This window comes from Polaribacter sp. 11A2H (assembly GCF_011379025.1).
GTDB lineage: Bacteria > Bacteroidota > Bacteroidia > Flavobacteriales > Flavobacteriaceae > Polaribacter.
In genome coordinates, this window is record NZ_WTLD01000001.1 from 230,687 (window position 1) to 346,029 (window position 115,343).

The following is a 115,343-nucleotide window of genomic DNA, read 5'->3' on the forward strand; positions in this document are numbered from 1 at the left end:
GTTTAGAATCCCTTTTTTGTTCTCTTGCGCATTTAAAGAATAGATGAGTATAAAAAATAAAAAAAATAGATATTGTTTTTTGTCCATCTAATTAGATATTGTTGCTCTTGTGTCTAGAGATTAAGAAAACATTTTAGCTACTTTTTCAGCCTTTCTACTTTCTGAATAATCATAAAAACCTTCACCAGATTTTACACCTAATTTACCTGCCATTACCATGTTTACTAATAACGGGCAAGGAGCGTATTTAGGGCTTTTAAAGCCATCATACAAAACATTCATAATAGACAAACAAACATCTAAACCAATAAAATCTGCCAATTGCAAAGGCCCCATAGGGTGTGCCATTCCAAGTTTCATTACCGTATCAATTTCTTCTACACCAGCAACATTATTGTATAAAGTTTCTATAGATTCGTTAATCATAGGCATTAAAATTCTGTTAGCCACAAAACCAGGATAATCATTTACTTCCACCGGAATTTTACCAACCTTTTTAGAAAGTGCAATAATGGTTTCCATTACCTCATTAGAAGTATTGTAACCTCTAATAATTTCTACCAACTTCATAATTGGCACAGGGTTCATAAAATGCATTCCAATAACCTTATCTGGTCTGTTGGTTGCTGCTGCAATTTGCGTTATAGAAATAGAAGAAGTATTGGTAGCTAAAAGGGTGTTTTCATTACAAACTTCATCTAATTCTTTAAAAATTTTTGCTTTTAAAACAGCATTTTCAGTAGCTGCTTCCACAACTAAGTGAGCGTCTTTAACCCCCTCTTTAATAGAGGTAAAAGTGCTAATGTTTTTTAAAGTCTGAGTTTTATCTGCTTCAGAAATTTTTTCTTTGGCTACCATTCTGTCTAAATTTCTAGTAATGGTGTCCATTCCTTTTTTTAAAGAAACTTCAGAAATGTCTATTAAACTTACTTTATAATTAAACTGTGCAAAGGTGTGAGCAATTCCATTTCCCATGGTTCCGGCTCCAATAATAGCTATGTTTTTCATGTATATTCTATTTATTTGGGCGTTTTAACGGGCTTTCGCTACTCGCTTTTTTCGTACCTCAAAAGAGCTCAAACAAACCGCTCAATCCCTAACGCAATTATTTGTAAACCTTACTATTTATTCAAAAACTATTCGCTTTTTTAAAAGGAAATATCCGTTCTTAGTTATTTTTAAATCAACAACTTAGTCTCAAAAGGAGCGAGGTATATTTCCTGTATAAATATTTTAACTTACACTTTGGTAAAATAAAACACTTGTTTATTACTCTGTTATTAAAAACAATCAATAATCATTTGTGCAACTTTTAATGCTTCTGTTCCTTGTCTTAAACTTACTACAGGAGATGTGTTGCTTTTAATTGAACTAGCAAAAGATTCTAATTCATCTAAAATAGCGTTGTTATTTTCTACTTCAGGGTTTTCAAAATAAATCTGTTTTTTAACACCTTCCGCATTTTGTAAAATCATTGCAAATTCATCTGGGTTTGCAGGCACATCTTTCATTCTAACAACTTCAGATTCTTTACTTAAAAAATTAACAGAAATATAGGCATCCTTTTGAAAAAAGCGAGATTTACGCATGTTTTTCATAGAAATTCTACTTGCAGTTAAATTAGCCACACAACCGTTTTCGAACTCAATTCTTGCGTTTGCAATATCCGGAGTTTCAGAAATAACAGCCACACCACTTGCGTGTACATTTTTAACTTGAGATTTTACAACAGAAAGAATAATATCAATATCATGAATCATTAAATCTAACACTACTGGCACATCTGTACCTCTTGGGTTAAATTCTGCCAAACGATGACATTCAATAAACATAGGGTTTTCAATTTGATCCTTTACAGCTGTAAATGCAGGGTTAAAGCGTTCTACATGACCAACTTGTCCTAGAACATGAAACTGACTTGCCAAAGTTTTTAACGCTTCTGCCTCAACAACAGTTTTAGTAATTGGTTTTTCAATAAATATATGACGTCCTTTTTCAATAGCAGATTTAGCGCAATCAAAATGAGATAAAGTAGGTGTTACAATATCTACAACTTCAACAGCATCTATTAAAGCTTCTACAGAATCAAAAGCGGTATAGCCAAATTCTTCTGCAACATTTTTTGCATTTTCTTTGGAAGGATCGTAAAAACCAACTAAGTTGTATTTGTCTGATTGTTGTAATAATCGTAAATGAATTTTTCCTAAGTGACCAGCACCTAACACTCCTACTTTAAGCATATATAATATTTTTAGTCTCTCAGAACAAAGTAAAAATAACCGTTTTAGTGTAATTGTTATTTTATGACTACTTACTTTGTTGTAAATAGGTTCATTATAAAGACATTAATTTATTTTTTCTGATTTAAAAATCAGCCAAAAACAAAGATACAATTTTATGCTTATGTATATGGATTAATTACTATTTTTAGACTCCAGAAATTTATAAAATTTGAAAGATACTTCTAAACACCAAGGCCTTAGAAACCAACTTGCTAGAGTGCTAAATGCAAAAGGGATTATTGATAAAAATGTATTGAAGGCAGTGCGTAACATTCCTCGTCATCTATTTATTGATAGTAGTTTTGAGTCTCATGCTTATCAAGATAAAGCTTTTCCTATTGCAGCAGAGCAAACTATTTCTATGCCTTACACGGTAGCTTTTCAATCACAAACATTAGAAATAGAGCCTGGTGAAAAAGTATTAGAAATTGGTACTGGTTCTGGGTATCAAACCGCTGTTTTGTTAGAGTTAAAGGCAGAAGTGTACTCTATAGAAAGACAACGAGAGTTGTTTAAGAAAACGTCTCTTTTTTTACCTAAATTGGGGTATAACCCCAAACGATTTATTTTTGGTGATGGATATATAGGTTTAAAAGAAGAAGCACCATTTGATAAAATTATCGTGACTGCTGGTGCTCCTTTTGTTCCTAAACCTTTATTGTCTCAATTAAAAGTAGGAGGTAAGTTATTAATTCCGGTTGGTGACAAAACACAAATAATGACTTTATTTATTAGAAAATCTGCTACAGCGTTTGAAAAACACGAATTAGGAGATTTTGCTTTTGTACCGATGTTGGAAGAAAAGAACTAACTATTTTCTTTAACCTTACCTACAGAGCCATTTATACTCGGAAAAAGCTCATAAATAAAATTAGGTTGTAGGTTTTCTACTTCTCTATGAGAAACAAAAAGTATAGTGGTATCACTTTCTTTTACAATTTTATTAATTAAAGCAACCACAATTGCAGTTCCTTGGTTATCTAGATTTATTAATGGTTCATCTAAAATTAATAATGGTGGATGCTTAATCATAGCTCTAGCTATTAAAACCAATCTTTGAGTAGCTGCTGTTAGGTCTTGAAAAGAGCTATTTCTTTTGCCTTTTAAATTTAACAACTCAAGCCAATCATCTGCTGTTTTAATTTGAAGTGTAGTTGGGGTTTGGTATAGACCAACGCTATCATAAAAACCTGAAAGCACCATTTGCGCAACTGTAATTTTGCGTTTAAATAATTCTAATATAGCAGGGCTAAAATAACCTATTTTCTCTTTAATTTCCCAAACACTTTCTCCAGATCCTTTTTTCTTACCAAACAGATAAACTTCTTGTCTAAAAGCTTTTACATTATTTCCATAAATCATGGATAAAATAGTGGTTTTTCCAGAGCCATTAGGACCTATTAAGTGCCAAAATTCATTTTTATTGATGGTCCAATTAATGTTCTTTAAAATACATCTTTCATCATATTCTACATTTACATTTTGTAAGGATATGAGTTGGTTTGGTATGTTTTTGTAAAATGTAATTGGTTTAGGAACTTCTCCGGTAAAACTAAAGTTAGTTTCTTTAAAAGTGTATTTTTCTATAGGAATATTCTCAATAATCTCATCGTTTTCAATTTCTAAAACATGTGTTATTATTGGTAAAATTTCTTCTTTTCTACTAAAAAGCTGAATTAAAATAATTTCTGAAGATAATGCAATAAGATCTTCTTTCAAATTAGAGACAGAAGCAATGTCTAAACTTTCAAACGGACTGTCTAAAATTAAAAAGTCTGGTTTCTGTTGCAATAAATAGTTTAGTAAAGCCTTTTTTTGCTCTCCACTAGATAAGGTTCTAATGCTTCTCTTTTCTTTACTTGTTAAGGTTTGTTTGCTGTGTTTATCTTCTTCATCTATAAATCTATCTAAAATAGAATTTGAAAATAAAAGCCCTTTTTTGTTTTTTAAATTAGGGAAACTATGTATCCCTTTTAAGATATTTTCTACCAAAGAACTTTTAGCAGAAAGATTTTTGCTTTCAATTGTAAAATGGGTATTATCCATAATGATTTTAATAATTTAAAAAAAAAACTGAATTATATAATTTATAAAGCTCTTTCCCAGTATGTCGTTTTTCCAAATAATGAAAGACCAATATAACCACGGACTTTTAATTTATTTGGTTTTACTAATTCAACATAACTTTTGTAAACCTTACCATTTCTTGGATCTAAGATTGTACCTCCAGACCATTCATCACCATCTTTTTGTAGACCAGATAAAATATTTAAACCTAAAATTGGTTTGTCTTTATTAACTCCTTCACATAAACTACAAACAGCTGTTTTTCTGTCAGGGTTTTTTATGTCTATTATTTTTGCAAAAGCTTTTCCATCTTTTTCATAGATTTCTACAACAGAGTCAACTTTACCTGTTTCATCATTTTTAGAATTCCATTTTCCAAAAATTGTTTGTGAACTCATAGTAAAAGAAGTAATTATAAGTGCGAATGTTAAAAGAGATTTTTTCATGTTTTTTGTTTTATAAAGACCTCGATAAGCGAGGTCTAATTTGTTTAATTGATTTGTAAGTTATCGTTTTAAATTAAACGAATAGATATTTAGTCATATTTTGCACTAAAATTATTTTCCCATTTTCCTTGAACACGTAAAATTTGTTCAATAACGTCTCTCACGCAGCCTTCGCCACCTTTTTTGTAAGAAATATATTTAGAAACTCCTTGTATTTCTGGCGCTGCATCATTTGGGCAACAGGGCATACCTACTAATTTCATAACAGGGTAATCTGGTATGTCATCTCCCATATACAATACATTTTCTGGTTTTAAATTGTATTTTTCTACCAATTCGTTGTATTGCTTAATTTTATTGTGAGCGCCTAAATAAATATCTTTTATACCTAAGTTGGCTAAACGGGTTCTAACACCTTCGTTTTTTCCTCCAGAAATAATACAAACATTTAAGCCTTTATCAACAGCCGTTTTTAAAGCATAACCATCTTTAATATTCATGTGTCTTACTAATTCTCCATCTGGCATAATGGTAACCATTCCGTTGGTGAGTACGCCATCTACATCAAAAATTAAAGTATTTATTTTGGGTAATAATTGTTTGTAACTAATTTCCATATATATGTTTTATAAAACTTCTCAACTGCGTTAGAAGTGACATTATTTGTTTAAAATAAACTTAATCAATTGAACTCTGAATTGATTTTGTTAAAAGTTGATAGATTTCTTGTTGATTTACATCTAACAAATCTAGATGATTTTTTATTGTTTTTTTATCTTTTCTAACTGCAGGTCCTGTTTGTGCTTTTGTTGGAGATAAAGATGCTATTTTAGATGCTGTTTCTTTAATTAAAGGAAGCAGAACCTCAAAAGGTACTTTATGCTCTATACAAATATCATTCCCAATTTTATAAAGGTGGTTGGTAAAGTTATTTACAAATACAGCTGCAACATGCAATGCTTTTCGTTGTTCAGAGTTTATTAGGTAAATTTTTTGTCCTATTGCTTTTGCAACATCGTTAAGTAATTGTTGGTCTTTTTTATTGGTAGCTTCTAAGCAAAAAGGTACGTCATTAAAATGAACATTCTTTCCTTTAGAAAAAGTTTGTAACATGTAAAAAACACCTTTGTTATTTTTGTTTTTTAACTCGCTAATAGCACATCCACCGGAGGTGTGTACTACAAGTTTATTTTTTATTTTAGAAGAAACTTCTGCAATTGCATCATCTGAAACAGCAATAATTGTAAGATCTGCTGCTGGGATATTCTCTAAATTTCTAGAACTAATTTGCGTAATAGCAATAGTATCAGCTTTTAAAAAAGCAGTATGTAAATGTGTAGCTACATTTCCAGTTCCAACAAGTAATACAGATATCATAGAACGAAGATATTGTTTTTTTTAGAGGATTACACAAGTAATTATTAAATTAGCAATCATAAAATAATGATAGAAATGAAAGAATCTAAGAAATTTGGAATTAACACTACATGTGTGCATGTTGGAGAAGTAAAAGACGAACAGTTTAAAGGAGCGGTTTCGCCTATTTATACTGCTACATCTTATGCTTTTGATGGCGTTGATGTAAAACGATATCCACGTTATTTTAATACTCCAAATCAGGAAATGTTGCACAAGAAAATTGCAGCTTTAGAAAAAACGGAAGATGCTTTGATTTTTGGTTCTGGTATGGCGGCAATTTCTGCGGCATTATTTGCTTTTTTACAAAAAGGAGATCATGTGGTTATACAGCAAGTAATTTATGGAGGAACGTATAATTTTATTGTATCAGAATTTGATAAATTCGGAATAGAATATTCGTTTACAGAGTCTGATAAAGTAGCAGATTTTAAACCTTTAATTAAAGATAATACCAAGGTTTTATACATAGAAACACCATCTAACCCGTTATTAGGGATTACTGATATGAAAGCAATTGCAGATTTGGCAAAAGAAAACGGAATTTTAACCATGATAGATAATACGTTTGCATCGCCAATTAATCAGAATCCGATAGATTTTGGAATTGATATTATGTTGCATTCTGCTACTAAATACATGGGAGGGCATTCTGATATTTCTGCGGGAGCAATTGCAGCTTCAAAAGAACACATTGAGAAAATTTGGAAAACAGCCATCAATTTTGGAGGAAATTTAAGTGATCAAACGGTTTGGTTGTTAGAAAGAAGTTTAAAAACATTAAATTTACGTGTAAAAGAACAGACTAAAAATGCGCAGAAAATGGCAGAATTTTTAGAAAGTAATTTAGATATTGATACTGTTTATTACCCAGGATTAAAATGTCATCCGCAGTATGCATTAGCAAAGAAACAAATGAAAGGTTTTGGTGCAATGATGTCTTTTGAATTATCTGAAGGAATTGATGCTATGAAATTTCAGAATCATTTACAGTTAATAAAACCTTCTATGAGTTTAGCGGGGTTAGAAAGTACAACGGTAAGCCCGGTGCAAACAACACACGCTTTATTAAGTGAAGAAGAGCGTTTGGCAAGAGGAATTAAGGACGGTTTAATTCGTTTTTCTGTGGGTATAGAAGAAGTAGAGGATTTAATTGAGGATATTTTACAAGCCATAAAAAAAGCAAAGAGTTAAAAACTCTTTGCTTTTTAAAATGAAAATTTGTTAGAATTTTACATGTGATCTAATTTGTGGTGTTCATCAATTAATGGGCCACCTTCAATGATGTGTTCTGATGCTTCATTTGCAAATTTCTCAAAGTTTAAGTGGAAGAAATGTGCTAAATGAATTGCTTTACTAATGTAAGCACCTTTGTTTATCCAAGTATTCATTGGGTTTAACATTTCGGTAGGAACATTAGGACAGTATTTTGGCATAAATAATCCGAAAATAGGGTGTTGTTCAAATTCGATATTATCTAAACTTCCGTTTAAGATTTCAGTAATCATTGCTCTAGTGTATTTTAATTTAATACGAGAACCAGTTCCGTAAGGACCTCCAGACCAACCTGTGTTAATTAACCAAACATTTACACCTGCTTCTGTCATTTTTTTACTTAACATTTCAGCATATTTTGTTGGGTGTAATGGCATAAAAGGTTCACCAAAACAAGCAGAGAATGATGGTACTGGCTCTGTAATTCCTGCTTCTGTACCTGCAACTTTTGCAGTATAACCAGAGATAAAGTGGTATGCAGCTTGTCCAGGAGTTAATTTAGAAACTGGAGGCAATACACCAAAAGCATCTGCAGTTAAAAAGAAAATATTTTTAGGGTTACCTGCATAAGAAGGTTTTGCAATATTATCTATGTGATAAATTGGGTAACTTACACGAGTGTTTTGTGTAATTGTGCTATCCATATAATCTACATCTCCTTGTTTATCAAATACTACATTTTCTAATAAAGCACCTGGCTTAATCGCTCTAAAAATATCTGGTTCTTTTTCTTCAGATAAATCAATTACTTTAGCATAACAACCACCTTCAAAGTTAAAAATGTTGTTTTCAGCTGTCCAACCATGCTCATCATCACCAATTAATTTTCTGTTAGGATCTGCAGATAAAGTTGTTTTTCCTGTACCAGATAATCCAAAGAAAATTGCAGTATCTCCATCTTCGCCAACGTTTGCAGAACAGTGCATTGGTAATACATTTTTTTCTATTGGTAACACTAAGTTTAAGGCAGAGAAAATACCTTTTTTAATTTCTCCTGTATAAGCAGAACCACCAATTAAAGCAATTTTATCTGTAAAGTTAATGATAGAAAAGTTTCCTTGACGAATTCCGTATGCTTTAGGATCATCACAAACATAACCAGGAGCACATAAAACTAACCACTCTTCACTAAAATTAGCTAATTCTTCTTCAGAAGGTCTTAAGAACATATTAAATACAAATGAACTAGACCAAGGAAATTCTGTTACTGTTCTAATATCTGTTTTATAAGTTGGGTCTGCACAAACAGAACCATCTCTTACGTATAATTCTCTGTTAGATAAGTAATCTACTACGTTTGCTTTTAATTTATCGAAGTTTTCTTGAGAAACTGGTTTGTTGGTTTTTCCCCACCAAACTTTATCTGTTGTATAAGCATCTTTTACAATAAATCTATCTTGAGGAGATCTACCAGTAAATTTACCAGTATTAACAGCTAAAGTTCCATTTTTAGTTTCTTTACCCATTCCTTTTTCAATAGTAATTTTTTGAAGTTCAGCAGGAGATAAGTTCCAATTTACAGTTACGTTCTTCAGACCGTAAGTTTCCATGTTTCTGTTAGTTTCCATAATTTAATTTTATATTTATTAATTAATGTGTATTACAATTGCCAATTTATTGACGTTTATATTATTGTTTTTCTATACTGTAAAATTACTCACATTATAGAGTTTGTTTTATGACATATATCATACCTCTAAGCTGGCGTTAACTTTTATGATAATCCTAACAAAAAGAAGTGAGCTTTATATAAAATTAAATACGAAAACGTAATAGAAATAATTTCTTGTTACGTTTCTTTAAAAATTGATTATTTTTGATGATTCAATTTATTGTTTTGTTATAGAATAATTAATAAAAGGATGAATTTGTTGTCTATTTTTAAGGCAATCGGACAGTTTTTAGAACAAAAACTGATAAAACATTAATTTATTTTAATAAGTACATTATATATGAAATTAGATATTTTGGCTTTTGGAGCCCATCCAGATGATGTGGAATTGGGTTGTGGAGCAACCATAGCAAAAGAAGTTTCCTTAGGGAAAAAGGTAGGAATTGTAGATCTTACAAGAGGTGAATTAGGTACTCGAGGATCTGCAGATTTACGAGATATTGAAGCTGCTAATTCGGCAGATATTTTAGGGGTTTCTGTGCGTGAAAACCTAAGGTTTTCTGATGGTTTTTTTACAAATGATAAAAAGCATCAATTAGCCATTATTAAAATGATACGAAAGTACCAACCAGATATTGTTTTATGTAATGCTATTGATGATCGTCATATAGACCATCCAAAAGGAAGTAATTTAGTTTCTGACGCTTGCTTTTTAAGTGGTTTAGTAAAAATTGAAACAGAAGTAGAAGGAGAGTTGCAAGAAAGATGGAGACCCAAATTAGTGTATCATTATATACAATGGAAAAATGTAACACCAGATTTTGTAATGGACGTTACCGGATTTATGGATCTTAAGAAGAAATCTGTGTTAGCATATACTTCTCAATTCTATGATCCGACAAGTAATGAGCCAGAAACACCAATTACAAGTAAGAATTTTACAGATAGTGTAGATTATAGAGCAAAAGATCTAGGGAGATTGATTGGAGTAGAATCTGCAGAAGGTTATACTACAGAGCGTTATGTGGCTGTTGAAAATTTAAGTAAATTAATTTAATATTTTATTTTGTTGAATTAGAAAAAAGATATATATTTGCAGCCGCAATTATATGGTGGTTGTAGCTCAGTTGGTTAGAGTATCGGTTTGTGGTACCGAGTGTCGCGGGTTCGAGTCCCGTCTTCCACCCAAAAAACAAAGCTTCTTAGAAATAAGAAGCTTTTTTTGTACCTAAAGTTTTTTTAGAAATTAAGTAGGTACGAGAAGTTTATCTTGAGCAGTGACGAAAGGAGTCCCGTCTTCCACCCAAAAACAAAGTTTCTTAGAAATAAGAGTTTTTTTGTGTCCATACTTTTTTATATTAGTTTTTTAAAATTGATAACTAGTTAGTTAACTAAAATTATAAACCAAATTTCAACCCTTTTAGAGAGGCTTTTATAAAGCTTGCTTGTAATATTTTAAAAGTCTTTGCCTATTATCTGTTTTCTCTTCTCTAAAGCAAAATAAAAGTTTATTTTTACGCAAATTTTACAACTCAATACAACACAATTATAATGAAAAAATACACGTACACAGAAAAGAAAGACACTCGTTCAGGTTTTGGAGATGGTTTAACAGAGTTAGGTAGAACAAACCCTAACGTAGTTGCCTTATGTGCAGATTTAATTGGTTCTTTAAAAATGGATCAATTTATTAAAGAAAACCCTGAAAGATTTTTCCAGATTGGTATTGCAGAAGCAAACATGATAAGTATTGCTGCTGGTTTAACAATTGGAGGTAAAATTCCTTTTACGGGTACGTTTGCTAACTTTTCTACTGGTAGAGTGTATGATCAAATTCGTCAATCGATTGCATATTCAGATAAAAATGTAAAAATTTGTGCATCTCATGCAGGTCTAACCTTAGGAGAGGATGGAGCAACACACCAAATATTAGAAGATATTGGTTTAATGAAAATGTTGCCAGGAATGACAGTAATTAACACGTGTGATTATAACCAAACCAAAGCAGCTACAATTGCTATTGCAGAACATGAAGGTCCTGTTTACCTACGTTTTGGTCGCCCAGTTGTGCCTATTTTTATGCCAGATTACAAAGATGAAAAATTTGAAATAGGTAAAGGAATTCAATTAACAGAAGGTACAGATGTTACTATTGTTGCTACCGGTCATTTAGTATGGGAAGCTTTGCAAGCTTCAGAACAATTAGAAGCACAAGGAATATCTGCAGAAGTAATAAACATACATACCATTAAACCTTTAGATGAAGAGATAATTTTAAAATCTGTTGCTAAAACAGGTTGTATTGTAACTGCAGAAGAACATAATATTATTGGCGGTTTAGGAGAAAGTGTTGCTAGAACATTGTCTTTAAACACTCCTACACCACAAGAATTTGTAGGTACAAAAGATACTTTTGGAGAATCTGGTACACCTGCACAATTAATGGAAAAATACGGTTTAAATGCAGTATCTGTTGTGGAAGCTGCTAAAAAAGTAATTTCTAGAAAATAAATACGTTATACTTTAAAGATCTTAAATAGTAACCTAAAATAATAAATGATGAAAAAAGTAATTTTAATTTTTTGTTTGGCTTTTGGATATACTCAAGTATCAAATGCTCAAGTTGATTTTGGTTTAAAAGCAGGTGTAAATTATAATAATGCTGGAGAAGACTCCTTTAAAAACTCTACGGATGATATTGTAGATGGAGCTACTGCTAAAACAGGTTTTCATGCAGGTTTGTGGTTTAGAGGTAATCTTACTGATAATGGTTTATATATAAGACCAGAAATTGTTTATACACAAGTTAAAACAGAATTTGAGCAACAAAGTGGTTCAGATGATTATTCATTTAAAAAACTAGATGTACCTGTTTTATTAGGTCATAAATTCTTAGGGTTTGCAAATGTTTTTATTGGTCCTTCTTTTCAGTATATTTTAGATGATGAAATAACTTATAAAGATTTTACTTCAGATGAACTTGATAAGTTTTCTGTAGGGCTTCAAATGGGAGCAGGAGTAGAGTTTGGTAATATTGGTATAGATGTACGTTGGGAAAGAGGTTTGTCTAACAACGAGGCTAAATTTGCTAATAAGATTTCTAATTTTACGGTAGATAACAGAACAAATCAAATAATATTTGGACTTTCTTTAAAGTTGTAAATAAATACGATATTTAATATTAAAAAGCTCTTGAAATTTTCAAGAGCTTTTTTGTTTTCTGTTGTTTTACAATCTATATGTAATAGAAATGTAAATGGCCATTTTAATATTTATTTGGCATTGTAAGCCTCTTTCTTTTATAATGTATTCTATCTGTAAAAGGATATTAAGTTGCTCGTTGTCTATTTCTATTTTTAGTAAACTTACAAAGGTTATATTATACTATTTTAACCTATATTAACCTAGAACCTCTTTAAATTTAATATAGATGTAAAACGCTACTCATTTAAAATCTTTAGAATAGATCTCGTTTTATCAATAATAAAAGCTTTTAAATACTCTATATTCAATTTATAAAATTAGTTGAAAGAAGTACATCAATCTTTATAACAGAGCTTAATTAGCTTGTTTTCTTACTGATTACATTTTCTAAAGTTTTTTATTCGGTTGTTTTTATAAAAAGGGGGAAAATTGGACAAAAAAAAACTCTTAATTTCTTAAGAGTTTTTTTGTTTTTTTTAATCTTTATTTTATATCCGGATTCAAGTAATCTGGTAAAGTAGTATTGTTTGGATCACTAAAATCATTTGCAGGATTTCCATCGTTATTTGCGTCTTCATTTTTAGTTAAAACGCCATCATTATCGTCATCAGCATCAAAATAATTAGGAACACTATCTAAATCAGTATCGTCATTTCTGGGGTCTCCATTATTGTCAGGATCTTCCATTATAGAAGGTACTCCATCATTGTCATGGTCTGTATCTTTTACAAAATCATATAAATCAATATAAAAGAAAATACATTCATTAGGTAAAATATTACCACTTCCTGCATTTCTGTATGCCAATCCAGAAGGAATAAATAAAATTCCTTTTCCTCCGTTTTCATAGGTAATAGGACCATTATTAGTAATATTGTCTCCTCCTTTAAAATTCTTAAAGCCATAAGCCCAACCTCTAATAACGCTATTAAGTGTAAGCCATAAACCGTCGTTAGCATCAAATACAGTACTAATATTTTCTGTGTTTAAAATTCTTTGTCCAGAATACTTTACAAAAACAGAATCCATAACCGTTGGTTTTCCTTTTTCTATTGTAGGAGTACCTATGTTGTTTACATAATAATATAATGTATAGTCAATATCATTTTCTTTAATACTCATAGATTTAAGGTTTTCCTTATCATCATATAAAGCTGTTTCTCCAGGAATGATTGCTTGTACGGTTTTCAAATCAGTATCAAAATAATGATTTTTTAAAAACTGAACTAAAGTATCATTATCTATTAAAGCTTGTGCTTCATGATTAAAATTTTCTATTGTTATAGAATTTGTGTTACTACAAGAATATAGTACAATTGAAATAATTGCAAAAGCAAAAATATTTTTTATTTTGTTCATTTAATCTTAAAATTAGAGCATGCAATTTACCAATTTTATACCTTTGTAAAAAGACAAACATTGTATTTTAACTATTTTTATGAGAATTGATAAATATTTGTGGTGTATTAGGGTTTTTAAAACAAGGAGTTTAGCCTCTACAGCTTGTAAGAAAGGACAAGTTAAGATAGATAAAAAAAGCTTAAAGCCTTCTAAAGAGGTATTTGGAGATGAATTGATATTCGTGAGAAAAAATCAAATCAATTATCAAATAAAAGTTTTAGATTTACCGGAAAGTAGGGTTGGGGCAAAAATAGTAGATCTTTATAGAAAAGATGTTACGCCTAAAGAGGAGTTTGAGAAAACAGACCTCTTAAAATATGCTAAAGACTACTATAGAAAGAAGGGAGCAGGTAGGCCAACCAAAAAAGACAGAAGAGATATAGACGATTATCAAGACGATACAACAGAAGAGATATGACAACATCAGGTAGCATTATATTAAATCAATTGCAAATTTCTCAAAAAATAAGAAGAATTGCGTATCAGATTTACGAAACTAATAGTTCTGAAAAAGAAGTTGTACTTGCAGGTATTGTAGGTAATGGTTTTATTTTTGCGGAAAAATTAAAGGAAGTTTTACAAGAAATATCACCTTTAGAAGTAACTATCTGTAAGGTTAATATTGATAAAAAAAATCCTTTAAAACCGATTACAACTTCATTAAATACGGAAGATTATAAAAATAAATCTTTAGTTTTAGTTGATGATGTTTTAAGTTCTGGTACTACGCTAATTTACGGAATTAAGCATTTTTTAGACGTGCCTTTAAAAAGGTTTAAAACAGCTGTATTGGTAAATAGAAATCATAAAAAATACCCTGTAAAGGCAGATTTTAAAGGAATTTCTCTATCTACTTCTATTAAAGAACATATACAAGTAGAATTTTCTGCAAAAGAAGCAATTGCTTATTTAGCTTAATAAAATTTCTAATTCTTCTGCAACTTCTTTTTTAGTTTTATCGTCTATTTTTACAATCGTTTTTGCTTGTTCATAATAAGGGCGTCTCTCAAAAAGATGCTTTGCAACAAACTCAGGAATTTGGTCATCGCCTAAAGATGCTATTAATGGTCTTTTAGCTTTTTTTCTTATTAATCGTTCTATCATCGTTGCAGTGCTACCTTGTAAATAGATAGATTTAGCATCAGAATTATTAATTTCTTCCATATTATTTGCATAACAAGGTGTTCCTCCTCCTAAAGCAAGAATATAATTTTCACCTTTATTAAGAATTTCTTTCAAATATTTGCTTTCAATCAACCTAAAATAGATTTCTCCTTTAGTTTTGAATATTTCAGCAATAGACATTTTTTCTTTTTCAATAATATAATCATCTAAGTCTAAGAAATTAATTGACAGTGCTTTAGAAAGTCGTTTACCAATACTAGATTTTCCGGAAGCCATATAACCTAAAAGTACTATTTTCATCTATTTGTGTTTTTATGCAAATATCTATAAAAAAAAATCAATTTAATGCTAATTATTCCAATGTTTGATAGTATATTTGCAACCGGTTTACAAAAAAGACCTGGTAGCTCAGTTGGTAGAGCATCTCCCTTTTAAGGAGAGGGTCCTGGGTTCGAGCCCCAGCCCGGTCACAACAAAAATGTTAAGCAATATGCTTAACATTTTTGCTTTATACAAATGCGCACGTGGCGAAATTGGTAGACGCGCAGCCTTGAGGGGGCTGTGTTCGCAAGAACGTGGAAGTTCGACTCTTCTCGTGCGCACTTAAAGACTTTTTCGATCTTATTAGTTTAATTTCCTTTATTTTCTTAAAACGAACCGGTTTACTTCAATAGTAATAAACGGGTTTTATTATCTTTTTTAGAAAGAATTTAATACTTCTAACACTTCAGTTCGTTTTCTTACAGAAACAGGTATGTTAGATCCCTCTGTAAGCATTAGATAACCACCATCAGATTTAATAAATTCTTTAATAAAGGTAGTATTTACTAAATGACTTTGGTGTACTCGTAGAAAGCCGACTTCCTTTAACATATCTGCATAATATTTTAATGTTTTAGAAACGAGTATTTTTGAGCTGTCTTTAAAATAAAAGGTAGTATAATTATTATCAGACTTACAACGGATTATATCTTCAATATTTACCACAATTATTTTTTCTGAAGTATGTAGAGATATTTTACTGGGCTTATTATTAGGAGCCGTTACTGCTTCTTGCAAAACATGCAGTTGTTCTTTATCTGGCTGAATTTGGCTTTGTGCCTTTTCTATTGAAGTAGCCAAGTCTTCATCTGAATAGGGTTTTAAAATATAATCGATTGCGGCAAACTTAAATGCCTTAATAGCAAAAGCATCACTTGCAGTAACAAAAATAATTTTCGATTTTAAATCAGGAAAAATTTCTAGAATATCAAAACCTGTTCCGTCTCCTAACATAATATCTAAAAATAAAATATCGGGTTGTTGTTTGCGTAACAATTTTGCAGCTTCTACAACCGATTTTGCTTTTCCAATAATTTTAATCTCTGGATGATTGTTAGAAATATCAGTTGCTAACATTTCTAGTGCTACAGGCATATCATCTACTAAAATTGCGGTTAGTTCTTTCATATTATGCTTCTTCTTCTAATTCAAAAATGGTTATTTCTGGTCTTACATTTAATCTTACTTGGTATAAATTTCCGAGTGCTCTATTTATATATAAAGTTCTTCCATCATACAAGTCAAATTGACCAGAGGAGTATCTTTTGTTTTCTACCGGTAGAATAGGTGGGTTTAAAAAAGGAGGTTTTACTTGTCCTCCGTGTGTGTGTCCAGACAAAATCCATCCTTTATAATTATTCCAAACATTTAAGTCGCAAACATCTGGGTTATGGCATAGAACTACATTTGCTTTTTTAGAATCGTACCTATTCATAACATTTACAGGATTAAAATTAGAACCCCAATAATCATCAATACCAAGAAAATTTAAACCATTAAAACTAATTTCATCGTTTCTTAGAATAGTAATGTTTTTTCGATCTAAAATATTAGATATAGTATCTGCAACCTTTGGTTCTAACCAATTAATACCATAGTCATGATTTCCTAAAACCCCTGCAGTTCCTAGTTTTCCGTTTACGGCATATTTAAAAACTTCTTCTAATTGATTAAATTGTTCTGATGTTTCATAAGATACAAAATCGCCCGTATACACTACAAAATCAGGATTGTAAAGACTTGCTTTTTTAAAAGAATCAATAATATATTTACGATCAAATTTATTTCCCACATGAACATCACTAATTTGCATTAATGTTTTTCCTATTAAGTTTTTTGGTAAATTTTTAATGGGCATTTTTACGTGTACAAATTCCAACCAAAAAGGTTCTATTTGCCAAGAATAAAGTCCGCCCACAATACTTGCTCCAATTCCTGTAAGTACAGTGTTTTTTATAAATTTTCTTCTTTCCATTTTTTTAGTAATCTGTTTTTAGTGGAATCTTAAACCCAACTTTTGTTCCTTTTATTTCATTTTGTACTTTTATTTCTTCAATAGAAAATGAGTTATACTTCGATAAATGCTGAATCCGCCCTTTAGTAACTTCTAATGCTACAGATTGATGATTCGATTTCAATTTTTCTTTTTTAGATTGATGAAAACCAATTCCGTTATCTTCTATTGTAAAATGTAAGAATCTATTTCTTACTTCAAAAAGAAGTTTAATTTTTGCATCAGTTTTATTAGGCTGAAAAGCGTGTTTAATACAGTTTTCTACAAAAGGTTGTAATAACATTGGCGGAATTAAAATTTCTTCTGCATCGATATTATTTAAGGAAGTTTCAATGTGATACTCAAAAGATTTTGAATTCATGTTTTGTTCTAAATCTAAATAGTTTTTTAAAGTATCTATTTCATCTTGTAAGCTAATTTCTTCTAAACGAGAGTTGTTTAAAACACTTCTTAAAAGGACTGAAAATTGTGAAATTGTCTTATTTAATTCTTTAGAGTTTCCAGAATTACCAAGCGCTTTTATTCCGTTTAAAACATTAAAAATAAAATGCGGATTCATTTGTAACTGTAAAGCTTTCTGTTCTAAAGTTAGTAAATGATTTTTTACTTTTAAAGTATCCATTTTTTGCTGATTTTTTTTATTCAGCTTTCTTGTATATAGCTCAACAAAAAGCGCTAAAAGCAGACATAAAATGGCTCCACATAATATTATAAACCATGCTTTTTGATAAATAGGTGTTTCAATAAAAAATGAAAAAGTTATTTTTTTACTAAGCAAACTACCTTCTTTAGATTGCACTACAAATTGATAGTTGCCTGCTTTTAAATTTGCAAAATCAACTTTATTTTGAGAACTCCAAGGCGTAAAGTCATTGTTTAATAGGTAACGGTATTCGATGTTTTTTGGGTTCTTTAAATCTATTGTTTTAAAAGAAAATGAAATGTTATTTTCATTTGGTTTTAAGGCTAGCTTTGTTTGGTTTAAAGAATCTATTAATTTATAATTAACAGCAACACTTTCTATAAACACTTTTGGATTAATCGTTGGTATCTCAGTACTATATTTGTACAAACCGTTGTTTATACTTCCTACCCAAATAGACTTTTGCTTGTCTTTAAAAACAGTGTTTACTTGGCTGGAAATAGCTGTGTTGTATTTGTTTATTTTTCTTTTAAAAATGTAGGTGTTGGCTTCTAAAACATCAATGCCATTTTTATTGGAGGTTACCCAAATTTCATCATTTAACTTTCTAATAGATGAAATTTTTTCTAAAGTAGAAATACTTTTAATAATGGTATTCTCATTAAAAATTTTTAATTTATTAGTAGCTGTTGCTGCAATTAAATAATTGTTATTTAATAAAAGAGAAGTGGTATTTTCTTGTATAATTTTATCAGCTTTTAAAGGTTTGTATAACTTGTCTAAACTCCATAAACCTTTTATAGAAGCTATATAAATGGTGTTATTCTTAGAAATAATATCATTAATAATAGAAAAATCTATTTGAGTGTTTATTTCTAAAGGTTGTATGTAATTTTCTTTTAATTCACAAACACCTTGTAAAGTAGCTAAAATAATTTTATTATGAATCGATCTTATTTTTAAGATTTCTTTACACTCAAAAAAGGTAGATGTATTATTTTGAAGGACCAAAAGCCCGTTTTTTAACCCGATATAAATTTTATCTTTTTCAATAAAAATACAACTTACTTTTTCTTGCTTGTAGTTGGTGAAATTTACACCATCAAATTTTGAGTATCCTTTATCGGTTGCAATCCATAAATAGCCTATTTCGTCTTGATTAATATCATTTATAGTGGTTGATGGTAATCCATCTGAAATAGAGAAGTTTTGTAAATTAAGATTTTGAGAATGTGTGGAGTTTATCAGAAAAAAAATAAGAAAAAACATTAAAATTAGCAGGTTTCCACTTATTCTCCTTTCAGAATGACGTTGTGAATATAAAATTGTAAATAATATTTTCATGATTACAAACTTACTAATTTAAACGTCATTACTTTATTTTAAATTTTTTGTAATAACGTTTAATGGTTAAAATATTTTCCTTCATTTTTTAGCTCAAGACCTTTAAAATTGTAATTGCTATGTAATGGAAATCTAAAATACAACGTTTTTTAATTTCTAAAAACGTTGTATTTTACAGTTTCTATTTTAATTTATAGCATACAAACGTTTGTTATTTGTATCTGGTGCTACGTGTTCTAATTCTCCATACGGTTTAATTAAAGGCTTTAAAACCACCAAGCCTGTTGTTCTACCTCTAATAATTAAAGTACTGTTTTTTCTACTCCAGGTCCATCTATATTTATCTAACGGAATGTTATAATTGTTCATTTCTACCATTAATTCATCGTTTTGTTCAATCCAATCCATCACTTCTCTTTCTGAAGTAAATATTGGCATTTCATTGTCTGTGTTGTGGTAACCAAATTCCCATTTAATGGGTATAGCAAACTGTGTTGTATATGCTTCACCAATATATCTTTCTTCTTCATTATTTAAAGCATCATACCAATTAATGTCTTTTATTTCTGGATATTTATTCGCAATTTCTTTAGATAAATCTATTTTTCCTGGAGAATGAGCTGTAGGATAAAACACATAATAAGGTTGTGCTAAATAATAGTTAGAAAATTTACCGCTAAAAATAGTGTAATATGGAGATGCAATTACTTTAGGTAATGTTTGCGCAGATAAAGCATCTTTTAGCGTTTTTAATAGGGCTTTATTTTCGACTAATCCAGAAGCATGAAAAACTATTCTGGTATCATTATTAACTACATTTTTTAGCGTTGGTAATGTACCTTGTTTAATTGTTTTTCTTAAAGTTTCTGCGGTAATTTTATCACCTTTAACAATGGTTTCTAGATTCATACCTTTATAAGGATTGCTTTTATTTACAATATGAACATCACCATAAGGGTTTCCGTTGTCATTTTTATTTAGCCAAACAATTATTTCTTCTAAAGAATACTGGCCGTCTATTATTTTGATGTTTTTTTCTTCAAAATAACTTCTAGCATTTGCATAATAGGTTTCATCACCTACATCAAAACCTGCAATAAAAACAATTGGTGCTCTAGAGGCAACTTTTACGGTAGATTCTTTTGCAATAGGAGTAACGTTGTTTGCTAGAATAACAGCTTTATTTTCTTTTATTATTTTCTTATTATCACAACTGATAAACGGACTGCTCAATAAAATTATACCTGCTGCAAATACTGATTTTTTTAATATAGTTTTCATGATTTCTACGTTTTTAAGTGTTAATACACTGTAAAAGTAGAGGTGAAGTAGAGGTTAATTTTACGGGTTTTAGAATCCGTTGCTTATGAATTAGAATTCGTGTTTTAATTCAAGATTAAACTATAATCAATATCTGTAGTAGTTATCATTTTACTTTTATTGCCGGTGTTAATGCCTAAAAGTATTTTTAATTCTTCAATTTCATAAGAGTCAAAAACCAACACTAAATTCTGATGAAAAGTTGGCACCGGTATTTTTCTTCTTTGTGTTGTGTTTGCACTATAATCAAGCCAATAATTAACATCTATTTCGGCAACATAATCTCTAAACTTATTCAGTTGTTCTTTATCAAACTGAAAAAATATATTATTAAAAATAAGGTTATAATTATTACAATCTTTACAAATTGATATTTCTCCGTTTTTAACGCTGGATATTATTCTAGATTTTTGACACATTTTATTAATTTTTAGTAACAGTCAGTTTTTATTTGATTGTTTTCTTTAAATTTATCTAATGAAGATTGTAAATGTTTTTCAGAAATTTCTTCTAATATTTTAGTAACACCTTTTAACATGGATATAGATCCGCAAATCATAATTAGATTTCCGTTATTTAATGTATTGGCAATTAACGCTCCATGATTTGCTATTAAATCCTGAACATATATTTTCTCTTTTCCCTCTTGAGAATATGTGTCATAAAATGAGTTTAGGTGTTTGTTTTCTAAAGCAGTATGAATATTCTTTTTATAGATTTCAATAGATTCTTTTGTTCTTCCTCCCCAAAATAAATGGACTTTCGTTTTAGATTTATTTTGATGAATCATACCTAAAAAAGGTGCAATTCCGGTTCCATTGGCAATTAAAATAACTTCTTTTGTTTTCTTCGGAAGATGAAAAGCCGCATTCCTTTGAATGTTAGCAACCATTTTATCATCTTTCTGTAAAGAGTTAAAATAGGTAGAACAAAGTCCTAATTCATGTTTTTTAATGCTTAATAGAATGGTATTGTTAATTTTAGCAATTGAATACAAGCGACTTCTTGTTTCGTTTTTAGGAGTAATAGCAAGTAAGTCTCCAGATTCGAATTTTGTTTTTTTAGTCGGTTTTAATTCAATTAAAAAAGTTTGATCAATATTAATGTTCGTTTTACTTATAACTTTAAATTCTTGCTGTTTTTTCTTAGAGTTTAAAAGACTTTCTTGAGTTATGGTAAGTTCCATTTTATAAAAAGAATTCCATGCTTTAACCCATTTGTCAAAATCAGAAAAAGATTGGTTATCTATTTTAGAAAGCGGCAAAACAGGAACAAATTTTTCTTGGACTTGTAAATTAGCATGTACCAAAATAGCATACTTACAATATTGGGTATATTCTTTAGAACCAAAACCAACTACAGAAAAGTTTAAAACATTTTGTGGCTGTATTTTTGTAATTTTTTCAATGAATTTGTTTGCGTTTATAGGTGCTTCTCCTTCACCATAAGTTGCAGCGAATATAATAATGTTGGTTGCTTTTTTATAGGTTGTATATTGGTTTAATTCTGATAAAAAAACTGTTTTACCATTGCTAATTAAAGCATTGTAAAATACAGTTGCAAAATTAAATGTACTTCCTGTTTCCGAACCTACAAGAATAATATATTCGGCTTGGTCTTTGTTAAATTTATTTTTAATTAACGTCGTAGTTTTTTTTCTTTTTAAAGTCATGACAAAACCAGAATAGATAAAAAATAAAATAGCAAAACAAGAAAAAAGTAAAACGATAGACCATATAATAGAACCTTTCCCTGTATGAAGTAATAAGCTGTAATAGGCAGCAAATGCAACTAAAGGCTGTTTTTTTATACTTATAACTTGCCCTGTAATTTGATTTACCGCTACTTCTTTATCATTTAGCTTTACGTAATAATAATCTTCTTCATCTTTAGAAAAAGGGAATTCTATTTTTAGAACTTCATTTAATTTTGTTGCTTTAAAAAACTCAAAAGTAGCATTGTTTACTGTCGTGTTTTTTGAAGTTATTTCTATATGTTTACTGTTATCTTTTGGCAATACAGAAAAACGATCTAGAGATAAATAAACCCCTGTTAGTGTAATTATTATAATAGGTATTAGAGTGTATTTACCAATAATTATATGGTAATATTGATTAAAATTTTCTTGTACAATTTTAGAAAATAATTTAGAAAACCCACCTTGTCTTTTTGCAATTAAAATAACACCTGTTACACTAATTAAAAAAAGCAGAAAAGAAACAAAACCAATAATAAACCTACCTGTCGATTTTAAAAATAAAGAACGATGTAAATTAGTTGCAAATACAAAAATTGGTTTTTTTTCTAAAAGCTCACCAACTTTCTCACCCGTTTTTGGGTTGATATAAAAAGTATCACTTTTGCCATTTTTTAAAACAACATTTGCCGCTACAAAACTATTTTTATCAATTTCTAAAGTAATAACTTCATCATAATTTTTTTGTAAAACAGCCACAGTTTCAGAAATAGAAATAGTATCAATATTTACAACATTATAAGGATTTAGTTTGTCAGAAATTGGTTCAAAAGCTAAAATAATACCAGTTATAGAAGCTAATAGAATAAATAAAGCAGAAGATATAGCCAAGGTTAAATGGCTATATCTCCAAATAGAAATCGTCATATATAATTTTTTATTGTGGCATAATTCTTATATAACGAATAAACCCTTTTCCTTCAATTTTAGATTTAACGTTTTCAGATGTTAATTCAAATTCCACATCATCTTTGTAGTATTCCTGGTTTTCAACAGAAGTTTCAAAACGGATTTTATAACCCGCATTTATTTTACTGTCATCAATTTTTATAACACTTATAGCGCGTTCTCCACCACTAATAGTTGCTCCTGTAACGGCATCTATGTCTGTACGTTTTGTTCCTTGAAACTTCCACCATTCAGTAAGGTTAGAGTACCATTCATCATCGTCTCCTAAAACATTTAGAGTTTCTTCATATTCTCCATCAGAATTTAGTAATGAAATTACAATATAGGCACCTTCACCAGTATAATTTGTTAACTGAATCATACATTTATATGAACTTGTTTCACTACTCTTAAAACTAAATAACACAAATGCAATTGCAATTATTAATGGTGTTATTTTAAATATATTTTTAGTTTTCATTTTTTTATTATTTTAAAAAGTTAATATCCGTTTTTTCTAATAATTCGTTCTCAGAAGCTAAATCGTAAGTAGATTCTTCAAAATCGGTTTGTATATTTTTATCGGCTCCAATACTTAATAAATATTCCATAATTTTAGTATCCTTAGATTTCATAGCAGCTAAATGAAGTACCGTATACCCTTCGGCATTTTTTGTATTTATATCTATACCGTAAGAATTTACTTCTTTTAATAAATTGATATTTTCTTTATCTAATGCAATATGAAATAACGTATTGTTACCACCTTGAAGTTCATTTAATTTTACACCATTTTTAAGAAGTAAGTCCTTTTTTGAATCAAAATCATCATTTCTTTTTTCGTTGAAGCTGTTAATTAAATAATACGCTAAAGTATTTCCGTCTTCATCAGTTACATTTAAGTCAGATTTTTGATTAATTAAATATGCTACAACGTTACTAGAATTATTTTTCACGGCGATTGAAAGTGCAGAATTTCCTTTTTTATTTACATGATTAGGGTATGCTGTTTTTTCTGATAAAAAAGTAACAACTTCTAAAGAATTTCTACTTGCTGCATTTATTAGAGGTGTATTTCCTTGCTTATCAGCAAGATTAACATCTACATTTTTGCTTAAAAAATAATTAAAAGTAGCTAAGTCTTTATTTCCTGAAGCTAAAAAGTGTAGTGCATTCTGTCCTTCCTTATTTACAACATTTGCATCCAGCCCCAGACTGTTTAAATATTTTAAAAAGGCTAAAGAATTGTAACCTCCACGACCACCTTTTGTAGCTAATAAAAGAGCATTTTCACCATTTTTATTTAAGTTTTTATAAGGTAATTCTTTGGCTATTAATAAGGCTAGCAGTTCTTTATTTCCTTTTTTAGCAACATAATTAAAAGCACCGTTTCCATCATTATCAGTGCTGTTTATAGACAATCCTTTTGATGTGAAATAATCTAATAAATCTAAATTTTTTAATGAAGGAAGTAATAAAAGTAAAGCATTTGCTCCGTTTCCGTTGGTATCAGTTGTTATATCTATTCCGTTTTCTATAAATAAATCATAGATTTTAGTATTCGTATTTCCTGCATTTGCAGCATACGTTAATGGAGAAGATTGATGAGAATCTTTAAGGTTTAAATTTGCTCCGTTTTTAATTAAAAAAGCCGTCAGTTCTAAATTATCTACATAAGCAGCCCAAAAAACATACGTTCTCTTATCATGTGTAATTTTATTAACGCCATTTCCTTCTTTAGAAAGTAAATGTTTAATGGTTTCATTTGGCGCTTTTTGCAAAATGGCATAGGTTACACCATCAAAACCGCGATTGTTTATTTCACTTGGGTTGTTCCCTTCTGCTATTTTTTGTTCAATAATTTTTACGCTTGGGTTGGTGCCCCAAAAATCTCTATCTAAAAATATATTTGATTGTTTTTGTTGTGCTACAGATACTGTGCTTATAAATAATATTGCTACGAGTACTACTAGTTTAATTTTTTTCATTTTTTATTTTTTACGAATGATTCTATTATTGTGTTAATTTCTTCTTTTTTTGTTATTTCATCAGAAAATAAATGTTTGTATAATTCTTTAAATTCTACTTTTGTTTCTAATAATAAGTCTGTATTTCTACCATAAACTTCGTTCCATTTGTTTCTAACTAATTGCCATTTGTCGTTTTTAGTTTTCCACCAATCTGCAGACGCTTTACATTTACTATCTGCAACCCTTACATAGGTGTTATATCCTTTTTCTTTAGCTAAAACAACATCTTCTTTTCCTTCTTTTCTAATAATTTTACTGTTGTCTTGATCATGTACCCAACCGTAATTGGTAATTTCATGTCTATTACCTCTTAAAGTAATGTTGTAATCGCTTCTTTTGGTGTATTCTCTTCTTGGTAGAGGTGCTGTAGTTTCGTTTTCCCAATAATTTTTTCCGTCTACATGAACCCAAGTACCAGAACCTTCATAACGCGGACTATCATCTACTTGATACACTTTTTGTGTCCATTGTTTTTTAACTTTTTTTTTGTCTTTCTGTTCAAAAATCCAGTTGTTGTCTCCGTTATACGTATAAAAATATGTGTTTTCAAATAACCAATCTTGTCGCCAATGTTTTATAATCATCGGTTTGTCTGGGTTACCAACTTGTAGTAAATGCTGAATTGATATTTTGTTATTACTATCTTCTATTAAACCTGCCCACTCTAAAGCTTTATCAACTTTATTTTTAGAAGGTTTATAAGTAGAATCGTTACTGTAATTAAAAGTTTCTGCAAAATTGAAGGTAACTTCAAAACATCCACACATTTTTTTTATAGCATTTTGATCTTTTGTTTTTTTGCTTTGTGCATTTATAGAAATGGATACAAAAAGTAGTAACGTACTTAATAATAATTTGGTCATTTTTAAAATTTTGGTTTTAAAGAGTTTTGACAAAAATATGAATTTTATTTAGACTGAATAAGAATAAGATGTGTATTTATTTAAAATTATTAAGAATGTTTCTAAATAATTAAATTGCATTATTATTATTACAGACGTTTTCTTTGACTATTTTTAGTCAAGAGAGAAAAAAAGATTCAACAAAATTATGGTTTTAGATGAGGTTGTGGTTACAAGGTGATACAGTGCGTAATCTGTAAATAAGTCAGTACGCAATGTTACGGTTATCTAAAAAACACAAATAGAGAGTCTGGTAGCAAATAATTTAGACGGTTTATTACTCTTTAATTTAGATTTAACAATTGAATCAAGTTATCAAACCAGAAAATTTACGATTTCTTTCTTCGGATTAGGCGCTCAATATTTTAATATTTTGTTTGATACTATTCCGTTAGTAAGTGATAATGGTTTGGGTAAGATAGATTTAGCACAGATTAATTTAGATGAAAGTTTAAACGGCTTTTTTACTCCTTAATAACTTTGTTGTAATTTACCAATTGGGTTAAACCTTCTTTTTTAGGGTCTTTAGCAAAAGAACATAAATAATGATCTAAATATTCGATGGCTCTGTCTTCTGGATAGAACAAAACCTTATTGTCTTGTTTAGACCATTCTATTACATTTATATAGGTTTTACCTTGGTAAACTCTATAAAAATCTTGAACATTTTCTGGTAATTTTTCCTTTAATTCATCATCTAAATACACAATATAGTATTTTAAATCTGCTGTAAAAAAATGGAATGATAACAAATTATCGTAAAAGCCAGTTAGGTTATTTGCTAATGGTAAAAACATTGTAAAAACCAATACAGCTATTTTTTGTTTGTTGAAAAACTGTAAGAAAAACGCTAATGCATTTGATGTTTTTAAAGTCCAAAAAATGATAAATACACTTAACATGTTCTGAATATTCCAAGGCACAACATTGTAACCATAACCTAAATAGAATAATAGAAACGTAATTGTTCCGTGCATGCATAGAATAAAAACAACTCCGAATTTTCTTGTTTTATTAAAGAGCAATAAAACGCCCATTAAAGCTTCTAGCCAGGGAACTGCATAGGTAAAAGCAACTAAAAACCACTGTGGTAAAAAACTAAAGTGCTTGTTAATAGCGCTTAACCATTGTATGTAAAAAGCTTCATTTAATTTCTGAATTCCGCTCCAAAAATAGGTAGCGAAAAAGATAAGAATGATAGCATATAATATTTTTCTTGGATTTGCTTTTCTGCTGAAAATTTCTATCGCAAAAATGGTTAAGAAACTTTGATAGAAGTAGGGCTGTAGTCTGTTTTGATCTGCGAGTGCTAAAAAGAGATAGAGCGCAAGAACAGTAAAACCTTGCCACCTTTTATTCTGAAAAATGTAGACAACTTGAATTAAGAAAAAGAATCCGGCTAAAATATAATCGAACGGATAAACAAATGTTGGTAGCCAATCGAACAACGGAATTAAAGGAAACACTTTTGTGGTAACCCATAATTTTGGCGCATACACCATCATTATTAAAACCGCAAGTATTGCAAGGATTCTTACCCAATTTATTTTCTGTTTGTCTGTTAGATTTGTAATCATCTTATGCTATTTTTTTTACCAGACCTCACAGGTTTTAAAAACCTGTGAGGTCTTTTAACTATCTATTTTATTTTCTACCACTTGTCATTTCGAAATGAGCTTTTTAGCGATTGAGAAATCTCATCATTATAATGTTTCGAGATTCCTCCTCATCCTTCGCTAAAAATGACAAACATACTTTAACGATATCATTTAGTTGGCAAACAAGTTTAGCCCTGATTGAAACGGCATCCTTTTTATAGCTTTTATAAATAAGCATCTTTCTTCAATTAAGAGATTGCCACAGTTTACAAAAAAGTAAACTTCGCAATGACAGCTATAAAAAGATACAGTGAAAAGCAGGAAATAGCTTCTAATAAATCAACTTTTCCGCCAAATATTTAGCGGTATAAGATTCCTTATTTCTTGCTAAATCTTCTGGAGTTCCCTGAAAAATAAGGTTTCCACCATTTTTACCACCTTCTAAACCTAAATCTATAATATAATCTGCACACTTAATTAACTCAATATTATGTTCTATGACGATAATGGAATGCCCTTTGTCGATTAAAGCATTAAATGACGCCAATAATTTTTTAATATCATGAAAATGTAAGCCTGTTGTAGGTTCATCAAAAATAAACAATGCCTTGTCTTTGGTGTTTCCTTTTACCAAAAACGACGCTAATTTTATACGCTGCGCTTCTCCACCAGAAAGGGTAGAAGAGGACTGACCTAATTTTACATAACCCAAACCAACATCTTGCAAAGGCTTTAATTTACTGGCAATTTTAGGAACTAAATTTTCCGAGAAAAAAGCAACAGCATCATCGATGGTTAAGTTTAAAATATCATCAATAGATTTTCCGTCGAACTTAACTTCTAAAACTTCTTTCTTAAAGCGTTTTCCGTTACAAACATCGCATTCTAAATGCACATCTGCCATAAATTGCATTTCTATAGTAACTTCTCCTTCTCCTTTACAAACTTCGCAACGACCGCCTTCTACGTTAAAAGAAAAGTGTTTTGGTTTGTAGTTTCTGATGCCAGATAATTTCTGATTAGAAAACAGTGCTCTAATATCATCATAAGCCTTAATATAGGTTACGGGATTAGAACGAGAAGAACGCCCAATAGGGTTTTGGTCGATAAACTCGACGTGTTTTAAAGTGTCAAAATCACCAATAACATCTGTATGCTGACCGACTTTCTCTCCGTGACCAATCAGTTTTTTTTGCATTGTTGGGTACAAAATACTTTTAACCAACGTACTTTTTCCGGAACCAGAAACGCCGGTAATTACAGATAAACAATTTAGCGGAAATGTAACATCTACATTTTTTAAATTGTTTTCTCTTGCACCAATAATTTGAATGCTATTTCTAGAAGTTCTACGCTTTGTAGGAACTTCAATTTTTAATTCTTCGTTTAAATATTTTGCCGTTAATGAGTCAGATTTTAAGATATCGTTGAAGTTTCCTTCGGCAACTACGTGGCCTCCAAAAGTTCCGGCTTCCGGACCAATATCTATAATATAATCGGCCTCTCGCATAATATCTTCATCGTGTTCTACCACAACAACCGTGTTTCCTAAATCTCGTAAATCTTTTAAAACACCAATCAATCTTTCGGTATCTTTTGGATGCAAACCAATACTCGGTTCATCTAAAATATACATAGAACCTACTAAAGAACTTCCAAGAGAAGTTGCCAAATTAATACGCTGACTTTCACCTCCAGAAAGTGTGTTAGATGTTCTGTTGATGGTTAAATAAGACAAGCCAACATCGGTTAAAAACAACAAACGATTGTTGATTTCCGTTAACAAACGTTTTCCTATTTTTTCTTCGTATTTATCTAGTTTGATGTTCTTAAAAAACGGAGCCAATTCATCTAACGGAAGCGTTACTAAATCGGATATTGTCTTATCATTTATTTTTACAAAATTAGTTTCGTGTCGCAAACGTTTTCCGTTACAAGACGTACATTTTGTTTTTCCGCGATAGCGAGAAAGCATTACTCTATTCTGAATTTTATAACTTTTTTCTTCCAACACAGTAAAGAAATGATGAATTCCGTTGAATGATTTATTACCATTCCAAACTAATTCTTTTTGTTCTTCTGTAAGCTCGAACCAAGGTTTGTGAATAGGAATGTCAAACTGATACGCAACATCTATTAAGTCTTCTTTATAATGTATGTAAGAAGGTGTTTTAAACGGAAAAATACAATCTTCCATTATTGATAAACCCGTATTTGGTATCACTAAGTCTTCATCAATACCAATGACGTTTCCATATCCTTCACAAGTTGGGCAAGCACCATACGGATTGTTAAAACTGAATAAATGTGTGTTGGGTTCTAAAAAAGACATGCCATCTAAATCGAATTTATTACTAAATTCTGCGACTTTATTATCTGCTAAATTTTCTATAAAACAAATGCCTTTTCCTTCAAAAAAAGCAGTCTGAATGGAATCTGCTAATCGATTGTAAAAATCTTCATTGTCTTTGGTTACAATTCTATCTACTACTAAATATAAAGGTTCATTTTTAAAATCCGCTTGCGGAAAATCTGCAATTCTATAAACAGTATCATTCCATTTTAAACGTGCATATCCTTGTTGTTCTAAAACCTGTAAAACAGTTTTTAGATCGCGGTTTTCATCAATAGAAATAGGTGCTAATAATAACAGTTTTGTTTTCTCATCAAACTCTTTTACAAAATTAACAACATCAGAAACCGTATCTTTTTTAACTTCTTTACCAGAAATAGGCGAGAAGGTTCTACCAATTCTTGCGTATAATAATTTTATATAATCGTAAATTTCTGTTGAGGTACCTACGGTAGAACGTGGGTTTGTAGAATTCACTTTTTGCTCAATAGCAATTGCAGGTGCAATACCTTTAATATAATCTACTTTTGGCTTGTGCAATTTTCCTAAAAACTGACGCGCATACGAACTTAAACTCTCTACATAACGTCTTTGACCCTCTGCATATAGCGTATCAAAAGCTAAAGATGACTTTCCAGAACCAGAAAGACCTGTAATTACCACCAATTTATTTCTCGGTATAACTACATCTATGTTCTTTAGGTTGTGGAGTCTAGCTCCTTTAATTATAATATTTTCTTTCGGGTTTACTTTAGAAATGTCAGTCTTCATTTATGAAAAATATAAGCTATAAAAATACCTTTTTTTTAAACCATTATAAAACAAATGTGAATGAATTTTGCTGAAATATTTGTTGAATTGAAAAATAATAATGATATTTGAATCTCATAAGCATCACTAAATTAGCTGCATATACCTAAAAAACTACTTTTAAATTATTAATTTAATATAAAAAAGAAGAGCAACTTGTTCTTCAAAGGTAGTTATGATGGAAAAAAACTCAATTACAGATAGTCTTTTAGTAACCGATTACATTAAAGGTGATGAAGCTGCTTTAGCGGTTTTAATTAAAAGACATCAACAAAGACTGTTTAGCTTTATTTATAGTAAAGTTAAAGATAGAGATATTACAGAAGACGTTTTTCAAGACACATTTATAAAAGTTATTAGAACTCTAAAAAAAGGAACCTATAATGAGGAAGGTAAATTTTTACCTTGGGTTATGAGAATTGCTCATAATTTGGTGATAGATCATTTTAGAAAAACAAATAGAATGCCTTCTTTTAAAAATACAAATGAATTTGATATTTTTTCTGTGTTAGGAGATGGAAACCTAAATGCTGAAAAACAAATTATAAAAGATCAGATACATACAGATGTTAGAGAGCTTATAAACGAATTACCAGAAGAACAAAAAGAGGTTTTGATAATGCGTATGTATAAAGATATGAGTTTTAAAGAAATTAGCGAAAATACTGGTGTTAGCATTAATACAGCATTGGGTAGAATGCGCTATGCACTTATAAACATGCGCAAGTTAATAGAGAAGCATAAAATTATTTTAGTAGATTAACAATAAAAGAAAAAAGATGTCGTTAGTTGTTTATAACCAATTTATTAAATAAACTATATGATGCAACTTTACTCTAAAAAGCCTTCTAATTTACAGATGCAACCTACACAAGAAACAATTCAACTTTTGATTAATTTTTCCAAATCGCTAACTTTTGTAAAAACCAAATCTAAAGACTTCATTGAATTGAATTTGAATTAAGAGAGGAAAAAGCTTCAACTAACGTTGGAGCTTTTTTTTGTATGCATTCTTTTTTAGACGATATGAGGTAAAATACTTTCTGGTTTTTACGGAACTTGCAGTCATGGAAAATATATTAGTAGCAGGTGCAAATGGTACCACAGGAAAAAAGATAGTAAACTTATTACAAAAATCACAATATTTTAATCCAATTGCTATGGTTCGTAAAGAGAGTCAGAAAAAGCAATTTGAAGATGAAAATGTAACAACTATTTTAGCAGATTTAGAAAAGGACGTTTCATTTACAACAGAAAATATTGATAAAATTATTTTCGCTGCTGGTTCTGGTGGTAAAAAAGTAGTTGCCGTAGATCAAGAAGGCGCCAAGAAGTTAATAGATGCTGGTAAGCGTACAAAAGTTAAAAAGTTTGTAATGTTAAGTTCTATGGGAGCCGATAACCCAGAAAGTTCAGACACGCTTAAAGATTACTTAAAGGCAAAACAAAATGCAGATACTTATTTAAGAGAAAGTAATATGCCTTATTCTATTGTTAGACCAGGAGCCTTAAATAATGAAAAAGGAAAGGGTAAAATAGAATTGAGTAGTAAATTAAATAAATCGGGTGAAATTAGTAGAGATGATGTTGCACAAACTTTGGTGCATGCTTTACATGATACTGCAGCGGTTAATAATACTTTTGAAATAATAGCAGGAGAAATATTAATAGGTGAAGCAATACCTAGTGCATAAACTCCTTTTAGATCTAAATGAGGTTGTCTAAAAGTAATAAATCTTGTCGTTTTGAACTTATTTAAGTATTTTAACTTGCTGAATTACAGTTTTAAAAAGAATCTGAAATAAATTCAGATTGACAAATAATTACTTTTTAGACAACCTAATTTTTTTTATGATATTCGTCTAAAACTGTTTTTCTACCAACAGTACTTGTAATAATATCTTTGTCTAAATCCCAACCACGTGCCGGAGAATATTCACGTCCGTACCAAATAATTTGCAAATGTAAATCGTTCCATAATTCTCTAGGAAATAAACGTTTTGCATCTTTTTCTGTTTGTGCAACACTTTTTCCGTTGCTTAAATTCCAGCGATACATCAACCTTAAAATATGAGTATCTACCGGAAAAGCGGGGACACCAAAAGCCTGACTCATAACTACACTTGCCGTTTTATGCCCCACAGCAGGTAATTCTTCTAGACCTTCAAAACTTTGCGGAACTTCACCATTGTATTTATCAATTAAAATATGAGATAAACCATGTATCCCTTTGCTTTTCATTGGCGATAAACCACAAGGACGAATAATTTCTTTAATTTCTTCTACGGTCATTTTTACCATATCAAAAGGATTATCCGCTTTAGCAAACAATAAAGGCGTAATTTTATTTACTCTTACATCTGTACATTGTGCAGAAAGTAAAACAGCAATTAATAAGGTATACGGGTCTTTATGATCTAAAGGAATAGGTATTTCCGGATATTTTTCTTCAAGTGTATCAATTACAAATTGTACTTTTTCTTGTTTGGTCATTTTTTTGAGTTGCAAAGTTTACAAGTTGCAAATTTACAAAGTTCTAGTTGAAACTTTATTTTTTTTTATGAATTAACTTTTAGATTGAAAAACACTTCGACAAGCTCAGTGTGACGTTAGAGATTTTTATTGTGTTTGGTGCTAGTTTGATCATATTTTAGATTTAAACTCACTTTTTTTATTAATGATACTAAAGAACAATGTATCTATAATATGTCAGTCTGAGCTTGTCGATGACTGTTTTGAATGCACTTCGACAAGCTCAGTGTGACATTTAGAGTTTTAATTGGGACCATTCTTAACTTGATACTGTTTTAGTTTTTAATTCAATTTTTTGTTAATCTTTCGCAAGAACAATGTATCTATAATATGTCAGTCTGAGCTTGTCGAAGACTGTTTTGGATGCACCTCGACAAGTTCATTGTGACATTTAGAGTTTTAATTGGGAGCAGTGCCAATTTGATCATATTTTAGATTTAAACTCACTTTTTTTATTAATGATACTAAAGAATAATTTATCTATTATATTTCAGTCGGAGCTTGTCGAAGACTATTTTGGGTGCACTTCGACAAGCTCAGTGTGACATTTGGAGTTTTAATTGTGTTTGGTGCTAATTTGATCATATTTTAGATTTAAACTCACTTTTTTGTTAATTATACTAAATAAACATTTATCTATTATATATCAGTTTGAGCTTGTCGAAGACTATTTTAAAAGCACTTCTTCAATCTCAGTGTGACATTAGAAATTTTTATTGATTTATAGTTGATTAGAATGAAAGCATAAATACAGATTTACTTTTTATTAAGCTATCGACTTTAAACTTGAAGAAAACTTTGTTACTTTGTATCTTTGTAATAAAAATAATTAAAATGACATCACTAAAAATAGGAGATAATGCTCCACAGTTTGAAGCAAAAGACAATGCTGGAAATACCATTAAGCTTTCTGATTATGCAGGTAAAAAGTTAGTGTTATTCTTTTATCCAAAAGCAAGTACACCAGGTTGTACTAATGAGGCGTGTGATTTACGCGACAACTATCAATCTTTTTTAGCAAAAGGATATGATGTTTTAGGCGTAAGTGCAGATTCAGAAAAAAGACAGCAAAATTTTATCAATAAAAACGAATTGCCTTTTCCGCTTTTAGCGGATGAAGATAAAGCTGTAATTGAAGCTTTTAATGTTTGGGGGCCAAAGAAGTTTATGGGGAAAGAATATGATGGAATTCACAGAACAACTTTTGTAATAGATGAAAAAGGAGTAATTGAAGATATTATATTAAAAGTGAAAACAAAAGCACACGCTGCTCAGATTTTAGATTAAAAAAAATGTTATTACTAGTAACGAAGCTATCTGCATAGAAAAAGATTGCTTCGTTACTTGTAAAGATATAAAATTTTTGATTTAAAATTTCATGCCAACCTTAAAGTTTAAAACTCTAGCAGTCATGTAATTTGGTATGCCGAATTGTGTTTTAGAGTATACATCTCTTACCCAAGTGTTGGTAATTGAGTTTTGAATATCAAACATATTAAAAAGCTCTAAACCTGCGGATAATTCTTTAAATTTAGACAACCAACCCGTTTCATATTGTTTATTCGCATCTACAAAAATATAAGAAACTCCTAAATCTGCACGTTTATAATCTCTTAAACGACTTTGATATTGGTATACATCTGCATAAGAAGGAGAACCTCCAGGAACACCTGTATTGTACACCAAGTTTAAGTATGCTTTTAGGTTTGGTAAATTAGGAACATAATCTTGAAAAAGAATTCCGAATTTGATACGTTGGTCAGAAGGTCTTGCAATATAACCTCGGTTATCAATATTTTCTTCGGTTTTTAAATATCCTAAGCTTACCCAACTTTCACTACCCGGAACAAACTCGCCATTTAAGCGAACATCCAATCCGGTTGCATACGCTTTTGTAACATTGTCTGCTCTATAACGAATTCTAACATTGTCAATAGAGTAAGCGTTTACATCAGATAAATCTTTGTAATACAATTCTGTGGTTAGTTTAAATGGTCTGTCCCACATATCAAAACTATAATCCATTCCTGTAACTAAGTGAATCGATTTTTGCGCTTTTACATCTACATTAATATCACCATTAAAATCTCTTAACTCTCTGTAAGAAGGTGGTTGAGAATACCATCCGCCAGAAATTCGAAACAGCATATCCTTATCCCAGTTTGGTTTGATCGCAAATTGACCTCTAGGACTAATAATGGTCTGGTTTTTAGATTCGATACCGTTTCCTGTAACAGACCAACCTTGAGCTCTAAGCCCTAAGTTGTAAAAAACTTCATGCTCGTTCCAAAAAGAACGTTGGTTAAATTGTACAAAGGCAGAGAGTCTATTAATGGCAACGTTATTATCTTTTCTGATGTTTTGATATGGCGTTATTTCACCTTCAAAAGGTTCGTACGGTTGATTGTTAGAAGTATGATACGGAGGTCTTATGGAAAAACCTAAAGAATCGATCATTTCCCATTCTCTAATACGATCTCTAATGTCTTCTTTTTGATATTTTGCTCCAAAATTCCATTGTATATCATCTTTCTTGATCGTTCCTTTTATTTGAATATTGGTAATTACGGCATCTAAATCGTTACGAGCATGGTTTAATTGTGAGCCAATTCCTTGAGAGAAATCTACTTCACCAAAATTTTCTGATCCAATATTGGCATCAACTTCACCTAAATTATATGCTGCAGCAATATCAAAATGTTCTTCTTCTTGTGTGTTGTATCTAGATGCGGTTGCTGTTAATGTAAAATCTTCATTCACCTTATAATCCGCAGAAAATGCACCAAACATCGTTAAATATTTATCTTGCTCTTGCCCTGAATAAAAAACGATTAATTCTAACGGATCTGCAACCGTACCAAAACGTGTTCTTCTAGATATCGGTTGATAATTATAATCGTTTAAAGAAAAATTCCCTAGAAAGTTTAATGTAAATTTTTCTGAAAATTCATAAGATAAATAGGTTTGTACGTCTGTAAATTGTGGTCTAAAATTAGTTTCAATTTGTTTACTATTTACAAATAAGCTATTGTCTCTATATCTAACACCTGTAATGGTGCTTAGTTTTTTATTTAGAAAATTTCCCTCAAAAGTAACGCTTGCACCTAGCAGACTTGCATCTATTGTAGTAGCCGTTTCTGTAGGTTTTTTGTAGGTAATATCTAAAACAGATGATAATTTATCTCCGTATTTTGCTTGAAATCCACCAGCAGAAAAATTAATATTCTGCACCATATTCGAGTTGATAAAACTTAAGCCTTCTTGCTGACCAGATCTAATTAAAAAAGGTCTGTAGATTTCAATTCCGTTTACATAGACCAAGTTTTCATCAAAATTACCACCTCTAACATTGTATTGCGTACTTAATTCGTTGTTATTACTAACACCAGGTAAAGTCATTAATACGTTTTCTACACCCGCATTAGGTCCAATTACATTTTTAACAACAGCAACATCAATCTTCTGTATACCTTGGGCATTTCTTACGTTGTCTTTAATTACAATTTCTTTTAACTCTTCTGTTTTTGAAGAAAGAATAACGGAGTAACGGACACCATTTCTACTGTTTCCAATATAATTTTTAGTAAAAGTTCTATAAGCTAAATGGCTAAAAACTAATGTAATTTCTTCTTTATATGGAATTCTCATCGAGTAGTTTCCATTTTTATCTGTGGTGGTACCAACGTTGTTGTACTTTATGGAAACTTTTTCTATAGGTTGTTTGTCCTTATCATTAACAGTTCCTTTAAGAATTGTCATTTTTTGAGCAAAAGTACAGAAAGGTAGAAAGCATAAAAAGAGTAATATTTTTTTCACGTAGTTTTTAGTTTACTTGTTTTTTAAAGAACGTTGTAGAAAAGGTATTGGTATTTCCAACATTGTCTGAGACTACAATTTTAAAGATATGTTTGCTACCAACCAATTTTTTATCACTAAAGTTATAGGTTAATATTCTTTTTTTATGATTGTATTCCATTAAAATCCATTCATCATTAAGCGTTGCTCTGTAATTTTTAATTCCAGAACCGATATCAGAAATTTTAACTTTTATGGTTTTTCTTTTAGAAATCCATTGGTTGTCTTTAAAGTATAATACGTTTACTTTTGGTTTATGAGTATCAGACATTAAAGCATAATTGCCCAAAGTTTTTGTTGTGGTATAAAATGTACTGTCTTTTTTTCTGGTATATTGAAACCTTGGGTATTTAGCGTTTTTTACATTTGCTATATAAAGTTGTTTTTTTTCTGCTTCAGAATATTTAGAAACATTAAAAGTTAACGTAAAATTTTTAGCTAAAGGAATGGTAGGTGTATGAATTTTAGCAACGCCTTTATCAACTTTAAAATCTAAATATAGGTCTTCGTAAAATGTGTTCTTAGGAAAAGCAACAGTTACATTATCTTCTGTAAATTTATAAAAGTTTTTAGCAACTATTTTATAGGCAGTAGTATCTGCTGGTTGCATAAAGATTGTATTATTTTCTGTACCGGCAATTGGTATTTTTAAATAGCTTGCATTGCCTTTATAGTCTTTTGCAATAATTTCTATGTTGTAATTTAGTCCGTTTAAAATATCTAACTTACCGTTATTAACTAAGTCTTTATAAATAGAAAGTTTATTTACATCATCCTTATAGGTTTTTTGATACTTCTTTTTATATTTTATATAATGCGGATAATCTATAAGTAGATTGATGAATTTACTTTCTGGAAAAGAAAATGTTTCTACATCATGATAATAAAAACGTTTTCCGTTTACAAGCATTTCTAAACTGAATATTCCATTTTTATTGGTTGCTTTGTCCAGTCTATCAAACACATTTACACCAAAACCAATGGCGCCAGAAGCAGTGATTTTACCGACTTTATATTGTCCTTTTTCTATACTATTTAAAGAAATAACAGTGCTTTTATTTTTATTATTAATTCTAGCATTGCTGTTTAATGGATAAATTTTTAAATCCTGAAAAAGAGGTGGGTTTGTATCAATAGGATTCAACCCAAAAAACAACGGATTGATGATGTGTTCTGTGGCAGTATCTCTTATTTCGTAGTGTAGATGAGGTCCACCAGAACTACCTGTATCGCCAGAAAAAGCAATAACTTCTCCTTTTTTTATAGGAAATTGATTGGGTTTAAAAAACAAGTTTCCAGTTTCATAATTTTCTTTTTTGTATTGTATTGCTTTTACATACTCTTGTATTTTATCAGCATATTTACTTATGTGTGCATATACTGTTGTAAACCCGTTTGGGTGGGTAATATAAATAGCTTTACCAAAACCAAATTGAGCAACTTTTATTCTAGAAATATAACCATCTGCTGCTGCATATATTTTTAGTCCTTCTCTTCCTTGGGTTTTTATATCTACTCCAGAATGAAAGTGATTGCTTCTTAATTCACCAAAAGTACCTGCTAAAATAGTAGGGATACCTAAAGGGTTTCTAAAATAGTCTTTTGGGTACTTTTCTTGTGAATGACCAAAAAAAGCAGCTAATAAGGTGAATAAGAATAGGGTTTGTCTCAAAATGAAAATATTTTCTACAAAAATAGTGAAAATCATTTTTGGGTTAAAGAATTCATCTTTAGTTTTTTAATAAAATAAGTTATTGAAGTTAACTTAATGATTAATACCGCTGTACTAAAAGGCTTAAGAAATAAGACGCTCTTAATTAAAGGTTTTAGCAGTTTTTGTATTTAAAAAAAATGTTTAATTAAAAATATTTCTTTTGACAATCCCTTTATTAATAATAGGTTTTACGTAATTTTTAAATGATGCTCTTGCTTTTTTGAAATAGTTTAACAGAGATAAAGTAGACTAATTTTTATTTTAAGTTGTAGCTGTTTGTTAGGTAGTTAAAGTGAATACTTGGTTATTGGATGTAAAAGAGAAGTGGTTATAAAGTATTATATCAGACAATAATGATTTTTAGTAAGAATATCATTTTATAAATTGAACTTACACAGAATATTTTAGGTCTAAACAAATTGAATTCCATAATGTTAACTGGAGTATTTTATGAATTTAATAGTTGCTATAGAAAATAAGTGACAAAATGTTGTAAAGTTTAAAACAGAATGTTAACTTTGTAGTTATAGTTTTATTCTTAAAATATAGATGGGTAATACAATTGAAGCAATTCATTTACTGGAAGATAAGTTAGAAAGCTTATTATCAAATTATGAATTTTTGAAGAATGAAAATGAGATTTTGCTTCAGAATACAAGTAAATTACAACATCAATTAAAAGAAAGAGAGCAATTATTAGCAGTTCAGAAAAAAGAGTATGATTTACTTAAGATTGCAAAAACTATAGACGGCAGTAGTACAAATACAAGAGATACAAAACTCAAAATAAATACTTTAATTCGAGAAATCGATAAGTGTATCATACAGTTACATAAATAAAGTTCATTAAATTGTGGGAAAACTTAAAATTAATATTGTTATAGCAGGTAGAACTTACCCTTTAAGTGTAAATAACACTAAAGAAGAAGAAGGCATGAGAAAAGCCGCAACTGCTATTAATAAATTAATTTCTATGTATGAAGAAAATTATGCAGTAAGCGATAAACAAGATGTTTTAGCTATGTGTGCGTTACAATTTGCTTCAAAAGCAGAAATAGCTTCATTAGAAAAGGATTCTACAGATAGAGAAGTAGTAGATAAAATAAAAGCGTTGACTAATTTAGTTGATGCTCATTTAAAATAAGTTCTTTAAAATATACATTAACAACACACTGCCTACGTTAGTACATTGTTTATTAAACTCAACACGATTCAATTATGAAGGATGAGTCTTAACTACTAAAGCAAGCCATCTAGAATGGATCCTTGAACAGTTAGTTAGTCCTATAAGTAACCATATTTGGAGTTTAAAAAACCTCACTAATGTAGGCTTTTTTTATATATTAAATTTAAATTATGGAGGAAATGATACTTCCCATTATTGTGGGAGTTTTGATAGGAATTGCAGGTGGTTTTTTGATCGCTAAAGCGATGGAAAAAGCAAAAGGAAAAAAAATACTTAGTGGCACTCGAAAAGAGGCCGCAACAATCTTAAAAGAAGCTAAGATAGATGCCGATTCTGTAAAAAAAGAAAAGATTTTACAAGCAAAAGAAAAGTTTATTGAATTAAAGGCTGAGCATGAAAAAGTAATTCTTACTAGAGAAAAAAAGATTTCTGATGTAGAGAAACGTATTAGAGATAGAGAATCTCAAGTTGCCTCTGAAGTAGATAAAAATAAAAGATTAAATAAATCTTTAGAACACAAAGAAGGTGAGTTTAATAAAAAGTTAGACTTTTTAGAAAATAAAGAGTCTGAATTAGAAAAAATGCACAAGCGTCATGTAGATATGCTAGAGCAAATTTCTGGTTTATCGGCAGAAGATGCCAAAAAAGAATTGATTACCTCTTTAAAAGATGAAGCAAAAACAGAGGCAATGGCTTTTGTACAAACTTCTATTGAAGAAGCGAAATTAACAGCAGAACAAGAAGCTAGAAAAGTAGTTTTAGGTACTATACAAAGAGTAGGTGTAGAACAAGCAGTAGAAAACTGTGTATCTGTATTTAACTTAGAGTCAGACGATGTTAAAGGTAGAATTATTGGTAGAGAAGGGCGTAATATTAGAGCTTTAGAAGCTGCAACAGGTGTAGAAATTATTGTAGATGATACTCCGGAAGCAATTATTCTTTCTTGTTTTGATCCTGTGCGTAGAGAGATTGCTAGATTGGCAATGCATAAGTTAGTAACCGATGGTAGAATTCACCCAGCAAGAATAGAAGAGGTTGTTAAAAAGACAGAAAACCAAATTACCCAAGAAATTATTGAGGTAGGTAAAAGAACCGTAATAGAATTAGGTATTCATGGTTTACATCCAGAATTGATAAAAACGGTGGGTAGAATGAAATATCGTTCTTCTTACGGACAAAATTTACTACAACACTCGCGTGAAGTAGCAAATCTTTGTGGAATTATGGCTGCAGAAATGGGTTTAAATGCAAAGGTTGCAAAACGTGCTGGTTTATTACATGATATTGGTAAAGTGCCAGATACGGAAAGCGAACTTCCACACGCATTGTTAGGTATGGAATGGGCTGAAAAGTATGGTGAAAAACCAGATGTTTGTAATGCAATTGGTGCTCACCACGATGAAATTGAAATGAAAACCTTAATAGCGCCAATCGTACAAGTTTGTGATGCTATTTCAGGAGCAAGACCAGGAGCAAGACGTCAGGTTTTAGATTCTTACATTCAGCGTTTAAAAGATTTAGAAAATATTGCATTTGGTTTTCCAGGTGTTCAAAAAGCGTATGCTATACAAGCAGGACGTGAATTACGTGTAATGGTAGAAAGTGGTAAGGTAAATGACACCAAAGCTGCTGAATTATCTTTTAGTATTTCTCAGAAAATACAAAATGATATGACATATCCAGGTCAGGTAAAAGTAACGGTTATTAGAGAAACAAGAGCGGTGAATGTGGCTAAGTAAAAGAAGCCCATTTTATCCTTCCTTAAAGGAAGGGCACTGTTGTGTTATTTAGATATTTTTAAAAATTCCTATCATGTTTATGGTAGGAATTTTTGGTTTTATGTATTTCTTAGTATTAATCGTTTTCCTTTTTGTTTGAGTGTCTACGAATCAACGAAGAAAGAAGCGGTTTGTATGTAAATGCTGGTTTCAGAAATGCAAAAGGAGCTAATTTGTCAGATAAAGAAGTTTTCTTAAATGAATTACAAACAGAAACTCCGAGTCCTTGAGGAAGCGTTCGTTTAGATGTTTTTACACATCATTATGCATTAGAAAACATTAAAAAGAAACATTCAAAATTGGTGTTTGTTTCTTATGGAGAAACCGATGATTTTGCACATGATGGCGAATACGATGCGTATTTAAAATCGGCACAAAGAACTGATACATTTATTAAAAAAAACTATGGGACTTTACGCAACAAAACTCTTTTTACAAAGGTAAAACCACTTTTATAATTACTACAGATCATGTTAGAGGTACAGCGCCTTTAGAAACCTGGAAGCATCACGGAAACACTATAAAAGATATAGACAAAGTTCGGCATGACAAGGTTTAAACTTTTTAGACAGCTTCTTTTTTTTGTCAACCTGAATTTATTTCAGGTTCTTTTGGTGTTTGGATTTCTGTGCGCAAAGATGCTGAAACAAGTTCAGCAAGACAAAGTTTAAACCTTTTTAGACAACTTCTTTTTTTTTGTCAACCTGAATTTATTTCAGGTTCTTTTGGTGTTTGAATTTCAGTACGTTGAGATGCTGAAACAAGTTCAGCATGACAAGTTTTAAGCTTTTTAGACAGCTTCTTTTTTGTCAACCTGAATTTATTTTAGGTTCTTTTGGTGTTTGGATTTCTGTGCGTAAAGATGCTGAAACAAGTTCAGCATGACAAGGTTTAAATCTTTTTAGGTAGTCTCTTTTTTTTGTCAACCTGAATTTATTTTAGGCTCTTTTGGTGTTTGAATTTGAGTATGTTGAGATGCTGAAACAAGTTCAGCATGACAGGATTTTATTTTTTTAGGTAGTCTCTTTTTTATTTTCTAGGATGATAGGTTTCTACCACTTCCTTTAAATAACTTTTATCTAAATGCACATATACTTCTGTAGTTGTAATACTTTCATGACCTAGCATTTGTTGAATCGCTCTTAAATCTGCTCCATTTTTTAATAAATGTGTCGCAAAAGAATGTCGCAATGTATGCGGACTAATTTTCTTCTTTAAATCTATTTCTAGAGCGAGGTTTTTAAGAATGATAAAAATCATCTGTCTAGTTAATCCTTTGCCACGTCTGTTTAAGAAAACAGTATCTTCAAAACCTTTTTGTGGCTGTATATGTGCTCTAATATCTTTTATATAACTCGAAATATATTTTTGAGCAGCATAATGAATCGGTACAAAACGCTGTTTATTTCCTTTTCCGATTACTCTTACAAAGCCTTCTTCAAAAAATAAATCAGAAATTTGTAGGGTAATGAGTTCACTTACACGCAAACCGCAACTGTACAAGGTTTCTAAAATAGTTCTATTTCTTTCGCCTTGCGGATGGCTTAAATCGATCGCAGAAATAAGACTGTTAATTTCATCTTCGGACAAGGTGTCTGGTAGTTTTCTTCCAATTTTTGGAGCTTCAATTAAATCCGTAGGATTGGTCTCTCTATAATCTTCAAAAATTAAATAATCGAAAAAACTACGCAAACCAGAAATAATACGTGCTTGACTTCTAGGATTTACACTTTTAGCAATTTCATAAATAAATTGCTGAATGGACTCTTCATCAATAGTAATAGGAGTGTGGTTGATTTCATTTTCTTCTAAAAACAACATCAGTTTTTCTAAATCTCTCGTATAACTATCAATTGTGTTTTTAGAAAGCCCTCTTTCTATCTTTAAAAAGAGTTGAAAATCTCTAATTGCGTTTTGCCATTTCATGGGATAAAGATATTGAATCTATAGAATTCAATTGATAAATACCTGTTTTTATTTATCTAAACTAGTTGAAAAAGATATTATTATTAGTTAAGGCACAGTGGAAGACTAATTATTTCATAATAAAGATTTCTACTGTGCTCAACCAGACATATTACGTATTTATAAACGATAGAACTAATTACTGCTCTCTACAACTATCTTATTTGAGTCAATTTTTAAAGCAATAACGTTCATGTAAAAACCAGTACTCATTTACTTTTGTAGGGAATTTAAAAATTAAATATTATGAAAAAAGTATTGTTAGTTGCTTTTGTAGCAATCATGGGTGTAAGTACTATAAATGCACAAGAAGGTGTTTTAAATGGTGGCGTAAATGTAGGTATTCCTACAGGAGATGCCAATGATTTCTATGGGGTAGCATTAGGAGCAGAATTAAATTATATGTTTCCTGTAGCTGATGGTTTTACCTTAGGTCCATCTGTTCAGTATTCTCATTTTTTTGGAAAAGATCAAGATTTTGGTGGTGTAACTTTTGAGACTTCAGACGCTTCTTATTTGCCAATATCAGGTGCGGCAAGATTTAATGTTTCAGAAAAATTTGTAGTTGGAGCAAACCTTGGTTATGCAGTAGGTTTGAGTGAAGATTTAGATGGTGGTTTTTATTATAGACCAGTAGTTGGCTATAAAATTGGTGATACTACACAGCTAAATATCTCGTATTCTGGAATTTCAAATGATGTTTTAGATATGAACAATGTTAGTTTGGGCGTAATGTTCGGACTATAAAATATAGATATTGTTTAAATAATTCGTTATAATTTATGAATTAAAAATGGTTTCACCAATGTTAGTTCGAGTTATTTTGGATGAAAAATTATATCGAGAACTAGTTCCATTCTAAAATGGTATTATAATATAGGTTTACAGATTTCAATCTTAAACTTCACAGAAATTGATGTAATTTTATTAAAAGACACGATTGATCTTATTATATATGAACGGAAGCTGAAAAGCTTCCGTTTTTTTATGTAAAAAAATGTATTTTTGTTTTATGAAATTACTGATACTAAACGGTCCCAATTTAAATTTATTAGGAAAAAGAGAACCAGAAATTTATGGTTCAGAAACTTTTGAGCAATATTTTGAAACGCTACAAAAAAAATATTCAACGATTACTATAGAATATTTTCAATCTAATAGTGAAGGTGCAATTATAGATAAGCTACACGAAGTTGGTTTTAGTTATGATGGCGTAGTTTTAAATGCCGGTGCTTACACGCATACTTCTGTGGCTATTGCAGATGCTATTAGTGGTATTACTACTCCGGTTGTTGAGGTACATATTTCTAATGTTCATCAAAGAGAAACTTTTAGACATCATTCTTTTTTATCGCCAGTTTGTAAAGGGGTTATTTTAGGTTTTGGGTTAAAGAGTTATGAGTTGGGAGTTGAGAGTTTAATAAAGGATTAAGATGATTGAATTTTCAGTAGTTGTTCCTTTGTACAAATGTTCCGAAACTTTAAAAGAGCTTTGTGCTAGGTTACAAACCGTTTTCAATAAGTTAGAAAAAACGTATGAAATTATTTTAGTCAATGATGGTAGTCCTGGTAATGATTGGGAAGTAGCTTGTAGTTTATCAAAAGAAAATAAAAACATAAAATCGATTAATTTAAGTCGTAATTTTGGACAGCATCCAGCTATTTTTTGTGGTTTAGAAAACGCAAAAGGAGAATGGATTGTTGTAATGGATGGAGACTTACAAGATGTGCCAGAAGAAATTGAAAAGTTGTATGACAAAGCTTTAGATGGGTTTGATATTGTTTTTGCTCAAAGAATGTTTAGAAGTGATAATTTTTTTAAAAAAATATCATCATTGTTTTTTTATAAATTTTTAACTTTTTTTACTGATCAAAAGCACGATCATAGAATTGCTAATTTCGGTATTTATAAAAGAAATTCAATTTTAGCAGTTTTAAAAATTAAAGATTATATCAGGTTTTTTCCAACAATGATCCAATGGGTTGGTTTTAAAAAGATTTCTATACCTGTTAATCATTCATCAAGACAAGAAGGGAAGAGTTCCTATACTATATTTACTTTACTTAATTTAGCTTTTAATAATATTATTACATTTTCAAATAAGCCGTTAAGAATGATGGTTAAATTTGGTTTTATTACAGTATTTATATCTTTTATTATGGCGCTATTCTTTATATATAAGTATTTTATAGGTGAAATAATTGTTGTAGGATATGCTAGTTTAATCGTTTCCATTTGGTTTTTGGGAGGAATCGTGATATCTATGTTAGGTATAGTTGGTATTTATGTTGGTAATGTATTTGAAAAAGTAAAAAATAGACCTATCTTCTTGATAGAGGAATCAATTAACTTATAAAAAAGTCTCTCGTGGTTACATTATATTTAATGACAAAAAAAGGTTTTGATACACTTAACTATCTTATTGCTTCTAATTTAGATAAATATATTGCTGAAGTAGTTGTTGGAGAAGACTTGGATGTACTAAATGATTATTCTAAAGATATAAAATTATTATGTAAAAATCATAAAATATCTTTTAAAAAAAGAACAGATTTTTTTGAAAGTGAAGCTAAATACGCAATAGCAATATCTTGGAAATGGTTGATAAATAATATTGATCAAAAGTTAATAGTTTTACACGACTCTTTATTACCCAAATATAGAGGCTTTGCTCCATTAGTAAATGCACTGATAAATAATGAAAATAAAGTAGGTGTTACGGCTTTGTGGGCTACTCAAGACTATGACAAAGGAGCGGTAATATTACAGAGGTCGCTAAATGTAAATTATCCTAAAAAGATAGAAAATTTAATTAATGAGGTGTCTTCCTTATATAAAGAAATTGTTGCAGAGATTATATGTAAATTAGTGAATTCTGAAAAGTTATCGGGAAAAAAACAAGAGGAAGATTTATCAACCTATAGTCTATGGAGAGATGAAGAAGATTATTTAATTGATTGGACTTTAGATGCTGATGTTATTTTGAGGTTTGTAAATGCTGTTTCGTATCCTTATAAAGGAGCTTCCACTTTTATAAATAATAATAAATATAGAATTACAAAAGTAGATTTAATAGAAGATGTTGAAATTGAAAATAGAGCACCTGGTAAAGTGATTTTTATAAAAGAAGAAAAACCAGTTGTAGTTTGTGGTAAAGGTTTGTTGAAAATTAATAACCTCTTAGATGTTAATGACAATAACATTTTGCCTCTTAAAAGTTTTAGAGTAAGATTTAAAGGAGTTAAGTAAATGAAAAAAAATATACCATTTAACAAGCCTTACCTAACAGGTAATGAAACAAAATATATAGAGCAAGCAGTTGCCTCTGGTAAAATTTCAGGAAATGGGGTTTTTACGCAAAAGTGTCAGCAATTTTTTGAGGAACGTTATGGAATCACAAAAACATTATTGACTACATCTTGCACAGATGCCCTAGAAATGTGTGCTATTTTATTGAATATTAAAGAGGGAGATGAAGTGATTATGCCTTCTTACACGTTTGTTTCTACAGCAAATGCTTTTGTATTAAGAGGTGCAAAAATTGTGTTTGCAGACTCAAGAGCAGATCAACCTAATATAGATGAAAATAGTTTAGAAGCATTAATTACACCAAAAACCAAAGCAATTGTTGTGGTTCATTATGCAGGTGTTGCTTGTGAGATGGATACCATTATGGCATTAGCTAAAAAACATGGTATATATGTTGTTGAAGATGCAGCTCAAGCAATTGATTCTTTTTATAAAAGAAAAGCATTAGGAAGTATTGGTCATTTGTCTGCATTTTCTTTTCACGAAACAAAAAATGTAATCAGTGGAGAAGGAGGTTTATTGGGTATTAATGATACACAATTTATAGAAAGAGCAGAAATTATCTGGGAAAAAGGAACCAATCGATCTGCTTTTTTTAGAGGAGAAATAGATAAATATGGTTGGGTGGATGTAGGGTCTTCTTTTTTACCTTCAGAAATTATTGCTGCTTTTTTATGGGCGCAATTAGAAAATTTAGAAGATATTCAAAATAGAAGAAAAGAAATTTGGAATGGTTATTTTACGTTTTTTAAAGAGAGTAGTGAAATTTCATTGCCTTTAGTACCTAAATACGCAACTAATAATGCACACATGTTTTATGTGCTTTTAGAGTCGTTAAAGAAAAGAAATGAGTTTATTGCTAGTTATAAAAAAAGGGGGATTAACCCTGTTTTTCATTATGTAAGCTTGCATTCTAGTCCTTATTTTAAAGATAAGCATGATGGTAGAGTATTACAGAACTGTGATAGATATGCAGATACGTTGGTAAGAATGCCTTTGTATTATGAGTTGGATCAAGAAGTTGTTTTTAACTAATATATAAAAGACAAACAAAGTATGGGTAAAAATAACAAGTTTATTTTAAATTCTGTTCTGAGTTTAGCATTATTAACCTCAATTTTTTATGCTTGTATTAGATTATTTACAATTTTTATAAGTCTAGATACAACAGGAGATGAAGGAGGGTTTCTATATGTTTTTAATATTTTTATTGAATCTGGTTTTTATGAAGCCAATATGTATGGAAATTCTACCATTTTTAACAGTATTTCTTACTTATTTTATTTAATAGGGTTAGATCCTTTAATGTCTTTAAGAGTAACAAGTTTACTTTTTGCTATATTTAGTATATATTTACTTTGGGTTTTAATAAGAAAAAACTTTAATCATTTACCTAAATTGTATAAGAATGCAATTATGCTTACTTCTGTAAATGCTATGATTGTTATGTCGTTTATTTTTTCGGGAATTAATGATGTTTTTATGACCTTTTTTACACTACTATTTTTTATAATATTCTTTAAAATTAAACAAGATAAAGAAAATAAGAATATTATACTTTACATTTTATTAGGAGGAATTTTTGCATTAATACTCTCAACACGAAAAATGGGGATTTTATTATTTCCAACATTTATTATTGTTTTGACCCTATATTTTTATAATAAAAAATTTAATTATAAAATTTTTGCAAGTCGAGTTTCTATAATAACTTTAAGTTTTTTGTTGGGTTTAATATTACTCAATTACCCATCGTTAAAAGAAAACGGAAAATTATCTTTTCACGAAAAAAAAATAGAAACAGAAGGAGTCTCTTGGCCTCAATTACAGTATCTAACTGCAATTTGGTTGGAAGAAGGTAAAGTTGAGTATGGAAAACATTGTAAACCAGAAGATGTGTTGGCTTATATTTCAGATAATGGAATTAATTCATTGCCTAATTCTATTTTAGAAACAATGATTTTTAATATTCCTAGGAGTATTAAAACAGCAATAAGAGAAGGTACTTATTTGATAAAACCATATACTCGGTTACTCGGGTTAGTTTTTCTTTTAGGAGTGTTATTGTTTTTTAAAGGAATTTTTACGAAAGAAATAAATATTAAGAAAATTATTAATAATGAAATAGTTGTCTTTTTTATAAATTATACGTTAATATTTGTTTTAATTATTTGTAGCTATATAGAATTTAGGTGGTTTATGCCATTAGTAATATTATTACCAATTTTGTTTTTTTCTTATTTTGATAAGTATATAAAAAGTAAGTGTAACAATAATCTTGAATTTTTATTTTTTGTAGGGCATTTTTTGTTATTAGCTTTAATGAATGTGAAGTTTATCGTTAGTAATTATCATACCTTAATATAAGTTTTAATACTTATTTATACCAATTCTTTTTATAACCAGTTTGTAAAGATGTTATTTTAGGTTTTGGTTAAAATTTATGAGTTGGATGTAGAGCATTTTTCATAAATTTTAATCGTCAATTATAAAAATAAATCAATAATAATTAAAGCTAATTTTTAGTGTTAAAAAATATATAATAAATTATATTTGTTCTCTAAGAAAAATTAATAAATGGAGAAAGAAAAGTGGTTGTTAGAAATAACGCCAAAAAATAATTTATTTGATTTAAATTTAAAAGAAGTTTGGGAGTATAAAGATTTATTATTTCTTTTTGTAAAAAGAGATGTTATAACACTTTATAAGCAAACCATACTTGGGCCTCTATGGTATTTAATTCAACCATTATTTACCTCAATTATATTTACTTTAGTTTTTAATAATGTTGCAGGAATTCAAACAGGAGGTATTCCTCCATTTTTATTCAATTTAGCAGGGATAACTACTTGGAATTATTTTAAAGATTGCTTAACCCAAACCGCAGATACTTTTAAGAAAAATGAACAAATTTTTGGTAAAGTATATTTTCCAAGAATTATTATGCCAATGTCTGTAGTTGTTTCAAATTTATTAAAATTTGGGATACAAATATTTATTTTTATAATATTCTATTTTTACTTCTTATTTGCAGGTTATGATGTGGCCCCAAGTAAATATGTTTTCTTATTTCCTGTATTAGTCTTATTTATGGGGATGTTAGGATTAGGATTAGGTATGATTATTTCATCTATGGTTACAAAATACCGTGATTTAACTTTTCTAGTAACTTTTGGTATTCAGTTATTAATGTATATTTCTCTTGTTGTTTTACCTCTGTCACTTTTTCAAGAAAAAGGATTTGAATGGGCAGTAAGATATAATCCAATGGCATATATTATTGAAACAGGTAGATTTATGTTATTAAATGAAGGAAGTGTTTCTTTATTTGGTATTGTTTATACAGTGATAATAACTCTTGTTACCTTAATAGTAGGTGTTTTAATTTTTAACAAAACTGAAAAAAGTTTTATCGATACTATTTAATCATGAAATCTAACGAAGTAATTTTAAAAGTAGAAAACCTAAGCAAACAATATCGATTAGGAACCGTTGGCACGGGGACAATTAGTCATGATTTAAACCGATGGTGGCATAAAGTAAGAGGGAAAGAAGATCCGTTTTTAAAAGTTGGAGAATCTAATAATAGAGCTATAAAAGGAGAATCGGAATATGTTTGGGCTTTAAAGGATATTAATTTTGAAGTTAAAAGAGGAGAGGTTTTAGGAATTATTGGTAAAAACGGAGCAGGAAAATCTACGTTGCTTAAAATTCTTTCTAAAGTAACAGGGCCTAGTACTGGTAGTATAAAAGCAAATGGAAGAATAGCTTCATTGTTAGAAGTGGGTACTGGTTTTCATCCTGAAATGACAGGGAAAGAAAATGTTTTTTTAAATGGAGCAATTCTTGGAATGACTAAGAAAGAAATTGCTGATAAATTAGATGAAATTATTCAGTTTTCTGGTTGTGAGCGCTATATTGATACTCCCGTAAAAAGGTATTCTAGTGGAATGAAAGTGAGACTAGCTTTTGCAGTAGCAGCTTTTTTAGAACCAGATATATTAGTTGTTGATGAGGTTTTAGCTGTTGGAGATGCAGAGTTTCAAAAGAAAGCAATTGGTAAAATGCAAGATATTTCTAGCCAAGGAGGTAGAACAGTATTGTTTGTAAGTCATAATATGAATTCAGTTGCAAAACTTTGTACTAGTACTATTCTTTTAGAAAATGGAGAAATTGTATTTACGGGGGAAGTAGAAGAGGGTATTAAAAGATATGAATTTGGTAATTTAAAAGATACAAATAACTCTAAAGATATTAAAACAAGAGGATTAAAAGTTTTTTCAGATATTTTATCAGTAAAAATTTTAAAAACAAATGATTTAATTTATATGGGAGATGATTTATCATTTTCCATAAAATTAAAAATCAAAAACTCAACTAAAAATGTTGAATTAGGATATCGGTTATATCATAAAAACACTCCAACAATGACAAATATAACTAATTGGGATATTGGAGCTTTAGATTTAGATAAAGGGAATTATAATTTCAATGCAGCTATTCCTAAAAACACGTTATTTCCTGGTATTTATACCTTGGAAGTTTTTGTAAGGCAAATTAATAATCCGGTAGACGTTATTGCAGATAATGCAAAAAGTTTTAAAGTTGAGTGGAAAGATATTACTGGACACGAACCTAATTTTGATACTATAAGTGTAAAAGGGATGTACACTAAAACAGAATGGAATATAGAGAAAGATAATGGGTAACGAATCTTCACAATTAAGAAAACATTTAAAATATTCTCTTTATAACAAACTTCGTTCATGGTATCAAGGATTTAGGATAGGTAAATTAGGTAAAAATGTTTGGCTTGATAAAAATGTTTCACTCATGCGTTTTCCTAAAAATATAAAAATAGCAGATGATGTTATTATAAAGGAGGGTGTAAAAATTTGCCCATGTAATATGGATGCAAATGTTATTATTGGAGAAAGAACGACAATTGGTTATCACACTTTTATATTTGCTTCTTCAAATATAAAAATAGGTAGTGATTGTTTAATTGCTCCATTTGTATATATCGTTGATAGTAATCATAGTATTTTAAAAGAAAAAAATATAAATCAACAACCAAACCAATCTAAAGAAATTGTTATAGGAGATGATGTTTGGATTGCAAGTAATGTTACCATTTTAAAAGGAGTTACTATTGGTAATGGGGCTGTTTTAGCTGCTGGTACAGTTGTTAATAAAGATATTGAAGCATTTAGTATTAATGCAGGAAGTCCTTCTAAAATAATTGGCTATAGAAAATGAGAATAGGAATTGTAGTTTTATGTAGGTATTCTTCGTCTCGTCTTTACGGTAAGATTTTAAAAGAAATTAAAGGAAAAAAAGTCTTAGAATATATTTGCGATAAAGTAAGTCGTGTAAAAGGAATTGATGGTTTCTGTATTGCTACGTCTGTAGAAAAAGATGATGATGCCATAGAACGTTTTTGTAAAAAAAATAATGTAAATATTTTTAGGGGAGATTTAAATAATGTTTCTAAACGTTTTTATGAGTGTGCAGAAGCAAATAACTACGATGTAATAGTTAGAATTAACGGTGACAATATTTTTTTAGATAAAGATTTAATTTCTGACGCTATTCTTAAATTTAAAGAAAATAACTTAGATTTTCTTTCTAATGTAAAAGAAAGAACTTACCCTAAAGGAATGAGTATTGAAATTGTTAGAAAAGATGTATATGAAGCTCATCTAAAAAATATGACTTCCGATTATTATAGAGAGCATGTAATGCCGTATTTTTATGATAATGAAAAGTTATTTAAAACGATGTATTTGTATAATGAAGATGATAGTTGTAAAGGAATAGATTTGGCATTAGATACTCAAGAAGATTTTAATACTGTTACTAAAATATTATCTTTAACTACTAAGTTACATTACAAATACAATTACAAAGAAATAGTAAGTTTATACAAAAAAATAAATGATAAACAAATTTAAAGGAAAACACGGTCCCTTACTTATTGCCGAAATAGGAGGAAATCATGAAGGTAATTTTGAATACGCATTAGAGTTAACAAAATTAGCTATTGATGCAGATGTAGATTATATAAAATATCAGATGTATTCTGGAGACACTCTTGTTTCTCAACAAGAAAGCCCTGTTAGAAATAAACATTTTAAAAAGTTTGAGTTATCAAAAGAACAATATATTCAATTAGCCGAACTTTGTGAAGCTAACAATGTAGGTTTTATGGCTTCTGTTTGGGATTTAGATTATATTTCTTGGATAGATAAATACATGCCAATTTATAAAATTGGTTCTGGAGATTTTACCGCTTATCCTATATTAGAAGGCATTGTAAAGCTTAAAAAACCAATTATTTTATCAACAGGACTTAGTACTCAGCAAGAAGTTTTAGATACAGTTAAATTTATTCAAAATTTAGACTCATTGTATTTAGATAAACAATATTTATCAGTATTACAATGTACTTCTATGTATCCAATACCATACTCTAGTGCTAATTTATCAGTTATGGATACTTATAAAAAAGAAACAGATTTAACTATTGGTTATTCAGACCATACAGAAGGTAGTTATGCTTTAGAGATAGCTGTAGCAATGGGAGCAGAGATTTTAGAATTTCACTTTACAGATAGTAGAGAAAATAAAGAATTTAGGGATCATAAAGTTTCATTAACAAAAAACGAAGTTTTAGATTTAATCTCTAAAATAAAAAAAATTAACGATTTAAAAGGAAACCCAATAAAAACTCCAACAGAAATTGAAATAGAAACAGGCCATTGTACAAGTTTTAGAAGAGCTGTATACCCAATTAGAAATTTAAAAGCAGGAACTATTATCACTAAAGATGATTTGGCTTATTTAAGACCTAATCATGGAATTGATGCTCGTGACTATAAAGAAGTAATTGGAAAAACTTTAAAGGAAGATGTTATTAAACATCAAAAAATTACATTTGAAATTTTAAAATAAGAAATGTTTTATCCTCTACTAAAATTATTTTATGATAAAAAACCTATTATTTTAGGTTGGATTTATAAAGTATTATTTTCTAATAAAAATCTTAAAATTGGTAAAAACTTTAAGTGTGATTCTTTCCCTATAATAACTTTAGATAAAAATGCTAAAATTCACTTAGGAGATAATCTGATTTTTAGAAGGAATGTTGAAATTAGAACGCATCAAAACTCTAGGTTAACTATTGGTGATAATTGTAGAGTAGATAGAGGAGTAAGAATATTGTCTACTAATAAATCTCATATAGACATAAGTTCTGGTGTTCGAATTGGTCTGTATAGTGTTTTTAACGGTGGAGACTCTATTTTTATAGGTAAAGATACTTTAATCTCTGGTTTTGTGTATTTACAAACAAGTATGCACAACTATTTTGAGGAAGGAAAAAATATACAAGAACAAGGTTATACACACAAGAGAATAATTTTAGGAGAAGATTGTTGGCTTGGGACACATGCAGTAATATTTCCAGGAGTTAATCTTAAAAATAAAGTTATTGTAGGTAGTAGTTCTGTTGTAAATAAATCTTTTGAAGAAAGTGCTATTATTGCTGGTTCCCCCGCAAAAATTATTAAAAAAAGAAAAATTAATGAAATATAATTCATCTCTAGTAACAGTTTATATAACAAATTATAATTATCAAGATTATTTAGAAGAAGCTTTTACTAGTTTAGTAAATCAAACGTATAATTCTATCGAAATAATAATTATTGATGATGGCTCTACAGATAATTCTATAAATATTATTAAAAGGTTATCTAAAAAGCATGAAAATATTCAAACTATTTTTCAAAAAAATAAAGGATTAAATAAGACTAATAACGTTGCTATTAAAAAAGCTAGAGGTAAATATATTATGCGATTAGATGCGGATGATATATTAGAACCAAAAGCTATTGAAAAAATGGTAAAGGTGTTGGATGAAAATGATAATATTGGATTGGTTTTTCCTGACTATTATTTAATGGATGAAAATGGCTTTAAATTTTCAGCTCACAAAAGGTATAATTTTGATACTGACGTTTTATTATTTGATAGACCTGCTCATGGTGCTTGTACAATGATTAGAATATCCTTTTTAAAGGCTGTAAATGGATATGATGAAGATTTTACATGTCAAGATGGTTATGAGATTTGGTTAAAATTTATTACACACTATCAAGTGAAAAATATAAATGAACCTTTATTTTACTACAGACAACATTCATCTAATTTAACAAAAAACGAAACTAAAATATTATCTACCCGAGCTGCCATTAATAAAAAGAGTGTTCAAACTAAAAATATTAATATTGAATCAATATTAATACTACCTATTAGAAATGATAAAAAATATTTAAAGGTAATTGCTGGTGAGTCTATTCTTGAAAAGAAAATTAATGTTGTTCTTTTAGCGGAAATACCTAAAAAAATTATTATTACTAGTAGTTCTAAGGATATTAAAGAGTTTGTTCAAAAACGATATAAAGATGAGTCTAAAATAATTTTTATAGAAAGAAGTGAGGTTTTAGAGCGCAAAACAACACCATTATCTGAAACTATTAATTTTATACAAAAACAAATTGATGTAAATTATAATGCAATTCAAATTATTTCTCCAGATTTTCCATTTATAGAAAGCTATAGTATAGATGATGCGCTAAATACTATGTTTTTATTTGGGTCAGATTCAATAATAAGTGTTAGAGAAGATAACCATATGTTTTTTCAACATCATGGTAAAGGAATGGAACCTATTTTAAATCAAAATAAATTCACAAAATTAGAAAGAGACACTTTGTTTAAAAGTGTAGGTGGTATTTCTGCTGTTAAAAAAGAAGCTTTTGATTTAAGTAATGAAATTATTACAGGTAGAGTAGGTCATTTGATGGTGGAAGAAAAAGCAAGTATTGAATTAAATAATCAATATGGACTTGATTTAGCTACAAATATTTTTACAAATGAACAATAAACAATTAATTGAGGTATGTAAACCCTATGAAATAAAGGAACGAGTTGTTTTTCCTTCTAACATACAATATGGTTTTAGTAAAATTATTAGGAAAAGAGTTTTTTACCCTTCATTTTTACCTATTTGTGCTCATTTTGAACATTCTAGTCCTCCCTTTTATGATGAAATATGGGATATGGAAAAAAAATTTTTAACAAACCTTTTTTTTCATAGGGAAGACTATGTTACTCAATGGAATAATAAATTTAAAGGTAAGGCAAGAACTTTTATGTCTCCATTTGTTTGGTACAAAGAAAATAAAAGTATAATTATTTCTAAGAAAGCTAAAGGAAGTCTTTTTTTTATTCATCACTCAAGAAAAGGAGTAGATAGAGAGCATAATCAAGAAAAAATTATTGATATTATTGAAAATTTAGATGAGGTTCAAAAACCTGTTACTTTTTGTTTTTATTATTTAGATATACAAAAGGGATTACATCTACCTTTCCAGGAAAAAGGGTATAATGTAGTTTCAGCTGGGCATCTTGATAACCCTAATTTTATAAAAGGTTTTTACGATTTAATCTCAAATTATAAATTTGCTTTAACCAATTCTATAGGAGGGCACTTATTATTTGCGACAAATTTAGGTCTGCCTGTTTCTTATTTTGAAGAATTAGAACCAGTTCATACATCTAACTTGATAGGTTTTGAGGATTCTAGAAAGCGGTTACTTAAAAGTAAAACGTATAATCATGCTAAGAATTTATTTAGAGGTATACACCAAAATGTTAGTATAGAACAAGAAGAGTTTGCTAATAAAATGTTAGGGGTCCACTCAAAATCAAACAATATTACTTTATTTATAATTTTATATAAGTCTTTATTCCAATATATTTTTTATAAAATTGTAAAAAAAATAAAAAACAGAAATTAGTTGGTTTAATTTATTATTTAATACGTGATTAAAAATAATAAAAAAGCTTCATATATAAAAATAATAATTATAAAAATTATTGACTATAGTTGGGTTTGAATTAATAATAAATCATTTTATAAAAGTTAATATTAAACCTTTCAACGGATTTTAGTCCCTGTTATTATTATAATCTTTAATTGCTAAATATAAAGAGGAAAGAGTTTATTTATAATTTTTAAAAAATAATTTTAATTATTTAATTAAATGAAAAATTTAGTTTCGATTATAATACCAATGTATAATTCTAGTGAGTTTTTAAAAGAAACTTTAAATTCCATTATTAATCAGGTATTTCTAAATTGGGAATGTATAATTATAGATGATGGATCTACAGATAATTCTGTTAAAATAGTAGAAGAATACATTCTTTTAGATAGTAGGTTTCAATTATATAAAAGACCGGATGAATTTAGTAAAGGAGCAAATAGTTGTAGGAACTTTGGCTTAGGAAAAGTAAAAGGATCTTATATTCAGTTTTTTGATTCAGATGATTTAATGTTAAAAAATCACTTAGAAGATAAACTTAATATATTTTTTAAAGAATCGAAATTAGATGTTATAATTAATAGGTTATCATTTTATGAAAATGGTATAATTACACATATGTCAAATATTGAATCTAATAGTATTTTTGTAGATTCATGTTTAGATAAAATAGATTTTTATGTTTCTGGACCTTTATGGAAATTAGATTTTTTATTGAAAAATAAAATTATGTTTGATGACCAAATATCCAACTTAGATGATTGGGATTTTAATTTAAGAGCACTTTTATGTGATTCTAATTTTAAATTATTAAATACATCAACAATTTTGTATAGACAATGGCCTAATAGTCTATCTAAACAAATATCTTTATGCAATCCAAAAGAAATTAAATCAGAAATTTATGCAAGATTTAAAGTATTAAACCTTTATGAAAAAAACAAAATCGAAACTAAAGAAATAAAAATTTTTATACAAAAAAGAATCATTAATCTTTATCTTATTTGTTTAACAAATAGAAACTTTAATCTTGCTCTATTTTGTTTAAAATCATTAAAAGATTTCAAACTAAATTTATTTGTTAAGAGTAAATTAGTATTAGCTTTTTTATCGTTTAAATTTTTTAATAAAGGCTATCAGTTATTGAAATAGTAAATGAACAAATTAATAATTACTTTATTTTTTGAATATTAGATAAAGTTTATTTTAACATAAAAAAATATTTTAAATCTACCAATGATTGAAGAGCAAGCTCAAAATTTCTTTACTGCATTTATAAATGTTATTTTATTAGACGTTCGTAAATTAGTATATAATAGTTGTGCTAATGGTGATTATTTTAGAATATATTTTACAGAAGATGGTTTTAATCAGACAGATTGGGAGCGTTGGTATACTCCTATTCTAAATAATTTCACCTTTAAGAGTAATTTTTTTGCATTTAGATATTTTTACTATTCCTTTAAATAGCATGATATAAACTTAATCATTTATAATGAATTTAATTATTTTAGTGTTTTCATTGTTTCTTATAATACTACTTATGTATTTAGTTTTTAACTTTTTTCTTAAAGTTAGATCTAAAAACCATAGTAATAAACTTTTCGAAAAACTTGTAAGAAATACTGTTTTATCAAAAATATTTAAACCGGTTAAAAGAGGATGGCATATTCATACATTTAGAGAAGATAAAAATGTTGCTGATTTAAAAATAAATAATTTACTTAAGGTAAAATGGTTTGATTTAGATTTTAAAGACTGTAGTGGTATTGCAGATCCCTTTTTATTTAAGAGAGGTAAAGAATATTTTTTATTTTTTGAATATGAATATTATAAAAGCTTAAAAAAAGGAGCAGATATAGCTTATGCTAAAAGTACAGATGGTTTAAATTGGAAGTATCAAAAAAAAATAATTACCGAAGCTTTCCATCAATCATTTCCTTTAATTTTCGAAAAGGAAAATGAAGTTTATATATTACCTGAATCTAATGAATCTAATAAAATACTTCTATATGTAGCAAAAGAATTTCCTTGTAAGTGGGAATTAGATACAGTATTATTTTCGGGTAAAAGATTAGTTGATACTATTTTTTTAGAGAAGGATTCAATTTACTATTGGTTTACAACAGATTTAGATACTAAAGAATTATTGCTTTATTATTCAGCAGGCTTAAAAAATGAATGGATAGAACACCCATGTTCTCCAATATCTAACGATAGAAAGAAAATTAGAAATGCAGGAGCAATCTATAAGGAAAATGGTAAAACGTATCGTTTTTCTCAAGATAGTAACGGAGGTTATGGGGCTGCAATTAATATGTATGAAATAGAGAACATAGATACTTTAACTTATAAAGAAGTAGTTGTTAAGGAACCTTTATTATTTAAAAGTAGTGATGGTATTAAAGATGCTATTCATCATTTATCAATTTTAAATGAAGAAGAAAGAAAGCTAGTAGCTATAGATGGTGCTAATTTTTCTCTGAAAGGTGTAAAATTAAATTGGTAATTATTTAAAGAATTAATTTTATGAAAATACTCTTTGTATGCCTTCAATACATCCATTCAGCAAGGTGGATCAATCAATTAAAAGATACGGAACATGAAATTTATGTGTTCGATTGTTTAGATAGACCTATTCATAAAGACTTATTGTGGACAAATTATACCACAAATTGGAGTAAAAGAAAAGTACCTTATTTAAAAGGAGAGTTTTTTCTTGAAAAAAAAATGCCAAGTATTTTTAATAAAATAGAGCGCTATTTAAAGGTAACTTCTTCAGAAAAACTAGAAGAGTTGATTAAAGAACTTAAACCAGATTTGGTACATTCTTTAGAAATGCAATCGCAAACATATCCTCTATTAAAAGTTCGAAAAAAAAATGATTTTAAATGGGCGTATTTTTCTTGGGGAAGTGATCTGTATTTATATCAAAATGAGAAAAAACATCAGCAAAAAATAAAACAAGTCCTTTTTAATTTGAATTATTTATTTGTGGATAATCAAAGAGATATTAATATTGCAAAAGATTTAGGCTTTAAAAATGAAGTTTCAGGTATTTTTCCTGGAGGTGGCGGTTATCAATTAGAAAAAATAAAAGAAACTGTTGCAGAAACTCCAAAAGAAAATTTAATTATTATTAAGGGATATCATCATTGGGCAGGTAGAGCTTTAGTGGTTTTAAATGCTTTAGAGTTGATAAAGAGTGATTTAATTGATTATAAAGTTTTGGTTTATTCTGCGCATGATAACGTTATTGATAAAATTGCAGAAATGAATGGCAATGGATGGAATATAGAATTTATCAGTAGAAAAAAAGAAGTAAGTCAGAATGAATTATTAAAGTTATTTGCGAAAGCAAAAATAGCAATTGGTAATAATATTTCAGATGGTATACCAAACACACTTTTAGAGTCTATTATTTTAGGGGCTTTTCCAATTCAATCCAATCCTGGTGGTGCAAGTGAAGATTATATTTCTGATGGTAAAAATGGATTTTTAATTCAGAACCCAGAAGATGCTGTCGCAATTTCTAAATTGATAACAAAAGCTTTAAAAAGTGATGAGCTATTAGAAAAAGCTTTTTTAATGAATCAAGAAATTGCAAAGAAATTAGCATACAAAGAAATTCGAAACCGTGTTTTAGACGCTTATGCTACCATAGAAAATAATATTTAAGATTATAAAATGAGTTCAAAAACAGTATTATTTATTGTAAACAATAGTAAAATAGACTTAAACTCTAGCGGAGGTGCATCGGTATATTTTAGTCATGTAGACTTGTTGCATGCTTTGGGGTATAAAATCATTTTATTAGCTACACAATGGAATGATGTAAGTGTTTTTAATAACGATGATTATAATGACGTTAGAGAAAAGTTAGACACTATTATATCTTATTCCGTTGTTAAAAAAAAACCAAATAAAGGCATAAAGCGTTTAAATGATGCTATTTTTAATCCGACAAAGTTTGAATATTATTTCATCAATAAAGAAAATAAAAACTTTATCGAAAAAACTATTTTAGATTATAAAATCGATTTTATTTGGGCAGAATGGAGATGGAACGCAATAATGGTTGCTGCATTTAATCTAAAAACACCAAGTATTTATAGTCACCATGATTGGGAATATAAGTTGGCGAAGTTAAGAACTCCGAATCAGAATTTAAACAAACGCTTCCACACTTATCAAAAAAAGCGAGTAGAAATAAATCTAATTAAAAATGTAGCTGGTGTAGTTTCTGGTTCTTATACAGAAACAAATGAGGTTTTAGAACATCAAAAAAAGGCGCTTTATCTACCAACTACTTATATCAATATAGAATCGGAATTAAAGCCCAATAAACCTCCAAGAATTGTACATCTTGGCGGAATGGGAACAACAGCAAACAGAATTGGTTTAGAAAGATTTTTGACTGTATGTTGGGATACAATTAAAACAGCAATACCAACTATAGAATTAGTTATTATAGGGAAGTTAAAAGGAGCATCAGAAAAACTATTGAGTTTAATAAATTCTGATAAAAATATTGTTTCCTTAGGGTTTGTTAAAGAACTAGACAATGTTCTTTTACCAGGAGACTTTCATATTATTCCTTGGGAATTTAATACAGGAACAAGAACAAGAGTCCCTGTCGTTTTTAATCATAAGCAAGTTTTAGTTTCCACAAAAGCAGCGGTAGAATGTTATCCGGAGGTAACCAATAAAAATGCTGTTTTATGTGACAATTTAACAGATATGGGTCATAAAATTATAGACTTATATAAAGCAAATGATAAAGGGATGAAAATAGCATTGGAAGGAAAACAACTATTTAAAAATCATTTTACAACTGCTTCACAAAAAGAAAATTTAAGCACATTTTTACAAAAAATCAAATGAAAGAAACATTTATAATTGCAGAAATTGCACAGGCACATGATGGTAGTTTAGGTTTGGCACATTCTTATATAGACGCCGTAGCTAAAACAGGTTGTAATGCAATTAAATTTCAAACACATATTGCCGCTGCAGAAAGTAGCAGTGAAGAACCTTTTCGTGTAAATTTTTCTTATGAGGATAAAACTCGTTTCGATTATTGGAAAAGAATGGAGTTTACTTTAAAGCAATGGAAAGAAATTAAAGCACATTGTACTGAAGTTGGTTTAGAGTTTATAAGTTCTCCGTTTAGCAATACAGCGGTAGATTTGTTAGAGGAAGTTGGGGTAGAGCGTTATAAAGTAGGTTCTGGAGAGGTAAATAATTTTGTTTTATTAGAAAAGATTATTCAGACAGGGAAGCCTATCATTATTTCTTCGGGAATGAGTTCTTATGAAGAATTAGATAAAACAGTGGCATTTTTAAAAAATAGAAATGCTAAGTATTCTATTTTACAATGTACAACCGCATATCCAACAGCTCCAAAACAGTTTGGTTTTAATGTACTTAAAGAATTAAAAGATAGGTATAATGTTTCTGTTGGTTTTTCAGACCATTCGTCATCTATAGAAGCAAGTATTGCAGCAGTAGCTTTGGGGGCTGATGTTTTAGAGTTTCACGTTGTTTTTAATAAAGAAATGTTTGGGCCAGACGCTAAAGCTTCTTTAAACTTTATGGAAACAGAACAATTAGTTAAAGCGGTTAGAAATATAAAAGAAGCTTTAAATAGCCCAATAGATAAAAACGAAAATTCAAATTTTAATGAGCTAAAACAAATTTTCGAAAAATCTTTAGCTGTTAATAAGCATTTGCCAAAAGGACATTTAATAACTTTTTCTGACCTTGAAACCAAAAAACCAAAGGGATTTGGTATTTTAGCGAGTGATTATAAAGATGTAATTGGAAAAGAGTTAAATAAAGATCTTAATCAATGGGATTTTTTAAATTTTGGCGATTTAAAAGAATAATATGTTAAAAAGAAAAATTTGTGTTGTGGTTACTGCAAGACCTTCTTACAGTAGAATTAAAACAGCACTTACAGCTATAAAAAACCATCCTAAATTAGAGTTACAATTAGTTATTGCAGGTTCTGCCTTATTAGGTAGATATGGCAATGCTGTAGATGTGATAGAAAAAGATGGTTTTAAAATTAATGAAAAAGTGTTTATGGTTTTAGAGGGAGAAAACCCAACAGCTATGGCCAAAACTACTGGTTTAGGAGTTATGGAATTAGCCAATGTTTTCTATAATTTAAAACCAGATGCCGTTATTACTATTGCAGATCGGTTTGAAACTATTGCAACTTCTATTGCAGCTGCTTATCAAAATATACCTCTTATACATATACAGGGTGGAGAGGTAACTGGTAATATTGATGAAAAAGTGAGACATGCAAATACAAAGTTAGCAGATATTCATTTGGTAGCTTCAGAAGATGCAAAAAAGAGAGTAATAAAGTTAGGCGAGAATCCAGGTTACGTAATAAACACAGGTTGTCCATCTATAGATTTAGCAAAAGAAATTAAAGAAAAGCCTTTGTTAGATTTTAATCCTGTAGAAAAATACGGAGGAGTAGGCACTTCTTTAGAATGGAAAAAAGAAGGATATATTGTTGTAATGCAACATCCTGTAACGACAGAGTATAAAGCAGCTAAAGAAGATGTTTTAAAAACTTTACATGCGGTTGCTGAATTAGGAATTCCGACGTTTTGGTTTTGGCCAAATGTAGATGCAGGATCAGACGGAACATCAAGCGGAATTAGACAATTTAGAGAAATAAATAAACCACAGAATATTCATTTCTTTAAAAACATGGAGCCTCATGATTTTTTAACTTTATTAGTGAATTCTAAATGTTTAATAGGGAATTCTAGTGTAGGTATTAGAGAATGTTCTTATTTAGGTGTACCTGTTGTTAATCTTGGTAGTCGTCAGAATAGAAGAGAAAGAGGAGATAATGTATTAGATGTAGATTATGACAAAGAGATTATAAAAGAAGCAATATTAACTCAAATTAATAATAAAAATATTTCTTCTTCAACTATTTATGGTGATGGAAATTCAGGAGAAAAAATAGCTGATGTTTTAGCTGAAATCCCTTTATTATTTCATAAAACAATTACCTATTAATGAAAATACTTGGACTAATACCGGCAAGAGGAGGATCTAAAGGAGTACCTGGTAAAAATATAAAACTATTAGGAGGCAAACCATTATTAGAGTATACGTCGGAAATTGCTTTGGCTTCTAAGTATTTATCTAAAGTTGTTTTAAGTTCTGATGATGATGATATTATTGATATCGCCAAAGGTTTAGGAATAGAAGTTCCTTTTAAAAGACCTTCTAACTTAGCAGAAGATGCATCGCCAACTTTACCTGTTATAAAGCATGTATTGCAGTTTTATAAAGATAAAGGAGAGCATTTTGATGCGGTTTGTTTATTACAAGTTACAAGTCCTTTTAGAACTCTAGGTTTTTTAGATGAAGCCATAGAAAAATTTATAGCTAAAGGTACAGATTCTTTAGTTTCGGTACAAGAAGTTCCGCATGAATACAATCCGCATTGGACCTTTAAAACGAATGAAGAAGGGAATTTGAAAATAGCTACCGGAGAAGAAAAAATTATTCCAAGAAGACAAGAACTTCCATTGGCATATCATAGAGATGGAAGTGTATATATAACAAAAACCAATGTTATCGAAGAACAAAACTCTTTATTTGGAGATAGTATTGCCTTTTTAGTTACGCCTAAAGAAAACTATGTAAATATAGATACTTTAAAAGATTGGAAGAAGGCAGAAAATATGGTAAAGAATAAGTCGCTTTAAAATGAAAATAGTAGTAAAGAAAGCAATTAACACGCATGTAACCGTTTCTAATAAAAAGTTTAAATACACTTTCTTTAAACCTGAAAAAGAGTTAAAAGGGAGTAGACATTTAAGCTGTAAAACAGATCGTTTTATTTTTTTATTAATTTCTTCGGATAATAAAAAAAAGCAATTTAAGAAGTTTATTTCTAATGTTATTTTAGGAAAAGGACAGGTTTTAAAATCGAATTTATCCAATTTAGACGGGATTTTTCAGGTTTTTGTGCATGATAAAAAGGAAAACAAAACACACGTATTTTCTGATGCTTTAGGTATTGGTTCTTTTTATTATTTAAAAAAGGATCATTCTTTTATCTTTTTCGAAAACTTTAATAACGTAGAAAAGCTAAATACAACGCTTACAATATCCACTTTAGGTTTGTTTTCTCAACTTACTTTTGGGTATCGAGTAGATCCATACCCAGAATTATATAAAGAAGTAAAAAAAGTTAAAGGAGCTATAAAATATACTATTGATAAAAATGAAATAATAGAAAATAAGTTTCCTTTTTTAGAAAGTAAACCAAACTTAAAAAAAGCAATCAAAGCTTTTACAAAAGAGTCAAATAAATTTAAAAATGTTACAGTTGGTATTACTGCTGGTAGAGATTGTTTAACGATTTTGAGTACTTTAAGTGATAAAAAAAATATTGAGCTTTGTAACTTCGGACATGAAAATTCTGCAGACGTTAAACAAGGTAAAATAATAAGTGAAGAGTTAGGGATTCCGTTTAAAAATTTTGAGAATGTGGATAATTATAATTTCTTAAAATTAGCTCATAATATTTCTAATGTTTCTGGAGGTTTGTGTACTTTATCTTACGTAGATATGGCCAGTTTTGCATCTAAAATAGCAAGTGAAAGTAATTATTTAATGGGAGAAGCAGGAGCTTGTGTCCGTCTATTATTAGATCATAAACTGTCTGATAAAGAGCAGTTTGATGAATATTTAACTCCGGCTATTTTTGTAAATAAGATCATAAATGCAAAGCATAAAGAATTATTTTTATCAGAAAGAAACGAACTTTTAGACTTGTTAGAAACTACCTATTATTCAGATAAGAGCAATCCTATTTCTATAAGTTTTTATAGAAATGCAAGAATGCCAGGTAATTTTGGAAATAGACATAAAGTACTTACTGCATTTTCTGATAAAACATCGCCATTTTTAGCGTACGATTTTATGAAACATAGTTATGGTTTAGAAAAAAGTAATTTTTCTGATGATAATCTGCACCTTCAAATTATTTTGAATTCAAATAGAGAATTAGAAAAATATTTTAAAGATCCGTTGAAAAAAACTTCCAATTCGGTACAAGAATGGAATTTAAGGTTTAACGAATATATTGGTGCTATTTATATTGAAATTATTGAAGAAAACTTTAACTACTTAAAAGAATTTTTGGATAAGGAACAATTAATAGATTTATGTAAAGAGCAAATAGAAAAACCAGGAAGAGGAATTTATTTTTTACATAGAGTGATATCGTTATTATTATTTTTAAGAAACTTTAATGATAAAACTGCCGATGTCAATTAGAAAAAAGAAATTATTAATTGTTTTTGTCAATAAGTCGAATTATGATAACTACGAAAATTCTGGCACTTTAAAATTATTAGACGAGAAATACGATCTAAAAATTTGGTATGATGGAGAAACCAATTACGCATCAATTCAATTACCCTATTTAGATTTTAATGGAAAAATAGAATATTTAAAATATTTAAGAGAAAAGGCGAGTTTAAAGTATTTTGATAGTATTAAGAAACAAAATACACATACTTTTTATAGAAGATTTAAACGAGTAAAAGGGTTTAAAAATATTTTAAAATTTAAAAGTATTATTTTCTTTTCAAATTTTTTTAAGTCACAAAAAGGGATTTTGTTATTAGAAAAAAACTTGAATAATTTTGTAGAAAAAACAAACTTTTTTAAAAAATCTACGGATGTATTAAAAGAAGAAAATCCCGATTTATTATTAATTACGCATCAATCTACTAGTATAACATTAGGTGTTTCTTTAGCAGCAAAAAAGACTAATTTACCTGTTTTAACATCTATTCATTCTTGGGATAACATTGTAAAAGGAAATAAATTAGTAGATGCAGATTATTATGTTGTTTGGAGTGATTATATGAAAAATGAATTGGTAGACTATTATCCAATTGTAAAAAAAGAGACTGTTTTTACAACGGGGACTCCTCAATTTCATGATTATAATTCGAATCAAAAATTAATAAATAGAGAAGGCTTTTTTAAAGAATTTAAAATTCCTGAAGCAAAATTTTATATTTGTTTTTCAGCAAATTTTAAAGCGATTGGTCAAGATGAACCTCAATATTTAGAAGATTTAATTTTAGAAGTACAGAAACACAATACTTCAAGTAAGGAAAATATTCATATTATTTTTAGACCACACCCAACGGAAAAATCTAAAAGGTTTGATAAGGTATTAGCCGAAAATAAGAATGATATAACGAAAGTAATACATCATAAGAACAATCAATTTAGTGCTTCTCAAGTATTATTTTCTACCATTTATTATACAAATGCTATGATAAATGTTGGTTCTACGATGGGCTTAGATGCAACATTATTAAATAAACCCGCTTTTTATTTAGATTATACAGTTAAAAATAGTTCACCATTATTTTCTATTGAAGAAATTTACAAACTAGTACATTTTAAAAGTTTAAAAGAATGTAATAATGCTATTTATCACATTAAAAGTAAAAGTGAATTTACAGGGGTTTTTAAAATGCTGGTTGAAGGAAATAATGCAGCAATTATAAAACAAAAAATATGGGCAGAAGCAATAGTTAAACATCCTGTAGAGGGCTTTGCAGAGAATTATATGAACGTATTAAATAAAGTAATTTAAATATGCATATAGGTTTTTTACTTCCAGAATATCCGCACAAAAAAATCACAACTGCTTGTGCAGGAATTGGTACGTCTTCGCAAAATATTGTTTTGGGACTTTTAAAAGATGGGCATCAAGTTTCTGTGTTTATTTACGGTCAGGGTTGTAATGAAGTTATAGAAGAAGGATCATTAACGATTCATAAAATCAAAAGAAATCAATTTAAATATTTCGGGTTTTATTTATACAGAAAACAACTGAATGCATACATCAATAAAATTATATCAGAAGATAAAATAGATCTATTAGAAGCAGTAGATTGGACCGGTATTACGGCTTTTATGAAGTTTAAAATACCACATGTTTTAAGATTGCACGGTACAGATGCTTTTTTCTGTAATTTGGATAAAAGACCACAAAGTAAAAAAAATTATTTTTTTGAAAAAGTAGCTTATAAAAATGCTACAGCTGTAATTGGCGTTTCTAATTTTGTTTTAGAACTTTCTAATGAAATATTTAAAGTTGAAAAAATTGGGACTGTTATTCCTAATGGATTATTTTTTGAAACGATACCAACTTATAATGATGTTATTGTAGAAGATGATACTATTTTGTATTTTGGTTCTATTATACGTAAAAAAGGGATTTTAGAATTAGCAGCTATTTTTAATAAAGTAGTAGAAGAAAAATCAACAGCAAAACTATCTTTTTTAGGAATTGATGTACCAGATGTACAAACAAAAACTTCTACATTAGGTTTATTTAAAGATTTATTATCAGTAGAAGCTTTAACAAATTTTGAGTATTTAGGAGTGGTACCTTACAGTGAATTAACCAAGATAATAGCTAAAACTCAAATTTGTGTTTTTCCGTCTTTGGCAGAGTCCTTTGGTATGGTTACTATTGAAGCCATGTATTTAAAAAAGGCAATTGTAAATACAAATTATCCTTGGGCGAAAGAAATTATTAAAAATGAAGAAATGGGACTTTTAGAAGACCCTAAGAATCATGAAGGTTTTGCTAGAAAAATAATGAAACTTTTAGATGATAAAAATTTGTGTAAAAAGATAGGCGAAAAAGCAAATAAAGAAGTTGTCGATAATTTCTCAATAAAAGGAATTACAGAAAAAAATATGGCTTTTTATAAAAAATTGATAGCGGATGAAGTTTAGTTTAATTATTTGCACATACATGCGTCCAGTAGCAATTTTAAAGTTGCTAAAATCAGTAGAGGAACAAGAATTATATCCAGATGAAATTTTAATTATTGATGGTTCTACAGATGACAAAACAACGCTTGTTTTAGAGCAAAATACCTTTAAAAATCTTCGTTATTTTAAAGTTGATAAAGTAAATAGAGGTTTAACAAAACAACGTAACTTTGGTATTGATAAAGTGTCTGAAGCTATGGATGTAGTTTGTTTTTTAGACGATGATATTATTTTAGAAAAGCCCTATTTTAAGAATTTAATAAATACATATAAAGAGTATCCAGACGCTGGTGGAGTTGGTGGTTATATTTTAAATGAAGTAAACTGGAGAGTTTTAAATAAGGATGAAAAATCGAATTTTGATGAATTTGAAATTGATGGTTATGTTAGGAGTTTAGGAAGTAGGAATGTTTTACGTAAGCGATTAGGCTTATTGTCTGACCAACCACCTTGCATAATGCCAGAATTTTCAAACGGATTTTCAGTTGGGAGTTTACCTCCCAATAACAAAATCTATAAAGCAGAATATTTTATGGGGGGAGTTTCTTCCTTTAAAAAAGAAGTAGTAGACTCCATTAAATTCTCAGAATATTTTGAAGGCTATGGTTTGTATGAAGATTTAGAATATTGTTTACGAGTTTCCAAAGTTTATAATTTATATGTAAATACTTCAGCTACCTTATATCATTATCATGAAGAAGGAGGAAGGCCTAATAAGTTTGCTTACGGAAAAATGGTAGTTAGAAATGGTTGGTATGTTTGGCGCACAAAATTTCCGAAGCCATCTTTTGAAGCAAGAGTAAAATGGAATGCTACCGTTTTGTTATTAATGACAATACGTTTTTCTAATTGTTTAAAAGGAAATAAGAAAAAGGAAGCTTTTACGGAAGCTTTGGGCAGAAAAATAGGTTGGATTAGTTTACTCTTTAATAAACCATTAAAAGTATGAGGTTTGCAATAATAACACATGCTTTACATAAGCATAAAAATCAAAGTTTTTATGCTTATGAACCCTATGTTCGTGAAATGAATCTTTGGTTAGAAAATGTTTCTGAAACAAGAATTGTTGCTCCAATTTCTAAAGAAAAAATTTCGGAAATAGAAGTAGCCTATAATACCAATGCTATTACTGTAGAAATTATACCTGCTTTTAATGTATTGTCGTTAAAAACTAAAATTATTTCAATATTTAAAATTCCATTTATTTTATTTCAAATAATAAAAACATGCTTTTGGGCAGATCATATACATTTAAGATGCCCCGGTAATGTTGGTTTATTAGGGTGTTTTGTTCAAATTTTATTTCCTTCTAAACCTAAAACGGTAAAATATGCTGGTAATTGGGATCCTAAGAGCAAACAACCTTTTAGCTATAGAATGCAAAAGTGGATAGTTTCTAATACTTTTTTAACTAAAAATTGTAAAGTTTTGGTCTATGGAGAGTGGGAGAATCAATCAAAAAATATTATTCCTTTTTTTACAGCATCTTATGTAAGTAATGAAATCATAGACCTTTCTGAAAAAGATTTTTCTTCTAAAATTAATTTTATATTTGTCGGAGCATTTACAAAAAGTAAACAACCGTTATTAAGCGTTAAAGTTATAGAAAAACTTTTAACAAAAAATATAGCAGCAAAGTTAGATATGTATGGTAATGGTTTAGAGTTTCTAAATGTTAAGGGGTATGTTGAACAAAATAATCTTAGCGAAAACGTTGTTTTACATGGTAATAAATCTAAGGAAGTTGTGAAAAAAGCATTTCAAAAAGCACATTTTTTAATTTTTATATCAAAATCTGAAGGTTGGCCAAAAGTTGTTGCAGAAGCAATGTTTTGGAGATGTTTACCAATTTCATCTAAGGTTTCTTGTGTAGAAAATATGTTAGGAAATGGAAATAGAGGAACTATTGTAGAAAGTAATGTAAAAGAAAATGAAATTGTTACAATTATTGAAAATTATATCAAAAATAAGAACTTGTATAAAAAACAAGTTTTAGATGCTAAAAATTGGGCTCAACAATATACTTTAGAAAAGTTTTCATTAGAAATTAAAAAATTACTTTTGAATGAATAAATTAGGGGTTATACAAGTCATAGATTCTTTAGATGCAGGTGGTGCAGAGGTACTTGCTATTAATATAGCAAATGCTCTAGGAAATGAAGGGGTTAATTCACATTTATGCACAACAAGAAAAGAAGGGGTTTTAAAAAGTAATTTAAATAAAAATATCGACTTTTTATTTTTGGGAAGAAAAAAAAGTATCGATTTTTTAGCTATTTTCAGATTTAAGAAATATTTAAAGAAGAATAATATAGGTATTATTCATGCGCATACTACATCTTATTTTTTTGCCTTTTGTATTAAGTTAATTTATCCTAAAGTAAAAATTATTTGGCATAATCATACTGGTAATTATGTTAATTTAAAAGGATTTAAGTTTTTTGTAATAAAATTTATTAGCACTTTTTTTGATGGAATTATTAATGTGAATGAAGAGCTGAATACTTGGTCAATTAAAAAATTAAAACATAAGAATTCGATAAAATTAGACAATTTTCCTCAATTTATAAATAAAAGTAAAACAACAAAATTAAATGGAAAAGATAATAAAAGAATTGTAATTTTAGCCTCTTTAAGAAAGGTGAAAAATCATTTAAACCTTTTAGAAGCATTTAATAGCATACATATTAAGTATCCAGATTGGACCTTGCATTTTATTGGTAAAGACTTTAATGATAGTTATTCTAAAAAAATAAAACAATTTATTTTACAAAATGGTTTAGAGAAATCCGTTTTTTTATATGGTTTGTGTTTAGATATAGAATACATACTTAAACAGACTACAATAGGTGTTTTATCATCTAACTCAGAAGGTTTGCCTGTTTCTTTATTAGAATATGGTTTGGCAAAACTACCTGTGGTTGTTACTAATGTTGGTGAATGTAGTAAGGTAATAGAAAACGGTAAATCTGGACTTATTGTAGAAAAAGAAAATAGTAATGTATTTGCAAAAGCGCTAGAAGAGTATATTCTTTCAGTAGATAAAAGATGTTCTTTAGGAAATATGCACTTTAAAAATGTAGAAAAAAAATACTCACAAGAGCGTTTTATAATTCAATTAAAAAATATATACACCTTATAATTTGATTCAATATATATTAAATAATAAACTTAAACTTATAATTATCCATATTGTTATTGGGTATTTAGGCACCCTTCCTTTATTTCCGAAATTTTATGGATTAATATGTCTTATTATACCTTTAATAGTCATCGTTAGCTCTAATAATAGAAATGAAGAAGCTTTTTTATTTGCCTCTTATTTGGCAGGAGGAGAAATATTCTTACGGATGATTCAAGGGACTCTTCTATATGAAATTGGAAAATATGGTGTAATGCTATTTTTAGTCTTAGGTATCATTTTTGGACCTTTTAAACAGCGATTTTCTGTGCATTATCTTTTTTATATATTATTATTATTATTAGGTATTGTCTTTACTCAAGTACCAGAAGGAGAGTCTTTACGTACAAATATTGTGTTTAATTTAAGTGGTCCGATTGTATTAGGTGTCTGTGCTTTATATTTTTATTATAGGCCCATAAGTAAACAAGACTTAATGGATGCATTATTTTTTATGTTGTTGCCCTTATTCTCTATGATTACGTATATGTATTTTAGGACACCAGATTTAAAAGAAATTCTTTTTGGAGGTGCTGCAATGTCAGAAACATCAGGTGGGTTTGGACCTAACCAAGTGGCTACAGCAGTTGGTCTAGGGATACTTATTATAGCTGTTTTTTTACTATTGAAAGAAAAATTAACTGGCTTTATTTATTTAGATGCTTTTTTTTTAATCTACTTTATATATAGAGGTTTGTTAACTTTTTCTAGAGGAGGAATTTTTACTGCTGCAATTGCATTAATTTTATTTTCCTTTTTTTTTATTTTATATAAAAAAATGAGTTTTCAAGTTATTTTTAAATATATCTTAATTGTTGCTTTTTTTCTAGTTGCTATCTGGGTTTACACTTCAAATATAACAGGCGGAATGCTAGATAACAGATATACTGGTAAAAATGCGGCAGGAATACAAAAGAAAGATATTTCTACAGGTAGGGGAGATTTAATAGCATTTCAATTTAATAATTTCTTTGAAAACCCATTAGGTATTGGAGTAGGAAATGGTAAATATGAAAGAATGAAATCTAATGAGAGAATTACAGCTGCTTCACATAATGAAGTGGGTAGATTAGTAGAAGAACATGGCATAATTGGTTTTGTTTTATTACTATTATTGTTAATTGTACCACTCATTAACTTTTTTAAAGCCAATAATTTTCAAAAAGGATTTATAATTGCATTTTATGTGATGTGGTTTTTAACAATTAACCATTCAGCAATGAGAGTTGCTTTACCTGGTTTTATTTATGCTTTAAGTTTGATAAGAATTACGGATATAGAAAATGATTTGATAGATGAATAATAATAGAATTCTCTATATAGGAAATAATTTATCAAAAAAAACAAAGTATCAGACAACAATGACTTTGCTTTCTTTCTTATTAGAATCTGAAGGGTATGCTATTGTAAAATCTTCTTCTAAAACCAATAAACTTATTCGATTAATAGATATGTGTTTTGCTGTCTTTAAAAATAGAAATAAAGTGGCCTATATTCTTATAGATACGTATAGTACAACAAATTTCTATTTTGCTTTAGTTACTTCACAATTGGCACGAATTTTTAATGTTAAATATATTCCAATCTTGCATGGCGGAAATTTACCTAAAAGATTAAGTTCAAGTCCTAAATTGGCCAAAACAATATTTAAAAATTCATATAAAAACGTAGCACCTTCAAATTATTTAAAATTAGCATTCGAAAATAAGAATTTTAAAACGGAGTTTATTCCTAATATAATTTCTTTAAAAGATTATAAATACATAAATAGAACTACTATTCAACCTAAATTGTTATGGGTAAGATCATTTAAAAACCTTTATAACCCTACGTTAGCTATTGAAGTTCTGTTAGAGTTAAAGAAAGAATACCCAAATGCTGTTTTATGCATGATTGGACCTTTTTTAGATGAGTCCCATCAGAATACATTAGAATTAATAAAAGAATATAATCTAGAAAGCTCTGTAGAACTTACAGGAGTTTTAACAAAAGAAGATTGGCATAAGAAATCAAAAGAGTATGACATATTTATAAATACTACTAACTTTGATAATACACCAATTAGTGTAATTGAAGCAATGGCATTAGGTTTAACTATTGTAAGTACTAATGTAGGTGGAATGCCTCATTTGATAGATGATAAAGTGGATGGTCTGTTAGTTGAAAAAGAAAATGTATCTGCCATGACTAATGCTATTATAGATGTAGTTAAAGGTAAATACCCAACACTGTCTAAAAAAGCACGTGAAAAGGCAGAAACTTTTGATTGGGAAGTTATAAAATATAAATGGTTTAAAATTTTAAAATGATTTATAATAAATTAATTGAAAATATTTTTTTACCGATCGGAGATTTCATAAATAAATCATCTTATGTAAAACAATTAAAGTATTGGAGGAAACTAGATACTTTATCGGAGCGTGAATTAGAAGACCTTCAACAAAAGAATTTAAAAAATATTTTAGAACACACAGTAAATAATGTTTCTAAATATAAGTCAATTCAGTTGCACGGAAATGATCCTTTTAAATGGTTAGAGAGTTTTCCTGTTTTAACTAAAGAAGATATAAGAACTAACGCGGATAATTTGCTTTCTAAAAAAGTAAAAAAAATAGATTTAATAGCCTATTCAAGCAGTGGTTCTTCTGGTATACAAAGTACTGTTTTTATGAATAAGGAAGAACAGTCTAATATTAGAGCAATTTTATCTCATTGGTGGGAGTGGAGCGGTTATAAATTAGGAAATACTGTTGTACAAACAGGAATGTCGCCTAATAGAGGTTTTTTAAAAACGATTAAAGACGGATTGTTTAAAACAAAATATATAACGGCTTTTTCTTTAACAGAAGAACAATTGGCATCCCTATTTAAAGACATAAATAATACACAAAATTACTATTTAGCAGGTTATGCATCTTCTTTAAATATTATCGCAGAATATGCTTTAGAGCATAATTATAAGGTGCATTTTAAAAGTGCCATAAGTTTTGGAGATAAAATGTTTAGTCATTATAAAAAAAATATAGAAAAAGCTTTTACAACAAAGGTTTATGACACTTATGGTTGTAATGAAGGTTTTTTAATTGCCAGTGAAAAAGATTTAGAATATAAGTATATCATGTCTCCACATGTGCATTTAGAAATTTTAGATGATAATAATTTACCTTTACCAGACGGAGAATTAGGTCATGTAGTAGTAACACGTTTAGACGGTTATTCAATGCCCCTAATCCGTTATAAAATAGGTGATTTAGCTATTAAATTACCAAAAGAAAAATATCCAAAGAATAGGGAGTTTAAATATCCTTTATTAGAAAAAATTATTGGTAGAGATACAGATGTTGTCCTTTTATCTGATAATAAAAAACTAACGGTACATTCTTTTACTGGTATTTTTGAGTATGTTCCGGAGATTAAACAATTCAAAGTTATTCAAGAGAAAAAAAGAGAAATAATTATTGAATATATTAAAGACACTGGATTTAATAAAGGTGTTTTAGAAAATGTAACAAATGAGTTGCAAAAGTATATTTTAGACGATGATTTTAAAATCCATTATAGAGAAGTACTATTTATAGCTGCATCAAAATCTGGCAAACCACAAATTGTCGAGTCTAGGCTTTTAAAATAAAACTAATTTCAAATAATTAAGCTATAAACGTGAGTAAAAATATTGTAATTATTTCTAATTATTACCCTCCAGAAATGGGAGCAGCTGCTAATAGAATTAAAAATCTAGCTGAAGGCTTAAAAGATAAAGGAAATAAAGTAACGGTTATATGTCCGTTACCAAATTATCCAAAAGGTAAAATTTTTGAAAAGTATAAAAATAAATTTTCGGTAAATGAATCTATCGATGGAATAAAAATAAAAAGGTTTTGGATATTTCCATCTAAATCAGAAAAAGCAATTGTTAGATTGTTTAGTATGTTGTCTTTTGCATGGTCTTTTTGGTTTTCTATTTTTAGCTTTATTAGAAAAAAACCAGATTTATTTATCATTCAATCACCGCCTTTATTAGTGGCACTTTCTGGTTTACTTTTAACGAAGGTTTTAAGATGTAAAAACATTTTAAATGTTTCAGATATTTGGCCATTATCTGCATTAGAATTAGAAGTTATTAAAAAAGGTTTTTTCTATAGTTTCTTAGAAAAAATAGAAAAAGTAAATTATAAATTAGCAGATACCATTATAGGGCAATCTGAAGAAATAATAGCACATATAAAAGGAGTTGTCGATAAAGAATTTTTAATTTATAGAAATGTACCAAACTATAGAGAGTACCCAGCTAAGGAAAAAAGTAGCGGGAACTTGAAAATTGTCTATGCGGGTTTATTGGGCTACGCACAAGGTATTTTAAATATTTGTAATCAAATTAATTTTAAAGAAATTGGTGTAGAATTACATATTTATGGTGCAGGAATGGAAGAAGATGAAGTTATAGAATTATCTAAAAATCCAGAGAATAATATTTTTTTTCATGGAATAAAAACTGCGGAAGAAATTAAAGAAGAAATAAGAAAATACGATATTGGTTTTGTTCCTTTAAAAAATAAAATTTACGGAGCAGTACCTTCTAAAATATTTGAATTAATGCAGTTAGGAGTTCCTATTTTATATGTTGGTTCTGGTGAAGCAGAAGAAATTATAAAAACACAAAAGGTTGGGTTCTTTTCTGAACCAAATAATTTTACTGCTTTAAGTAAAAATATTTCTAGGCTAAATAATATGGATAATACTACTTATTCAGACTATTCTAAGAATTCGATTAATGCTCATATAAAAGAGTTTAATTTAGAAAAACAAATGGACAAACTTCAAAATTTTATAAATTTAAATTAAAAGATGCTTTTTAACTCAGTCGATTTTGCGGTCTTTCTACCCATAGTTTTTATTTTATATTGGTTTGTTTTTTCAAAGAAAACAACACAACAAAATGCAGTTATTTTAATAGCAAGTTATGTTTTTTATGGATTTTGGGACTGGCGTTTTCTTATTTTAATTTTTTTTAGTTCCATCATCGATTTTTTTATTGGTAAAAAATTAGGAGAGGTAAAGGTTGCTTCTAAACGTAAATTATTTTTAACGATTAGTATTATTGTTAATCTAGGCTTACTTGGTTTTTTTAAATATTATAATTTCTTTTTAGATAGTTTTACAACTGCTTTTACTTTTTTTGGAAGTTCTATTTCAGCTGATAGACTAAATATTATTTTACCTGTCGGTATTAGTTTTTATACATTTCAAACCTTAAGTTATTCTATAGATATTTATCGAAAAAAATTAGAGCCTACACATAATTTTTTAGCTTTTTTATCATTTGTTAGTTTTTTTCCGCAATTAGTTGCGGGGCCAATAGAAAGAGCTACTAATTTATTACCTCAATTTTATAAGAAAAGAATATTTTCATATGAAAAAGCAGTTTCTGGTGTACAGTTAATTGTTTGGGGATTTTTTAAAAAAATAGTAATTGCAGACAATGCTTCAATTATTGTTAATGGTATTTTTAATAATTATGAAAATCAATCTTTTGAATCGCTTTTAATAGGAGCATTTCTTTTCTCTTTTCAAATTTATGGAGATTTTTCTGGGTATTCAGACATTGCAATTGGTACAGCCCGACTTTTTAATATCGATTTAATGACCAATTTTAAGTTTCCTTATTTATCAAAAAATATTGGTGAATTTTGGAAACGTTGGCACATTTCTCTTTCTACTTGGTTTAGAGATTATGTTTATATTCCGCTAGGCGGAAGCAAGGGGACGTTGCTTAAATCTATAAGAAATGTAGGTATTGTTTTTATAGTTAGTGGGTTTTGGCATGGTGCAAATTGGACTTTTATTTTTTGGGGATTTATACATGCTATTTTATATATTCCACTTTTTATTGCATTAAAAAAGAAAAAAACAGAGGTTAAGAACTCTAATTTTATTGTAAATGGTTTAAAAATTGTTGTTACCTTTATTTTAGTAATGTTTTCTTGGATTGTATTTAGATCTCTTACTATAACTGATGCTCTTAATTATATTACAAGAATTCTTAGTTTATCTAATGGAGGCAATTTTTATACATCTACAAGTAAGTATTTAATTATTACAGGTATTACATTTTTTAGTATCTTTTTTTTAATTGCTATTGAATATTATAATGATAAAAAAGGAAGAATTGAAACCTATTTTAATTCTTATTTTTTAATTTTTTTATGTTTATTAACGGCTTTTCTGGGTGCAATAAAAAATCATGCAGATTTTATTTATTTTCAATTTTAAAGGATGAAAAAATTTATAAAAAAAATAATTTACTTTTCGTTTTTGATTTTATTTTTAGGAAATATAATTGCTTTTAGTGCAAGTTATTTTCTAAGAAAATCTAGTTTTTATAAAAGTGCTTTTTTAGTAAACGGATTTAATCCAGATAAAAAAATAGATTATTTTGTAGTAGGTTCAAGTAGAGGTTTAACGACTCTTAATACAAATTTAATTGATGAAAAATTAAAAACAAACGGTGTTAATTTATCTATGGATGATACCGATTTAAAAACTCAGTTTTTAATGATTCAACATTTTTTCGAATCTAATTTTAAAGCTAAGTATTTGGTATTGGTTTTAGATGCTAATCATTTTTTAAATACACCATTAAAATTAGGTAGTAATGATTATCGATTTGCACCTTTTGTAAGTAGAAGTTATGTGAAAAGCCATTTTAAAAAATATGAATCTACTTCTTTAAATATATTAGCTAATTCTAATTACAATCCATTTTTTGCATATTCTTACTATAATTTAGAGTTGCTGCTTCCTGCTGCATTAAGTGCTATTAAACCTCAATTTAGAAATAAATTTGATGCCTTTGGTAACTATTCTTATCCATCTTCTGGTCATGAAAAAGGTAGCACTACTTTTAATATTAAAAAAACAAAAACAGAAATTACAAATCCAATAATTAAAGAGATTAAAAATTATCTAAATGAAAATAATTGCGAATTAATAATTTATATAGCCCCTTATCAGTTAGAAAAGTTTACTTTTAATAATACTTTAGATTATGTTATTATAAATGATTCTTCAGTTTTAGAAAATAAAAATGAATTATTTTATGACAAAATTCATGTAAATAGCAAAGGAAGAGAACAGAGTACATTATTTTTTATAAATAACTTTAAAGCACTTATAAATTAGTATTCTTTTTATAAATTTGTCATTATCTCCCACAAATTATTTTAATATTTTTTTTCAATTATAAGTACCTAATTGAATTAATTTAAATGAGTTAAACAAAACAGCATCATTTGACAACAAAAATATCATACTTTAATGTATCGGAAAGAAAACTTTTTTTAGGAATAATAGACGTTATTATTCTTATTTCTAGTCTTTATTTAGCTTCATTATTTATCAATTTTACCTATATTAAATTTACAAGTAGCGCCCTTCTAAATTGGTTGTTATTATTGGGTTTTTATTTTTTAATTTTTGGTCAAATTTTTCAACTCTACAGCTTAAATGTTGCTAATAATAGGTACTTAACTGTTAGAGCAACTGTTCTTACAGTATTTACAACAACTATTTTTTATATTTTTACGCCTTATTTTTCACCAGAACTACCACCTAATAGATTACAAATAGTCTATTTTTTCTTACTTTCTTTTATTCCACTTTTACTTTGGAGGTTTGTATATATATCTTTAATATTTTCGCCAAAGCATTTTAAATCTATTGTTTTTATTGGTAATTCAGAAAGAATTAAAAAATTACTGATTCAAGTAAATAAAGATTCTTTTCATCATGTTCAAGCTTATTTGTCAGATAAAAAGGTGGAAGGGGTAGAGGGTTATATAGATGTTTCTAAAGCAACAATATCTTCAATTTTGGCAGACAATGCTATTACAGAAGTTATTGTATCTAAAAGAGATCTATCTGAAGAAGTAGTGAATCGTCTAAATAAAGAACTTATTTTGTTGTTTGAGAAAGGCGTAAATATTGTGAGCTATGAAACTTTTTACGAAAACGTAAATGTTAGAATTCCTAAAGAATATTTAGATCATAATTTTTATAGACACATTAATTTTAGTAAGAATAATTCTAATAATTTCTATCTATTTGGGTTAAGACTTATAGATATATTCTTTTCTGTAATAGGAGCTATCGGTTTTTTATGTGTTATTCCATTAATTTTTATTGGTAATATTATAGCTAACAGAGGTCCTTTATTTTACACACAAATAAGAGTAGGGGAAAACGGTAAAACTTTTAAAATTTTTAAGTTAAGGTCTATGGTAAAAGATGCCGAAAAAGGAGGCGCTGTTTGGGCTAAAAAAAATGATGTTAGAATTACTGGCTTTGGAAAGTTTTTAAGACGTACTAGATTAGATGAAATGCCTCAGTTTTTTAATATATTAAAAGGAGATATGAGTTTAATTGGTCCTAGACCAGAAAGACCAGAGTTTGTAAAAGATTTAGAAGCTCAGATTCCTTTTTATACTATAAGGCACGTTATAAGACCTGGTTTAACAGGTTGGGCTCAAGTAAACTATCCGTATGCAAATACCATAGAAGAACAAGAAACCAAATTGCGTTACGATTTATATTATATTAAAGAGCGTAGTACTTTCTTAGATTTTAAAATTTTTATTAAGACGTTTACTACTGTTTTATATTTTAAAGGTCAATAGTTTTTTTGATAAATAGTAATACCTTACAGCAAGTAATACTAATAAGGGGATTATAACTACAGGGAAGACTTGAATTTCCACAATCCATAGAATAGGAATTATTACTAGTAATATTAATAATAACTGCATATATTTTTTCAACCATTTTGGTTGATGTGTTTTCAATAAAAGAAAAGCAACAATTACATTAGGCGCAAAAGTAAACAATAAATTAAAGTTATTTGGTGCTGTAGAATGTGTTGAGAAAAACCATAGAAAAACTAATACAGTACCTATAAGGCCTGTTGTAAATAATATAATAAAATCTAATGATTTGGTTCTTTTATTATTTTTAAGATCTTTATAAGTAATATAAATACCTAAAAAAGCAAAGATACTAAATATTAGAAAAGGATTAAAAATAGAGCTTTTAGCTTCTTTTTCTTTAAAATTTAGAAGTACTACTTCTTTTTTTACAAGTTTTTCTGGTTGATTTCTAATAAAAACGGTTGCATTTTTAAAAGAGCTATATATATAATCTGGTAAAAACATATATTCATTAAAAGTAGCCTTTTCATCTAATTTTGTACCTGCAATTAAATTTAAACCAAAAGTTCCCCAAGAATTCCAAGCAATTTCATGATTTGTTAATTGTCTAAATGTTAATCCATTTTCTATATTATTATCATTAAAAGCAAGTTTATCACCTAAAACTAACCTTGTTATATCCCTTAACTTTGTAGCGCAATTATTAAAATAAGGATCATAAAGGTAGTTTCTGTTTTCTGGCGATGCATTATTTTCTAGGAATTTAAAATAAGATTGTTTTTCTAATAGATCTAAATTTAAAACTTGTTCTTTTAACCAACGTTTCTCTCTTTTATAACTAGTTAAAAAATATTTAAAATCATAGCGAGCCAAACTATAAATCATATTTCCTTTTGCAGAATTCAATAAAAAGTTAGGAGCATTAAAATCAAACACTCCATAATTATATATTAAATCTAAATTTAAAACAGGATCTTTAACTCTTATAGCAGAATGTCCAAAAGCAAGAAAGAATTCTTCTCCTGGGCCAACAGTAATAATACTTACTTCTGCATATTCAGAAAGTTGAAGTTGTGCTTTTAAGGGGGAATAAATGGAAAGTAAAAATAGTAAAAGAAAGTATTTTTTGTTCATAAAAACTAAGGTCTAAAAAAACTATAATCTATTGTAATTGAAAAAATATTTGAATACAAAGCGTTACCAACACTACCAATGTTAGTTAAAGCATAATCTATTTTTATGCCATTGTATTTAAAACCAACACCAAAATTGGGTTGCATAGAAAGTGATTTTGAGTTATCGAATTCTGTCATGTATTGAAAATTACCAACGCCGGCTCTTAAATAAACCAATTCGTCATAATCTACTTGAAACCCCATTGCAGGGTCTATACTTAAAACATCCGAAGAAAAAATATCGTTTGTTTTGGTAAAACGCATATTTGCATTTATTTCTGAAAGTAAATGAAACATACGGCCTATTCTCCAGTTTTTAGCAACTCCTAATTGTAGTTTAGGTTTGGTTATTTCTGTTGTTTCTGGTAAATCTTGATTTTGTCCTGGAATAGCCTTCTTAATTTTATTAAACTCATCTTCATTAATTGCCCAACTATTAAAAGTGGTGGTAATGTCTCTAGCCATTACTCCAAATTTCCAAGAATTACGTTCAAACTGAATTCCGGCATCAAAACCAAAACCATAAGAAGAAGCAAAATCACCTATAATTCTTCTGACTATTTTTGCATTTACACCAAATTTAACATCCTTAAAAATTAAATTACGAGCATACGCAAAGTTAAAAGCATAATCTACTGATGAAAAAAGGCTAATATTATTATAATCAATGTTTCCATCACTGTCAATTAATTCTGTAGTATTTAAAATATCATCTACACCAAAACGAATTATAGAAACTCCAACCGCACTTTCTTTGTCTATTGGCATAGCAAAACTTGCATGATTGTAATTGGCTATTCCGGCAAAATAAGAGGCGTGCATTAGGGAACCTTGGTAGTCTTCTATACCTACTAATCCTGCAGGATTCCAGTAAATAGAATTGACATCATTTGTTGTGGCAACAACACTTTTACTCATCCCTAACCCTGCAGCGTCTACCCCAATAGTTAAAAATTCATTGGAATAACTTCTAAATGCCTGTGCAGATAAAAGGAATGGAGCAAGTAGTATAAAAAATAATATTTTGTGTTTCAAAGGATGTAAATTATCAGTAACAAATATCTAAAAACCTACTAAAATAACAGTAGTTTTTTAAAGATATTGTTTACAATAGATGAATCTGAATATTTTGTCTGATAAATCTTTCAATTCTAAGCTCTAACCAGTTGTTTTTAGCACTGTAAAAAGAAGATATAAAGCCACAATGGCCGCCATAATTGGTCGTTTCAAAAAAGAAATTTTTAGAATTATTTGCTTCATCAAAAGGAAAGCACTGATTAGATAAAAAAGTATCGTCTTTAGAATTGATAAGTAAAGTTGGTATTTTTATTTTTGATAAATATGGTTTTGCACTCGCTTTTTCCCAATAATCTTCTGGACTCTCAAACCCAAATACAGGAACTGTGTATAAACTTTCTAAATGTTTAAATCGGGTAGCTTTAGCTAACAAGTCTTTATCTAACTGAAATTCAGGAAACTTTGCAGCCTTATCTAAAATTTTAGTCTTCATGGTTTTTAAAAACCGCTCTAAATACAATTTGTTCTTTAATTTTTCTAGCTCAAATTCTCCTGAAGCAATATCAATAGGAACAGATATTGCTATTCCTCCTTTTACTTTAGTTGCACTATTTTCTGATTGTTCACCAATATATTTTAAGGTTAAATTTCCGCCTAAACTAAAACCAATTAGTATGATATTTTCATACTCGTAATTTCTTGAAAGATGTTTTACTATAAAATCTACATCTTCTGTTTTACCACTGTGGTACGTACCTAAAAGTAAATTATCATCTCCAGAACAACCTCTTAAATTAAAACAAACGGTATCTAATCCCTTTTGGTTTAAATATTTTGTAGTAGATACGATGTATTTAGATTGAGAACTTCCTTCTAAACCATGAATTAATAAAACTAAGGTTTTAGAGCCTACTAAAGAAAAGTCTAAATCAATAAAATCATTGTCCCAAGTAGAAACTCTTTTTCTTTTATAATTACAAGATTCTTTTGAAAAAACAGATCTATAAATAGTATTAAAATGACCATTTTTAAAAAGAAAGGTAGGAGTAAAGTTAGAGGTTAATACAGGCATCTTTTGGTTTGTAAAGTTTAAAATCTAAAATAAAATGAGATTTTAGTAGTGTTCATTTTAATTTTATTGGTGAATTCGTGGCAAGTTCTTAAATATTGGTACAAATATTATAAAATTTTAAGGATAATGAAAACCAATAAAATCGATTTTCTTATTTTAGCCTTTAAATCAAACTATAAAAATGAATTTTAAAAAACACATTCCTAATTTAATAACGCTTGGTAATCTTTTTTGTGGAACAGTTGCAACAATTTTTGCTGTTGAAGGAGATTTTGTTTACGCTGGATTATTTGTTGTTCTAGGAATTTTATTTGATTTTTTTGATGGCTTTGCGGCTCGATTACTAAATGTATCTGGTGAGTTAGGTAAACAATTAGATTCTTTAGCAGATATGGTTACAAGTGGTGTGGTACCCGGAATTATTGTTTACAAATTATTGATAGAAAATGCATCGGGCTTAAATGATTTTAATGAACAAAATTACTTACCTTATTTGGGTTTACTATTAACTTTAGGAGCTTGTTATAGGTTAGCAAAATTTAATATTGATACCAGACAATCAGATTCTTTTATAGGTTTACCAACACCTGCAATGAGTTTGTTTATTATTTCTTTACCTTTAATTCAAGAATATTCTACAATAGAATTTGCACAAAATTTAATAGGAAATAATTATTTTTTAATAGCAATTACTTTATTACTAACCTATTTAATGAATGCAGAATTACCGCTGTTTTCATTGAAGTTTAAAGATTACGCTATTAAAAAAAATATTGTTGTTTATTCTTTCCTTTTAGCTTCTTTACTTTTAATTTTTACTTTTAATTTCCTTTCTATTCCAATTATTATTATATTGTACATTATAATATCACTTTTTAAAAAATAATTATTTTTTATATCTAGATTTTTAATGGAAGTAGCCAGAATCCCCCAAAATGAAAAACAAAGGTTAGACGTTTTAAAAAACTATAATATTTTAGACTCTTTACCAGAAGAAGAATACGATGCCATTACAAAAATAGCTTCTAGTATTTGCAATACTACTATAGCACTTGTTTCTATAGTTGATGAAGATAGGCAGTGGTTTAAATCTACATATGGTATAGAAGCAACAGAAACGCCCAGAGAACTCTCTTTTTGCGCGCATAGTATTTTAAAACCTAATGAATTATTTGTAATTAATGATGCGACTAAAGATCATCGTTTTTTTGACAATCCTTTAACTGTAAATGCCCCAAATGTAATCTTTTATGCAGGTGCTCCTTTAAATAGTTCAGAAGGATTTCCGTTAGGTACTTTATGTGTTATTGATAACAAGCCAAACGAATTAAATGACAGCCAGAGAGAGTCTCTTCTATTATTATCAAAACAAGTAGTTGTACTTTTAGAACTTAGAAAGAAAAATGAAGAATTGGCACTGTCTAATGATAAGATAGCCAAATTAAATGAACAGTTAAATAATTTTGCAAATAGACTAACTCATGATTTAAAATCGCCTATAAATGGAATAAGTTTTTTGTTAGATGTTTTAAAACAAGATTATATATCAATTTTTGAAAACACAGAAGCAGAGGAATACATTTCTTTAATAGCAGATAGAATTGTATATGTGGATAGTTTAATAAATGAGATTTTAAACTATTCTAAAGTTACCAGTGAAAATATTGTTTTTAAGAACTTTAATTTAAAAGAGCTATTAGATAAAATTGTAGTTAATATCGATTTTGAAAACAAAATTATTTTAGACGCTAATAACTTAAATTTAGATATTTTTAGTTCTCAAATAGGATTAGTTCAAATATTTCAGAACTTAATTTCTAATTCTAGAAAGTTTTATGATGAAGATAAATCAGAAATTAAGGTAAGTTTTAAAGAAGATATAGAAAATTATTATTTTATCTATGAAGACAATGGCCCTGGTATTGAAGAGAAGTATTGGGGTAAAGTATTTGAAATGTTTGAAACATTAGGAAATAATGATCCTAACAATAATAATACAGGAATAGGTTTAGCAACTGTAAAGTCTATAGTAAAAAGACTTGGGGGTAAAATAGAATTAAAGAAAAGAGATGAAGATAAGAAAGGTGTATGTTTCTATTTTTATATATCTAAAAAAAAGGTGATTTTTTAATTATTAATAATTAAAAAATCTTCCTCTTTTTCAATTCAAAATCTTTACCTAAATATACTTTTCTAACCATTTCATCTGCTGCCAATTCTTCTGGTGTTCCGCTTTTTAGAATACTACCTTGGTACATTAAATAGGTTTTATCTGTAATCGCTAAAGTAGCTTGTACATCATGATCTGTAATTAAGATACCGATGTTTCTGTCTTTTAAATGAGCAACAATACTTTGTATGTCTTCTACAGCAATAGGATCTACCCCCGCAAAAGGTTCATCTAATAAAATAAAATTTGGGTCAGAGGCTAAGCAACGTGCAATTTCTGTTCTACGTCTTTCTCCTCCGGATAATAAATCTCCTCTATTTTTACGAACATGACCAATATTAAACTCTTCAATTAAAGACTCTAACTTTTCTTTTTGTGCTTTTTTTGATAAATCTGTAAATTGTAAAACTGACATAATGTTTTCTTCAACAGACAATTTTCTAAAAATAGAAGCTTCTTGTGCTAGATAACCAATCCCTTTTTGGGCACGTTTGTACATGGCGTCTTGAGAAATTTCTTCATCATTTAAGAAAATTTTACCCGAATTTGGTTTTATCATCCCAACAATCATATAAAAAGAAGTTGTTTTTCCAGCTCCATTAGGACCTAAAAGTCCAATAATTTCACCTTGTTTTACCTCTAATGAAATTCCGGTAACAACTTTTCTACTTCCGTAGATTTTCTCTATGTTTTCTGCTCTTAAAATCATATTTTATAAATATGTGTAATTGTTTAATTGTTGAAACGTGTAATGTTAGTTTGTGTAAAAGTAATAAATTATGTTTTTTAAAATCTTAATAGATTCATAACATTCATTTTTATACTGATTACTGCAAATTAAACTGCTTACTTATTTTCTAGCATTTCCCAATACTCAACAGCTCTTCTTAAATGCGGAATTACAATTGTACCACCAACTAAGGTAGCAATAGACATCGTTTCCATCATTTCTTCTTTAGTAACTCCGTTTTTCATAGCAGCTTCTAAATGATATTGTACACAATCATCACAACGTAAAACTGCAGAAGCTACTAAGCCTAAAAGTTCTTTTGTTTTAACTGGTAAGTGCCCTTCTTTAAAGGTATTTGTGTCTAAATTAAATATTCTTTTGATTACTTTATTATCAGAATCTAAAATTTTATCATTCATTTTCTGACGATAGTCATTAAACTCTTGTACTTTTTCGTGCATTTTTTTCTTGTTTTTTAATTACTACTTTTGAAACTCTAATACTTATTTCATACAAAATAAGAATAGGAATTGCCACAATTACCTGACTCGCAACGTCTGGAGGTGTAATAATAGCTGCTAAAATTAATACAACTACTAGTGCGTGTTTTCTATATTTTTTTAAGAACTCTGGTGTTACTAAACCAATTTTAGTTAAAAAGTAAACCAAAACCGGTAATTCAAATAATATTGAAACTCCTAATAACATATTGGTAACTAGCCCTATATGAGAGTCTAAAGTAAAGCTATTCTGAATTAGATCTGTAATTTGATAATTATACAAAAAGTGTATAGAAATAGGTGCAATTACATAAAAGCTAAAAGCGATACCACAGAAAAACAGAAAAGAGGCTATAAAAATAAATCCTCTAGATTTATTTACTTCTTTTTTAGTCAATCCAGGAGCAACAAAACGCCATATTTCCCATAAAAGATAAGGGAAAGCTAGAATAATACCCAATATAAATGAAGACCAAATAGAATTCATTAATTGTTGGGTGGGTTTTAAACTTATTAAATTGTCTTTAAATACAACATTGCAAAAACCACTATCTAATCCAAAATAAGTGAAAAAATCACAAAATAATTGATAAGTTATAAAATCGGATTTTCTGTGTGCCAATAAAAAGTTTTCGTATACTTCTTTTTGAAACACAAATAATACAATTGCTATAATAAATATTGCTGCTGCACTTCTTACTAAGTGCCATCTTAATTCTTCTAAATGTCCTAAAAAGGACATTTCTTTCTGTTGTTCTGCCATTAGAAAATTCCTTCTTTAATTAAATCATGTAAATGTACAACACCTACATATTTGTTTTTATGGTCTACAACCAACATTTGTGTAATGCTATTTTTTTCCATAATAGTTAATGCATCTACTGCCATTGCATCCTCTAATATAGTTTTTGGGTTTTTACCCATTATGTCTTTTGCTGTAATTTGAGAAATCTGTGTAGATTTAGTAAGCATTCTTCTAATATCTCCATCGGTAATAATACCTGTTAATTTCTCTTTATTTAAAACAGCCGTAGCGCCTAATCTTTTTTCAGAAATTTCTACAATAACTTTTGCAATACTATCTGTTTCGTTAACAGCAGGAACCTGGTTTTTTTCTACCAAATCAGATACTCTTAGGTATAAACGCTTACCTAAAGCGCCTCCTGGGTGGTATTTTGCAAAATCTTTACTAGTAAAACCTCGTAAGTTTAGTAAACAAACAGCCAATGCATCTCCCAAAACTAATTGGGCAGTTGTACTTGTTGTTGGTGCTAAATTATTTGGGCATGCTTCTTTTTCTACATAAGCATTTAATGTAAAATCTGCGTGCTCACCTAAATAAGAGTCAATGTTTCCTGTAATTGCCACTATTTTATTTCCATAATTTTTTATTAACGGAACTAAAACCTTTATTTCTGGAGTATTACCGCTTTTAGAGAGGCAAATAACAACATCGTCTTGTTGTACGTTTCCTAAATCTCCATGAATAGCATCTGCGGCATGCATAAAAATAGCAGGGGTTCCGGTAGAATTAAAAGTAGCAACTATTTTAGATGCAATGTTTGCACTTTTACCAATTCCGGTTACAATTACCCTTCCATTTGAATTTAAAATAAATTTAACGGCCTCTTCAAAGTCCGCATCAATTAATTTTGCTAAATTAGCAATAGCATTACTCTCTGTTAAAATAGTTTCTCTAGCAGTATTTATAATTGTGTTTGTTTTTTTCAAATGTTTGGTATTTTATCAGAATAAAAAAAAGTTATATCTTTAAATTAAGTAACAAGCAAATTTACTATAAATAATAATTAGAGCAAATATAATAGTATGTTTGTGAATTGTTTTTAACGTTAAACGAATATTTAATAAAATGGATTTATATACCCCTCTAAAAAAGTTCTTTGGATTTAATAAATTTAAAGGTTTACAAGAGCAAGTAATTAAAAGTATTGTAGAGAATAACAATACTTTTGTAATAATGCCAACAGGTGGAGGTAAATCACTTTGTTATCAATTACCCGCTTTAATGTCTGAAGGAACGGCTATTGTAGTTTCTCCATTAATTGCTTTAATGAAAAATCAAGTAGATGCAATTAGAGGTATTTCTGAGCATAATGGTGTAGCACATGTTTTAAATTCATCTTTAAATAAAACAGATGTAGCCCAAGTTAAAGAAGATATTGCTAACGGAATTACAAAACTTTTGTATGTAGCACCAGAATCTTTAATAAAAGAAGAATATGTTACTTTTTTAAGAACTCAAAAAATTTCTTTTGTTGCTATTGATGAAGCGCATTGTATTTCTGAATGGGGCCACGATTTTAGGCCTGAATACCGAAACCTAAAGCATATTATTAAGGCAATAGATAATGTACCTGTTATTTGCTTAACGGCAACTGCAACAGAAAAAGTACAAGAAGATATTTTAAAAACATTAGGAATTCCGGAAGCAAATAGATTTAAAGCGTCATTTAATAGACCTAATTTATTTTATGAGGTAAGACCAAAAACAAAGGAAGTAGAAAAAGATATTATTCGCTTTGTAAAACAAAGAATGGGTAAATCTGGAATTATCTACTGCTTAAGCAGGAAAAAAGTTGAAGAAGTTGCTCAGGTTTTACAAGTAAACGGAATTAAAGCTGTTCCATATCATGCTGGTTTAGATGCTAAAACTAGAGTAAAGCATCAAGACATGTTTTTAATGGAAGATTGTGATGTTGTAGTAGCTACAATTGCATTTGGTATGGGAATTGACAAGCCAGATGTTCGTTTTGTAATTCACCACGACATTCCAAAAAGTTTAGAAAGTTATTATCAAGAAACCGGACGAGCAGGTCGTGATGATGGCGAAGGATATTGTTTAGCGTTCTATGCTTATAAAGATATAGAAAAGTTAGAAAAATTTATGGCCAGCAAGCCTGTTGCAGAACAAGAAATTGGGCATGCATTATTGCAAGAAGTAGTTGGTTATGCAGAAACGTCTATGAACAGGCGTAAATATTTGTTACATTATTTTGGCGAAGAATTTGATGCTGAAAACGGCGATGGAGCAGATATGGATGACAACTCTAGAAACCCTAAGAAAAAACACGAAGCTAAAGATGATGTACAGCTTTTATTAAAGGTTGTAAAAAAGACCTTACAAAAGTATAAGTCTAAAGAGATTGTAAATACAATTGTAGGAAAAGAAAACGCATTATTAACTTCTCATAAAACACATTTACAGTCCTTTTTTGGAAGTGGTAAAGATAAATCTGCACTTTATTGGATGGCCTTAATCAGACAGATTTTGGTAATTAATTTAATAAAGAAAGAAATAGAACAATATGGAGTTGTTAAATTAACTGAAAAAGGAGATGCTTATATAAAAAATCCTACTTCATTTATGATGACAGAAGACCATTCTTATAGTGAAGAGGATGATAATTCTATTATTACAAATGCTAAATCTTCTGGAGGCGTTGCCGATGATAAATTAGTGAAACTATTAAAAGATTTACGTAAAAGTGTAGCAACAAAACAAGGTGTACCTCCTTTTGCTGTTTTTCAAGATCCATCGTTAGATGATATGGCTTTAAAATACCCAATAACTTTAGCAGAATTATCTACTGTACATGGAGTAGGAGAAGGTAAAGCTAGAAAATTTGGTAAAGATTTTATTAAATTAATAGCTAGTTATGTTGATGAGAATGATATTTTAAGACCAGATGATTTAATTGTAAAAAGTACTGGTACAAACTCTGGATTAAAACTTTTTATTATTCAGAATACAGATAAAAAATTACCATTAGAAGATATTGCGAAGTCTAAGGGACTTAAAATGGATGAACTAATTAAAGAAATGGAAATGATTATTTTTTCTGGAACCAAGTTAAATATCGATTATTCTTTAGATGATTTGTTAGATGAAGATCAGCAAGAAGAAATACATGATTACTTTATGGAAGCAGATACAGATAAGATTCAAGATGCTTTAGATGAGTTTGATGGAGATTATGATGAAGATGAACTACGTTTAATGCGAATTAAATTTATAAATGAGGTAGCTAATTAACAACATTATTAAACGATTATAATTAAAAGAGGTTGTCTAAAAAGTGAATTTTTGTCATTCTGAATTTATTTCAGATTCTTTTGAAGTTTGATCTTCAGTAAGTTAAGATACTGAGTCAATTTCAACATGACAATGTTTATAGCTTTTTAGACAGCCTTTTTTTTTGTAGTTAATTTAAGTATAAATTAACTGCACTAATTTAATATATAGACTAACGAAAATATTGAAATAAAGATCCACAGTGTAAGTGCCAATATTATAGGTTTTATTCCTGTAGATTTTAAGTCTTTTATAGAAATACTAGCGCCTACTAGAAATAAAGTTAGTAATAACAATCGTTTTGATATTAAAACAATAAAATTAGTAGTTGGTTCAGGTAAAAGGTGGTAACTATTTATCATAATAGCTACAATAAATAGAAGAATAAAATAGGGTATTTTAATTTTTTCTCCTTTTGTTTTAAAAAGAAACATTGAAAAAATTGATAAAGGAATAATCCACAGTGTTCTAGAGAGTTTTACGGTAGTCGCTATTCGCAAAGCTTCTTCTCCGTACTCTAAAGCAGCTCCAACAACAGAACTTGTATCGTGTATTGCAATTGCACACCACAAACCAAATTGCTCTTGTGTTAAGTTTAGAAAATGCCCAACTGCAGGAAATACAAACAATGCAATAGAGTTTAATAAAAATACAATTCCTAAAGCAATACTTATATTTTTACTTTTTGCTTTAATAACAGATGAAATAGCAGCAATTGCACTCCCACCACAAATTGCAGTTCCAGAGGTAATAAGATGTCCTAACTTTAAATCTATTTTTAAAAGCCTTGTTAACAATAAACCTATTGTTACCGTTAATAGAATAGAATAAATAGTTAGCCCAAACCCTGCTTTACTTGTAGCTAAAGTTTCTTTTATAAACATTCCGAAGCCCAATCCCACAACAGAAATTTTTAGTAAATAATGAATAGCTTTGTGGCTATATGTCTGGAATGGATTTTTGAAGATAATGGTATATACAAAACCGATGATTAAGGCTGTTGGGCTGTTTACAAAACCTAAAAGAGTAATTAGAACTAGAAGAAAATAAATAGTTTTTGAGGTAAAATCTTTCATATCATTGTGTATTATTTGATACAAAAGTAGCAAGTATTAATTACTTTAAAGCAAATTAATTAGCTATGTGAGATAACTAAAAGTTATAGTTATTTCGAGTAAATTTTTTAAAATAATCAAAAGTATTAGAAAGATATCCCGTTCTATTTACAAAATAGAACCACCTTTCAATACTTAAATCTTTAATGTCTATTATTTTGAGTTTATTACTCATCAAATCGTCAGAAATAGAATGGATAGAGAGTAGGGCGTAATGGTCTGAATTGTATAAATAATTTTTAATGGCTTCCGTACTATTAAAAGATACAACAGAATTAAGTTTCTTAATTTTATGATTTAAAAGGTAACTATCTATAATTACTTTTGTTCCAGAACCCTTTTCACGTTCAATCATGGGAATTTTTTGCAGCGTTTCTATATCAATACTCCTTTTTTGAAAGGTATTATTATTTACATTTGTTACAAGTACAATTTCGTCTTTAATAAATTTCTCAAAATGTAATTTAGGGTTTGATATACTTCCTTCTGTAATTCCAAAATCTATTTCTTCGTTTAAAATTAGGGCTTCAATATTTTCAGAATTATTACTTATGATATTAAATTTTGTTTGAGGAAATTGCATTCTAAATTTTGCAATTACTTTAGGAATAATGTAGTTAGATAAGGTGGTACTTACACCAAAGTTGATGAAATTTGATAAATCATCTTTTTTATGAAGAAATTTTTCATCCATTTCTGCATAAATAGCCAAAATTTTATTCGTATAAATAAGAAAAGACTTTCCTTCAGTTGTCAATTCAATTGAGTTCCTTTTTCTTATAAATAAGGTGGTTTTAAACTCTTGCTCTAAATTTTTAATAGACTTAGATATGGCAGGCTGAGAAAGATATAATTGCTCAGCAGCTTTTGTAAAGCTTAAATGTTTAGCAACAACTTTAAATATATGTAATTTGGTTTTCATTAGTTTGTGTACAATACCTTACTTTTAAATGTACAATAATTTCTACAGTTTTAATCAATATCATTACAACGTAAAAACGGTAAATAAAACACCTAAAATGATAGCGATAAATTTCTGTAAGTTAAATTTGTGATTTTCAGAGCCTTCAAAAAGAATAATGGTAGAAATATGAAGAAATACCCCAATAATTAATGCAGTAATTTCTTTAGCATAGGTTGTAAAAAAAGTAATTTTATCACCTAATAATAACCCTAAAGGACTCATAAAAGCAAAAACTATCAAGAAAATAAACGTTATTTTTTTAGAATATTTAGTCTGAATTAAAAAGGTAGTTAAAACAAATGCAATAGGTATTTTATGCACTACAATGGCCCATAGTAAATTATCACCTGCATGATGAATAGGTAAACCTTCAGAAAATGCGTGTAATGATAAACTTATAAATAACAGGGTTGGAAACTCCTTACCATCAGAATGAATATGTATATGTCCGTGTTCTGCTCCTTTAGAAAAAGACTCTAATACAGACTGAATAATAATTCCGATTAATATAAAAATTCCTATTTTTTTATATTCTGTAGTTTCAGCATATACTTCTGGCAGTAAATGTAGAATAGTAACAGATAACAAATAGGCACCACTAAAAGCTAATAATAGACGAACAGCTTTTTTACTTGGTTTTATTATAAAAACAAAAATAGAACCAATAAAAACGGCTATTAATAGTAGAATATAACTCATTTTGCAATAATAATTAATCTATCAGAAGTTTTTGCTTCAAAGGTATCTAAGTTGTAATTTCCAAAAACAGTAGTAATCGTAAACCCCACTTTTTCTAAAAAAGTAGTCATTTTAGTAAGGTCTAGGTATTTTACTTGTTCTGTATATGTATGGTTTTCTCCATCAGCAAAAAAAGAAATATGCTTTAAGATAAAACCATCTTTAATTTCTCTTTCAATATTAAAAGTAATATGATCTACCGTTTTAGTTTCTTTTTTTACTAAATTAAGTTTTACTTTTTCGGCATTTAAAAAGTCAAAAACAAAAAAGCCGTCTTTATTCAATCCGTTTTTAATGTTTTCTAGAATTAAAATATCCTCTTTATCATCTTTAAAATAGCCAAAACTTGTAAATAAATTAAAAATAGCATCATACGTATGATGAAAATGCTTGCGCATGTCATGCACATTAAATTTTAACGTATCATTTTCAAATTCTTTTGCAGCATTAATACTGTTTTCTGCCAAATCACCACCAGTAACAGTGTAGCCTAAAGAGTTTAAAAATACAGAATGACGTCCTTTACCACATGGTAAATCTAAAATATGCGTTGTTTTTGGCAAGTTTAAAAAAGAAGTAATATTCTTCATAAACAATTGCGCTTCATCGTCATTTCGTTCCTTATAAAGTGTGTGATAGTAAGAGGTGTTAAACCAATCTGTAAACCAATCTTTTGTTTCCATTTTTATAAAATTTGCAATAACCAGTTAATTACTTTTATTGCTATTGGCTTTCCTTAGCCTTTTGCCATTATAGGCATTTCAGTCTGTAAAAGTAACCAAATCTTACGTTCTGTAAAATGAATTTCTTAATTAGTATAAAAGCTATTTATAAATAGTATTTTTGCAGTCAATTTTATGAGCATGAACAAAGATTTTAAAATGACAGCAACAACACTTTTCGGTTTAGAAGGTGTTTTGGCAAAAGAATTAAGAGACCTAGGAGCACAAGATGTTAATGAGGGAGTTAGAATGGTTTCTTTTAGAGGAGATAGCGGTTTTATGTACAAAGCAAATATTGCTTTAAGAACAGCTGTAAGAATTTTAAAACCGATTAAAGTTTGTAAAATCTACGATGAAGAAGATTTGTATGAAGCAATTCAGAAAATTAAATGGGAAAACTATTTAGATACCGAAGGTACTTTTGCAATTGGAGCCGTAGTAAACTCTAAGAATTTTACCTCTAACTCGCATTATATTTCTTTAAAATCTAAAGATGCTATTGCAGATTATTTTAGACATAAATATAGTAAAAGACCAAATGTAGATTTAGATTATCCAGATTTAAAAATACACATTCACATTCAAAAAGACTGGTTAACTGTTTCTTTAGATTCATCTGGAGATTCTTTGCATAAAAGAGGGTATAGAACTGCAACTAATATTGCGCCAATAAACGAAGTTTTGGCTGCAGGTATGGTTTTATTGTCTGGTTATACGGGTGAGGAAAACTTTATAGACCCAATGTGTGGTTCTGGTACTATTTTAATTGAGGCTGCTATGATTGCCTGTAATATTCCGGCAAACATCAATAGAAAACTATTTGCTTTTGAGAATTGGAAAGATTATGATGAAGACTTGTATTTTACCATTCAAGAATCGTTATTAAATAAAATCCGTTCTTCTCATTTTAAAATAATGGGCTTCGATAAAGCACCTTCTGCCGTTCAAAAAGCACAAGACAATGTAGTAAATGCCAATTTAGATGAGTTTATTGGTGTACACCACGTTAACTTTTTTAACTCAACAAAAGAGGTTTTTGGTAAGACTACTATTTTGTTTAATCCACCTTATGGTGAACGTTTAAATATTGATACTGAAGAATTTTATAAAAAAATAGGAGATACTCTTAAAAACAATTACCCAGGTTCTACAGCTTGGTTAATTACTTCAGATACAGATGCTTTAAAGTGTGTTGGTTTAAGAACCTCTAAAAGAATTGCGCTTAAAAACGGAGATTTAAACTGTAAGTTTGTAAAGTACGATTTGTATGAAGGAACTCGTAAATTTAAAGAACATAAAGAAGATACGGATACAGAAGTAGAAACGGAAGATTAGATTCTTTTTTGTCTTTGTCAATTTACGAAGCAGTCTATAATAAAATAGTAAAGAGGTTATCTAAAAAAGGTTAAATCTTGTCATACTGAACATGTTTCAGTATCTCAACTTATTGAAGTTCAATCTTCATAAGAATCTGAAATAAATTCAGATTGACAAAAAATCTTTTTTTAGATAACTTTTTTTTTGAAGCTATTTCCTGCTTTCCGTTATATCTTTTTGTGAAAAACAAAAAGGATGTCACTTCAATCAGGGCTAGACTTGTTGGTAAGTTTTAGTAATCATTAATAGACTATTTAAATATAAAAAACGTCTTATAAAGTTGAATAAAATCAGTTTTATAAGACGTTTTTCTAGTTTTAGTTAATGTTGTTGTGTATGGTTTGTTGCGTGTTCAAACAACTAATTTAGTAAATAAATCACAGATAGAGTATTCCGCAGGAATGTTCGTAAGTTGGCAGTGACCAAGCAATTAATTATACAAGTTATTGCCAGTAGTTTTTATCTTCTTTGCACAGTCAGATGCAATTATTAATCCAGCTGCCATCATAATAATGTCTTTTAAAACCAATCTTCCAGCTCCAGATAGAAAAGGAAATCCAAATTGAGGTGTTTGCATATCGCCTCCTAAATTTGGAACATATACTTCTGGAGTGCTTATGAGGAAAGTTAAAGTAACAATGGACATTCCAAATGTAAACAATCCACCCCAAAGACCGATTTTTGGAAACCAAATTCCCAAAAGTGTCAGAAGTCCTATAATAACAATTACGCTTCCTAACCCATAAGAGAAGGCATATGTATTATTGGATTTATGCCATTCTATATTTTTCTCTACCATTTTACCTTCTGGGTTTTTGTGTAACATGTATTCTTTAACAGTTTTTCCTTCTTCATTGATGACTGTTTTGTTTGTGTTTTCATAAAAGAAGCTCATTAAGGGACTATTTGTTACAAAAGGAACTATTCCATCTGCTTCGTATTGATAAGCTTTTAGACCACCAATCCAAACCATTACTATAAAAATGGCAAAACGAATAAAATTGATAAAATTAGTTTGACTGTTTATTAGTAAATTAAGTAAGTTATTCATAATTATATTTATTTGAGAGCAAAACTATATATTAAGAATAAGCTAAAGAATGGATTAAAGCGGATGAACAATGGATTATTTTGCCACTATAGAAATCCCTACTTTCTCACGAAAATGTGTGGGAGATAATCCAACTTCTTTTTTAAAATATCTACTAAAATAAAATTCGTCATCAAAATTTAGCTCAATGGAAACTTCTTTTACAGTTTTAAAAGTGAGGTGCAATAATTTCTTAGCTTCTAAAATAACACGCTCTTGGATGAGTTGCGTTGGTGTTTTTCCAACTTGAGATTTTATTTTTTTACTAAATGAAGAAAGAGATATGTTTAACTTATTGGCATAGAATGAAGAATTACGTTCTTTATGAAAATGCAATTCTAATAAACCTTGAAATGTTAGTAGCTCATTTTTATTAGTTTTTTGTGTGAGTTTGTTTCCTAGTTGTTCATCTTTTTCACTACTACAAATAGCAAATATGAGCTGTAGGTAAGATTTTATAACAGATTCTGAAAATCTTTTATTGACTCCAACTTCTTTTTCCATTTTATCGACTAGTTGGGATATTTCTTGAAATTTAATTTTATTGAGTGAAACGTATGGTTGTAAATAGATATTATTAAATAACAATCCATTACAAGCAACTTCTTTTTTATGATACTCAATACAATAAAAATCTCCGTGAAATTGTAGTAATTTAACTTTTGAAGAAGTAGAACCGAACCATTTTAAATTTTGATAAGGAGAAAGGAATAAAATAGATTTTCGTTTTGTTTTATATTTTACAAAATTTACAGAAAAATCCGATTCATCATCCAATAAAATAATGGAATACAAGGGAACATTATAATTTTTAATAAAATATTTTGCTTCTATAGATTGAATTGAAAACAAATTTTGATTTTTTTATTATTGGTAACGTTAATATGAATATGTTACGTTTTATATTCATGGTTAGCTAAGTTAGTTTTTTTGAGTTAAAAAGTCAATAGTATAAACACTTGTTTTACCTTAAAAAATATAAGATTTTACAATTATTTTAACCAAAAAAAATCCAAAACAATTAAGTTTTGGATTTTTTATTATGTTGAACAGCTAAAAAAATTATTTTTTCTTCTTCTGTTGTGCTTGTTGCTCTTGTGCTTGCTTCATAGCATCATCTATTTTTTGACGGAATTTACTTTTCTTCTTTTCCGGTTTCTTTTTGTTTTCTTCTATTTGAGCATGAATTTTATCTTCATCAATTACATAGTTCTTAATAACCAACATAATTGCAATGGTTAACAAGTTAGATACAAAGTAGTACAAACTTAATGAACTAGCATAGTTGTTAAAGAAAAACAACATCATAATAGGAGAGAAGTAAATCATATACTTCATCATTTTTCCCATATCTGGCATACCTTCTTGCGTAGGAGGTTGCATATTTGCTTGCTGACTTTGGTTCATTTTCATGTAAAAGAAAATGGCAATAGAAGCTAATATTGGAAATAAACTTACGTGATCTCCATAAAAAGGTATTTTAATTGGCAATTGATAAACCATATCATAAGAAGATAAATCATTTGCCCATAAAAAGTTTTCTTGTCTTAAAGCTAAGTTTGTAGGAAAAAACTTAAAAAGTGCAAAGAAAACTGGCATTTGTAATATGGCAGGTATACAACCAGACATCATGCTAACTCCTGCTTTACGCTGAATAGCCATGGTCTCTTGCTGACGTTTCATAGCATTTTCTTTCCCTGGATATTTATCATTTAAAGCCGTTAACTCAGGTCTAATCACCTTCATTTTAGCACTTGATAGATAAGATTTATATACTAATGGAGACATAATAATTCTAACAACAATTGTCATTAAAATAATAATCAAACCGTAGTTAGATAAAAATCCTTTTAAGAAGTTAAATACCGGGTAAAATACAGTTCTGTTTAAGAAACCAAAAATTCCCCAACCTAAATCTGCTGTATGGTCTAAATCTGTACCTTCAAAAGTCTTTAATAAGTTATAATCACTTGGTCCGTAGAACCATTTCATGTTATAATTTAATTCTCCGCTTGCTAATTCTAACGGAGTTTTTAATTCATATCGTTTTGTAAAAACCGTATCTAATTCTTCATTTTTAATAAGATCTGTAGAAGTTACAGTACTATTATTAAAAGGAGTATCAGTTAATAAGATAGATGTAAAGAAGTGTTGTTTATAAGAAATCCAATCTACATCATTTAAAATTTCTGTATTACCAGCATTTAAATGATCTACGTCATCTTCTGTTTTGTAATAAAGATGAGAATACATCGTATTTTCTGTCTTTACACTCTTTTCATGTGCATAACCATCTAAAGACCAATCTAAATTAATTGGCGAAGAAGAGTTAATTACAGAACTTAAACCTTGAGAACGAACTGCAAAATTAACCATGTAATTTTTAGGCTTCATCTCATATCTATATTCTAGAAATTGAGTGTCTGAAACTTTTAATTTCATAGAAAGAACAGTGGTTTCTCCATTTTTAGAAACTGTAGGTTCAAAGAATAAATCTTTTGTATTTAAAATTCTATTATCTGTAGTACCAAAATTAATGTTAAAAGAAGCATTTTTGTCTTTTATCATATATAAAGGTAAAGAATCATGTGTCTTGTAATTCTTAATTTCTGCCTCTATAATTTGTCCACCTTTATTACTAACAGTTAATTTAACCAAGTTGTTTTCTAAAACAGAAGTACCGTTAGAACCATTAATAGCACTTTGTGCAAAAGCACCAAGTTTAGTTGTGTAAGCAATTTGTTTTAAAGAATCGTTTTCAAAAACGGGAGTGTTTTCTGTAAAAGTATTTGAAGTATTGTTTGTAGAGTCTACAATTTGTTCTGTATTCGTAGAAGTATCAGTAGTTTCATCTGGTTTATTAGAGTTAATCCAGTATAATAAAATACCTCCTAATAATAACATTCCTATAAAAGAATTGATATCGAATTTTTTTTGTTCCATGTGTTATTTTAAAATGTCAATTTGTCATTAAACCAAAAGTTTCTTTTGATAAAAACGCGACAAATGTAGTTAAAAAGCAGCTTTATATTATTTTTGCTCCTTTATATTTGATACTAGGTATGTAGTTCAAATAGTATTCCTAATTTTATAATGTCATTTTAAGCGCAGTCGAGATATTTTAGATTTCGACTGCGTTTAACTAAATACTTTTTTATTTCTGAGACTGTTTTAAGGCAGCTTTAATAAAATCTACAAATAAAGGATGTGGTTTTAAAACGGTACTCTTATATTCTGGATGGTATTGCACACCAACAAACCAAGGGTGAGTAGGTACTTCTACAACTTCTACCAATCCTGTTTTTGGGTTGAATCCGGTTGCTTTCATTCCCGCAGCTTCAATTTGTTCTAAATAAGCGTTGTTAAATTCAAAACGATGTCTATGGCGTTCACTAATCAATTCCGATTTATAGGCTTTATATATTTTAGAATCTCTTTTCAACTCACAATCCCAAGCACCTAAGCGCATGGTTCCACCTTTTTCGGTAACATCTTTCTGACTTTCCATTAAATTAATAACAGGGTCTTTAGTGCTTTTGTTCATTTCTGTAGAACTTGCATTCTCTAAACCTAAAACGTTTCTTGCAAATTCAATAACCGCCATTTGCATTCCTAAACAAATTCCGAAGAAAGGAATATTATTTTCTCTTGCATACCTTACGGCTCTAATTTTACCTTCAATACCTCTATCACCAAAACCAGGAGCTACTAAAATACCATTAACACCTTCTAATTTCTTTTCGGCATTTTTAGGTGTTAAACTTTCAGAATGTACCCAACGTACTTTTACTTTAGTTTCATGCGTAGAACCTGCGTGAATAAACGCTTCTGTAATAGATTTATAAGAATCTTGCAACTCTATATATTTACCAATTAAGGCAATTTCTACTTCGTGTTTAGGGTTTTTATGTTTGGTTAAAAATTCGTTCCAAACTTTTAATTCTGGTTCTCCTTTAGAAGAAAGTTTTAATTTATTTAAAACAACAGTATCTAAACCTTGAGCTAACATTAAATTTGGCACATCATATATAGTCTCAGCATCTATAGACTGTATAACGTCTTCTTGCTTCACATTACAAAATAATGCTAGTTTGCGTTTAATGTCGTCAGAAATTTCATGTTCTGTTCTACATACTAAGATATCTGGACTTACACCACTTTGCATTAACATTTTTACAGAGTGTTGTGTAGGCTTCGTTTTTAATTCACCTGCAGCAGCTAAAAATGGAATCAATGTTAAATGGATAACAATAGCATTATCTTCTCCTTTTTCCCAAAGCATTTGTCTTACAGACTCTACATAAGGTAAAGATTCAATATCACCAACAGTTCCACCAATTTCTGTAATTACAATATCATAATCACCAGTTTCTCCTAAAATTTGGATTCTACGTTTAATTTCATCGGTAATATGCGGAATAACCTGAACCGTTTTTCCTAGAAATTCTCCTTTACGCTCTTTATTAATTACAGATTGATAAATTTTACCTGTAGTTACGTTATTAGATTGACTTGTAGGAATGTTTAAAAAACGCTCATAATGACCTAGATCTAAATCAGTTTCTGCTCCATCATCTGTAACATAACATTCTCCATGCTCGTACGGATTTAAAGTTCCTGGGTCTATATTAATATAAGGGTCTAGTTTTTGGATAGTTACAGAAAATCCTCTTTGCTGTAATAATTTTGCTAATGATGCTGCAATAATTCCTTTTCCAAGTGATGATGTTACGCCTCCTGTTACAAAAACATATTTAGTATTACTCATGGTATTCTTAGGTTTGCGCAAAAGTACTAACTCTAAAAATTCTGTCAAATAAAAAAGGTGAAAAGATTTCTAAAACTTGTACTTTTGTATCGTTCAAAAATATTTCATTTTTTTTTTAAATAGTGTTTGTCATAAATAAAAACAGTTGTATATTTGCGCACGCTTTTAACGATGTGATTTCGTTAAGAAAACTAATAATAACAGAGATATTTAAAAATACAGATAATGCCAAAAAGAACTTACCAACCGTCAAAGAGAAAGAGAAGAAATAAACATGGTTTCATGGAAAGAATGGCTTCTGCTAATGGTAGAAAGGTTTTAGCTCGTAGAAGAGCTAAAGGAAGAAAGAAAATTTCTGTTTCTACTGAAACTAGACATAAAAAATAAATGATTAACTTTTGTTAATATATTAGGTGTTACTTTTTTTAAGTAACACCTTTTTTTATACCCAAGCACTAACTATTTTTGTAAAACAACATAACACAACAACTTACAATGCCAAAAAGAAAAGACCTCAAATCAGTTTTAATTATTGGATCTGGACCAATTGTTATTGGACAAGCTTGTGAATTTGATTATTCTGGTTCACAATCTTTACGTTCTTTAAGGGAAGATGGAATAGAAACTGTTCTAATCAACTCAAATCCAGCAACAATTATGACAGACCCATCTATGGCTGATCATATTTACTTGTTGCCACTAACAACTAAATCTATCATTCAAATCTTAAAAGAGCATCCACAAATTGATGCTGTTTTACCAACAATGGGTGGGCAAACGGCTTTAAACCTTTGTATTGAAGCAGATGATAAAGGAATTTGGAAAGATTTTGATGTAAAATTAATTGGTGTAGATATAGACGCTATTAATGTTACAGAAGATAGAGAACAATTTAGAGAATTAATGATTAAAATTGGTGTGCCAATGGCACCCCAAGCTACGGCAACTTCTTTCTTAAAAGGAAAAGAAATTGCACAAGAATTTGGTTTTCCATTAGTAATTCGTTCTTCTTATACTTTAGGTGGAGCAGGAGCTTCTATTGTTTACAAAGCAGAAGATTTTGATCATCTTTTAAGTTTCGGTTTAGAAGCATCACCAATACATGAGGTGATGATTGACAAAGCGATGATGGGATGGAAAGAATATGAGCTAGAATTATTACGTGATAAAAACGATAATGTTGTCATTATATGTTCTATCGAAAATATGGATCCTATGGGAATTCATACTGGAGATTCTATTACGGTTGCCCCAGCAATGACACTTTCAGATAGAACTTATCAGAAAATGCGTGACATGGCAATTCACATGATGCGTTCTATTGGAGATTTTGAAGGTGGATGTAACGTGCAATTTGCCGTTTCACCAGACGAAAAAGAAGATATTATTGCTATCGAAATTAACCCACGTGTATCTCGTTCATCCGCTTTAGCGTCTAAAGCAACAGGATATCCTATTGCAAAAGTAGCTACAAAATTAGCAATTGGTTATACATTAGATGAATTAGAAAACGGAATTACAAAATCTACATCTGCTTTATTTGAGCCTACTTTAGATTATGTAATTGTAAAAATACCTCGTTGGAATTTTGATAAATTCGAAGGTTCAGACAGAACTTTAGGTTTACAAATGAAATCTGTTGGAGAGGTAATGGGAATTGGACGTTCGTTTCAAGAAGCATTGCACAAAGCAACACAGTCTTTAGAGATTAAAAGAAACGGTTTAGGTGCAGACGGAAAAGGCTACACAGACTACAACCAAATTATAGAAAAATTAACCAATGCAAGTTGGGACCGTGTTTTTGCAATTTATGATGCAATTGCAATGGGAATTCCTTTAACTCAGATTCATGATATCACAAAAATTGACATGTGGTATTTAAAACAATATGAAGAGTTATTTCAACTTCAAAAAGAAATTTCTACATACACAATAGATACTCTTAGCAGAGATTTATTACTAGAAGCAAAACAAAAAGGGTATGGAGACAGACAAATAGCTCACATGTTGGGTTGTTTAGAAAGCGAAGTATATACTAAAAGAGAAGAATTAAAAGTACAACGTGTTTTTAAATTAGTAGATACTTGTGCTGCAGAATTTAAAGCAAAGACTCCTTATTATTATTCTACGTTTGAAAACGAGATTGAAACTGCAGACGGACAAATAACAATTGCAAACGAAAGTATTGTAACTGATAAAAAGAAAATTATTGTTTTAGGTTCTGGACCAAATAGAATTGGACAAGGAATTGAGTTCGATTACTGTTGTGTACATGGTGTTTTAGCAGCTGCAGAATGTGGTTACGAAACGATTATGATAAACTGTAATCCAGAAACGGTTTCTACAGATTTTGATACTGCTGATAAATTATATTTCGAACCTGTTTTTTGGGAACATATATATGACATCATCCGTCATGAAAAACCAGAAGGGGTTATTGTACAATTAGGAGGACAAACGGCTTTAAAATTAGCTGAAAAGTTAACGAAATACGGAATTAAAATTATTGGTACTTCTTTTGAAGCTTTAGATTTAGCGGAAGATAGAGGGCTTTTCTCTGAATTATTAAAAAGTAACAATATTCCTTATCCAGAATTTGGTATCGCAGAAACTGCAGATGAAGCATTGGCTTTAGCAGATGAATTAGATTTCCCAATTTTAGTAAGACCTTCTTATGTATTAGGAGGACAAGGAATGAAAATTGTAATCAACAAAGAAGAGCTTGTAAAGCATGTTGTTGATTTATTAGGAAGAATGCCTGGTAATAAATTACTGTTAGATCATTATTTAGATGGAGCGATAGAGGCGGAAGCAGATGCAATTTGTGATGCTGATGGTAATGTGTACATTATTGGAATAATGGAACATATAGAACCTTGTGGAATTCATTCTGGAGATTCGAATGCTACGTTACCTGTGTTTAATTTAGGCGATTTAGTTTTACAACAAATTAAAGACCATACGCGTACTATTGCAACTGAATTAAAAACGGTAGGGCTAATAAATGTTCAGTTTGCAGTTAAAAATGATATTGTTTACATTATTGAAGCAAACCCAAGAGCCTCTAGAACAGTACCTTTTATAGCAAAAGCATACAAAGAACCGTATGTAAATTATGCAACAAAAGTAATGTTAGGTCATAATAAAGTAACAGATTTTAATTTTAATCCTCAATTAGAAGGATATGCAATTAAACAACCTGTATTTTCTTTTAACAAGTTTCCTAATGTGGATAAGAAACTAGGACCAGAGATGAAATCTACTGGTGAAAGTATTTTATTTATAGATAGTTTAAGAGACGATCAGTTTTATGATTTATACGCAAGACGTAAAATGTATTTGAATAAGTAATTTTCAAGTAAAACTTTATATTAAGCATCCAAAAATATTGATTTTCAGTATTTTTGGATGCTTTTTTTATGCTTATACTTTAAGGTTTTAGATGTTATTAATGAAAAAAAAAGGTTTATATATTAAATGAATGAACATTTATTCATAAATTTGTAGACTCAAATAGTAGATAGTATGGCGCGTAAAATAGACGAAGATAAAATAGCTAGAATTAAAGATGCTATTATGCATACCATTGTAGAACATGGTATTGAAGCGACTACTATTGCAATGATTGCTAAAAAAGCAAACGTAAGTGGAGGTTATTTATATAGAACTTATAGCGGAAAACAAGATTTAATAAATGAACTATATCATGATAAGGTAAACTCCTTGTATAAAGAATTAGAATTTTTATTAACCTTATACCCAAATAGCATTAAACCGTTAATAGAAGAATTTATAAGAAATAGGGTTACTTACTTTTTAAATGAGCCAAACGCGTCTAAGTTCTTTTATCAATTATTACATAATGAAAACTTTTTTGCATCAGAAATCATTAAAGAGAAAAGTGCGGAATTGATGAAAAGCATCAAGAAAATTGGAGTGAAATCTGGAGAGATATCAAAAGATACAACGGTGTATCAATTGCATTATCACATTTTGGTGTATGCTGTGGATTATATCAATTTTACAAGAAAAAATATTTTTGGAGAACAAGAAGTTACTATAGATGATGTAGATAAACTAACTGACAATATTTTAAATATTTTAAAATAAGTGAATATCAATTTAAAAAATAAATCAATGAAATTGAATAGGATAGGAGTATTTTTCTCTGTTGTATTAGGTTTTATAACAACATTTACAAACGCCCAAGATATTACCTTAAGGCAAGCGTATGACTTAATGTTGTCTAAAAACGGAGATGCAAAAGCCTCTAGCTTTGAAGTAAAAGCGATGGAAGAAGAGCACAAAGCTACAAAAGGATTGCGTTTACCAACGATAGGTGTTTCTGGTACTTATATGCATTTAGATAAAGATATTTCGGCTGATTTAAATGAGCAAAGAAATATGGTAGGTGGTTTGTTAGGAATTACAGATCCTGCATCTGTTTTAGGAAGTTGGGATTTTACGCTGCAAGAAAAAAATATGGGTTTTGCAACTGCAGATATTTCGATGCCAATTTATGCTGGTGGAAAAATTAATGCAGCCAATAAAGCTTCAGAAATAAAATTAGCATTGTCCGAAACCAAGCATAAAATAAAAGAAGATGCATTGACGATTCAGTTAATCAATTACTTTTTTAAGTTAAAATTAGCGCAAGAAGCAATGCAATTAAGACAAGAAGTATATGAAGTTATTTTGTTACATAACAACCAAGCAACTAAGTTTTTCGAGAACGGTATTATTCCAGAAGTAGAAACTTTAAATGCTAAAGTAGCCTTGTCTAATGCAAATAGAGAATTATTAGGTGCTAAAAAAGATGTGGATTTAGCTACTACGGCTGTTCAGAACTTAATAGGAGTAAATTCAATTTCTGGTTTCAGCAGTGAATTTAAGGAACCAACCATTGTAAAACCTTTGCAAGAGTTTACCACTGATATGTTGACTGACAATGAACAGTTAAAAATTATAGAAAAAAATCATGAGTTAGCAAAAGTAGGTGTACAAGTAGAACGGAGCGATTATTTTCCGAAAGTAGGAGTTTCTGGAAAATACATTCTATGGAAAGATAATTTACCATTGGTAGATACAAAATGGTTTGTTGGTGTAGGCGTAGAGTGGGAATTGTTTAATGGTTTTCAAAGAGAACATAAAATAAAAGCATCTAAATACAAAATTTCTCAAGTAGAAGAAATTGATAGACAAGCGCGACTAAATTTAACGACGTATACAGAAAAACTGTACAATACCATGCAAAAGGAACTGGAGCAATACGAAAGTTTACATACAGATGAAGCATTGGCAAATAGGTTAAAGTTTATGAGAACACGTGCCTTTGAAGAAGGAACAGGAACTTCCCTAGAAGTGATGGATGCAACTCTAAAGTTATCAGAAATTAAATTACACAAAATAAAAGCCTTATACGAGTACAATGTAGCTTACGGAGAGTTAATGGTACTTACAGGAAAAACAGCCTCTTTCTTAAATCAAAATTAATACTAAAATTAAAATGAGAAATTCAAAATTTATAAAATCATTAATAGGTGTTGTAATTATTTCAATTATCGTACTTACAGGTGTGTGGTTTTTAACGAAACCCAAATCGGTTGTTTTACAAGGTAGAATTGAAGCAAAAGAAATTTATTTGTCTTCTAAAATACCTACACGTATCAATTCTTTTGAAGTAAAAGAAGGAGCAAGTGTAAAAAAAGGACAATTGATAGCAACGCTTTTAAGTCCAGAAATTATGGCAAAAGAGCAACAAGCCTTAGCTTTAAGAGATGCCGCAAATGCTCAAAAAAATAAAGCACAAAATGGAGCAAGATCAGAAGAAATTAGAGCCGCTAAAAGTGTTTATGAAAAAGCTACAGCAGCTGCCAATGTAATGAGTAAAACGTACACTCGTATGACAAACTTATTTAAAGACGGTGTAATATCGGAACAACAACGAGATGAAATATTTGCAAAAAAAGAAGTTGCCTTAAAAGACCAAGAAGCTGCATTAAGCATGTATCAAATGGCAAAGAAAGGTGCTAGAAATGAAGATATAGAAGCAGCCTCTGCAATGGTGAAACAAGCCGATGGCGCTTTAATAGAGTTAGAAGGTTATAAAAATGAGCGTAATATTATTGCACCTATAGATGCAGAAGTTCTTGATTTTTTACCAGAAGAAGGAGAATTAATAGGAGCAGGTTATCCAGTAGTTCATTTAGTAGATTTAACAAATAGTTACGCCATTTTAAACATCAAAGAAACGAGCCTTTTCAACTTTAAAAAAGAAGGAGTTTTTGAAGCAACGATTCCTGCTTTGAATAATAAAAAAGTACAATTCAAAATTTATTATGTGGCTCCATTAGGAGATTATGCTACTTGGAGTGCAACAAAAGCTACTGGAGATTTTGATATTAGAACTTTTGAAATTAAAGCAATTCCTGTTACAACAGAAGAAGATCTAAGACCTGGAATGAGTATTTTAATTGATTATTCTCAATTTAATGAGTAAAATGAAACCCTCTTTACGGATTGCAAAAAGAGAAATCGCACTGTTATTTAACAGTAAGTCGACTTTTGTTCTTGCAGTAATATTGCCTTTTGTGTCCATTTTGTTTTTCAATACGCTTTTAAGTGAAGGTGTTGCTAGAGATTTACCTGTTGCTGTGGTAGATTTAGATCATACGGCAACTTCTAGAAATGTAATTGCTCAGTTAGATGCTGTGCCGGATATTAAAATTGGTTTTTTTCCTATAAATCAGCAAAAAGGAGAAGAATTAATTAGCTTGGGAAAAGCGTATGGTGTCGTTACAATTCCTCAAAATTTTGAAGCCGATTTAAAAAGCGGAAAACAAGTAAATATCATCAATCAATACAATAGTAATTTGTTATTGGCGGGTGGCTTAGAGTACAAAGCATTTCGGAAGGTAATTGGTACAATTTCTGCAGGTATAAACATAGAAAAGCAACGTAAAAAAGGAGTTTCAATGCAACAAGCATTGGTAAATTATCAACCTATTTTGGCAAATAATCACGTATTGTCAAATCCGTATACAAATTACTCGTATTATTTGAATACGGGATTTTTAACGATGTTTTTTCAATTATTTGTATTGCTAACTACTATTTATTGTTTTGGAGCAGATTTAAAATATAGTAAAGGAAATAAGTTATTGAGTATTACAAACGGAAGTTTATCTGCTATTATTTTAGGAAAAGTTTTACCATATACGGTGTGGTTTTTATTTGTAGGTATTGTTACATTATTAAGTATGTACGTTTGGCAAGATTTTCCTTTTTTTGGAAGTAAAATAACCGTTTTAGCAGGTTTGCTTTTATTGATTTTAGCAAATCAATCATTTGCATTATTCTTTATTGCTATTAGTGGTAGTTTTAGAGAAGCTTTAACAATTGGTTCCGGTTTTGGTGCTGTAAGTCTTTCTTTTTCTGGAATTACATTTCCTATTTTTGGAATGCCAGAAATATTGCAATGGTTGAGTCAGGTTTTTCCGTTTACCCATTTCTTTGAATTATTATTAGACCAATCGCAACGAGGATTTCCTGCATTTTACTCTTTAAAGGCAATCATTATTTTAGTTGTGCTGTGTATTGTGCCAATTTCACTAGGTTGGTTTAAATTAAAAAGATTGTTTTTAAAAGGTAGCTTTAATCACAGTATTTAAAATGAAGAATTTATATAAATTATTTTACAAAGGCATCATCTCGTTTAAGAATACGTTTCGTACGGAATGGAATTCAATTAAATCGGACAAGGCAGTGGTAAGTACTTTTTTATCTGTAACACTTATTATTTTGGTGGTGTATACCTATATATATTCAAATCAAGTAATTAAAGAAGTTCCGGTAGCTATTGTAAACCAAGATGGTACCAGAATGAGTCGAGATTATATTGCTATGTTAGCGGCTACAGAAGGTACAAAAACAATAACATCATTTGCAGATTTAGAAGCAGCAAAAGTTGCCTATTATTCCAGAGAAGTGCAAGGAATTGTTATGATTCCAAAGAATTTTGAAAAGAATATTAGAAGTGGTAGACAAACTACCATTACTACTTTTTCTGATGCCGCAAATATGTTATTTTACAAACGTGTTTTAGGAGATGTTACTACAGTTAACGGATATTTTAGTGCAGGAATTACAATAAAAAAAGAAATGGCAAAAGGTGTTTCTTTTGATAAAGCTCAGCAAAATTATACACCTATAAAAGCAATATCTACTAGTTTATTTAATACAAATTCTGGGTATGCGACTTATTTAATACCAATGTTAACAGCTTTAATTATTCAATTGGTTTTATTGATGGGAATTGGTCTTTTAAGTGGATCTCGACGAGAAACAATATCTACACATACCAAATTTCCAAGAATACTGCATAAAGGAGGCGTAATCTCTGTTTTATTAGCAAAAGCCTGTTTGTATACTTTAATTTATATCGTTATTATTCCTGTTCAAGTTGGCGTTGTTTACACCCTATTTGGAATTCCGGTGCGTTCCTCATTATTATCAATTTACGTATTTATAATTCCGTATATATTTTCTGTGGTATTTTTAGGAATAGCTATCAGTTCCTTTTTTAAAAGAAGGGAAGATTCTATAGTATTTTTAGTATTGCTTTCTATTCCGTCTTTAATGTTAAGCGGCTTGTCTTTTCCTGTTGAAGGGTTTTCTAAGTTTTATAAATTTATTTCATACATAATTCCATCAACACCTGGTATGAATGGTTTTGTTAAATTGACTCAAATGGAAGCTTCATTTTTAGATGTGTTAAAAGAATGGAATCACTTATGGTTATTAACGATCGTTTATTTTGTGATTGCTGCTATTTCTTTAAAATTAAGAGCGAAAAAGGAAGTGAAATTAAAAAAGGAATTATAAAACCTGTACATCTCTTTTTTTTGATTAGAAATACCTTGAAAATCCTAAGCTTTTCTTAATCTTTCTCAAATTTCTATTATCTTCGTTTTTCTAAAAAAGAGACAGAAAATGAGTAGAAATATAAAGGATTATTTAATTATTGGGTTAAAAGGAATGGGAATGGGTGCAGCAGATGTAGTGCCTGGAGTTTCTGGTGGTACAATTGCATTTATTTCTGGTATTTACGAAGAGTTATTAGGTTCTATTAGCAATGTAAACCTTGGGCTATTTAAGACGTTAAAAAAAGATGGATTTAAAGCAGCCTGGACACAATTAAACGGTAATTTTTTAGCATCTTTATTTATAGGGATTTTTATAAGTATCATTTCATTAGCAAAAGTTATTAAATATTTATTAGAAAATGAGCCTATTTTATTATGGTCGTTCTTTTTTGGTTTGGTCTTGGCTAGTATCATTTACATTGCTAAGCAAATTACAAAATGGAATGCTATTTCTGTAATAGTCTTAGTTTTAGGTGCCTTTTTAGCATATTATATTACTACTTTAAATCCTTTAGTTTCAGAAAATTCATCTCCCTTATTTATATTTCTTGCAGGAGCAATTGCTATTTGTGCAATGATTTTACCCGGAATTTCTGGTTCTTTTATTTTAGTTTTGTTGGGCGCATATAAACCTGTGTTAGATGCTTTAAATAATAGAGATTTTAAAACGATTCTAGTTTTTATGGCAGGTGCAATTGTTGGTTTACTAACATTTTCTCATGTATTAAAATGGTTGTTTAAACATTATAAAAACATAACATTAGCAGCTTTAACTGGTTTTATAATTGGGTCTTTAAATAAAATTTGGCCTTGGAAAGAAACCTTAACATGGAGAACCAATTCTCATGGAGTAAAAGTGGCATTTAACGAACAAAGTATAAGTCCTTTTTCTTATAATGGAGATGCAGAGTTAACCATGGCTATTGTATTGGCGGTTGTTGGTTTTGTACTTATTCTAGGTATGGAAAAATTAGCCGTAAAGAAAAAATAAATGTTAGTAGAAAGAACTTTTTTACAGAAATTAATCCTTTTCTTAAAAGGGTTGGCAATGGGAGCTGCAAATAAAGTTCCTGGTGTTTCTGGCGGAACAGTTTCTTTCGTTTTTGGCTTTTATGAAGAATTAATTTACTCTTTTAGAAAGGTGAATTTAAAAGCATTTAAGTTGCTTTTAAATGGTCGATTCAAAAGTTTTTATAGCTACATAAATGGCTCGTTTCTGCTTTTAGTGATGGGCGGAAGTATTTTTAGTTATTTCAGCATTTCTTTAGTGCTAGATTATTTTTTAGAGAACTTTGAATTGTATGTTTGGAGTTGGTTTTTTGGGATGATCATTGGCTCTATTTATTATATTGGTAAAGATTTTGGAGAATGGAGTTTTAAAAACATACTGTCTTTAATTATTGGTGCTTCTATAGGAATTGGAATTAGTTTTTTAACACCAGCTACAGAAAACGACAATCTTTGGTTTGTTTTTGTATGCGGAATTATTGGTGTTTCGGGGATGACGCTTCCAGGGCTTTCGGGGTCTTTTATCTTAATTCTTTTAGGAAATTATGTGTTACTATTGGTAGATTCTGTAAATGTATTATTCAATGTAATTACAAGTCTTTTATCGGGAGATTTTAAAGTTTTATCAGATCCCATAAAAGTACGTTATTTAAAAATAATCAGTGTTTTTACGGCTGGTTCTACTTTTGGATTGGTTTCTATTAGTCATATTTTAGGCTATGTTTTAAAACGTTGGAATCAAATTGTAAATGCAGTTATTATTGGTTTTATTACGGGATCTTTAGGGATTGTTTGGCCTTGGAAAAAAGCAGTGTATTTACAAGAACAAGGGAGTTTTTTAATTGATCAAAAAGGAAATAAGATTGTTGAAAATTATGAACGTTTTGTCCCTGATTTTTCGAATTTAGAAACTTGGACCGCTGTATTTTATATTGTGTTAGGTATTTTGTTAATTTTAGTAATAGATTTTTATGGGAGAAATAAAAAATAAAGTTTTTGGATTATTAGGAAAAGATATTGAGTACTCTTTTTCACGTGGGTATTTTACAGAAAAATTTGAAAAACTAGATTTACAAAAATATAAGTACGTGAATTTTGATATTCAAAAAATAGAAGATTTTACTGCTGTAATAAAAGAAGGAGGAGATAGTTTAGGCGGAATAAATGTTACCATTCCTTATAAGGAAGAAGTAATGAAATACTTAGATAAATTAGATGAAACAGCAAAAGCTATTGGTGCTGTAAATACTATTAAATTTACCAAAAGAGGAAATTTAAAAGGGTATAATTCTGATGTTGTTGGTTTTGAGAAATCAATATTTCCATTGATAAAAAAACATCATAAAAGAGCTTTAATTTTAGGGACAGGTGGTGCTTCTAAAGCAATTGCCTATGCCTTAAAAAAGAATGACATTAAGTTTAAATTTGTTTCTAGAAAACCAGAAGGTAAAAAAGAAATTTCTTATCAAGATTTAACGGAAGAAATGATGGAGAAATATCAAATTATTATCAATTCTTCTCCAGTTGGTACATCTCCAAATACAGATAGATGTCCGGATATTCCGTATAAGTTTATTACAGAAAATCATTTATTGTACGATTTAATTTACAACCCAGAAGTCACTACTTTTTTAGCCAAAGGCAAAGCACAAGGAGCAACAATTAAAAACGGATATGAAATGTTGCAACTACAAGCAGAAGAATCTTGGAGAATTTGGAATAAAGCATAATTAGAAGGCTATTATTTATTTAATATTAAAAAATAGTTGGCAATTAGCGCAGCGCGTTAGGGATTATATTGGAAATCCTTTTTATGAAGAATGAATAAAAAGATTGTAAAGGAAAGCCCGACCTGCAAGGGAACGCCCAAAAGTTAATTATCTATATTATTTTATAGTTAGATAGTTTGTAGATTTAGTAAGTTGTCAGTATCTTTATAAGATATAATAGTAGTATTATAGTAAGACCTTAAACATTGTAGATATGTTAGAAAAAAATGAAGTAAACGTTGATAAGACGGAAAAGAAAGTAGAAGAAGTTTTAAATGAAACTAAAAAAGTTGAAGTTGTAGAAAATCTTGAAAAAACAGATGATACAGTTAATGCTGTTGATGAAATAGAGAAATCTATTGCTGTAGATGCTGAAAAAGATAGTGATAAAGAAGAGGAATCTGATGTTGTAGATTACTCTAAGTTATCTTTAGAAGATTTAGTTTTAGAACTTAAAAAAACACTTTCTGAGAATCCTGTTCAAAAAATTAAAAATCAAGTTGAAGGTATTAAAAGTGCTTTTAATCAACAATTTGGAGCTCTTTTGGCAGAAAAGAAAGCAGCTTTTTTAGAAGAAGGAGGTAATTCTATCGATTTTCAATTTTCTAGCCCTATAAAAACGGATTATAATACGCTGTTATCTGATTATAAAAAACAACGTGATGCACATTATAATGATTTAGATAAGCAGCTTTCTTCTAATTTAGAAAAAAGGCTTTCTGTTATTGAGCAATTAAAAGATTTAATTGAAAATGCAGATACTGCTACGATGTATAAAAGTTTTAGAGAATTGCAAGATTCTTGGAAAACTATTGGACCTGTTTCTAAGAACCATTATAATGATACGTGGAAAACCTATCATCATCATGTAGAGCGTTTTTATGATTTATTACATTTAAGCAATGATTTTAGAGATTTAGATTTTAAACATAATTTAGAAGAAAAATTAAAAATTATAGAAAAAGCAAATGCATTGGCAGAAGTAGCTGATATAAATATTGCTTTTAAAGAGTTGCAAGATTTACATAAAATCTGGAAAGAAGATATTGGACCGGTTTCTCAGGAGATGAGAGAAGATGTTTGGGGTAAATTTAGTGAAGCCACTAAAAAAATTCATGATAGAAGACATGATCACTTTAAAGAAATGCGTTCTAAGCATCAAGAAATTGTAGAAAAGAAATTATTGGTGGTAGAAAAGTTAAATGCTTTTGAGACTTCTAATAATAAAACGCATAATGATTGGCAAAAAAGTATTAAAGATATAGAAGAATTAAGACAAGAATATTTTAATGCAGGGAAACTTCCGTATTCTAAAAGTGAAGAAGTTTGGCA

Annotated in this window: 104 protein-coding genes, 3 tRNA genes and 1 other RNA gene (2 of these 108 running past the window's edge); 68 read left to right on the forward strand and 40 right to left on the reverse strand. The window is 29.0% G+C overall.

The features are described from left to right. The 3 genes from GQS58_RS17100 to GQS58_RS01045 form a co-directional block, all read right to left on the reverse strand. On the reverse strand, positions 1-87 hold the beginning of the coding sequence (locus GQS58_RS17100; RefSeq protein ID WP_240914541.1) for an acyloxyacyl hydrolase. It extends 558 nt beyond the left edge of the window; the window shows 87 of its 645 coding nt (coding positions 1-87); its start codon is at positions 85-87; its stop codon lies beyond the left edge, outside the window. 33 nt (positions 88-120) lie between these two features. Beyond that, on the reverse strand, positions 121-1,008 hold the full coding sequence (locus GQS58_RS01040) for a 3-hydroxybutyryl-CoA dehydrogenase (RefSeq protein WP_166381990.1): 888 nt from the start codon (positions 1,006-1,008) through the stop codon (positions 121-123). A 272-nt stretch (positions 1,009-1,280) separates the two neighbouring features. Continuing rightward, the gene (locus GQS58_RS01045; protein WP_166381992.1) at positions 1,281-2,240 is read right to left on the reverse strand and encodes a Gfo/Idh/MocA family oxidoreductase; all 960 of its coding nucleotides are present in this window, start codon (positions 2,238-2,240) and stop codon (positions 1,281-1,283) included. Positions 2,241-2,451: 211 nt separating this feature from the next. Between GQS58_RS01045 and GQS58_RS01050 the strand changes: the two genes are divergently transcribed. Continuing rightward, positions 2,452-3,093 (forward strand): protein-L-isoaspartate(D-aspartate) O-methyltransferase, encoded by a 642-nt coding sequence (locus GQS58_RS01050; protein ID WP_166381994.1) that lies wholly within the window; start codon positions 2,452-2,454, stop codon positions 3,091-3,093. On the opposite strand, the gene GQS58_RS01055 is transcribed toward GQS58_RS01050, so the two are convergent. From GQS58_RS01055 to GQS58_RS01070, 4 genes are all read right to left on the reverse strand, one after another. Then, positions 3,090-4,328, reverse strand: coding sequence for an ATP-binding cassette domain-containing protein (locus tag GQS58_RS01055; RefSeq protein ID WP_166381996.1), 1,239 nt, complete (start codon positions 4,326-4,328; stop codon positions 3,090-3,092). The genes GQS58_RS01050 and GQS58_RS01055 overlap by 4 nt on opposite strands. A gap of 41 nt (positions 4,329-4,369) precedes the next feature. Further along, on the reverse strand, positions 4,370-4,795 hold the full coding sequence (locus tag GQS58_RS01060; protein WP_166381999.1) for a DUF2147 domain-containing protein: 426 nt from the start codon (positions 4,793-4,795) through the stop codon (positions 4,370-4,372). An 89-nt stretch (positions 4,796-4,884) separates the two neighbouring features. After that, on the reverse strand, positions 4,885-5,412 hold the full coding sequence (locus tag GQS58_RS01065) for a KdsC family phosphatase (protein WP_166382001.1): 528 nt from the start codon (positions 5,410-5,412) through the stop codon (positions 4,885-4,887). Between the two features lie 61 nt (positions 5,413-5,473). Beyond that, positions 5,474-6,172 (reverse strand): Rossmann-like and DUF2520 domain-containing protein, encoded by a 699-nt coding sequence (locus tag GQS58_RS01070; RefSeq protein WP_166382003.1) that lies wholly within the window; start codon positions 6,170-6,172, stop codon positions 5,474-5,476. 75 nt (positions 6,173-6,247) lie between these two features. Between GQS58_RS01070 and GQS58_RS01075 the strand changes: the two genes are divergently transcribed. Continuing rightward, positions 6,248-7,405 (forward strand): trans-sulfuration enzyme family protein, encoded by a 1,158-nt coding sequence (locus GQS58_RS01075; protein ID WP_205860362.1) that lies wholly within the window; start codon positions 6,248-6,250, stop codon positions 7,403-7,405. A gap of 38 nt (positions 7,406-7,443) precedes the next feature. Here GQS58_RS01075 and pckA read toward each other — a convergent pair whose 3' ends face one another. Then, positions 7,444-9,054, reverse strand: a complete 1,611-nt coding sequence (pckA, locus tag GQS58_RS01080; RefSeq protein WP_166382007.1) for a phosphoenolpyruvate carboxykinase (ATP) — start codon at positions 9,052-9,054, stop codon at positions 7,444-7,446. 384 nt (positions 9,055-9,438) lie between these two features. Here pckA and bshB1 point away from each other — a divergent pair, with 384 nt between their 5' ends. From bshB1 to GQS58_RS01100, 4 genes are all read left to right on the forward strand, one after another. Then, positions 9,439-10,155 carry a bacillithiol biosynthesis deacetylase BshB1 gene (gene bshB1, locus GQS58_RS01085; protein ID WP_166382009.1) on the forward strand — a complete coding sequence of 239 codons (717 nt, stop codon included), beginning with the start codon at positions 9,439-9,441 and terminating at the stop codon, positions 10,153-10,155. Between the two features lie 54 nt (positions 10,156-10,209). After that, positions 10,210-10,285, forward strand: a tRNA-His gene (locus GQS58_RS01090). Positions 10,286-10,649: 364 nt separating this feature from the next. Then, entirely contained in the window at positions 10,650-11,609 is a 960-nt protein-coding gene (locus GQS58_RS01095; protein WP_166382011.1) for a transketolase family protein, read from the forward strand. A gap of 48 nt (positions 11,610-11,657) precedes the next feature. Then, complete coding sequence (locus tag GQS58_RS01100) at positions 11,658-12,260, forward strand: porin family protein (protein WP_166382013.1); 603 nt, start codon at positions 11,658-11,660, stop codon at positions 12,258-12,260. A 525-nt stretch (positions 12,261-12,785) separates the two neighbouring features. On the opposite strand, the gene GQS58_RS01105 is transcribed toward GQS58_RS01100, so the two are convergent. Further along, positions 12,786-13,661 (reverse strand): FKBP-type peptidyl-prolyl cis-trans isomerase, encoded by an 876-nt coding sequence (locus GQS58_RS01105; RefSeq protein ID WP_166382015.1) that lies wholly within the window; start codon positions 13,659-13,661, stop codon positions 12,786-12,788. A 79-nt stretch (positions 13,662-13,740) separates the two neighbouring features. Here GQS58_RS01105 and GQS58_RS01110 point away from each other — a divergent pair, with 79 nt between their 5' ends. Both GQS58_RS01110 and GQS58_RS01115 read left to right on the forward strand, forming a co-directional pair. Next, on the forward strand, positions 13,741-14,121 hold the full coding sequence (locus GQS58_RS01110; RefSeq protein WP_166382017.1) for an RNA-binding S4 domain-containing protein: 381 nt from the start codon (positions 13,741-13,743) through the stop codon (positions 14,119-14,121). Next, positions 14,118-14,621 carry a phosphoribosyltransferase domain-containing protein gene (locus GQS58_RS01115; RefSeq protein WP_166382019.1) on the forward strand — a complete coding sequence of 168 codons (504 nt, stop codon included), beginning with the start codon at positions 14,118-14,120 and terminating at the stop codon, positions 14,619-14,621. Before GQS58_RS01110 ends, GQS58_RS01115 begins: the two co-directional genes overlap by 4 nt. On the opposite strand, the gene GQS58_RS01120 is transcribed toward GQS58_RS01115, so the two are convergent. Then, on the reverse strand, positions 14,613-15,128 hold the full coding sequence (locus tag GQS58_RS01120) for a shikimate kinase (RefSeq protein ID WP_166382021.1): 516 nt from the start codon (positions 15,126-15,128) through the stop codon (positions 14,613-14,615). The genes GQS58_RS01115 and GQS58_RS01120 overlap by 9 nt on opposite strands. A 97-nt stretch (positions 15,129-15,225) precedes the next feature. On the opposite strand from GQS58_RS01120, the gene GQS58_RS01125 reads away from it, so the two are divergent. Both GQS58_RS01125 and GQS58_RS01130 read left to right on the forward strand, forming a co-directional pair. Next, positions 15,226-15,298 (forward strand) — tRNA-Lys (locus tag GQS58_RS01125). A gap of 48 nt (positions 15,299-15,346) precedes the next feature. Next, a tRNA-Leu gene (locus GQS58_RS01130) sits at positions 15,347-15,430 on the forward strand. A gap of 97 nt (positions 15,431-15,527) precedes the next feature. Here the strand turns inward: GQS58_RS01130 and GQS58_RS01135 are convergent. The 11 genes from GQS58_RS01135 to uvrA form a co-directional block, all read right to left on the reverse strand. Next, positions 15,528-16,277 carry a LytR/AlgR family response regulator transcription factor gene (locus tag GQS58_RS01135; protein ID WP_166382023.1) on the reverse strand — a complete coding sequence of 250 codons (750 nt, stop codon included), beginning with the start codon at positions 16,275-16,277 and terminating at the stop codon, positions 15,528-15,530. Between the two features lies 1 nt (position 16,278). Beyond that, a complete protein-coding gene (locus GQS58_RS01140; RefSeq protein WP_166382025.1) occupies positions 16,279-17,124 on the reverse strand; it encodes a metallophosphoesterase in 846 nt (281 codons plus the stop codon). Positions 17,125-17,128: 4 nt separating this feature from the next. Then, positions 17,129-19,150, reverse strand: a complete 2,022-nt coding sequence (locus tag GQS58_RS01145) for a histidine kinase (RefSeq protein WP_166382027.1) — start codon at positions 19,148-19,150, stop codon at positions 17,129-17,131. A 186-nt stretch (positions 19,151-19,336) separates the two neighbouring features. Continuing rightward, the gene (locus GQS58_RS01150; protein WP_166382029.1) at positions 19,337-20,431 is read right to left on the reverse strand and encodes a hypothetical protein; all 1,095 of its coding nucleotides are present in this window, start codon (positions 20,429-20,431) and stop codon (positions 19,337-19,339) included. A 104-nt stretch (positions 20,432-20,535) separates the two neighbouring features. After that, positions 20,536-20,889, reverse strand: coding sequence for a DUF6686 family protein (locus GQS58_RS01155; protein WP_205860350.1), 354 nt, complete (start codon positions 20,887-20,889; stop codon positions 20,536-20,538). Between the two features lie 11 nt (positions 20,890-20,900). Continuing rightward, positions 20,901-23,093 (reverse strand): PepSY domain-containing protein, encoded by a 2,193-nt coding sequence (locus tag GQS58_RS01160; protein WP_205860351.1) that lies wholly within the window; start codon positions 23,091-23,093, stop codon positions 20,901-20,903. A 10-nt stretch (positions 23,094-23,103) separates the two neighbouring features. Next, positions 23,104-23,595, reverse strand: a complete 492-nt coding sequence (locus tag GQS58_RS01165) for a DUF2271 domain-containing protein (protein ID WP_166382031.1) — start codon at positions 23,593-23,595, stop codon at positions 23,104-23,106. A gap of 7 nt (positions 23,596-23,602) precedes the next feature. Next, positions 23,603-25,102, reverse strand: coding sequence for an ankyrin repeat domain-containing protein (locus tag GQS58_RS01170; protein WP_166382033.1), 1,500 nt, complete (start codon positions 25,100-25,102; stop codon positions 23,603-23,605). Then, complete coding sequence (locus tag GQS58_RS01175) at positions 25,099-26,007, reverse strand: DUF6607 family protein (RefSeq protein WP_166382035.1); 909 nt, start codon at positions 26,005-26,007, stop codon at positions 25,099-25,101. The genes GQS58_RS01170 and GQS58_RS01175 overlap by 4 nt, the downstream gene beginning before the upstream one ends. Positions 26,008-26,510: 503 nt before the next feature. Next, entirely contained in the window at positions 26,511-27,623 is a 1,113-nt protein-coding gene (locus GQS58_RS01180; protein WP_166382037.1) for a MauE/DoxX family redox-associated membrane protein, read from the reverse strand. Positions 27,624-27,975: 352 nt separating this feature from the next. Further along, on the reverse strand, positions 27,976-30,768 hold the full coding sequence (uvrA, locus tag GQS58_RS01185) for an excinuclease ABC subunit UvrA (RefSeq protein WP_166382039.1): 2,793 nt from the start codon (positions 30,766-30,768) through the stop codon (positions 27,976-27,978). A gap of 217 nt (positions 30,769-30,985) precedes the next feature. On the opposite strand from uvrA, the gene GQS58_RS01190 reads away from it, so the two are divergent. Both GQS58_RS01190 and GQS58_RS01195 read left to right on the forward strand, forming a co-directional pair. Beyond that, complete coding sequence (locus GQS58_RS01190) at positions 30,986-31,570, forward strand: RNA polymerase sigma factor (RefSeq protein ID WP_205860352.1); 585 nt, start codon at positions 30,986-30,988, stop codon at positions 31,568-31,570. 304 nt (positions 31,571-31,874) lie between these two features. Further along, the gene (locus tag GQS58_RS01195) at positions 31,875-32,501 is read left to right on the forward strand and encodes an SDR family oxidoreductase (RefSeq protein ID WP_166382043.1); all 627 of its coding nucleotides are present in this window, start codon (positions 31,875-31,877) and stop codon (positions 32,499-32,501) included. Between the two features lie 145 nt (positions 32,502-32,646). On the opposite strand, the gene GQS58_RS01200 is transcribed toward GQS58_RS01195, so the two are convergent. Further along, positions 32,647-33,300: an endonuclease III domain-containing protein gene (locus tag GQS58_RS01200; RefSeq protein WP_166382045.1), complete on the reverse strand. Its 654-nt coding sequence runs from the start codon at positions 33,298-33,300 to the stop codon at positions 32,647-32,649. 873 nt (positions 33,301-34,173) lie between these two features. Here GQS58_RS01200 and bcp point away from each other — a divergent pair. Next, positions 34,174-34,626: a thioredoxin-dependent thiol peroxidase gene (bcp, locus tag GQS58_RS01205; RefSeq protein ID WP_165730456.1), complete on the forward strand. Its 453-nt coding sequence runs from the start codon at positions 34,174-34,176 to the stop codon at positions 34,624-34,626. Between the two features lie 81 nt (positions 34,627-34,707). On the opposite strand, the gene GQS58_RS01210 is transcribed toward bcp, so the two are convergent. After that, on the reverse strand, positions 34,708-37,098 hold the full coding sequence (locus GQS58_RS01210; RefSeq protein WP_205860353.1) for a carboxypeptidase-like regulatory domain-containing protein: 2,391 nt from the start codon (positions 37,096-37,098) through the stop codon (positions 34,708-34,710). A gap of 64 nt (positions 37,099-37,162) precedes the next feature. Next, positions 37,163-38,866 (reverse strand): M23 family metallopeptidase, encoded by a 1,704-nt coding sequence (locus GQS58_RS01215; protein WP_166382049.1) that lies wholly within the window; start codon positions 38,864-38,866, stop codon positions 37,163-37,165. A 591-nt stretch (positions 38,867-39,457) separates the two neighbouring features. On the opposite strand from GQS58_RS01215, the gene GQS58_RS01220 reads away from it, so the two are divergent. The 5 genes from GQS58_RS01220 to GQS58_RS01245 all read left to right on the forward strand — a co-directional run bounded on the left by GQS58_RS01220 (position 39,458) and on the right by GQS58_RS01245 (position 42,330). Then, positions 39,458-39,748, forward strand: coding sequence for a hypothetical protein (locus GQS58_RS01220; RefSeq protein ID WP_166382051.1), 291 nt, complete (start codon positions 39,458-39,460; stop codon positions 39,746-39,748). A gap of 13 nt (positions 39,749-39,761) precedes the next feature. Further along, positions 39,762-40,052, forward strand: a complete 291-nt coding sequence (locus tag GQS58_RS01225; RefSeq protein WP_166382053.1) for a cell division protein ZapA — start codon at positions 39,762-39,764, stop codon at positions 40,050-40,052. A 56-nt stretch (positions 40,053-40,108) separates the two neighbouring features. After that, a non-coding RNA gene (ssrS, locus tag GQS58_RS01230) (6S RNA) lies at positions 40,109-40,217 on the forward strand. Between the two features lie 47 nt (positions 40,218-40,264). Then, positions 40,265-41,833, forward strand: a complete 1,569-nt coding sequence (gene rny / locus GQS58_RS01235; protein ID WP_166382055.1) for a ribonuclease Y — start codon at positions 40,265-40,267, stop codon at positions 41,831-41,833. A 338-nt stretch (positions 41,834-42,171) separates the two neighbouring features. Beyond that, positions 42,172-42,330 (forward strand): hypothetical protein, encoded by a 159-nt coding sequence (locus GQS58_RS01245; RefSeq protein ID WP_166382057.1) that lies wholly within the window; start codon positions 42,172-42,174, stop codon positions 42,328-42,330. A 571-nt stretch (positions 42,331-42,901) separates the two neighbouring features. Here GQS58_RS01245 and xerD read toward each other — a convergent pair. Continuing rightward, positions 42,902-43,798, reverse strand: coding sequence for a site-specific tyrosine recombinase XerD (gene xerD / locus GQS58_RS01250; RefSeq protein ID WP_166382059.1), 897 nt, complete (start codon positions 43,796-43,798; stop codon positions 42,902-42,904). Between the two features lie 285 nt (positions 43,799-44,083). On the opposite strand from xerD, the gene GQS58_RS01255 reads away from it, so the two are divergent. From GQS58_RS01255 to GQS58_RS01425, 35 genes are all read left to right on the forward strand, one after another. Next, positions 44,084-44,584 (forward strand): transporter, encoded by a 501-nt coding sequence (locus GQS58_RS01255; RefSeq protein ID WP_166382061.1) that lies wholly within the window; start codon positions 44,084-44,086, stop codon positions 44,582-44,584. 265 nt (positions 44,585-44,849) lie between these two features. After that, positions 44,850-45,269 (forward strand): type II 3-dehydroquinate dehydratase, encoded by a 420-nt coding sequence (gene aroQ, locus GQS58_RS01260; protein WP_166382063.1) that lies wholly within the window; start codon positions 44,850-44,852, stop codon positions 45,267-45,269. Position 45,270: 1 nt separating this feature from the next. After that, positions 45,271-46,194, forward strand: a complete 924-nt coding sequence (locus tag GQS58_RS01265) for a glycosyltransferase family 2 protein (protein WP_166382065.1) — start codon at positions 45,271-45,273, stop codon at positions 46,192-46,194. A gap of 11 nt (positions 46,195-46,205) precedes the next feature. Beyond that, on the forward strand, positions 46,206-47,087 hold the full coding sequence (locus GQS58_RS01270) for a formyltransferase family protein (protein ID WP_166382067.1): 882 nt from the start codon (positions 46,206-46,208) through the stop codon (positions 47,085-47,087). Then, positions 47,088-48,182 carry a dTDP-4-amino-4,6-dideoxygalactose transaminase gene (gene rffA, locus GQS58_RS01275; protein ID WP_166382069.1) on the forward strand — a complete coding sequence of 365 codons (1,095 nt, stop codon included), beginning with the start codon at positions 47,088-47,090 and terminating at the stop codon, positions 48,180-48,182. A gap of 21 nt (positions 48,183-48,203) precedes the next feature. Then, positions 48,204-49,514, forward strand: coding sequence for a glycosyltransferase family 39 protein (locus tag GQS58_RS01280; RefSeq protein ID WP_166382071.1), 1,311 nt, complete (start codon positions 48,204-48,206; stop codon positions 49,512-49,514). 210 nt (positions 49,515-49,724) lie between these two features. After that, a complete protein-coding gene (locus tag GQS58_RS01285) occupies positions 49,725-50,573 on the forward strand; it encodes an ABC transporter permease (protein ID WP_166382073.1) in 849 nt (282 codons plus the stop codon). A gap of 2 nt (positions 50,574-50,575) precedes the next feature. After that, positions 50,576-51,856 carry a polysaccharide ABC transporter ATP-binding protein gene (locus tag GQS58_RS01290; RefSeq protein ID WP_166382075.1) on the forward strand — a complete coding sequence of 427 codons (1,281 nt, stop codon included), beginning with the start codon at positions 50,576-50,578 and terminating at the stop codon, positions 51,854-51,856. Positions 51,857-51,980: 124 nt separating this feature from the next. Next, positions 51,981-52,406 (forward strand): acyltransferase, encoded by a 426-nt coding sequence (locus GQS58_RS01295; RefSeq protein WP_166382077.1) that lies wholly within the window; start codon positions 51,981-51,983, stop codon positions 52,404-52,406. Next, the gene (locus tag GQS58_RS01300) at positions 52,403-53,101 is read left to right on the forward strand and encodes a cytidylyltransferase domain-containing protein (protein WP_166382079.1); all 699 of its coding nucleotides are present in this window, start codon (positions 52,403-52,405) and stop codon (positions 53,099-53,101) included. The genes GQS58_RS01295 and GQS58_RS01300 overlap by 4 nt, the downstream gene beginning before the upstream one ends. Beyond that, on the forward strand, positions 53,085-54,101 hold the full coding sequence (locus GQS58_RS01305; RefSeq protein ID WP_166382081.1) for an N-acetylneuraminate synthase family protein: 1,017 nt from the start codon (positions 53,085-53,087) through the stop codon (positions 54,099-54,101). The genes GQS58_RS01300 and GQS58_RS01305 overlap by 17 nt, the downstream gene beginning before the upstream one ends. 3 nt (positions 54,102-54,104) lie before the next feature. Beyond that, the gene (locus tag GQS58_RS01310; protein WP_166382083.1) at positions 54,105-54,743 is read left to right on the forward strand and encodes an acyltransferase; all 639 of its coding nucleotides are present in this window, start codon (positions 54,105-54,107) and stop codon (positions 54,741-54,743) included. Further along, positions 54,733-56,094, forward strand: a complete 1,362-nt coding sequence (locus GQS58_RS01315; RefSeq protein WP_166382085.1) for a glycosyltransferase family 2 protein — start codon at positions 54,733-54,735, stop codon at positions 56,092-56,094. Before GQS58_RS01310 ends, GQS58_RS01315 begins: the two co-directional genes overlap by 11 nt. Beyond that, entirely contained in the window at positions 56,084-57,010 is a 927-nt protein-coding gene (locus GQS58_RS01320; RefSeq protein WP_166382087.1) for a hypothetical protein, read from the forward strand. The genes GQS58_RS01315 and GQS58_RS01320 overlap by 11 nt, the downstream gene beginning before the upstream one ends. A 246-nt stretch (positions 57,011-57,256) precedes the next feature. Further along, positions 57,257-58,189: a glycosyltransferase family 2 protein gene (locus GQS58_RS01325; protein ID WP_166382089.1), complete on the forward strand. Its 933-nt coding sequence runs from the start codon at positions 57,257-57,259 to the stop codon at positions 58,187-58,189. Positions 58,190-58,273: 84 nt separating this feature from the next. Next, a complete protein-coding gene (locus GQS58_RS01330; RefSeq protein ID WP_166382091.1) occupies positions 58,274-58,507 on the forward strand; it encodes a hypothetical protein in 234 nt (77 codons plus the stop codon). Positions 58,508-58,580: 73 nt separating this feature from the next. Next, a complete protein-coding gene (locus tag GQS58_RS01335; protein WP_166382093.1) occupies positions 58,581-59,546 on the forward strand; it encodes a hypothetical protein in 966 nt (321 codons plus the stop codon). Between the two features lie 20 nt (positions 59,547-59,566). Next, positions 59,567-60,715, forward strand: a complete 1,149-nt coding sequence (locus GQS58_RS01340) for a glycosyltransferase (RefSeq protein WP_166382095.1) — start codon at positions 59,567-59,569, stop codon at positions 60,713-60,715. A 9-nt stretch (positions 60,716-60,724) separates the two neighbouring features. Further along, on the forward strand, positions 60,725-61,921 hold the full coding sequence (locus GQS58_RS01345) for a glycosyltransferase (RefSeq protein ID WP_166382097.1): 1,197 nt from the start codon (positions 60,725-60,727) through the stop codon (positions 61,919-61,921). Further along, entirely contained in the window at positions 61,918-62,925 is a 1,008-nt protein-coding gene (locus GQS58_RS01350; RefSeq protein ID WP_166382099.1) for an N-acetylneuraminate synthase family protein, read from the forward strand. Before GQS58_RS01345 ends, GQS58_RS01350 begins: the two co-directional genes overlap by 4 nt. 1 nt (position 62,926) lies before the next feature. Beyond that, positions 62,927-64,087, forward strand: coding sequence for a UDP-N-acetylglucosamine 2-epimerase (neuC, locus tag GQS58_RS01355; RefSeq protein ID WP_166382101.1), 1,161 nt, complete (start codon positions 62,927-62,929; stop codon positions 64,085-64,087). Continuing rightward, on the forward strand, positions 64,087-64,785 hold the full coding sequence (locus GQS58_RS01360; RefSeq protein ID WP_166382103.1) for a cytidylyltransferase domain-containing protein: 699 nt from the start codon (positions 64,087-64,089) through the stop codon (positions 64,783-64,785). Before neuC ends, GQS58_RS01360 begins: the two co-directional genes overlap by 1 nt. Before the next feature lies 1 nt (position 64,786). Next, a complete protein-coding gene (locus GQS58_RS01365; protein ID WP_166382105.1) occupies positions 64,787-66,364 on the forward strand; it encodes a hypothetical protein in 1,578 nt (525 codons plus the stop codon). Then, positions 66,354-67,706, forward strand: a complete 1,353-nt coding sequence (locus GQS58_RS01370; RefSeq protein WP_166382107.1) for a hypothetical protein — start codon at positions 66,354-66,356, stop codon at positions 67,704-67,706. The genes GQS58_RS01365 and GQS58_RS01370 overlap by 11 nt, the downstream gene beginning before the upstream one ends. Before the next feature lie 2 nt (positions 67,707-67,708). Beyond that, positions 67,709-68,860, forward strand: coding sequence for a glycosyltransferase family 4 protein (locus tag GQS58_RS01375; RefSeq protein ID WP_166382109.1), 1,152 nt, complete (start codon positions 67,709-67,711; stop codon positions 68,858-68,860). Further along, positions 68,850-69,848 (forward strand): glycosyltransferase family 2 protein, encoded by a 999-nt coding sequence (locus GQS58_RS01380; protein WP_166382111.1) that lies wholly within the window; start codon positions 68,850-68,852, stop codon positions 69,846-69,848. The genes GQS58_RS01375 and GQS58_RS01380 overlap by 11 nt, the downstream gene beginning before the upstream one ends. Continuing rightward, the gene (locus GQS58_RS01385; RefSeq protein WP_166382113.1) at positions 69,845-70,972 is read left to right on the forward strand and encodes a glycosyltransferase; all 1,128 of its coding nucleotides are present in this window, start codon (positions 69,845-69,847) and stop codon (positions 70,970-70,972) included. Before GQS58_RS01380 ends, GQS58_RS01385 begins: the two co-directional genes overlap by 4 nt. Further along, positions 70,965-72,041, forward strand: coding sequence for a glycosyltransferase (locus GQS58_RS01390; protein WP_166382115.1), 1,077 nt, complete (start codon positions 70,965-70,967; stop codon positions 72,039-72,041). Before GQS58_RS01385 ends, GQS58_RS01390 begins: the two co-directional genes overlap by 8 nt. A gap of 1 nt (position 72,042) precedes the next feature. Beyond that, on the forward strand, positions 72,043-73,383 hold the full coding sequence (locus GQS58_RS01395) for an O-antigen ligase family protein (RefSeq protein WP_166382117.1): 1,341 nt from the start codon (positions 72,043-72,045) through the stop codon (positions 73,381-73,383). Continuing rightward, positions 73,376-74,389 carry a glycosyltransferase family 4 protein gene (locus GQS58_RS01400; protein ID WP_166382119.1) on the forward strand — a complete coding sequence of 338 codons (1,014 nt, stop codon included), beginning with the start codon at positions 73,376-73,378 and terminating at the stop codon, positions 74,387-74,389. Before GQS58_RS01395 ends, GQS58_RS01400 begins: the two co-directional genes overlap by 8 nt. Further along, positions 74,386-75,711, forward strand: a complete 1,326-nt coding sequence (locus tag GQS58_RS01405; RefSeq protein WP_166382121.1) for a phenylacetate--CoA ligase family protein — start codon at positions 74,386-74,388, stop codon at positions 75,709-75,711. The genes GQS58_RS01400 and GQS58_RS01405 overlap by 4 nt, the downstream gene beginning before the upstream one ends. A 29-nt stretch (positions 75,712-75,740) precedes the next feature. Then, positions 75,741-76,922, forward strand: a complete 1,182-nt coding sequence (locus GQS58_RS01410; protein ID WP_166382123.1) for a glycosyltransferase family 4 protein — start codon at positions 75,741-75,743, stop codon at positions 76,920-76,922. A 3-nt stretch (positions 76,923-76,925) separates the two neighbouring features. Next, positions 76,926-78,350, forward strand: coding sequence for an MBOAT family O-acyltransferase (locus GQS58_RS01415; protein ID WP_166382125.1), 1,425 nt, complete (start codon positions 76,926-76,928; stop codon positions 78,348-78,350). A gap of 3 nt (positions 78,351-78,353) precedes the next feature. Beyond that, positions 78,354-79,259, forward strand: a complete 906-nt coding sequence (locus GQS58_RS01420) for a hypothetical protein (protein ID WP_166382127.1) — start codon at positions 78,354-78,356, stop codon at positions 79,257-79,259. Positions 79,260-79,369: 110 nt separating this feature from the next. Beyond that, a complete protein-coding gene (locus tag GQS58_RS01425; protein WP_166382129.1) occupies positions 79,370-80,752 on the forward strand; it encodes an exopolysaccharide biosynthesis polyprenyl glycosylphosphotransferase in 1,383 nt (460 codons plus the stop codon). On the opposite strand, the gene GQS58_RS01430 is transcribed toward GQS58_RS01425, so the two are convergent. The 3 genes from GQS58_RS01430 to GQS58_RS01440 all read right to left on the reverse strand — a co-directional run bounded on the left by GQS58_RS01430 (position 80,732) and on the right by GQS58_RS01440 (position 84,043). Then, a complete protein-coding gene (locus GQS58_RS01430; RefSeq protein ID WP_166382131.1) occupies positions 80,732-81,913 on the reverse strand; it encodes a DUF4105 domain-containing protein in 1,182 nt (393 codons plus the stop codon). The genes GQS58_RS01425 and GQS58_RS01430 overlap by 21 nt on opposite strands. A gap of 5 nt (positions 81,914-81,918) precedes the next feature. Continuing rightward, on the reverse strand, positions 81,919-82,989 hold the full coding sequence (locus GQS58_RS01435) for a PorV/PorQ family protein (RefSeq protein ID WP_205860355.1): 1,071 nt from the start codon (positions 82,987-82,989) through the stop codon (positions 81,919-81,921). A gap of 70 nt (positions 82,990-83,059) precedes the next feature. Beyond that, a complete protein-coding gene (locus GQS58_RS01440) occupies positions 83,060-84,043 on the reverse strand; it encodes a YheT family hydrolase (protein ID WP_166382133.1) in 984 nt (327 codons plus the stop codon). 181 nt (positions 84,044-84,224) lie between these two features. Here GQS58_RS01440 and GQS58_RS01445 point away from each other — a divergent pair, with 181 nt between their 5' ends. Further along, entirely contained in the window at positions 84,225-84,929 is a 705-nt protein-coding gene (locus GQS58_RS01445) for a CDP-alcohol phosphatidyltransferase family protein (protein WP_166382135.1), read from the forward strand. Positions 84,930-84,953: 24 nt separating this feature from the next. Continuing rightward, the gene (locus tag GQS58_RS01450) at positions 84,954-86,174 is read left to right on the forward strand and encodes a GAF domain-containing sensor histidine kinase (protein WP_166382137.1); all 1,221 of its coding nucleotides are present in this window, start codon (positions 84,954-84,956) and stop codon (positions 86,172-86,174) included. A gap of 10 nt (positions 86,175-86,184) precedes the next feature. Here GQS58_RS01450 and lptB read toward each other — a convergent pair whose 3' ends face one another. From lptB to GQS58_RS01470, 4 genes are all read right to left on the reverse strand, one after another. Beyond that, a complete protein-coding gene (lptB, locus tag GQS58_RS01455) occupies positions 86,185-86,922 on the reverse strand; it encodes an LPS export ABC transporter ATP-binding protein (RefSeq protein WP_166382139.1) in 738 nt (245 codons plus the stop codon). A 137-nt stretch (positions 86,923-87,059) separates the two neighbouring features. Beyond that, on the reverse strand, positions 87,060-87,404 hold the full coding sequence (locus GQS58_RS01460) for a carboxymuconolactone decarboxylase family protein (RefSeq protein WP_068448397.1): 345 nt from the start codon (positions 87,402-87,404) through the stop codon (positions 87,060-87,062). Further along, positions 87,379-88,206, reverse strand: a complete 828-nt coding sequence (gene tatC, locus GQS58_RS01465; RefSeq protein ID WP_166382141.1) for a twin-arginine translocase subunit TatC — start codon at positions 88,204-88,206, stop codon at positions 87,379-87,381. Before tatC ends, GQS58_RS01460 begins: the two co-directional genes overlap by 26 nt. Then, a complete protein-coding gene (locus GQS58_RS01470; protein WP_166382143.1) occupies positions 88,206-89,174 on the reverse strand; it encodes an SIS domain-containing protein in 969 nt (322 codons plus the stop codon). The genes tatC and GQS58_RS01470 overlap by 1 nt, the downstream gene beginning before the upstream one ends. 139 nt (positions 89,175-89,313) lie before the next feature. On the opposite strand from GQS58_RS01470, the gene GQS58_RS01475 reads away from it, so the two are divergent. Then, positions 89,314-91,497, forward strand: coding sequence for an ATP-dependent DNA helicase RecQ (locus tag GQS58_RS01475; RefSeq protein ID WP_166382145.1), 2,184 nt, complete (start codon positions 89,314-89,316; stop codon positions 91,495-91,497). Positions 91,498-91,691: 194 nt separating this feature from the next. Here the strand turns inward: GQS58_RS01475 and GQS58_RS01480 are convergent, their stop codons facing one another. The 4 genes from GQS58_RS01480 to GQS58_RS01495 form a co-directional block, all read right to left on the reverse strand. Next, positions 91,692-92,612 (reverse strand): YeiH family protein, encoded by a 921-nt coding sequence (locus GQS58_RS01480; RefSeq protein WP_166382147.1) that lies wholly within the window; start codon positions 92,610-92,612, stop codon positions 91,692-91,694. 76 nt (positions 92,613-92,688) lie between these two features. Continuing rightward, the gene (locus tag GQS58_RS01485; protein WP_166382149.1) at positions 92,689-93,573 is read right to left on the reverse strand and encodes a LysR family transcriptional regulator; all 885 of its coding nucleotides are present in this window, start codon (positions 93,571-93,573) and stop codon (positions 92,689-92,691) included. Positions 93,574-93,636: 63 nt separating this feature from the next. Continuing rightward, the gene (locus GQS58_RS01490) at positions 93,637-94,314 is read right to left on the reverse strand and encodes a ZIP family metal transporter (RefSeq protein ID WP_166382151.1); all 678 of its coding nucleotides are present in this window, start codon (positions 94,312-94,314) and stop codon (positions 93,637-93,639) included. Further along, positions 94,311-95,036 carry a class I SAM-dependent DNA methyltransferase gene (locus GQS58_RS01495; RefSeq protein ID WP_166382153.1) on the reverse strand — a complete coding sequence of 242 codons (726 nt, stop codon included), beginning with the start codon at positions 95,034-95,036 and terminating at the stop codon, positions 94,311-94,313. Before GQS58_RS01495 ends, GQS58_RS01490 begins: the two co-directional genes overlap by 4 nt. 180 nt (positions 95,037-95,216) lie before the next feature. Between GQS58_RS01495 and GQS58_RS01500 the strand changes: the two genes are divergently transcribed. Then, the gene (locus tag GQS58_RS01500; protein WP_166382155.1) at positions 95,217-96,410 is read left to right on the forward strand and encodes a class I SAM-dependent RNA methyltransferase; all 1,194 of its coding nucleotides are present in this window, start codon (positions 95,217-95,219) and stop codon (positions 96,408-96,410) included. Positions 96,411-96,882: 472 nt separating this feature from the next. Here GQS58_RS01500 and GQS58_RS01505 read toward each other — a convergent pair whose 3' ends face one another. The 4 genes from GQS58_RS01505 to GQS58_RS01520 all read right to left on the reverse strand — a co-directional run bounded on the left by GQS58_RS01505 (position 96,883) and on the right by GQS58_RS01520 (position 102,310). After that, positions 96,883-97,503: a DUF417 family protein gene (locus GQS58_RS01505; RefSeq protein WP_166382157.1), complete on the reverse strand. Its 621-nt coding sequence runs from the start codon at positions 97,501-97,503 to the stop codon at positions 96,883-96,885. Between the two features lie 75 nt (positions 97,504-97,578). Further along, complete coding sequence (locus tag GQS58_RS01510; RefSeq protein ID WP_240914542.1) at positions 97,579-98,394, reverse strand: helix-turn-helix domain-containing protein; 816 nt, start codon at positions 98,392-98,394, stop codon at positions 97,579-97,581. Between the two features lie 210 nt (positions 98,395-98,604). Then, positions 98,605-100,485: a membrane protein insertase YidC gene (yidC, locus tag GQS58_RS01515; RefSeq protein ID WP_166382159.1), complete on the reverse strand. Its 1,881-nt coding sequence runs from the start codon at positions 100,483-100,485 to the stop codon at positions 98,605-98,607. 211 nt (positions 100,486-100,696) lie between these two features. Next, complete coding sequence (locus GQS58_RS01520) at positions 100,697-102,310, reverse strand: CTP synthase (RefSeq protein ID WP_166382161.1); 1,614 nt, start codon at positions 102,308-102,310, stop codon at positions 100,697-100,699. A 225-nt stretch (positions 102,311-102,535) separates the two neighbouring features. Between GQS58_RS01520 and rpmH the strand changes: the two genes are divergently transcribed. From rpmH to GQS58_RS01575, 11 genes are all read left to right on the forward strand, one after another. Continuing rightward, complete coding sequence (rpmH, locus tag GQS58_RS01525; protein WP_036820926.1) at positions 102,536-102,697, forward strand: 50S ribosomal protein L34; 162 nt, start codon at positions 102,536-102,538, stop codon at positions 102,695-102,697. Positions 102,698-102,805: 108 nt separating this feature from the next. Then, positions 102,806-105,661 carry a carbamoyl-phosphate synthase large subunit gene (gene carB, locus GQS58_RS01530; RefSeq protein ID WP_166382163.1) on the forward strand — a complete coding sequence of 952 codons (2,856 nt, stop codon included), beginning with the start codon at positions 102,806-102,808 and terminating at the stop codon, positions 105,659-105,661. A gap of 174 nt (positions 105,662-105,835) precedes the next feature. Further along, complete coding sequence (locus tag GQS58_RS01535; protein ID WP_166382165.1) at positions 105,836-106,420, forward strand: TetR/AcrR family transcriptional regulator; 585 nt, start codon at positions 105,836-105,838, stop codon at positions 106,418-106,420. A gap of 27 nt (positions 106,421-106,447) precedes the next feature. Further along, positions 106,448-107,803: a TolC family protein gene (locus GQS58_RS01540; protein ID WP_166382167.1), complete on the forward strand. Its 1,356-nt coding sequence runs from the start codon at positions 106,448-106,450 to the stop codon at positions 107,801-107,803. 13 nt (positions 107,804-107,816) lie between these two features. Then, positions 107,817-108,809, forward strand: a complete 993-nt coding sequence (locus GQS58_RS01545) for an HlyD family secretion protein (RefSeq protein ID WP_166382169.1) — start codon at positions 107,817-107,819, stop codon at positions 108,807-108,809. After that, positions 108,802-109,980 (forward strand): ABC transporter permease, encoded by a 1,179-nt coding sequence (locus GQS58_RS01550; protein ID WP_166382171.1) that lies wholly within the window; start codon positions 108,802-108,804, stop codon positions 109,978-109,980. The genes GQS58_RS01545 and GQS58_RS01550 overlap by 8 nt, the downstream gene beginning before the upstream one ends. A gap of 1 nt (position 109,981) precedes the next feature. Further along, positions 109,982-111,193 carry an ABC transporter permease gene (locus tag GQS58_RS01555; protein WP_166382173.1) on the forward strand — a complete coding sequence of 404 codons (1,212 nt, stop codon included), beginning with the start codon at positions 109,982-109,984 and terminating at the stop codon, positions 111,191-111,193. A gap of 108 nt (positions 111,194-111,301) precedes the next feature. After that, positions 111,302-112,225, forward strand: coding sequence for a DUF368 domain-containing protein (locus GQS58_RS01560; protein ID WP_166382175.1), 924 nt, complete (start codon positions 111,302-111,304; stop codon positions 112,223-112,225). Then, entirely contained in the window at positions 112,226-113,233 is a 1,008-nt protein-coding gene (locus tag GQS58_RS01565; RefSeq protein WP_166382177.1) for a DUF368 domain-containing protein, read from the forward strand. After that, positions 113,214-113,972 carry a shikimate dehydrogenase family protein gene (locus tag GQS58_RS01570; RefSeq protein WP_166382179.1) on the forward strand — a complete coding sequence of 253 codons (759 nt, stop codon included), beginning with the start codon at positions 113,214-113,216 and terminating at the stop codon, positions 113,970-113,972. Before GQS58_RS01565 ends, GQS58_RS01570 begins: the two co-directional genes overlap by 20 nt. 253 nt (positions 113,973-114,225) lie before the next feature. After that, positions 114,226-115,343: the 5' portion of a DUF349 domain-containing protein gene (locus GQS58_RS01575; RefSeq protein WP_166382181.1), read on the forward strand. Its footprint extends 772 nt past the window's final position; only the first 1,118 of its 1,890 coding nucleotides appear in the window; its start codon is at positions 114,226-114,228; the stop codon falls past the right edge of the window.

Excerpts from the sequence above, each read along its gene's own strand:
- GQS58_RS01040 (WP_166381990.1), bottom strand. The coding sequence starts at position 1,008 with ATGAAAAACATAGCTATTATTGGAGCCGGAACCATGGGAAATGGAATT.
- GQS58_RS01045 (WP_166381992.1), bottom strand. The coding sequence starts at position 2,240 with ATGCTTAAAGTAGGAGTGTTAGGTGCTGGTCACTTAGGAAAAATTCAT.
- GQS58_RS01055 (WP_166381996.1), bottom strand. The coding sequence starts at position 4,328 with ATGGATAATACCCATTTTACAATTGAAAGCAAAAATCTTTCTGCTAAA.
- GQS58_RS01060 (WP_166381999.1), bottom strand. The coding sequence starts at position 4,795 with ATGAAAAAATCTCTTTTAACATTCGCACTTATAATTACTTCTTTTACT.
- GQS58_RS01065 (WP_166382001.1), bottom strand. The coding sequence starts at position 5,412 with ATGGAAATTAGTTACAAACAATTATTACCCAAAATAAATACTTTAATT.
- GQS58_RS01070 (WP_166382003.1), bottom strand. The coding sequence starts at position 6,172 with ATGATATCTGTATTACTTGTTGGAACTGGAAATGTAGCTACACATTTA.
- GQS58_RS01075 (WP_205860362.1), top strand. The coding sequence starts at position 6,248 with ATGAAAGAATCTAAGAAATTTGGAATTAACACTACATGTGTGCATGTT.
- pckA (WP_166382007.1), bottom strand. The coding sequence starts at position 9,054 with ATGGAAACTAACAGAAACATGGAAACTTACGGTCTGAAGAACGTAACT.
- bshB1 (WP_166382009.1), top strand. The coding sequence starts at position 9,439 with ATGAAATTAGATATTTTGGCTTTTGGAGCCCATCCAGATGATGTGGAA.
- GQS58_RS01095 (WP_166382011.1), top strand. The coding sequence starts at position 10,650 with ATGAAAAAATACACGTACACAGAAAAGAAAGACACTCGTTCAGGTTTT.
- GQS58_RS01100 (WP_166382013.1), top strand. The coding sequence starts at position 11,658 with ATGAAAAAAGTAATTTTAATTTTTTGTTTGGCTTTTGGATATACTCAA.
- GQS58_RS01105 (WP_166382015.1), bottom strand. The coding sequence starts at position 13,661 with ATGAACAAAATAAAAAATATTTTTGCTTTTGCAATTATTTCAATTGTA.
- GQS58_RS01110 (WP_166382017.1), top strand. The coding sequence starts at position 13,741 with ATGAGAATTGATAAATATTTGTGGTGTATTAGGGTTTTTAAAACAAGG.
- GQS58_RS01115 (WP_166382019.1), top strand. The coding sequence starts at position 14,118 with ATGACAACATCAGGTAGCATTATATTAAATCAATTGCAAATTTCTCAA.
- GQS58_RS01120 (WP_166382021.1), bottom strand. The coding sequence starts at position 15,128 with ATGAAAATAGTACTTTTAGGTTATATGGCTTCCGGAAAATCTAGTATT.
- GQS58_RS01135 (WP_166382023.1), bottom strand. The coding sequence starts at position 16,277 with ATGAAAGAACTAACCGCAATTTTAGTAGATGATATGCCTGTAGCACTA.
- GQS58_RS01140 (WP_166382025.1), bottom strand. The coding sequence starts at position 17,124 with ATGGAAAGAAGAAAATTTATAAAAAACACTGTACTTACAGGAATTGGA.
- GQS58_RS01145 (WP_166382027.1), bottom strand. The coding sequence starts at position 19,150 with ATGAAAATATTATTTACAATTTTATATTCACAACGTCATTCTGAAAGG.
- GQS58_RS01150 (WP_166382029.1), bottom strand. The coding sequence starts at position 20,431 with ATGAAAACTATATTAAAAAAATCAGTATTTGCAGCAGGTATAATTTTA.
- GQS58_RS01155 (WP_205860350.1), bottom strand. The coding sequence starts at position 20,889 with ATGTGTCAAAAATCTAGAATAATATCCAGCGTTAAAAACGGAGAAATA.
- GQS58_RS01160 (WP_205860351.1), bottom strand. The coding sequence starts at position 23,093 with ATGACGATTTCTATTTGGAGATATAGCCATTTAACCTTGGCTATATCT.
- GQS58_RS01165 (WP_166382031.1), bottom strand. The coding sequence starts at position 23,595 with ATGAAAACTAAAAATATATTTAAAATAACACCATTAATAATTGCAATT.
- GQS58_RS01170 (WP_166382033.1), bottom strand. The coding sequence starts at position 25,102 with ATGAAAAAAATTAAACTAGTAGTACTCGTAGCAATATTATTTATAAGC.
- GQS58_RS01175 (WP_166382035.1), bottom strand. The coding sequence starts at position 26,007 with ATGACCAAATTATTATTAAGTACGTTACTACTTTTTGTATCCATTTCT.
- GQS58_RS01180 (WP_166382037.1), bottom strand. The coding sequence starts at position 27,623 with ATGATTACAAATCTAACAGACAAACAGAAAATAAATTGGGTAAGAATC.
- uvrA (WP_166382039.1), bottom strand. The coding sequence starts at position 30,768 with ATGAAGACTGACATTTCTAAAGTAAACCCGAAAGAAAATATTATAATT.
- GQS58_RS01190 (WP_205860352.1), top strand. The coding sequence starts at position 30,986 with ATGGAAAAAAACTCAATTACAGATAGTCTTTTAGTAACCGATTACATT.
- GQS58_RS01195 (WP_166382043.1), top strand. The coding sequence starts at position 31,875 with ATGGAAAATATATTAGTAGCAGGTGCAAATGGTACCACAGGAAAAAAG.
- GQS58_RS01200 (WP_166382045.1), bottom strand. The coding sequence starts at position 33,300 with ATGACCAAACAAGAAAAAGTACAATTTGTAATTGATACACTTGAAGAA.
- bcp (WP_165730456.1), top strand. The coding sequence starts at position 34,174 with ATGACATCACTAAAAATAGGAGATAATGCTCCACAGTTTGAAGCAAAA.
- GQS58_RS01210 (WP_205860353.1), bottom strand. The coding sequence starts at position 37,098 with ATGACAATTCTTAAAGGAACTGTTAATGATAAGGACAAACAACCTATA.
- GQS58_RS01220 (WP_166382051.1), top strand. The coding sequence starts at position 39,458 with ATGGGTAATACAATTGAAGCAATTCATTTACTGGAAGATAAGTTAGAA.
- rny (WP_166382055.1), top strand. The coding sequence starts at position 40,265 with ATGGAGGAAATGATACTTCCCATTATTGTGGGAGTTTTGATAGGAATT.
- xerD (WP_166382059.1), bottom strand. The coding sequence starts at position 43,798 with ATGAAATGGCAAAACGCAATTAGAGATTTTCAACTCTTTTTAAAGATA.
- GQS58_RS01255 (WP_166382061.1), top strand. The coding sequence starts at position 44,084 with ATGAAAAAAGTATTGTTAGTTGCTTTTGTAGCAATCATGGGTGTAAGT.
- aroQ (WP_166382063.1), top strand. The coding sequence starts at position 44,850 with ATGAAATTACTGATACTAAACGGTCCCAATTTAAATTTATTAGGAAAA.
- GQS58_RS01265 (WP_166382065.1), top strand. The coding sequence starts at position 45,271 with ATGATTGAATTTTCAGTAGTTGTTCCTTTGTACAAATGTTCCGAAACT.
- rffA (WP_166382069.1), top strand. The coding sequence starts at position 47,088 with ATGAAAAAAAATATACCATTTAACAAGCCTTACCTAACAGGTAATGAA.
- GQS58_RS01280 (WP_166382071.1), top strand. The coding sequence starts at position 48,204 with ATGGGTAAAAATAACAAGTTTATTTTAAATTCTGTTCTGAGTTTAGCA.
- GQS58_RS01285 (WP_166382073.1), top strand. The coding sequence starts at position 49,725 with ATGGAGAAAGAAAAGTGGTTGTTAGAAATAACGCCAAAAAATAATTTA.
- GQS58_RS01290 (WP_166382075.1), top strand. The coding sequence starts at position 50,576 with ATGAAATCTAACGAAGTAATTTTAAAAGTAGAAAACCTAAGCAAACAA.
- GQS58_RS01295 (WP_166382077.1), top strand. The coding sequence starts at position 51,981 with ATGCGTTTTCCTAAAAATATAAAAATAGCAGATGATGTTATTATAAAG.
- GQS58_RS01300 (WP_166382079.1), top strand. The coding sequence starts at position 52,403 with ATGAGAATAGGAATTGTAGTTTTATGTAGGTATTCTTCGTCTCGTCTT.
- GQS58_RS01305 (WP_166382081.1), top strand. The coding sequence starts at position 53,085 with ATGATAAACAAATTTAAAGGAAAACACGGTCCCTTACTTATTGCCGAA.
- GQS58_RS01310 (WP_166382083.1), top strand. The coding sequence starts at position 54,105 with ATGTTTTATCCTCTACTAAAATTATTTTATGATAAAAAACCTATTATT.
- GQS58_RS01315 (WP_166382085.1), top strand. The coding sequence starts at position 54,733 with ATGAAATATAATTCATCTCTAGTAACAGTTTATATAACAAATTATAAT.
- GQS58_RS01320 (WP_166382087.1), top strand. The coding sequence starts at position 56,084 with ATGAACAATAAACAATTAATTGAGGTATGTAAACCCTATGAAATAAAG.
- GQS58_RS01325 (WP_166382089.1), top strand. The coding sequence starts at position 57,257 with ATGAAAAATTTAGTTTCGATTATAATACCAATGTATAATTCTAGTGAG.
- GQS58_RS01330 (WP_166382091.1), top strand. The coding sequence starts at position 58,274 with ATGATTGAAGAGCAAGCTCAAAATTTCTTTACTGCATTTATAAATGTT.
- GQS58_RS01335 (WP_166382093.1), top strand. The coding sequence starts at position 58,581 with ATGTATTTAGTTTTTAACTTTTTTCTTAAAGTTAGATCTAAAAACCAT.
- GQS58_RS01340 (WP_166382095.1), top strand. The coding sequence starts at position 59,567 with ATGAAAATACTCTTTGTATGCCTTCAATACATCCATTCAGCAAGGTGG.
- GQS58_RS01345 (WP_166382097.1), top strand. The coding sequence starts at position 60,725 with ATGAGTTCAAAAACAGTATTATTTATTGTAAACAATAGTAAAATAGAC.
- GQS58_RS01350 (WP_166382099.1), top strand. The coding sequence starts at position 61,918 with ATGAAAGAAACATTTATAATTGCAGAAATTGCACAGGCACATGATGGT.
- neuC (WP_166382101.1), top strand. The coding sequence starts at position 62,927 with ATGTTAAAAAGAAAAATTTGTGTTGTGGTTACTGCAAGACCTTCTTAC.
- GQS58_RS01360 (WP_166382103.1), top strand. The coding sequence starts at position 64,087 with ATGAAAATACTTGGACTAATACCGGCAAGAGGAGGATCTAAAGGAGTA.
- GQS58_RS01365 (WP_166382105.1), top strand. The coding sequence starts at position 64,787 with ATGAAAATAGTAGTAAAGAAAGCAATTAACACGCATGTAACCGTTTCT.
- GQS58_RS01370 (WP_166382107.1), top strand. The coding sequence starts at position 66,354 with ATGTCAATTAGAAAAAAGAAATTATTAATTGTTTTTGTCAATAAGTCG.
- GQS58_RS01375 (WP_166382109.1), top strand. The coding sequence starts at position 67,709 with ATGCATATAGGTTTTTTACTTCCAGAATATCCGCACAAAAAAATCACA.
- GQS58_RS01380 (WP_166382111.1), top strand. The coding sequence starts at position 68,850 with ATGAAGTTTAGTTTAATTATTTGCACATACATGCGTCCAGTAGCAATT.
- GQS58_RS01385 (WP_166382113.1), top strand. The coding sequence starts at position 69,845 with ATGAGGTTTGCAATAATAACACATGCTTTACATAAGCATAAAAATCAA.
- GQS58_RS01390 (WP_166382115.1), top strand. The coding sequence starts at position 70,965 with ATGAATAAATTAGGGGTTATACAAGTCATAGATTCTTTAGATGCAGGT.
- GQS58_RS01400 (WP_166382119.1), top strand. The coding sequence starts at position 73,376 with ATGAATAATAATAGAATTCTCTATATAGGAAATAATTTATCAAAAAAA.
- GQS58_RS01405 (WP_166382121.1), top strand. The coding sequence starts at position 74,386 with ATGATTTATAATAAATTAATTGAAAATATTTTTTTACCGATCGGAGAT.
- GQS58_RS01415 (WP_166382125.1), top strand. The coding sequence starts at position 76,926 with ATGCTTTTTAACTCAGTCGATTTTGCGGTCTTTCTACCCATAGTTTTT.
- GQS58_RS01420 (WP_166382127.1), top strand. The coding sequence starts at position 78,354 with ATGAAAAAATTTATAAAAAAAATAATTTACTTTTCGTTTTTGATTTTA.
- GQS58_RS01430 (WP_166382131.1), bottom strand. The coding sequence starts at position 81,913 with ATGAACAAAAAATACTTTCTTTTACTATTTTTACTTTCCATTTATTCC.
- GQS58_RS01440 (WP_166382133.1), bottom strand. The coding sequence starts at position 84,043 with ATGCCTGTATTAACCTCTAACTTTACTCCTACCTTTCTTTTTAAAAAT.
- GQS58_RS01445 (WP_166382135.1), top strand. The coding sequence starts at position 84,225 with ATGAATTTTAAAAAACACATTCCTAATTTAATAACGCTTGGTAATCTT.
- GQS58_RS01450 (WP_166382137.1), top strand. The coding sequence starts at position 84,954 with ATGGAAGTAGCCAGAATCCCCCAAAATGAAAAACAAAGGTTAGACGTT.
- lptB (WP_166382139.1), bottom strand. The coding sequence starts at position 86,922 with ATGATTTTAAGAGCAGAAAACATAGAGAAAATCTACGGAAGTAGAAAA.
- GQS58_RS01460 (WP_068448397.1), bottom strand. The coding sequence starts at position 87,404 with ATGCACGAAAAAGTACAAGAGTTTAATGACTATCGTCAGAAAATGAAT.
- tatC (WP_166382141.1), bottom strand. The coding sequence starts at position 88,206 with ATGGCAGAACAACAGAAAGAAATGTCCTTTTTAGGACATTTAGAAGAA.
- GQS58_RS01475 (WP_166382145.1), top strand. The coding sequence starts at position 89,314 with ATGGATTTATATACCCCTCTAAAAAAGTTCTTTGGATTTAATAAATTT.
- GQS58_RS01480 (WP_166382147.1), bottom strand. The coding sequence starts at position 92,612 with ATGAAAGATTTTACCTCAAAAACTATTTATTTTCTTCTAGTTCTAATT.
- GQS58_RS01485 (WP_166382149.1), bottom strand. The coding sequence starts at position 93,573 with ATGAAAACCAAATTACATATATTTAAAGTTGTTGCTAAACATTTAAGC.
- GQS58_RS01490 (WP_166382151.1), bottom strand. The coding sequence starts at position 94,314 with ATGAGTTATATTCTACTATTAATAGCCGTTTTTATTGGTTCTATTTTT.
- GQS58_RS01495 (WP_166382153.1), bottom strand. The coding sequence starts at position 95,036 with ATGGAAACAAAAGATTGGTTTACAGATTGGTTTAACACCTCTTACTAT.
- GQS58_RS01500 (WP_166382155.1), top strand. The coding sequence starts at position 95,217 with ATGAACAAAGATTTTAAAATGACAGCAACAACACTTTTCGGTTTAGAA.
- GQS58_RS01505 (WP_166382157.1), bottom strand. The coding sequence starts at position 97,503 with ATGAATAACTTACTTAATTTACTAATAAACAGTCAAACTAATTTTATC.
- yidC (WP_166382159.1), bottom strand. The coding sequence starts at position 100,485 with ATGGAACAAAAAAAATTCGATATCAATTCTTTTATAGGAATGTTATTA.
- GQS58_RS01520 (WP_166382161.1), bottom strand. The coding sequence starts at position 102,310 with ATGAGTAATACTAAATATGTTTTTGTAACAGGAGGCGTAACATCATCA.
- rpmH (WP_036820926.1), top strand. The coding sequence starts at position 102,536 with ATGCCAAAAAGAACTTACCAACCGTCAAAGAGAAAGAGAAGAAATAAA.
- carB (WP_166382163.1), top strand. The coding sequence starts at position 102,806 with ATGCCAAAAAGAAAAGACCTCAAATCAGTTTTAATTATTGGATCTGGA.
- GQS58_RS01535 (WP_166382165.1), top strand. The coding sequence starts at position 105,836 with ATGGCGCGTAAAATAGACGAAGATAAAATAGCTAGAATTAAAGATGCT.
- GQS58_RS01540 (WP_166382167.1), top strand. The coding sequence starts at position 106,448 with ATGAAATTGAATAGGATAGGAGTATTTTTCTCTGTTGTATTAGGTTTT.
- GQS58_RS01545 (WP_166382169.1), top strand. The coding sequence starts at position 107,817 with ATGAGAAATTCAAAATTTATAAAATCATTAATAGGTGTTGTAATTATT.
- GQS58_RS01550 (WP_166382171.1), top strand. The coding sequence starts at position 108,802 with ATGAGTAAAATGAAACCCTCTTTACGGATTGCAAAAAGAGAAATCGCA.
- GQS58_RS01555 (WP_166382173.1), top strand. The coding sequence starts at position 109,982 with ATGAAGAATTTATATAAATTATTTTACAAAGGCATCATCTCGTTTAAG.
- GQS58_RS01560 (WP_166382175.1), top strand. The coding sequence starts at position 111,302 with ATGAGTAGAAATATAAAGGATTATTTAATTATTGGGTTAAAAGGAATG.
- GQS58_RS01565 (WP_166382177.1), top strand. The coding sequence starts at position 112,226 with ATGTTAGTAGAAAGAACTTTTTTACAGAAATTAATCCTTTTCTTAAAA.
- GQS58_RS01570 (WP_166382179.1), top strand. The coding sequence starts at position 113,214 with ATGGGAGAAATAAAAAATAAAGTTTTTGGATTATTAGGAAAAGATATT.